The organism is Ruania zhangjianzhongii (genome assembly GCF_008000995.1).
GTDB lineage: Bacteria > Actinomycetota > Actinomycetes > Actinomycetales > Beutenbergiaceae > Ruania > Ruania zhangjianzhongii.
The window spans coordinates 2,800,909-2,913,599 of record NZ_CP042828.1; the positions used below are offsets into that span (position 1 = coordinate 2,800,909).

114 protein-coding genes, 1 tRNA gene and 1 pseudogene (2 of these 116 only partly in view) are annotated in these 112,691 nt (G+C 68.7%); 51 read left to right on the forward strand and 65 right to left on the reverse strand.

The genetic code is table 11. The features are described 5' to 3' along the window. Positions 1-1,105 carry the 5' portion of a pyridoxal phosphate-dependent aminotransferase gene (locus FU260_RS13010; RefSeq protein ID WP_147917449.1) on the reverse strand. Its footprint begins 134 nt before the window's first position, so 1,105 of the gene's 1,239 nt are visible here — the first part of the coding sequence; the start codon lies at positions 1,103-1,105; the stop codon falls past the left edge of the window. Positions 1,106-1,221: 116 nt separating this feature from the next. On the opposite strand from FU260_RS13010, the gene FU260_RS13015 reads away from it, so the two are divergent. After that, complete coding sequence (locus FU260_RS13015; RefSeq protein ID WP_147917450.1) at positions 1,222-2,190, forward strand: helix-turn-helix transcriptional regulator; 969 nt, start codon at positions 1,222-1,224, stop codon at positions 2,188-2,190. A 76-nt stretch (positions 2,191-2,266) separates the two neighbouring features. Here the strand turns inward: FU260_RS13015 and FU260_RS13020 are convergent, their stop codons facing one another. Then, a complete protein-coding gene (locus tag FU260_RS13020; protein ID WP_147917451.1) occupies positions 2,267-3,010 on the reverse strand; it encodes a MerR family transcriptional regulator in 744 nt (247 codons plus the stop codon). A gap of 26 nt (positions 3,011-3,036) precedes the next feature. Between FU260_RS13020 and FU260_RS13025 the strand changes: the two genes are divergently transcribed. The 4 genes from FU260_RS13025 to FU260_RS13040 all read left to right on the forward strand — a co-directional run bounded on the left by FU260_RS13025 (position 3,037) and on the right by FU260_RS13040 (position 5,200). Further along, positions 3,037-3,489, forward strand: coding sequence for a DUF6194 family protein (locus tag FU260_RS13025; protein ID WP_147917452.1), 453 nt, complete (start codon positions 3,037-3,039; stop codon positions 3,487-3,489). 66 nt (positions 3,490-3,555) lie between these two features. Further along, complete coding sequence (locus FU260_RS13030) at positions 3,556-4,236, forward strand: DUF998 domain-containing protein (protein WP_147917453.1); 681 nt, start codon at positions 3,556-3,558, stop codon at positions 4,234-4,236. A gap of 26 nt (positions 4,237-4,262) precedes the next feature. Beyond that, positions 4,263-4,877 (forward strand): hypothetical protein, encoded by a 615-nt coding sequence (locus FU260_RS13035; RefSeq protein WP_147917454.1) that lies wholly within the window; start codon positions 4,263-4,265, stop codon positions 4,875-4,877. Between the two features lie 113 nt (positions 4,878-4,990). Further along, the gene (locus FU260_RS13040; protein ID WP_147917455.1) at positions 4,991-5,200 is read left to right on the forward strand and encodes a type II toxin-antitoxin system VapB family antitoxin; all 210 of its coding nucleotides are present in this window, start codon (positions 4,991-4,993) and stop codon (positions 5,198-5,200) included. Positions 5,201-5,313: 113 nt separating this feature from the next. Here FU260_RS13040 and FU260_RS13045 read toward each other — a convergent pair whose 3' ends face one another. Continuing rightward, the gene (locus FU260_RS13045) at positions 5,314-5,865 is read right to left on the reverse strand and encodes a DinB family protein (protein ID WP_235912338.1); all 552 of its coding nucleotides are present in this window, start codon (positions 5,863-5,865) and stop codon (positions 5,314-5,316) included. 113 nt (positions 5,866-5,978) lie between these two features. Here FU260_RS13045 and FU260_RS13050 point away from each other — a divergent pair, with 113 nt between their 5' ends. The 3 genes from FU260_RS13050 to FU260_RS13060 all read left to right on the forward strand — a co-directional run bounded on the left by FU260_RS13050 (position 5,979) and on the right by FU260_RS13060 (position 10,556). Continuing rightward, on the forward strand, positions 5,979-6,845 hold the full coding sequence (locus FU260_RS13050) for a GNAT family N-acetyltransferase (protein ID WP_147917457.1): 867 nt from the start codon (positions 5,979-5,981) through the stop codon (positions 6,843-6,845). Positions 6,846-6,966: 121 nt separating this feature from the next. Then, positions 6,967-9,597 (forward strand): rifamycin-inactivating phosphotransferase, encoded by a 2,631-nt coding sequence (gene rph / locus FU260_RS13055; protein ID WP_147917458.1) that lies wholly within the window; start codon positions 6,967-6,969, stop codon positions 9,595-9,597. Between the two features lie 20 nt (positions 9,598-9,617). Continuing rightward, positions 9,618-10,556, forward strand: a complete 939-nt coding sequence (locus FU260_RS13060; RefSeq protein WP_147917459.1) for a GNAT family N-acetyltransferase — start codon at positions 9,618-9,620, stop codon at positions 10,554-10,556. On the opposite strand, the gene FU260_RS13065 is transcribed toward FU260_RS13060, so the two are convergent. The 4 genes from FU260_RS13065 to FU260_RS13080 all read right to left on the reverse strand — a co-directional run bounded on the left by FU260_RS13065 (position 10,540) and on the right by FU260_RS13080 (position 13,663). After that, positions 10,540-11,526 carry a permease prefix domain 1-containing protein gene (locus FU260_RS13065; protein ID WP_147917460.1) on the reverse strand — a complete coding sequence of 329 codons (987 nt, stop codon included), beginning with the start codon at positions 11,524-11,526 and terminating at the stop codon, positions 10,540-10,542. The genes FU260_RS13060 and FU260_RS13065 overlap by 17 nt on opposite strands. Position 11,527: 1 nt before the next feature. After that, positions 11,528-11,863 (reverse strand): PadR family transcriptional regulator, encoded by a 336-nt coding sequence (locus FU260_RS13070; protein WP_147917461.1) that lies wholly within the window; start codon positions 11,861-11,863, stop codon positions 11,528-11,530. 191 nt (positions 11,864-12,054) lie between these two features. Then, positions 12,055-12,750, reverse strand: coding sequence for a GNAT family N-acetyltransferase (locus FU260_RS13075; RefSeq protein WP_147917462.1), 696 nt, complete (start codon positions 12,748-12,750; stop codon positions 12,055-12,057). A gap of 25 nt (positions 12,751-12,775) precedes the next feature. Next, positions 12,776-13,663 (reverse strand): phosphotransferase, encoded by an 888-nt coding sequence (locus FU260_RS13080; protein ID WP_147917463.1) that lies wholly within the window; start codon positions 13,661-13,663, stop codon positions 12,776-12,778. Between the two features lie 55 nt (positions 13,664-13,718). Here FU260_RS13080 and FU260_RS13085 point away from each other — a divergent pair, with 55 nt between their 5' ends. The 3 genes from FU260_RS13085 (at position 13,719) to FU260_RS13095 (ending at position 15,561) form a co-directional block, all read left to right on the forward strand. After that, positions 13,719-14,786 carry an acyltransferase gene (locus tag FU260_RS13085; protein ID WP_168211773.1) on the forward strand — a complete coding sequence of 356 codons (1,068 nt, stop codon included), beginning with the start codon at positions 13,719-13,721 and terminating at the stop codon, positions 14,784-14,786. Between the two features lie 155 nt (positions 14,787-14,941). Next, positions 14,942-15,184: a hypothetical protein gene (locus FU260_RS13090; RefSeq protein ID WP_147917465.1), complete on the forward strand. Its 243-nt coding sequence runs from the start codon at positions 14,942-14,944 to the stop codon at positions 15,182-15,184. After that, positions 15,181-15,561, forward strand: a complete 381-nt coding sequence (locus FU260_RS13095) for a type II toxin-antitoxin system VapC family toxin (protein ID WP_147917466.1) — start codon at positions 15,181-15,183, stop codon at positions 15,559-15,561. The genes FU260_RS13090 and FU260_RS13095 overlap by 4 nt, the downstream gene beginning before the upstream one ends. Positions 15,562-15,935: 374 nt before the next feature. On the opposite strand, the gene FU260_RS13100 is transcribed toward FU260_RS13095, so the two are convergent. The 4 genes from FU260_RS13100 to FU260_RS13115 form a co-directional block, all read right to left on the reverse strand. Beyond that, positions 15,936-16,193, reverse strand: a complete 258-nt coding sequence (locus FU260_RS13100) for a type II toxin-antitoxin system PemK/MazF family toxin (protein WP_280527356.1) — start codon at positions 16,191-16,193, stop codon at positions 15,936-15,938. Beyond that, on the reverse strand, positions 16,147-16,359 hold the full coding sequence (locus FU260_RS24615) for a type II toxin-antitoxin system PemK/MazF family toxin (RefSeq protein ID WP_413038342.1): 213 nt from the start codon (positions 16,357-16,359) through the stop codon (positions 16,147-16,149). Before FU260_RS24615 ends, FU260_RS13100 begins: the two co-directional genes overlap by 47 nt. A gap of 150 nt (positions 16,360-16,509) precedes the next feature. Further along, positions 16,510-16,767, reverse strand: coding sequence for a type II toxin-antitoxin system RelE family toxin (locus FU260_RS13110; protein WP_147917467.1), 258 nt, complete (start codon positions 16,765-16,767; stop codon positions 16,510-16,512). Continuing rightward, a complete protein-coding gene (locus tag FU260_RS13115; RefSeq protein ID WP_147917468.1) occupies positions 16,652-17,047 on the reverse strand; it encodes a type II toxin-antitoxin system Phd/YefM family antitoxin in 396 nt (131 codons plus the stop codon). The genes FU260_RS13110 and FU260_RS13115 overlap by 116 nt, the downstream gene beginning before the upstream one ends. Positions 17,048-17,274: 227 nt before the next feature. Between FU260_RS13115 and FU260_RS13120 the strand changes: the two genes are divergently transcribed. After that, positions 17,275-17,877: a GNAT family protein gene (locus FU260_RS13120; RefSeq protein WP_147917469.1), complete on the forward strand. Its 603-nt coding sequence runs from the start codon at positions 17,275-17,277 to the stop codon at positions 17,875-17,877. 32 nt (positions 17,878-17,909) lie between these two features. Next, positions 17,910-18,599, forward strand: a complete 690-nt coding sequence (locus FU260_RS13125; protein WP_147919482.1) for a VOC family protein — start codon at positions 17,910-17,912, stop codon at positions 18,597-18,599. A 36-nt stretch (positions 18,600-18,635) separates the two neighbouring features. Here FU260_RS13125 and FU260_RS13130 read toward each other — a convergent pair whose 3' ends face one another. Further along, the gene (locus FU260_RS13130; protein WP_147917470.1) at positions 18,636-19,277 is read right to left on the reverse strand and encodes a GNAT family N-acetyltransferase; all 642 of its coding nucleotides are present in this window, start codon (positions 19,275-19,277) and stop codon (positions 18,636-18,638) included. A gap of 57 nt (positions 19,278-19,334) precedes the next feature. Further along, positions 19,335-20,516 carry an epoxide hydrolase family protein gene (locus FU260_RS13135; protein ID WP_147917471.1) on the reverse strand — a complete coding sequence of 394 codons (1,182 nt, stop codon included), beginning with the start codon at positions 20,514-20,516 and terminating at the stop codon, positions 19,335-19,337. Between the two features lie 101 nt (positions 20,517-20,617). On the opposite strand from FU260_RS13135, the gene FU260_RS13140 reads away from it, so the two are divergent. Then, the gene (locus tag FU260_RS13140) at positions 20,618-21,196 is read left to right on the forward strand and encodes a CGNR zinc finger domain-containing protein (RefSeq protein ID WP_147917472.1); all 579 of its coding nucleotides are present in this window, start codon (positions 20,618-20,620) and stop codon (positions 21,194-21,196) included. On the opposite strand, the gene FU260_RS13145 is transcribed toward FU260_RS13140, so the two are convergent. The 5 genes from FU260_RS13145 to FU260_RS13165 form a co-directional block, all read right to left on the reverse strand. Continuing rightward, positions 21,189-22,088 (reverse strand): aminoglycoside phosphotransferase family protein, encoded by a 900-nt coding sequence (locus FU260_RS13145; RefSeq protein ID WP_147917473.1) that lies wholly within the window; start codon positions 22,086-22,088, stop codon positions 21,189-21,191. The genes FU260_RS13140 and FU260_RS13145 overlap by 8 nt on opposite strands. A 32-nt stretch (positions 22,089-22,120) precedes the next feature. Then, entirely contained in the window at positions 22,121-22,516 is a 396-nt protein-coding gene (locus tag FU260_RS13150) for a type II toxin-antitoxin system VapC family toxin (protein WP_147917474.1), read from the reverse strand. Further along, positions 22,513-22,776 (reverse strand): type II toxin-antitoxin system Phd/YefM family antitoxin, encoded by a 264-nt coding sequence (locus FU260_RS13155; protein WP_147917475.1) that lies wholly within the window; start codon positions 22,774-22,776, stop codon positions 22,513-22,515. Before FU260_RS13155 ends, FU260_RS13150 begins: the two co-directional genes overlap by 4 nt. Positions 22,777-22,896: 120 nt before the next feature. Further along, positions 22,897-25,062, reverse strand: coding sequence for a glycoside hydrolase family 3 protein (locus FU260_RS13160; RefSeq protein WP_147917476.1), 2,166 nt, complete (start codon positions 25,060-25,062; stop codon positions 22,897-22,899). Between the two features lie 47 nt (positions 25,063-25,109). Further along, positions 25,110-27,200, reverse strand: a complete 2,091-nt coding sequence (locus FU260_RS13165; protein ID WP_147917477.1) for a cytidylate kinase family protein — start codon at positions 27,198-27,200, stop codon at positions 25,110-25,112. Between the two features lie 134 nt (positions 27,201-27,334). Here FU260_RS13165 and FU260_RS13170 point away from each other — a divergent pair, with 134 nt between their 5' ends. The 5 genes from FU260_RS13170 (at position 27,335) to FU260_RS13190 (ending at position 32,885) form a co-directional block, all read left to right on the forward strand. Beyond that, the gene (locus FU260_RS13170) at positions 27,335-28,141 is read left to right on the forward strand and encodes a plasmid pRiA4b ORF-3 family protein (RefSeq protein ID WP_147917478.1); all 807 of its coding nucleotides are present in this window, start codon (positions 27,335-27,337) and stop codon (positions 28,139-28,141) included. Positions 28,142-28,242: 101 nt separating this feature from the next. Further along, positions 28,243-28,647: a YciI family protein gene (locus FU260_RS13175; RefSeq protein WP_147917479.1), complete on the forward strand. Its 405-nt coding sequence runs from the start codon at positions 28,243-28,245 to the stop codon at positions 28,645-28,647. A gap of 5 nt (positions 28,648-28,652) precedes the next feature. Continuing rightward, positions 28,653-29,792, forward strand: a complete 1,140-nt coding sequence (locus FU260_RS13180; RefSeq protein ID WP_147919483.1) for an RNA polymerase sigma factor — start codon at positions 28,653-28,655, stop codon at positions 29,790-29,792. A 110-nt stretch (positions 29,793-29,902) separates the two neighbouring features. After that, positions 29,903-32,146 (forward strand): RNA polymerase recycling motor ATPase HelR, encoded by a 2,244-nt coding sequence (helR, locus tag FU260_RS13185; protein WP_147917480.1) that lies wholly within the window; start codon positions 29,903-29,905, stop codon positions 32,144-32,146. Positions 32,147-32,282: 136 nt separating this feature from the next. After that, positions 32,283-32,885, forward strand: a complete 603-nt coding sequence (locus tag FU260_RS13190) for a hypothetical protein (protein WP_147917481.1) — start codon at positions 32,283-32,285, stop codon at positions 32,883-32,885. 3 nt (positions 32,886-32,888) lie between these two features. On the opposite strand, the gene FU260_RS13195 is transcribed toward FU260_RS13190, so the two are convergent. The 12 genes from FU260_RS13195 to FU260_RS13250 all read right to left on the reverse strand — a co-directional run bounded on the left by FU260_RS13195 (position 32,889) and on the right by FU260_RS13250 (position 43,821). Continuing rightward, the gene (locus FU260_RS13195) at positions 32,889-33,479 is read right to left on the reverse strand and encodes a TetR/AcrR family transcriptional regulator (protein WP_147917482.1); all 591 of its coding nucleotides are present in this window, start codon (positions 33,477-33,479) and stop codon (positions 32,889-32,891) included. 31 nt (positions 33,480-33,510) lie between these two features. Further along, positions 33,511-34,038 (reverse strand): hypothetical protein, encoded by a 528-nt coding sequence (locus FU260_RS13200; protein ID WP_147917483.1) that lies wholly within the window; start codon positions 34,036-34,038, stop codon positions 33,511-33,513. Between the two features lie 82 nt (positions 34,039-34,120). Beyond that, entirely contained in the window at positions 34,121-34,741 is a 621-nt protein-coding gene (locus FU260_RS13205) for an L-threonylcarbamoyladenylate synthase (RefSeq protein WP_147917484.1), read from the reverse strand. Positions 34,742-34,756: 15 nt separating this feature from the next. After that, positions 34,757-38,155 carry a pyruvate carboxylase gene (locus FU260_RS13210; RefSeq protein WP_147917485.1) on the reverse strand — a complete coding sequence of 1,133 codons (3,399 nt, stop codon included), beginning with the start codon at positions 38,153-38,155 and terminating at the stop codon, positions 34,757-34,759. Positions 38,156-38,269: 114 nt separating this feature from the next. Beyond that, positions 38,270-38,845 (reverse strand): MerR family transcriptional regulator, encoded by a 576-nt coding sequence (locus FU260_RS13215; RefSeq protein ID WP_147919484.1) that lies wholly within the window; start codon positions 38,843-38,845, stop codon positions 38,270-38,272. Between the two features lie 236 nt (positions 38,846-39,081). Next, positions 39,082-39,615, reverse strand: a complete 534-nt coding sequence (locus FU260_RS13220; protein ID WP_210418082.1) for a bifunctional nuclease family protein — start codon at positions 39,613-39,615, stop codon at positions 39,082-39,084. 52 nt (positions 39,616-39,667) lie between these two features. Beyond that, a complete protein-coding gene (ftsR, locus tag FU260_RS13225) occupies positions 39,668-40,441 on the reverse strand; it encodes a transcriptional regulator FtsR (RefSeq protein WP_235912339.1) in 774 nt (257 codons plus the stop codon). Further along, positions 40,438-40,947 carry an FHA domain-containing protein gene (locus FU260_RS13230; protein ID WP_147917487.1) on the reverse strand — a complete coding sequence of 170 codons (510 nt, stop codon included), beginning with the start codon at positions 40,945-40,947 and terminating at the stop codon, positions 40,438-40,440. The genes ftsR and FU260_RS13230 overlap by 4 nt, the downstream gene beginning before the upstream one ends. Before the next feature lie 184 nt (positions 40,948-41,131). Continuing rightward, entirely contained in the window at positions 41,132-41,929 is a 798-nt protein-coding gene (locus tag FU260_RS13235) for a DUF881 domain-containing protein (RefSeq protein WP_147917488.1), read from the reverse strand. Further along, positions 41,926-42,258 carry a small basic family protein gene (locus FU260_RS13240; protein WP_147917489.1) on the reverse strand — a complete coding sequence of 111 codons (333 nt, stop codon included), beginning with the start codon at positions 42,256-42,258 and terminating at the stop codon, positions 41,926-41,928. Before FU260_RS13240 ends, FU260_RS13235 begins: the two co-directional genes overlap by 4 nt. Before the next feature lie 64 nt (positions 42,259-42,322). Then, positions 42,323-43,183 carry a DUF881 domain-containing protein gene (locus FU260_RS13245; RefSeq protein WP_147917490.1) on the reverse strand — a complete coding sequence of 287 codons (861 nt, stop codon included), beginning with the start codon at positions 43,181-43,183 and terminating at the stop codon, positions 42,323-42,325. Further along, a complete protein-coding gene (locus FU260_RS13250) occupies positions 43,180-43,821 on the reverse strand; it encodes a CDP-alcohol phosphatidyltransferase family protein (protein ID WP_235912340.1) in 642 nt (213 codons plus the stop codon). Before FU260_RS13250 ends, FU260_RS13245 begins: the two co-directional genes overlap by 4 nt. A 66-nt stretch (positions 43,822-43,887) precedes the next feature. Between FU260_RS13250 and FU260_RS13255 the strand changes: the two genes are divergently transcribed. The 3 genes from FU260_RS13255 to FU260_RS13265 all read left to right on the forward strand — a co-directional run bounded on the left by FU260_RS13255 (position 43,888) and on the right by FU260_RS13265 (position 45,076). Continuing rightward, on the forward strand, positions 43,888-44,196 hold the full coding sequence (locus tag FU260_RS13255) for an MTH1187 family thiamine-binding protein (protein WP_147917491.1): 309 nt from the start codon (positions 43,888-43,890) through the stop codon (positions 44,194-44,196). A gap of 3 nt (positions 44,197-44,199) precedes the next feature. After that, positions 44,200-44,787, forward strand: coding sequence for a DUF4126 domain-containing protein (locus FU260_RS13260; protein ID WP_147917492.1), 588 nt, complete (start codon positions 44,200-44,202; stop codon positions 44,785-44,787). 76 nt (positions 44,788-44,863) lie between these two features. Continuing rightward, positions 44,864-45,076 carry a hypothetical protein gene (locus tag FU260_RS13265; RefSeq protein WP_147917493.1) on the forward strand — a complete coding sequence of 71 codons (213 nt, stop codon included), beginning with the start codon at positions 44,864-44,866 and terminating at the stop codon, positions 45,074-45,076. Positions 45,077-45,083: 7 nt separating this feature from the next. On the opposite strand, the gene FU260_RS13270 is transcribed toward FU260_RS13265, so the two are convergent. From FU260_RS13270 to FU260_RS13300, 7 genes and pseudogenes are all read right to left on the reverse strand, one after another. Continuing rightward, entirely contained in the window at positions 45,084-45,416 is a 333-nt protein-coding gene (locus FU260_RS13270; RefSeq protein ID WP_147917494.1) for a hypothetical protein, read from the reverse strand. Positions 45,417-45,498: 82 nt separating this feature from the next. Further along, positions 45,499-46,317, reverse strand: a complete 819-nt coding sequence (locus FU260_RS13275; RefSeq protein WP_147917495.1) for a hypothetical protein — start codon at positions 46,315-46,317, stop codon at positions 45,499-45,501. A 69-nt stretch (positions 46,318-46,386) separates the two neighbouring features. Continuing rightward, positions 46,387-47,403, reverse strand: coding sequence for an ABC transporter substrate-binding protein (locus tag FU260_RS13280; RefSeq protein WP_147917496.1), 1,017 nt, complete (start codon positions 47,401-47,403; stop codon positions 46,387-46,389). Then, positions 47,404-48,217, reverse strand: a pseudogene (locus FU260_RS13285) (ABC transporter ATP-binding protein). It abuts the gene before it with no gap. Further along, positions 48,214-49,251 (reverse strand): FecCD family ABC transporter permease, encoded by a 1,038-nt coding sequence (locus FU260_RS13290; protein WP_147917497.1) that lies wholly within the window; start codon positions 49,249-49,251, stop codon positions 48,214-48,216. Before FU260_RS13290 ends, FU260_RS13285 begins: the two are co-directional and overlap by 4 nt. Further along, positions 49,248-50,333 (reverse strand): FecCD family ABC transporter permease, encoded by a 1,086-nt coding sequence (locus tag FU260_RS13295; protein WP_235912341.1) that lies wholly within the window; start codon positions 50,331-50,333, stop codon positions 49,248-49,250. Before FU260_RS13295 ends, FU260_RS13290 begins: the two co-directional genes overlap by 4 nt. After that, complete coding sequence (locus FU260_RS13300) at positions 50,330-51,358, reverse strand: siderophore-interacting protein (protein WP_147917498.1); 1,029 nt, start codon at positions 51,356-51,358, stop codon at positions 50,330-50,332. Before FU260_RS13300 ends, FU260_RS13295 begins: the two co-directional genes overlap by 4 nt. Before the next feature lie 161 nt (positions 51,359-51,519). Here FU260_RS13300 and FU260_RS13305 point away from each other — a divergent pair, with 161 nt between their 5' ends. From FU260_RS13305 to FU260_RS13335, 7 genes are all read left to right on the forward strand, one after another. Next, positions 51,520-52,503, forward strand: a complete 984-nt coding sequence (locus FU260_RS13305; protein ID WP_147917499.1) for an ABC transporter substrate-binding protein — start codon at positions 51,520-51,522, stop codon at positions 52,501-52,503. 10 nt (positions 52,504-52,513) lie between these two features. Next, positions 52,514-53,425, forward strand: coding sequence for an ABC transporter permease (locus tag FU260_RS13310; RefSeq protein WP_147917500.1), 912 nt, complete (start codon positions 52,514-52,516; stop codon positions 53,423-53,425). Beyond that, positions 53,425-54,216, forward strand: a complete 792-nt coding sequence (locus tag FU260_RS13315; protein WP_147917501.1) for an ABC transporter ATP-binding protein — start codon at positions 53,425-53,427, stop codon at positions 54,214-54,216. The genes FU260_RS13310 and FU260_RS13315 overlap by 1 nt, the downstream gene beginning before the upstream one ends. Positions 54,217-54,279: 63 nt before the next feature. Then, positions 54,280-55,674, forward strand: coding sequence for a sensor histidine kinase (locus FU260_RS13320; RefSeq protein WP_147917502.1), 1,395 nt, complete (start codon positions 54,280-54,282; stop codon positions 55,672-55,674). Next, a complete protein-coding gene (locus FU260_RS13325) occupies positions 55,671-56,369 on the forward strand; it encodes a response regulator (RefSeq protein WP_147917503.1) in 699 nt (232 codons plus the stop codon). Before FU260_RS13320 ends, FU260_RS13325 begins: the two co-directional genes overlap by 4 nt. 408 nt (positions 56,370-56,777) lie before the next feature. Then, a complete protein-coding gene (locus FU260_RS13330; RefSeq protein WP_147917504.1) occupies positions 56,778-57,668 on the forward strand; it encodes an ABC transporter ATP-binding protein in 891 nt (296 codons plus the stop codon). Next, the gene (locus FU260_RS13335) at positions 57,665-58,888 is read left to right on the forward strand and encodes an ABC transporter permease (RefSeq protein ID WP_147917505.1); all 1,224 of its coding nucleotides are present in this window, start codon (positions 57,665-57,667) and stop codon (positions 58,886-58,888) included. The genes FU260_RS13330 and FU260_RS13335 overlap by 4 nt, the downstream gene beginning before the upstream one ends. Positions 58,889-58,979: 91 nt before the next feature. On the opposite strand, the gene FU260_RS24170 is transcribed toward FU260_RS13335, so the two are convergent. Next, positions 58,980-60,296, reverse strand: a complete 1,317-nt coding sequence (locus FU260_RS24170; RefSeq protein ID WP_147917506.1) for a DUF2510 domain-containing protein — start codon at positions 60,294-60,296, stop codon at positions 58,980-58,982. Positions 60,297-60,534: 238 nt separating this feature from the next. Between FU260_RS24170 and FU260_RS13345 the strand changes: the two genes are divergently transcribed. The 5 genes from FU260_RS13345 to FU260_RS23610 all read left to right on the forward strand — a co-directional run bounded on the left by FU260_RS13345 (position 60,535) and on the right by FU260_RS23610 (position 65,530). Continuing rightward, positions 60,535-61,863, forward strand: coding sequence for a mechanosensitive ion channel (locus tag FU260_RS13345; RefSeq protein ID WP_147917507.1), 1,329 nt, complete (start codon positions 60,535-60,537; stop codon positions 61,861-61,863). Positions 61,864-62,103: 240 nt separating this feature from the next. Then, positions 62,104-63,444, forward strand: coding sequence for an NADP-specific glutamate dehydrogenase (gene gdhA / locus FU260_RS13350; protein ID WP_210418321.1), 1,341 nt, complete (start codon positions 62,104-62,106; stop codon positions 63,442-63,444). 209 nt (positions 63,445-63,653) lie between these two features. Next, positions 63,654-65,114 (forward strand): DHA2 family efflux MFS transporter permease subunit, encoded by a 1,461-nt coding sequence (locus FU260_RS13355; protein ID WP_235912357.1) that lies wholly within the window; start codon positions 63,654-63,656, stop codon positions 65,112-65,114. After that, positions 65,101-65,310 carry a hypothetical protein gene (locus tag FU260_RS13360; protein ID WP_147917510.1) on the forward strand — a complete coding sequence of 70 codons (210 nt, stop codon included), beginning with the start codon at positions 65,101-65,103 and terminating at the stop codon, positions 65,308-65,310. Before FU260_RS13355 ends, FU260_RS13360 begins: the two co-directional genes overlap by 14 nt. Before the next feature lie 49 nt (positions 65,311-65,359). Further along, positions 65,360-65,530: a hypothetical protein gene (locus tag FU260_RS23610; RefSeq protein WP_210418083.1), complete on the forward strand. Its 171-nt coding sequence runs from the start codon at positions 65,360-65,362 to the stop codon at positions 65,528-65,530. A 5-nt stretch (positions 65,531-65,535) separates the two neighbouring features. Here FU260_RS23610 and FU260_RS13365 read toward each other — a convergent pair whose 3' ends face one another. Then, positions 65,536-68,013 (reverse strand): phosphoketolase family protein, encoded by a 2,478-nt coding sequence (locus FU260_RS13365; protein WP_147919488.1) that lies wholly within the window; start codon positions 68,011-68,013, stop codon positions 65,536-65,538. Positions 68,014-68,201: 188 nt separating this feature from the next. On the opposite strand from FU260_RS13365, the gene FU260_RS13370 reads away from it, so the two are divergent. Beyond that, positions 68,202-69,137, forward strand: a complete 936-nt coding sequence (locus FU260_RS13370) for a hypothetical protein (protein ID WP_147917511.1) — start codon at positions 68,202-68,204, stop codon at positions 69,135-69,137. A 28-nt stretch (positions 69,138-69,165) separates the two neighbouring features. On the opposite strand, the gene FU260_RS13375 is transcribed toward FU260_RS13370, so the two are convergent. Continuing rightward, positions 69,166-70,668, reverse strand: a complete 1,503-nt coding sequence (locus FU260_RS13375) for an MFS transporter (protein ID WP_147917512.1) — start codon at positions 70,666-70,668, stop codon at positions 69,166-69,168. Between the two features lie 78 nt (positions 70,669-70,746). Between FU260_RS13375 and FU260_RS13380 the strand changes: the two genes are divergently transcribed. The 4 genes from FU260_RS13380 to FU260_RS13395 all read left to right on the forward strand — a co-directional run bounded on the left by FU260_RS13380 (position 70,747) and on the right by FU260_RS13395 (position 73,857). Next, positions 70,747-71,271: a TetR/AcrR family transcriptional regulator gene (locus FU260_RS13380; RefSeq protein WP_147917513.1), complete on the forward strand. Its 525-nt coding sequence runs from the start codon at positions 70,747-70,749 to the stop codon at positions 71,269-71,271. 41 nt (positions 71,272-71,312) lie between these two features. Then, entirely contained in the window at positions 71,313-72,245 is a 933-nt protein-coding gene (locus FU260_RS13385; protein WP_147917514.1) for an alpha/beta fold hydrolase, read from the forward strand. A 119-nt stretch (positions 72,246-72,364) separates the two neighbouring features. Continuing rightward, positions 72,365-73,255, forward strand: a complete 891-nt coding sequence (locus FU260_RS13390) for a helix-turn-helix transcriptional regulator (RefSeq protein WP_147917515.1) — start codon at positions 72,365-72,367, stop codon at positions 73,253-73,255. Beyond that, complete coding sequence (locus FU260_RS13395) at positions 73,252-73,857, forward strand: short chain dehydrogenase (protein ID WP_147917516.1); 606 nt, start codon at positions 73,252-73,254, stop codon at positions 73,855-73,857. Before FU260_RS13390 ends, FU260_RS13395 begins: the two co-directional genes overlap by 4 nt. 112 nt (positions 73,858-73,969) lie before the next feature. Here FU260_RS13395 and FU260_RS13400 read toward each other — a convergent pair. The 3 genes from FU260_RS13400 to FU260_RS13410 form a co-directional block, all read right to left on the reverse strand. Then, a tRNA-Pro gene (locus FU260_RS13400) sits at positions 73,970-74,043 on the reverse strand. A gap of 207 nt (positions 74,044-74,250) precedes the next feature. Continuing rightward, positions 74,251-74,940: a DUF981 family protein gene (locus tag FU260_RS13405; RefSeq protein ID WP_147917517.1), complete on the reverse strand. Its 690-nt coding sequence runs from the start codon at positions 74,938-74,940 to the stop codon at positions 74,251-74,253. A gap of 99 nt (positions 74,941-75,039) precedes the next feature. After that, positions 75,040-75,963 (reverse strand): SDR family NAD(P)-dependent oxidoreductase, encoded by a 924-nt coding sequence (locus FU260_RS13410; RefSeq protein WP_328593007.1) that lies wholly within the window; start codon positions 75,961-75,963, stop codon positions 75,040-75,042. Between the two features lie 36 nt (positions 75,964-75,999). Here FU260_RS13410 and FU260_RS13415 point away from each other — a divergent pair, with 36 nt between their 5' ends. After that, entirely contained in the window at positions 76,000-76,401 is a 402-nt protein-coding gene (locus FU260_RS13415; protein WP_147917519.1) for a winged helix-turn-helix transcriptional regulator, read from the forward strand. 28 nt (positions 76,402-76,429) lie between these two features. Here FU260_RS13415 and FU260_RS13420 read toward each other — a convergent pair whose 3' ends face one another. After that, positions 76,430-76,792 carry a VOC family protein gene (locus tag FU260_RS13420; RefSeq protein ID WP_147917520.1) on the reverse strand — a complete coding sequence of 121 codons (363 nt, stop codon included), beginning with the start codon at positions 76,790-76,792 and terminating at the stop codon, positions 76,430-76,432. 36 nt (positions 76,793-76,828) lie between these two features. After that, entirely contained in the window at positions 76,829-77,752 is a 924-nt protein-coding gene (locus FU260_RS13425) for a LysR family transcriptional regulator (protein ID WP_147917521.1), read from the reverse strand. Positions 77,753-77,916: 164 nt separating this feature from the next. On the opposite strand from FU260_RS13425, the gene FU260_RS13430 reads away from it, so the two are divergent. Further along, the gene (locus tag FU260_RS13430) at positions 77,917-79,161 is read left to right on the forward strand and encodes a Glu/Leu/Phe/Val dehydrogenase dimerization domain-containing protein (RefSeq protein ID WP_147917522.1); all 1,245 of its coding nucleotides are present in this window, start codon (positions 77,917-77,919) and stop codon (positions 79,159-79,161) included. Between the two features lie 48 nt (positions 79,162-79,209). Here FU260_RS13430 and FU260_RS13435 read toward each other — a convergent pair whose 3' ends face one another. Both FU260_RS13435 and FU260_RS13440 read right to left on the reverse strand, forming a co-directional pair. Then, entirely contained in the window at positions 79,210-81,000 is a 1,791-nt protein-coding gene (locus FU260_RS13435) for an HNH endonuclease signature motif containing protein (protein ID WP_147917523.1), read from the reverse strand. Positions 81,001-81,257: 257 nt separating this feature from the next. Then, positions 81,258-81,830, reverse strand: a complete 573-nt coding sequence (locus tag FU260_RS13440) for a TetR/AcrR family transcriptional regulator (protein WP_235912342.1) — start codon at positions 81,828-81,830, stop codon at positions 81,258-81,260. A gap of 19 nt (positions 81,831-81,849) precedes the next feature. Here FU260_RS13440 and FU260_RS13445 point away from each other — a divergent pair, with 19 nt between their 5' ends. Then, positions 81,850-83,079: an MFS transporter gene (locus FU260_RS13445; RefSeq protein WP_235912343.1), complete on the forward strand. Its 1,230-nt coding sequence runs from the start codon at positions 81,850-81,852 to the stop codon at positions 83,077-83,079. A gap of 3 nt (positions 83,080-83,082) precedes the next feature. Here the strand turns inward: FU260_RS13445 and FU260_RS13450 are convergent, their stop codons facing one another. The 8 genes from FU260_RS13450 to FU260_RS13485 form a co-directional block, all read right to left on the reverse strand. Then, on the reverse strand, positions 83,083-83,838 hold the full coding sequence (locus tag FU260_RS13450; RefSeq protein WP_147917525.1) for an SDR family NAD(P)-dependent oxidoreductase: 756 nt from the start codon (positions 83,836-83,838) through the stop codon (positions 83,083-83,085). Positions 83,839-83,931: 93 nt separating this feature from the next. Continuing rightward, the gene (locus tag FU260_RS13455) at positions 83,932-85,371 is read right to left on the reverse strand and encodes a M81 family metallopeptidase (RefSeq protein WP_147917526.1); all 1,440 of its coding nucleotides are present in this window, start codon (positions 85,369-85,371) and stop codon (positions 83,932-83,934) included. 87 nt (positions 85,372-85,458) lie between these two features. Further along, positions 85,459-86,649, reverse strand: a complete 1,191-nt coding sequence (locus FU260_RS13460; RefSeq protein WP_168211774.1) for a sugar ABC transporter permease — start codon at positions 86,647-86,649, stop codon at positions 85,459-85,461. Next, positions 86,639-88,195 carry a sugar ABC transporter ATP-binding protein gene (locus FU260_RS13465; protein WP_147917528.1) on the reverse strand — a complete coding sequence of 519 codons (1,557 nt, stop codon included), beginning with the start codon at positions 88,193-88,195 and terminating at the stop codon, positions 86,639-86,641. The genes FU260_RS13460 and FU260_RS13465 overlap by 11 nt, the downstream gene beginning before the upstream one ends. Positions 88,196-88,219: 24 nt before the next feature. Then, entirely contained in the window at positions 88,220-89,296 is a 1,077-nt protein-coding gene (locus FU260_RS13470) for a substrate-binding domain-containing protein (protein ID WP_147917529.1), read from the reverse strand. 29 nt (positions 89,297-89,325) lie between these two features. Then, entirely contained in the window at positions 89,326-90,678 is a 1,353-nt protein-coding gene (locus tag FU260_RS13475; protein WP_147917530.1) for a M24 family metallopeptidase, read from the reverse strand. Between the two features lie 245 nt (positions 90,679-90,923). Next, on the reverse strand, positions 90,924-91,937 hold the full coding sequence (locus tag FU260_RS13480) for a LacI family DNA-binding transcriptional regulator (RefSeq protein ID WP_147917531.1): 1,014 nt from the start codon (positions 91,935-91,937) through the stop codon (positions 90,924-90,926). A gap of 135 nt (positions 91,938-92,072) precedes the next feature. Continuing rightward, positions 92,073-93,605 (reverse strand): glycoside hydrolase family 3 N-terminal domain-containing protein, encoded by a 1,533-nt coding sequence (locus tag FU260_RS13485; RefSeq protein ID WP_168211775.1) that lies wholly within the window; start codon positions 93,603-93,605, stop codon positions 92,073-92,075. 100 nt (positions 93,606-93,705) lie between these two features. Between FU260_RS13485 and FU260_RS13490 the strand changes: the two genes are divergently transcribed. The 8 genes from FU260_RS13490 to murQ all read left to right on the forward strand — a co-directional run bounded on the left by FU260_RS13490 (position 93,706) and on the right by murQ (position 102,906). After that, positions 93,706-94,890, forward strand: coding sequence for an exo-beta-N-acetylmuramidase NamZ family protein (locus tag FU260_RS13490; protein WP_147917533.1), 1,185 nt, complete (start codon positions 93,706-93,708; stop codon positions 94,888-94,890). Next, positions 94,887-95,597, forward strand: a complete 711-nt coding sequence (locus FU260_RS13495) for a PIG-L deacetylase family protein (RefSeq protein ID WP_147917534.1) — start codon at positions 94,887-94,889, stop codon at positions 95,595-95,597. Before FU260_RS13490 ends, FU260_RS13495 begins: the two co-directional genes overlap by 4 nt. A gap of 4 nt (positions 95,598-95,601) precedes the next feature. Next, positions 95,602-96,585, forward strand: coding sequence for a GNAT family N-acetyltransferase (locus tag FU260_RS13500; RefSeq protein ID WP_147917535.1), 984 nt, complete (start codon positions 95,602-95,604; stop codon positions 96,583-96,585). Then, entirely contained in the window at positions 96,582-98,240 is a 1,659-nt protein-coding gene (locus FU260_RS13505) for an ABC transporter substrate-binding protein (protein WP_147917536.1), read from the forward strand. The genes FU260_RS13500 and FU260_RS13505 overlap by 4 nt, the downstream gene beginning before the upstream one ends. A 67-nt stretch (positions 98,241-98,307) precedes the next feature. After that, complete coding sequence (locus FU260_RS13510; protein WP_147917537.1) at positions 98,308-99,285, forward strand: ABC transporter permease; 978 nt, start codon at positions 98,308-98,310, stop codon at positions 99,283-99,285. A 3-nt stretch (positions 99,286-99,288) separates the two neighbouring features. Continuing rightward, positions 99,289-101,118, forward strand: a complete 1,830-nt coding sequence (locus FU260_RS13515) for a dipeptide/oligopeptide/nickel ABC transporter permease/ATP-binding protein (protein WP_147917538.1) — start codon at positions 99,289-99,291, stop codon at positions 101,116-101,118. Next, complete coding sequence (locus FU260_RS13520) at positions 101,115-101,972, forward strand: ABC transporter ATP-binding protein (RefSeq protein WP_147917539.1); 858 nt, start codon at positions 101,115-101,117, stop codon at positions 101,970-101,972. The genes FU260_RS13515 and FU260_RS13520 overlap by 4 nt, the downstream gene beginning before the upstream one ends. A gap of 13 nt (positions 101,973-101,985) precedes the next feature. Beyond that, positions 101,986-102,906 (forward strand): N-acetylmuramic acid 6-phosphate etherase, encoded by a 921-nt coding sequence (gene murQ / locus FU260_RS13525; protein ID WP_147917540.1) that lies wholly within the window; start codon positions 101,986-101,988, stop codon positions 102,904-102,906. Positions 102,907-102,909: 3 nt separating this feature from the next. On the opposite strand, the gene FU260_RS13530 is transcribed toward murQ, so the two are convergent. From FU260_RS13530 to FU260_RS13540, 3 genes are read right to left on the reverse strand one after another with little or no spacing between them, the layout of a single operon-like run. Next, positions 102,910-104,031 carry a serine hydrolase domain-containing protein gene (locus FU260_RS13530; protein ID WP_168211776.1) on the reverse strand — a complete coding sequence of 374 codons (1,122 nt, stop codon included), beginning with the start codon at positions 104,029-104,031 and terminating at the stop codon, positions 102,910-102,912. Next, positions 104,028-104,885, reverse strand: coding sequence for a MurR/RpiR family transcriptional regulator (locus FU260_RS13535; protein ID WP_147917542.1), 858 nt, complete (start codon positions 104,883-104,885; stop codon positions 104,028-104,030). Before FU260_RS13535 ends, FU260_RS13530 begins: the two co-directional genes overlap by 4 nt. A 57-nt stretch (positions 104,886-104,942) precedes the next feature. Further along, the gene (locus FU260_RS13540; protein ID WP_147917543.1) at positions 104,943-105,929 is read right to left on the reverse strand and encodes a diaminopimelate dehydrogenase; all 987 of its coding nucleotides are present in this window, start codon (positions 105,927-105,929) and stop codon (positions 104,943-104,945) included. Between the two features lie 104 nt (positions 105,930-106,033). On the opposite strand from FU260_RS13540, the gene FU260_RS13545 reads away from it, so the two are divergent. Then, positions 106,034-106,375, forward strand: a complete 342-nt coding sequence (locus tag FU260_RS13545; RefSeq protein ID WP_147917544.1) for a nuclear transport factor 2 family protein — start codon at positions 106,034-106,036, stop codon at positions 106,373-106,375. Between the two features lie 27 nt (positions 106,376-106,402). On the opposite strand, the gene FU260_RS13550 is transcribed toward FU260_RS13545, so the two are convergent. From FU260_RS13550 to FU260_RS13580, 7 genes are all read right to left on the reverse strand, one after another. After that, positions 106,403-106,780, reverse strand: a complete 378-nt coding sequence (locus tag FU260_RS13550) for a hypothetical protein (RefSeq protein ID WP_147917545.1) — start codon at positions 106,778-106,780, stop codon at positions 106,403-106,405. 61 nt (positions 106,781-106,841) lie between these two features. After that, a complete protein-coding gene (gene der, locus FU260_RS13555) occupies positions 106,842-108,359 on the reverse strand; it encodes a ribosome biogenesis GTPase Der (RefSeq protein ID WP_413038346.1) in 1,518 nt (505 codons plus the stop codon). Positions 108,360-108,414: 55 nt separating this feature from the next. Then, complete coding sequence (locus FU260_RS13560) at positions 108,415-109,122, reverse strand: lysophospholipid acyltransferase family protein (protein ID WP_147917547.1); 708 nt, start codon at positions 109,120-109,122, stop codon at positions 108,415-108,417. Further along, positions 109,119-109,844, reverse strand: coding sequence for a (d)CMP kinase (gene cmk / locus FU260_RS13565; RefSeq protein ID WP_147917548.1), 726 nt, complete (start codon positions 109,842-109,844; stop codon positions 109,119-109,121). Before cmk ends, FU260_RS13560 begins: the two co-directional genes overlap by 4 nt. Further along, the gene (locus FU260_RS13570; RefSeq protein ID WP_147917549.1) at positions 109,841-110,977 is read right to left on the reverse strand and encodes a prephenate dehydrogenase; all 1,137 of its coding nucleotides are present in this window, start codon (positions 110,975-110,977) and stop codon (positions 109,841-109,843) included. Before FU260_RS13570 ends, cmk begins: the two co-directional genes overlap by 4 nt. A gap of 26 nt (positions 110,978-111,003) precedes the next feature. Beyond that, the gene (locus tag FU260_RS13575; protein WP_147917550.1) at positions 111,004-112,017 is read right to left on the reverse strand and encodes a DUF2332 domain-containing protein; all 1,014 of its coding nucleotides are present in this window, start codon (positions 112,015-112,017) and stop codon (positions 111,004-111,006) included. 9 nt (positions 112,018-112,026) lie between these two features. Continuing rightward, a protein-coding gene (locus tag FU260_RS13580) for a pseudouridine synthase (protein WP_147917551.1) crosses the window boundary here: on the reverse strand, positions 112,027-112,691 show its 3' portion. The gene runs 85 nt beyond the window's last position; only the last 665 of its 750 coding nucleotides appear in the window; its start codon lies off the right edge, out of view; its stop codon occupies positions 112,027-112,029.

Genomic DNA, 112,691 nt, shown 5'->3' on the forward strand with positions numbered 1-112,691 from the left:
CGGTGCCATGGGTGACCAGGAGGTGCTTGGAGCGCAGCAGGTCGATGACGAACTGCTGGTCGTCAGCGATCGAGTACACCTCGGGATCCAGTCTCGGGAAGCAGTACAGGGCGCCGTCCGGGCGCACTGACGAGACACCGGGGATCTCGTTCAGCAATCGGTCGGCGAGCATCGACTGCTCGTAGAACCGCCCGCCCGGGCCGACGAACTCCTCGATCGACTGGTAGCCGCCGAGCGCGGTCTGGATCGCGTGCTGCGCCGGGACGTTGGAGCACATCCGCATGTTCGCCATCAGGGTCAGGCCCTCGATGAAGTCCGCGGCACGGTCCTTGGGACCGGAGATCATCAGCCAGCCGGCCCGGTAACCGCACACCCGGTAGGCCTTGGACAGGCCGCTGAAGGTCAAGCAGAGCACGTCATCGTCGGCGTAGGTGGCGGTGTGGTGGTGCTCGGCTCCGTTGAACAGGATCTTCTCGTAGATCTCGTCGCTAAAGAGCACCAGGTCGTGCCGGCGGGCGATGTCCACCAGCGCTTTGACGGTCTCCTCGGAGTAGACGGCGCCGGTGGGGTTGTTCGGGTTGATGATCACCAGCGCATGGGTGTTCTCGGTGATCTTCGCCTCGATGTCCGCCAGGTCCGGCATCCAGCCGTTGGATTCATCGCACAGGTAGTGCACCGGGGTGCCACCGGCCAGCGACACTGCGCCGGTCCACAGCGGGTAGTCCGGGGCGGGGACGAGGATCTCGTTGCCATCGTCCACGAACGTCTGCAGCACCATCGAGATCAGCTCGGAGACGCCGTTGCCGATGAACACGTCCTCCACGTGCGCATCTTGCAGACCGTGCGACTGGTAGTACTGCGCGACGGCGGTCCGGGCGGAGAAGATGCCGCGAGAGTCGGAGTACCCCTGCGCCTCGGGCAGGTGGTGGATCACGTCGGCCTGGATCGCCTGCGGGGCCTCGAAACCGAACGGCGCCGGGTTGCCGATGTTGAGCTTGAGGATCCGGTGCCCGAGGGCTTCCAGGCGCTGTGCCTCGACCAGGATCGGTCCGCGTACGTCGTACCGGACGTTCCTCAGCTTCTTGCTCTGTTTGATGGTGCGCACACTCCATCTTTGCAGGCGCGCCAGGGACTACCGGTGCTGATTCTCGGTGTGCCGCGATCTGGCCCATCGACCAAGCGGACAGACGAAGTCCGCATCGGGTGGCAGAGTGATGCCCCATGGAAGGACTGGAGCGAGTGGAGCGGGGGACCGCGGAGCGAGTCCTGGCACTGCTCGGACTGCTGCAACGACGCCAAGTCTGGACCGGACCGGAGCTCGCCGGCCAGCTGCACGTGACTACTCGCACCGTGCGGCGGGACGTCGACCGACTCCGCGGGCTCGGGTATCAGGTCCAGGCCGGTCAGGGCACCGGCGGCGGCTACCGGCTCCGACCGGGGCAGGAGGTGCCGCCGTTGCTCCTGGAGGACGACGAGGCGATCGCCGTAGCGGTGGCCCTGTTGGCCGGCGCCGGAGCGGGAGTGGCCGGCACCGGCGAGGCGGCACTCGCTGCCCTGACCAAGCTCGACCGGGTGCTGCCGGTGCGACTGCGGCACGAGGTCCGCGCGCTGACCAGTGCGGTCGAGTCCTTCGGCGGCGCCAGCGTCGGCGTCGCCGCGGACCTGCTGATGACGCTCGCCCGCGCCTGCCGGGACGAGGTGGAGGTCGGGTTCGACTATCAGTCCGGGGACCAGCGGCAACGGCGGCGGGTGGAGCCGTACCGGCTGGTCACCTCGGCGGCGCACTGGTACCTGCTCGGCTACGACATCGACCGCAGCGACTGGCGCACCTTCCGCCTGGACCGGATGAGCGAGGTGGCGGCGCGCACCTGGCGGTTCACCCCGCGGCCGGCACCGGATGCTGCCGCGCACGTGCAGGAGGGCGTGGCCAGCCGGGCCTATCCTCGGCAGGCTCGTTTCCTCGTCCATGCCCCCGCGGCCACGGTGCGCAACCAGATCCCGGCGCGGGCCGCCGTCGTGCAGGAGCAGAACGACCAGCAGTGTGAGGTGCGAGCGGGCGCAGACAACCTGGACTTCGTGCTGCTGCAGGTGGCCCTGCTCGGGCATGAGTTCGAAGTGATCGACCCTGCGGACCTGGCCGAGCGCGCCGCGGAGGTCGGCCGGCGCCTGGCCCGCGCGCATCCCTCGTGACCTGATCGCCCTGCACTGGTGTCGTGGGGATGCGCGGCTCGCGAGTGCGATCGCTGGGGTGATAGCCCCAGCGATCTCACTCGCGAGTTGCTGCGGTCAGCTCGAGCAGGTGCACACCCGCCGTCAGCAGCGCGCGCGATCGAGCGTCGAGGGCCTGTCCGCGCCGGTCGAGGCGCTCCAGCACATCGGCCGGCAGGCCGGTCCGGCGCAGCTCGTCGAGGATCGCGCGAAGGTCCGGGATCCGGTAGCCGGCGCGGCGGAGCTGGTCCACGATCCGGGCATCGCGCACGTTGTTGGGGGAGTAGGACCGCGTGCGGCCGCGGCGCTGCGGGGTGAGCAGCCCTTCTCTTTCCCAGTGCCGTAGCGTCGAAGGGCGGACATCGAGCGCCGAAGCGAGCAGGCCAATGGTCATGGCATCGCCGGCGTGCTGCTCGCCCATCGCCTCTGCGGAGATCGCACTGGACGCGGTGACGGCGCGGCGCAGCGTCGTGCGCTCGGCATGCAAGGCGGCATGCAGCTCATCCATGCGGATCGCACTGGTCCGGGGTTCGGCCTGCAGCTCGCGCATCACTGCCTTCGCTGCGACGGGACCGAGGGCGGCGCTCAGCGCGGCGTAGGCCAGCACAGCGTGCAGGTGGCGGGGGGTGAACTGCCGGTACCCGTTCGCGGCCCTGATCGACGGCGGAATCACGCCTTCCGCTTCGAGGTTCCGGATGTGCTGTGCCGAGCTGGCAGTCAGGTCGGCCAGCTGGCCTGTGCTGAAGGAGGCGTTGAGGCTTGTGGCGCCGTGACGGCGATGATGCTGCGGCCCACCCTCCATAAGGACTTCAATGTAACGCTTGAAGCATGGATATCGAAGACGTGGTGGAGGTGCTGGCCGGCAACGACCAGATCCTGGTGTTGCGGCCGGGCCCTGGCGACGACACACCGGAGATCGCCTGGGGTGATGTGTTCTTCTACTTCTCTGCTGACGGTGAGATCCCGCCCGGTCAGCCGTTCGCCACCGTGATCACGAAAGACTATCCGCACGAGCCCGCCTGGCAGCGAGAAGCACACAGCATCCGAGTGAACATCCACGTGGGGGCTCCCGCGTTCGCCGAGCTGCTCGGCTACGCCCCGGGGGAGAGGAGCGGCCCGGAACCCTCCGCCGTCGATGTGCTGATGCCGCACCCCGCCTACGGCGAGCTCGGCTGGATCGCTGTGGTGGACCCTGGCACTCGCACGAGCGCGATCGTGACCGAGCAGCTCGGGGCGGCGTACCGGGCAGCTCGCCGGCGGGGTGAGCGTCGCCGGCGCTGAGGCCGGTAGCCGAGGTCAATCGTTCGGAGGACGACAGCCTGCCACCGCCCTGCTCACGATGGGGTGATGACGAACTGGACGGCGACCGCAACCCCACCGGGCACTCGTGCCCGCCTCAGCGCAGCCCTCTGGTTGGCCCAACCGGTCTACCTCGTGGTGGAGCTGATCGCCGCAGCACTGGCCACCGCGCCGTACACCCTGCTGCACCACACGATCAGTGACCTGGGCGCCACCACCTGCACCACGATCGCCTACCCTAGCCAGGACGTGCCGGTCTGCTCGCCGGCGCATCTCGCGGTGAATGCCTCGTTCGTCCTGTTCGGCGTGGCGATGGCGGTCGGCGCACTGCTGCTTCGGCCGTGGCTGCCTCGGAGCGGGCTGACCACGGCTGCCGTAGTGCTCTGGGTAGTAGCCGGAGCTTCGTCGATCGGCAGCGGTCTCACCCCGCTGGACCAGCTGCTCGAACTCCACGCCCTGGTCTCGACCCCGGGCATCGTGGTCAGCGGCGCGGCGATGGCTCTCACCGGCTCAGCGTTGGCGCGGTCATCGGGCCGGTCCTGGTGGTGGCTGGTCGCAGCCGGTGCGATCAGCACGATGGCGGGTGTGCTGATGGTGGTCCGGCTCGAGGTCCAGTGGGGCGGCCTGATCGAGCGGATCGCTCTGTGGCCCTCGTTCGCCGCCTGCGCGGTCGTCGCCCTTGCGGTGCTGCGGAACCGCCCAGCGGTAGATCTGCCCATTCCACGCTGACCCCGGGAAGGGGCAGAATCACGACTATGAAGGCTCTGTCGTCCGACACCGCAAGGAACGTCCTGGCCGGCCTGGCCGCGGGGGTGCTCCTCGGGGGCTGCTCGGTGACCACGAACACCCCGGAGGGCGCCACCACCGGCACCGGGGAGAACTCCTCGTTCACCGAGGCCGGCATCGAACAGATCATCGAGGACGGTGAGGCGACGATCGACCTCCGTAGCCCGCTTCTTGCCAGCGATCTGGGCGCCGACGAGCAGGCCCGTCTCCGTGACCTCGACGAGCGTGGAGAGGACCCGATCGAGGTAACCCTCCTGGGCGCCAACGGTGAGCTCGTGGTGCCGGCTGAGGTTATCCGCATCCTGGTGCAGCCCGAGGGCGCGGAGATCCAGAGCATCGCGGTGTTCGAAGGCGTCGAGGACGCCGCCGATCTCGCCGAACGACTGCGCGAGGTCGCCGGAACGGTGGGGTTCGACGACTCAGTCACCGAGCCCATCCTCGACCAGCTGACGGATGCCCCTGAGCAGGAGCACGACCGCTGGCTGAACGGCGGCACCGCCCTCGGGCCGACCGTCGGGCTGAATGCTGTGCACCACCCCGACGGGGACTCGCTGCTCCAGTACGAGCTGACACCTCCCGCCTGACAGCAGTGATATGGAACTCCCCAGGTCGGCGCACACAGCCGAGGGGGCTAACCCATCGACCGCGTGCGATGGCGCCACTCAGGCGGGCCAGGACGGCGGCGTATCGTTGGTGTATGGCGCGCACCAACATCGAGATCGACGACGCGCTCATCAGCGAGGCGATGCACCGATTCGGCCTTTCCACCAAGCGCGAAGCGGTCGACTACGCCCTTCGTCGCCTGGTCGGCCCGGTGATGGGGCGCGAGGAGATGCTGGGCATGGAGGGCTCCGGTTGGTACGGAGACTTCGACGGTAAGCGCACCGACGAGATCGAACGCGTGTGAATCTGGTCGACACCTCCGTCTGGGTCGAGTTCCTCCGCGAGATCGCCCCGCGCCACCGGACACCAACCACGGTCGCTCGACGACAGCCTGATCGCCGCAGTCTCTCTCGGCGGTCACTGCCCCACGCGGCCGTCGATGCACTCTCGCAACAGGTCGGCGTGCCCGCAGTGCCGCGCATACTCCTCGATCCGGTGCACCATCAGCTCCCGCACCGCGATGCCGTCGGCGCCGAGGCGCGCACCCAGATCCGGGTGCGCCGCTAGCGCAGCATCGGTGCGGGTCTGTTCCTCCTTGAGGGCGCTGTAGGCGGCGCGGACCACCGAGTCCTCGGCCAATGCGCCGTCGAAATCGCCGTCGGCGTACAGTCGGGGCTCCGGTTCTCCCTCGCAGATCCAGCCCCGCCAGTCGCGTTCCACCTCGGCCAGGTGTCGCAGCAGCCCGAGCAACGACATCGTCGATGGCGGAACCGACCGGCGGGCCAGCTGGGCGGCATCCAGTCCCGCGCACTTCATCAGCAGGGTGTTCCGGTAGTCGCTGAGGTAGTCCTGGTAGGTGGCCAGCTCACCGTCCGGACTGACACCGTCGGTGTTGCGCGGGTCGTCGTCGGGATCGACCCACATGTCGGGAAAGACCGTCGCCTGGGTCCAACGTCGTTGTGGCTCCATAGGTGCCATCGTGGGTCCAGCGCCGGCGCAGGGCAACGTGTTTGCCGTGGTCGAGGCGTGTGCCGGCACAAATTCAGGTGCACGCCGGCCCTGGCGTGGTGTCTGATCAGCAGATGACTCTCGAGTTGAAGACACCCGCGGTCGACGAGCTGGGCGCAGTGGTGGCGGAACTGAGCCGGTGGCAGAGCGACGAGGCACCACTGCAGCTGCACCCGGGCGATATCGGCTGGTTCGAGCGCTATGGCACAGAAGCGACCGCCGCGGCTGTGCGCACCTGGAGCCAGGATGGGCAGCTCCTGGCCATCGGCTTGCTGGATGGGGCCGATCTGCTCCGGATGACACTGGCACCACAGGTTCATCGGGACCAGAGGCTCGCCGAAGCCATCGCCGCCGATATCGCCGATCCGGAGCGCGGCGTACTGCCGGTCGGCGCCGCCGTCGTCGAAGCACCAACGGCAGCGCTGGTCAAGGAGGTGCTGGCCGACCGCGGCTGGGCGATCGACGAACCGTGGACACCGCTGCGCCGAGACCTGGGCGAAGCGGTGGCGGACCCGGATCTCCGGGTGGAGGTGGTCGGTCCGGACCAGGCCTCGGACTGGGCAGCCATCGTGCGCTCCGCGTTCGGCTCCACCACGTTCACCGAGCAGCGATGGCACGCCATGTCAGCAGGAGTGGTGCACGCCGATGCGCAGAGCCTGCTCGGCTACGACGACCAGGGCGCCGCCGTGGCGACGATCACGGTGTGGTCCGCGGGACCGGGACGGCCGGGGCTGATCGAACCGATGGGGGTGCACACCGAGCATCGCGGCCACGGCTACGGCCGGTCGATCACGGTGGCGGCCGCCAGGGCGCTGCGAGACCTCGGTGCCTCCAGCGCTCTCGTCTGTACCGAGAGCTCGCGAGTCGGCGCGGTAGCGACCTACCGGTCAGCGGGCTTCCAGCCGGATCCGGAACGCACCGATCGGCGTCGCGGGGCGTGATCTCCTGCCGCTATCAGACTATGCCGCCTCTGGGGGCTTGTGGCAAGGCCCCCTGCCCGGGCGAGAATCCAGGGACTTATTCGGCCGAGGTGCCGGATGCGATGGAAAAAAGGGGTAATGGATGACTGAGACGTACAGGGCCGCGACGGTCGCGGCCGAGAATGACCGCTACGTGCTGAGCCTGGGCGAGATCCGCCAGGAGCAGCTGCCGCTGGTCGGGGGCAAGGGCGCGAATCTGGGCGAGCTCTCCCCGGTCGACGGCGCAGACGTACCGGACGGGTACTGCGTCACCACCACGGCGTTCCGGGAAGTGCTCGCCGGGGCAGATTGGCTCGCGGAACTGCTCGACGGCCTGGGGGAGGTAGAGGCTACCGATCATGAGGGCATCGGCGCGCTCAGTGCGCAGCTTCGCGACGGCGTCCGGCAAGCGGATCTGTCGGCGGACCTGGCCGAGGCGATCGTGGCCCCGCTGGTGCGGTTCGCTCCAGGCACGGCGTTCGCCGTGCGATCGAGCGCGACGGCGGAGGACCTGCCGACGGCATCGTTCGCCGGCCAGCAGGACAGCTACCTGAACGTGATCGGCGCCGATGCGGTGCTCGCGCAGGTGCGCGCTTGTTGGGCCTCCCTCTTTACCGACCGAGCTGTCGCCTATCGGCTGCACCACGGCATCGACCACCGCGCGGTGACGATGGCCGTGGTGGTGCAGGAGATGGTCGCCGCAGATGCGGCCGGGGTCCTGTTCACCGCCGACCCGGTCACCTCGAATCGCACGGTGACCACCGTCGAGGCCGGCTTCGGCCTCGGCGAAGCACTGGTCTCCGGTCTGGTGAACCCGGACGTCTACCAGGTCACCGGCAGCGAGGTGACCACGCGGACAGTCGGGGTGAAGGCCCAGGCGAGCTACGCCGTCGACGGTGGTGGCACGCGCGAGGAGGCTCTTCCCCCGGACCACCAGACCAGCCGCGTGCTCACCGATGCCCAGGTACTGCAGCTGGCCGAGCTGGGCCGGCGGATCGAAGCACATTTCGGCCGCCCGCAGGACGTGGAGTGGTGCCTGGACGGCGAGCGCTTCCACATCGTGCAGAGCCGGCCGATCACCACGCTGTTCCCGATCCCGGAGACCGACAAGCCGGGCAACCGCGTGTACCTGTCCGTGGGCCACCAGCAGATGATGACCGATGCCATCAAGCCGCTCGGCCTGTCCTTCTGGCAGATGACCACACCGCGGCCGATGGCAGTCGCGGGTGGGCGGCTGTTCGTGGACGTCACCGATCGACTGGCGACGCCGACCACACGGGATGCACTCCTGGAGGGTATGGGCCGGTCCGATCCGCTGATGCGGGATGCGCTCGAGACCGTACTGGCCCGGGAGGACTTCCTGCCGGAGGTGTCAGGCGAACCGGTCGAGGCGCTACCGCAGGATTCCCTGCCCCCGATCGATGCCGACCCCGATCTGGTGACCGAGCTGATCGGACGAGCCGAGGCTTCGCTCGCCGTTGCCGAACGAGAGATCGCGCAGGTCCGTGGCGCTGAGCTGTTCGACTTCATCCTGGCCGACTTTCCCGAGCTGCGGCAGCGGGTTTTCGATTCGGAGAGCCTGCAGGCGATCATGGCGGGGATCGGCGCCGCCTGGTGGCTGAACGAGAACCTGGGGGAGTGGCTGGGAGAAGAGAGCCCGGCAGATGCCCTCACGCAGTCGGCAGCGAACAACGTCACCTCCCAGATGGGCTTGGCATTGCTTGACGTCGCTGATGTGATCCGCCCGCATCCGGAGGTGGTGGCATTCCTGCGAGCGACCGCGGATGAGCAGTTCCTCGACCAGCTGCCGGACCTCTCGGGTGGTGAGCAGGCGCGGGCGGCGATCCAGGAGTACCTGGACAGCTACGGGATGCGCTGTATCGGGGAGATCGACCTCACCCGGCCGCGGTGGAGTGAGCAGCCGGCGGCACTGCTGCCAGCGATCCTGGCGAATGTGGACGCTTTCGAACCAGGCGAGGCGGAGCGCCGGTTCGAGGCCGGGCTGCAGGTGTCCCGAGCCAAGGAGCACGCCGTGCTCGAGCGCGTGCGTCTCCTGCCGGACGGCGAGGAGAAGGCTGCCCAGACGAAGCAGATGATCGACCGAGTGCGCGTGTTCACCGGCTATCGGGAGTACCCGAAGTACGGGATGATCAGCCGCTACTTCGTCTACAAGCAGGCGTTGATGCGCGAAGCGCAGGTTCTGGTGGACGAGGGAGTGCTCGCCGATGCCGAAGAGGTGTACTACCTGACGTTCGAGGAGTTCGCCGAGGCGGTGCGCTCACGCCGGGTCGACCACAGCCTGATTCGCTCGCGGGCGGCCGAGCACGCGGCTAGCGCGGCGCTCACCCCGCCGCGGGTACTGACCTCGGACGGTGAGTCGGTGCTGGGGCAGTACCGGCGGGAGGATCTGCCGGAGGGTGCGCTGCCCGGTCTGCCGGTGTCCGCCGGGACCGTGGAGGGTCGGGCCCGGGTAGTACGGGACGTGGCCGACGCCGACCTGGTGGCTGGGGACATCCTGGTCACCGCCTTTACCGATCCGAGCTGGTCCCCGTTGTTCGTCACCATCGCCGGTCTGGTCACCGAGGTCGGCGGGCTGATGACCCACGGCGCTGTGGTCGCTCGGGAGTACGGCCTGACCGCCGTCGTCGGTGTGGAAGGCGCGACCGACCTGATCCGCGACGGCCAGCGCATCCGGGTGAACGGCACCACTGGCTACGTAGAGATTCTGTCCTGACGCGAGAGGAAACTGTGTCCTTGGAGATTGTTCAACCCGCCTCGGCCGACGAGGCGATCAGGTGGCTCGCTGCCTCGCCGCCCCCGTTCGAGAGCCCCACCCAGCAGCGGTTCCGGAGGATGGAGCATCTGCAGCCCGCGTTCGAGCGTGGCCAGCGCCGGCCCGAATGGGTCTGGGCGGCCCTGGACGGCGGCGGGGAACCAGCCGCCGTGGTGGCCGGTCTGGGTCACGCCGACGGCCTGATCCTCGACTACTTCGGTGCCGCCGACCCCGCCGCACTGACCCCGGCGTTGCGCGCTGCCACGGCCGCAGCCCGCGAGTTTCCGGAGGCGGAAGCCTGCCTGTATGCACCACCGGGTCTGCCCGCAACTTCCGAGGAGGTCCGCGCTGTGGTGAGCGCCCTGGCCGAGGCCGGATGGCAGCTGTTGGTCGAGCGGTGCCACTACGAGTTCACGCCCGAACCCGGGTTGGCCGGGGACGACGCCAGCACGCTGCGGCTGGAGCAGCTGCACGGCCCGGACGATGCTCGGCTGATCGATCTGCAGCGAGAGATCATGCGCGAGACGCTCGATGCGCATGATCGGGTACTCATCGAGCGTGACGGCCTCGAGGCGGCCACCCGCCAGGCGATGGAGGATGTCCTGGACGCTGATCCCTGGGAGTGCATCCACCTCGCCTACGCGGACGGCACCGGTCTGGAGGGTCCGGTGGGATTCGCGTCCTGGCGCGCGATGACCTCAGGTCGCGGCTACCTCGCGTTCGTCGGGGTAGCGCAGACGGCCCGGGGCCACGGCTTCGGCCGCCAGCTGGTCACGCTCGCCACCGCCGGTCTGATCGCGGACGGTGCCACCACGCTGATCGCCGATACCGACCGGACCAACTACCCGATGGTGCGCGCGTTCGCCGACGCCGGCTGGCCGGAGACGGAGACGCGGATGGACTTCACGCCGATCGGCTGACCGGCGGCGCAGCTCGATGGGACCGGCGAGCCTTGACGAAGGCGTCGATCGCATCGCCGATGCAGACCCCGACGATCCCGAACGCCACCAGGATGGTGACGATCTGTGCGACCTGAGCGCCGTCGTCGGGGATTCCTGCTAGCCACGGCTCGCTGTTCAGCAGCCGGCTCTGGGCCATCAGCCACAGCACGGGCACGGCGATGGCGAGGTTCAGGATCGCCTTGACCGCGGCTCGGCGGTAGGTCCAGCGGTGGCGCAGATAGGCCCCCACGGCCACCGCCACCGACGCCACCATCAGCACGACCGCGCCGCCGGACCACCACGGCCAAAGGCTGGGGTGCAGGAACGAGTGCCATTCGCCGCCGAGCCGGACGAGTCCGAACGCCTGGTCCCAGACGATCACGCCGATGGTGATCGCCGCCAGCACCACGGCGGAGACAGCATCGGAGAGCCGGACGCGGTAAGCCTGCGGCTCGGGCAGTCGGTCCGGTGTCCACGGTGTGGTCAGGTCTTCCTTGCTCGTTGCCGTGCTGCGTTCGATGACGGCGAAGACGAGAGTCGTCCAGAACGAGACGAGCAGGAACGCGCCGACGGTGCTGGCCCAGGTCGTGGAGACGATCTCGCCCACCGGTGCACCGGCGAGGGTCTGACCCAGGGCGACGGCGAACGCGACGATGGGAGTGACGATCCAGAGCAGGAGCTTGAGCAGCCGCCACCAGAGGAGGAAGTAGCGCGGTCCGATCAGGTAGAGCGGTCGATCGGTGTAACTTGCGGCGAGCTTGTCCGGGTCGCCGAGATGCTCGAGCACGGCCCGTTCGGCTGCGGCCGGATCCTCACCGGCATCGGTGCGGGCTTCGATCTGGTCCTCGATCGAGGTGCGCAGCTCTGCGGCGAGGTCGGCCCGCTGGGCTTCTGGCACTGTGCGCATCGCCGCATCGAGGTAGCGCTCGGTGAGGGTGGTGGTGTCCATCTCAGGTCTCCTGGGGGAGTGCGGTGATCGCTTCGGCAATGGCGCCGAACTCGTGGGTCAGGGCCGCGGCCAGGCGCTCGCCTGCGGCAGTGGTGCGGTAAAACTTGCGGGGCCGGGATTCGTCGGTGTTCCACTCGCTGCTGAGGTGACCCTGCTTCTCCAGGCGGCGCAGCAGCGGGTAGAGCGTGTTCGCATCAGTCTCGAAACCGCGCGCCTGCAGCTCTTCGAGCAGCCCGTAGCCGTAGCCGGGCCGGACGAGCAGTCGCAGGCAGGCAAGGACCACGGTGCCGCGGCGCAGCTCCTGCACATGCGTCTCGATCACTGACGGCTCGACCATACTTCACACTATACTGTGTGACACACACTATAGGCAATGGCACAGGTTAAATCGGCTCGCTGCGGAGGGGAGCTGATGGCCGTGACGGCCGGGGCCGGCCGCGGATCAGCCCTGCACGCAGAGGTTCTGATCTCAGGACGCTTCCGCTGAAGCGCCCGAGCCCGGGGGAGTGGGGGAGTAGCGGCGCTCGATCAGGCCGGACGTACCGCGAGCTGGGTGCAGTCGAGCTCGAAGCCCAGCCGGGTCGCAACCGCGCGCGAGGCGCTGGTGGTGCTCAGCGTGCGCCAGCGCGCAATGCCGTGCCTCTCGACCGCGAACCGAGCTGCTGCAGCAGCCACAGCGGTGGCGTAGCCACAACGACGCGCGTCCGGCGCGACGAGCACGCCGACATCAGCGGGGACGTCGTCGAAGACGGCGAGGTTCGCAGCGGCAACAGCACGCCCGGTACCGTCCTCGAGCAACCAGGCATTGGCGACGTCGGAGTCGAAACCGCTCTCGGACCAGTCGGCAGCGACGACGCGTCCGAGCAGCGCGTCGCGGACCTCGGCACCGCTGGCCGGACGTGCGGCGACGATCTCGGGGAGGAGCGAGGTGTGGTCCAGGAACGAATGCTCGCTGGGCCCGAGCACCTGCCAACCCGGCAGTCGATCGGACCACCAGCACGGATCGAGCACTGTGTCGGCGTCTGGTGCCCACTGACGGACCTGTGACGTCAGCGCCGGGGGAGCGGAGACGAAGCACCGGCCGTCACCTCGGACCGCGTAGACCCCGGGATAGCCAGCCAGCCGGAGTCCGTGCGTGACGACTCGCCCCGCCTCGGTGCCCACGGCGGGACCGAACAACGCAGCCCAGAAGCCGTCGAGACGGTGGCGGGTGTGCGAGTGCATAGGGGGAGTGAATCACAGTGCTCGCTCAGGCTCCGGTCACGATCCGGTCCAGCGCGGCGTAGCCGGCGGGCTCCCAGGTCGGTTTGCCACCGGCCCGGCCGAGCCTGCCGTTCGCGCCGATCTGGATCAGCACCAGGGCACGCAGGATGGCCCAGCCGCGGGCGCGAGTGATGGTCGCTTCGTCGGCCGCTGCATAGGCGTCGAAGAACGCGCCGGCGGCGCCGGCAGGCAGCAGAAGCCAGGCGGCGGCCAGATCCCAAGCGGGATCGCCCGCGCACAGGTCACCGAAGTCGAGCACCCCGGCGAGCCGGCCGTCCTGGACGACGACGTTGGCCGGGTGCAGGTCGCCGTGCAGCCAGAGCGGTTCACCCGCCCAGGCCGGTGCGGCGACAGCCGCGCTCCACAGCTCTCGCAGTGTTCCGACCTGCGGTGCGTCGGTGATCGGCTCGAAATGGCCGTCGACCGGCCCGACCTGGTCCAGGGGGAGGCCCCGGGGCGGGTTGACCGGGGCCTCGGGTGGCGCTTGCTGATGGAGTGCGGTGAGGAATCCGGCGAGGAGCTGTGCCGAGTCGGGCTCGCTGATCGGCGCGCGGTCGGCCGGTTCGCCGTGCACCCAGCGCACGATGTTCCAGGTGTGTGCGAACAGGTCCGACGGCGTGCCGGCGTGCACCGGGACCGGCGTGGGTAGCGGGAGCCGGCCGGCGAATCGCAGCAGCCAGGTCTGCTCCCGGTGCAGCAGCTCCGGGGCCCGTTCGGTGCGGGGCAATCGCACCGCCAGGTGCTTGCCGAGCCGCCACTGCTGGTTGTCCCAGCCACCGTGCACCTCGCGCAGCTCGAGGCCGGCAAGATCGGGGTGTTGTTCCTGCAGGAGGGCGCGCACCAGGTCCGTCTCGAACCGTACTGCGTCCAGCATGGGCCTTCCGATCCTCGGTGGAGCAGTCAGCGTAGCGCTGTGGCACAGTAGCCGGGTGCAGCCGTCGACCGCTGGACCGATCCCGTGGGTGACGTGGCTGCGGATCGTCGCCGTCTACGCAGTCGTGCTGATCCACACTGCCGGTCCGACTGCCGCTGGTGGTGGCTCGACCACGACTGTCGACGGGTGGGTGGCGCGGGCTCTCGATCTGCCGTTCATGTGGGCGGTGCCCGTCTTCGTGATGATCTCCGGTGCGCTCTCGCTGGATCCGGGTCGGTTCCGGGGGACCGGTGACTACCTGCGCAAAAGGGTCGCGCGGCTGGTGCCCGCGATCGTGTTCTGGAACGCCGCGTATCTGGTTTACCTCCTGGCGACGGCGGACGACTGGGGCCAGGGATGGCGTGACGCTCTCGGGCTGGTGCTCGCCGGGGAAGTGGCCCCACATCTGTACTTCTTCTGGATCGTGCTGGGGCTTTCGATCCTTACCCCTGTGCTTGTTCCGTGGCTGGCGGGCACGCGCCGTCGCACCTGGTTTATCGCCGCCGTCGCAGCCTGGTCCGTGCCGGTCCTGTCCACCTGGCCGCTGCTCCCGGGCGGAGAGTCGCTGGGCGTCCATACGGCAGCCTGGTCCTGGTGGATCCCGTACCTCGGGGCCTATCTGATGGGCTGGGCGCTGCGCGGGGTGCTGCTGCCGCGCTGGGCGATAGTTCCCGCCGCCGCGCTGGCCGTTGCCCTGATGGGTCTGCTGACCTGGCAGTGGAAGAACCCCGCGGCGCCGGAGTGGCTCGACCTCTGGTTCCCGGCGACCTACTACGGGCTGACGGTGGCCGTCCTGTCCTGTCTGGTCCTGCTGCTGGCACAGACGCTCATTCGACCCGGTGGCATCGGGGGAGTGCTGACCGGGCCTGGGGTGATGCGCGTGGCGTCACCGGTGGGGTCAGCCACCTTGGGCATCTTCGCGCTGCACCTCCTGATCCTGAGCGCCGGAACGATGACCGGAATCCTCGGTGCGCCCGAGACCGCCTGGCCGATCTTGCTGCTGCGGTTCGCAGTCGTCAGCGTCGTCACGACGGCGGTGGTGCTGGTGGTGCGCAAGGTTCCGGTGGCGCGGCGGGTGCTGTGAGTCCGAGAACGACGTCGACGTCGCAGCGGATCTCCACTGTTCATCGATCGCGCCCGTGACCGCAGGCCTTCGTCGCATGTGACTGAGCAGACGCCTCGTCCCAGCCCGCTCTGTCAGTGGGTGCACTGTGCACCCATCTGTGCGATGCTGGTGTTATGCCAAAGGTCATCCACATCCGAGACGTTCCTGACGACGTCCACTATGCGCTCACCGAAGCCGCCAAAGAAGAGGGACTTTCGCTGACCCGCTACATGCAGCGCGAGCTGGACGGACTCGCCAGCCGACGCCGGATCGTGCAGGAAAACGCCGGTACGATTCGACGCACACAGGCCGCCGTCGACAGCAAGGTGGAGCGCAACACGATCCTGTCCGTTCTGCACGAGGGGCGCGGCGATTGAAGATCGTCGACGCCGGAGTCATAGTCGAACTGCTCGCCGGCAACCTTGATCCTGGTCGACTCGGCGAGGAAGAGCTCGCCGCACCACACTTGATCGACAGCGAAGTCACCCACGTGCTGCGGGGACTGGTACGCCGTCAGGTTCTCAGCGAAAACCAAGGGAGCCTGGCGCTGGAAGGATTCACCCAACTCACTCTGGCCAGGTACCCCGCCGATTGGCTCCGCGCACGGATATGGGCGCTGCGGCACAACCTCAGCGGCTACGACGCCACGTATGTGGCGCTGACCGAGATGATCGGTGCCACCGCGCTGATCACCACCGACGCCCGCTTGGCCGACGCGCCTGGACCCGCCTGTCGGATCGAGCTGCTGCGCTGAGGGCGTCCAATGGCCGCCGCACGGGAGTGGACCGATCGGCGTGGCATGCAACTCATGCTTGACGTCGTCGATGACGACAGTCCGGCGATCTCTCTCTACGAACGCTTGGGGTGGAGCTTGGTCGACAGGCGTGACGCCGACTGGGTGACCCCCGAGGGGCGTCGCCATCAGGTCCGCATCTACCTTGCGCCGTAGGAACGACCATCATCCCCGGACGGCCAAGATCCGGAGATCACCATCAGTCTCGCGCACATCGCCACGGAGGAGCCTCCTCATAGCCGATAATGTACATTATGTCATTTCATTGTCCGTGTACTCGATCCGACCATGCGTCGCCCTCCCCCCGGCGACCGGATTTGCCGCGGAGCCTGCGGTCACAATTGCAGGTGGAGGCGCAGCGCTTCTTCGACCGCAGCCATGACACGAGGCGAAACGCGGCCCACCGCGGAGCCGACCCGCTCAACAGCGACCGAGCGCACCTGCTCAGCTTGTGCTTTGGAATCCACTCTCAGGCCCGTCTCGTCCGCAGGCAGCAGCACCTGGAACGGGAAGATGCGCTCTACGTTGCTGGTGACGGCACAACGGTCACAGCCCCCGACCAAACCGCTGAGCCACCGTATTGGCCCGGTCATTGCTGACGAGCACAGCGGGTCGACGCTTATTGGCCTCACCCCCTCGCACGGGGTCCAGATCGACGAGGCAGATCTCGCCGCGCAGCATCGATGAGTCCGTCGGCGGATGCTGCACTCCATGCGTCTTCATCCCCCGCCATGGCCCACTCCTCCCAGGCGGAGGCATACGCCGCCTCCAACTGCGGGTCCTGCAGGCGGCGGATAGCCTGCTGGACGGCGGCTGACCTCGACCCGAGGCCGGCCTGTTCCACGTACTGGTCGAGGGTCGCGAGGTCCTCCTCGCGATGAGCCGGATCCACCGCGGCGGCGGGTAACGTCAACGGTAGACGTCCGAGCGGTGCTCAATCGCGATGATGGTGACCCGATCGTCGATCCGGTAGATGATTCGGTAATCGCCACGGCGTGCGCTGTGGAGACCTTCGAGGTCGAAGCGCAACGCTTTGCCGACGCGGTGCGGGTTACTCGCGAGTGGGCCGTAGATGAACTCGATGGCGGCCGTCGCGACCTTCTCTGGAGGTCGCTGCAGCACGCGCTTTGTCGTCGCCGTCCATGCGACCTCGTACTGCTCCGCCATCAGGAACGCAGTGCGGCGAGGATGTCTCCTTGTTGAGCACATCGACGTCGCCGGCAGCCATCTCGGCGATGCTGTCACGTACCTGGGCAATCAGCTTAGGCCGGCTCATGACTTTCAGCGTCTCCTCCAGCGAAGCGAGGTCCTCAGTGCTGATGACAACCGCTGCCGCCTTGCCGTGGCGAGTGATGACGACTCGGTCATGCTCGCGCTCGACCTGATCGACGACTTCGGACAGCCGGTTCTTCACATCCCGTAGGGCCATCGCCTCATCAACGCTCATAGCTACAAGTGTGGCCACACGCTGACAGCGGTCAAGCGATCTTCCGCTCGCTGGCAAGACCGGTCCCGCTCCCCCAGCCACCGAGCCGAATTGAAGCCTGTCCTCGACAAACGCGGGCCTGTACAACCGCGAGACAGCGCAATGACGTCCGGCCACGCCTCCAATCGCAGGACAACAAGGCGGCGGTTTGGGCCCGCATCATCCGGTCATCGTCCTACGGTGGATCGATGAGTAGCGACACAGGTGTCGACGCGACGTTCGACGTTAGCCCGCTCAGCACCGAGACCTGGCCGGCGTTCGAGGCCCTCGTCCAGCGGCACAACGGCATCTTCAGTGGGTGCTGGTGTACTAACTTCCACGACTGCGCCGAACGTGGGCCGGGCTACGAAGGCAGCCGCGCATTCAAGAGGCAGTTGGTGGAAGCTGACGTTGCGCACGCCGCACTGGTGCTGGCCGGCGACGAGGCGATCGCCTGGGCGGAGTTCGGCACGCCGGGCGAGTTGCCCAACCTGCACCATCGCAAACAGTACGACGCGGAGAAAGAGGGCGAACCCGACTACCGCATCACCTGTGTCTTCGTTGACCGCAGGTACCGCCGCCAAGGTGTCACCGAGACCGCGATCCGGGGTGCCCTCGACCTCATCGCGCAGGCGGGCGGCGGTGTGGTCGAGTCCTATCCACACGATCTGACGCAGCAGACGAAGAAGATGTCGTCGTCGTTCCTCTACAACGGCACCCGCCGGCTCTACGAACGACTCGGCTTCACCTACCTGCGGCCCAAGGGCTTGAAGAACTGCGTGATGTCGATCGAGGTGCCGGTGCAACCATGACTGCGGCTCACCACGAGAACGGAATCGGATCCATGGACATGTTGATGGGCGAACAGATCGCCGAGGCCAACCTGACCGACTGGCGCAAGCTGGCCCAGGGGTTGCACGCCCGCTACCTGGTCGATGATTTCGGCACTGCCGTGCGGTTCGTCGCCGCGGTCGGCGAAGCAGGCGATGCGCTCCGGCACCACCCGAGCGTGTCGATCGGCAACGGGTACGTCGACCTCAAGCTGATCACCGCCAACGCGATCTATCGCGATGACGAGGGCGACGAGTTCGCCGTCGAATGGCCGACCCAGCAGGACATCGACCTGGCGCGACGGATCACCGAGATCGCCACCGACCACAAGCTCGCCGCCGACCCGGCTTCGGTCAGCATGGTCGAGCTCGGCCTCGACACCGCCGACTCCTCGACCATCGCGCCGGTGTGGACCGCCATCCTGACTGGGAGCGCCGAGGCCCACGACGAGGTCCGAGATGCCACGGGCCGGGTACCGAACCTCTGGTTCGGGCCCCCCGGCGATCACGAGAGCACGCGTCAGCGGTTCCATGTCGAGGTCTACGTGGCGCCCGAGGTGGCCAAGCAGAGGATCACGGCGGCCGTCGCCGCTGGCGGGACCGTGGTCGATGACAGCGAGGCGCCCGCACTCACCGTGATCGCCGACCAGGACGGCAACGAGGGAATCGTCTGCGTCGACATCTCAGCGGCGCAGAAGGAGTGACCCATCGGCTCGGCTCAGGGCGGGTGGAGCCCGCCGTTACCAGCCCAGTCGCACCGACGCTGCCTGCACATCATCGAGCCGGATGTCATCGCGGCGCTCCCGCTGCCACACCGCACGCGTCAGCCGCCACCGCTGCATCGGTGCCCGCTGGCCGCGTCGGGTCTGCCACTCGATCCCGTCGGGTTCGTAGCCGAGTGCTCGAGAGACGGCGTTCGACCCGCTGTTGTCCGTGAACGCGCTGCTGGTGGCCTCGCTCGCTCCCAGCCCATCGAAGGCGAGGTGCAGGATCGCGTGCCGCATCTCCCGCCCTATTCCCCGGCCGCGAAAGGCGGCCGCGAGCCACGAGAACGTGGTCACCGTGCGATCATTCCCGTCCCGAGCGCCGAGCAGATCCTGCATGCCGACAGGCTCACCGTCGACCACTACCGCGAAGTACAGACGCCAGGAATCGGAGTCGAAGCGCACTCTCCCGCGGTTGATTCCTTGCCGCCACTTCTGCACCCGGAGCTCAGGATCGGCCTCATACAGTGAGATCGGATCGTCGAACGGCGGCGGCTCCGCGTCCGCCTGGCCGTTGCGCACGTGCGCCGCCAGCCGGTCGAGCAACTCCTCGGTAGCACCGCACAGTTGCAGGACCGGCGTCGTCACGGTGAGCGCCAGCAGCGGATCGGTCGACACCCGCACACAGTAGTTGACCGACTCCCCCGCTCCCCCGGGGCCAGCAGCTGAGCGTGCTCACCGATGCGCTGCCAGCACTGCCGCCAGACCATCTTGCAGATCGGTCACGAAGTACTCCGGTACCTCCAGCGACGGGAAGTGCCCCCCGGCCTCCGGCTCGCTCCATCGGACGATCTGGCGGTACCGTTCCTGCGCCCAGGTGCGAGGACACTTCTCGATGTCCCGGGGATAGACGCTGATCGCTGACGGGACATCGACCACGAGCTCGGGATCGACTGCATTCACACCGCCGTGGCTCTCGAAGTAGATGCGTGCCGCCGATGCACCCGTCCGCGTCAGCCAGTAGAGCGTGACATCGTCGAGCACTCTGTCGATCGAGACTGTCTCGAACGGGCCGTCGTCGGTATCGGTCCAGTCAGCGAACTTGTCCAGGATCCAGGCGAGGAGACCGATGGGTGAATCGACCAGCGAGTAGCCGATGGTCTGCGGCCGGGTGGCCTGCTGCTTCGCGTACGCCGCATGGTGGAGCCAGAAATCGCGGGTCTCCTCAGCCCAGCGGCGCTCGGCCGAGCTCAGCCCGTCCATCGTCAACCCGGGCGGTGGCTGCGCCAACGTGGTGTGGATGCCGAGAACCTGCTCCGGGAACCTCCCGCCGAGAACAGTGGTGACCACCCCTCCCCAGTCACCGCCGTGAGCGACGAAGGTGCCATAGCCCAACCGTTCCATCAACGTCACCCAGGCGGCCGCGATCCTGCCGGCTCCCCACCCCGTCGTCGCTGGCTTCTCGCTGAAACCGAATCCCGGCAACGATGGCACCACGACGTGGAACGCCGGCACATCCGGACGCTTCGGGTCCGCCAGTTCATCCACCACATCGATGAACTCGGCGATACTGCCTGGCCACCCATGCGTCATGATCAGCGGGGTGGCATCTGCGCGCGGGGATCGGCGGTGCAGAAAGTGGATGCCGAGACCATCGATGGTCGTGCGGAACTGGCCGATCCGGTTCAGGCGCTCTTCGAACGACCGCCAGCTGTACGCGGTCCGCCAGTAGGTCGCGAGATCCACAAGATCGGTCAGCGGAACGCCCTGGCCCCATCGGTCAGCCTTGGGCCCGGCACGGGCGACCGTTTCGGCTTCCGGAAGCCGCGCTGCAGCCAACCGTGCGCGCAGATCCTCGAGGTCGCCCTCCGGTTGGTGCGCGTCGAATGGTTCTACCTCGCCGGTGAGACCAAGCATGAGTTCTCCAGACTGTCGTGGAACCGCCCGCGCGATCTGCGAACCGGCTAAGCCGGTTCTACCAGGCTGGATGGTGCCGCGCAACCGGCTATGGTGGTTCCATGTCTGCTGCATACCCGGACTTCCGCCTTGGCAGCGTGTTGGCGACCAGCTTCACGGCGACGCTGACGGAGCGCCGGGGCGACGCCGTGGAGCGCATTCCCACGCCGGAACGGCTCGTCGACTGGCTGACGGTCAGTGGTCTCGCTGTGGCGTCCGGCACCTCGGCCCAGCTCGACCGCGCCAGGGAGCTGAGAGAGGCGATTCACGCCGCAGCGACGGCGGCCGCGCGCCAGGAGCCGCTCCCTCCCCCGGCTGTCCAGAGCATCAATGACTTCAGCGGTCAAGGTCGGGCAGCAGCGATCCTCACCCCGGAGGGCGAGCGGCACTGGCGCCTGCGTGCGGCGTCCGGCCTCGAGGATGCGCTCGGCGTGATCGCCGCCGACGCGATCAGCATCATTGCCGGCGAGCGGGACGGCAGGCTGGCGCTGTGCGCATCGCCGACCTGCCGAGCCGCCTTCTTCGACACCAGCCAGAGCCGCACCCGCAGGTGGTGCGACATGAACACCTGCGGGAATCGTCAGAAGAAGGCGCGCTTCAAGGCGAGCCAGGTCAAGACCACTGGCCCCGCCGCTATCTGAGGTAGCGACCGGAGAACGCCAGGAGCTCCTGACTGCGCTGATCGCTCCCGAACCAGGTGATCCGCGAGATGGCGGTGACCACCGCGTTGACCGCACTCCAGGCCAGCAGCCGGTCAGGGTCCACGCCGGTGAGCCCGGCGAGCCGTCGAGCGCGCGCTGCCATCTGCTCCGTATCGCCGGCCACGGCTACGAAGTCCACCATGTCGAAGCAGCGGTCCCCCACGCACAGCTTCGGATCCACTGCTACCAGCCCGTGCTGATCGCTGGTCAGCGCGTTGCCGAGGTGCAGATCACCATGGATCGCGGCCTGATCGCCCCCGCCCTCAAGCAGCCGGCGGCAGACCTCAATAGCACGCTCCCAGGTGGCATCGGGCACCTGTGCCCGGACTCCCTCCACGGCCTGACGGGCACCGATCCGCTCGAACATGTCCGCACAGCGATCATCCAGCCGGTCGACCACCGGTGCCGGCGCGGTGGAGTGGAGGTCGCGCAGCAGATCTGCCCACTCCTCCTCGCTCGGCGGCACCCGGCCGTCGGTTCCGGCCTCCTCCCCCGGCAGCACCCGCTCCATCAGCACGGCACCTACCGCCGCGTCATAGACCGCCGGCACTCGTCCCGTAGGCGCGAGGTGCTCCAGCATCCACACCTGACGCGCCAGCGCCTCGGCGTCGGGACTCACCTTGACCACTGCAGGCTCACCAGTAGCCAGCAGCGCCCCAAGCACCACGGCGCTTGCGCCGGAGTCGACGAGGGGGCCGACCTCGATCCCCCACTGGCTGGTCAGCACGCGCAGCCGGTCCGGCAGGTCCGCCCCGAACCGGGACGCCGCCTCAGTCCCGAACCTGTCATGCAGTCCCGCACCCGCCTGGATGAGCTCCTCGCTATCAATCACCCAGCAAGGCTATGTCCACGGCGCAAGAAGATTCAGGATCCCGGTGCCACACACCGCACGCCGGCCCGCCCGGCGACTTGCAGCAGTTCCCGGTCGTAGGTGAGCAGTTCGTCGGCCTGTACGCGTAGCGCTGTTGCCAGGTGCAGCGCATCAGCACTTCGCAGCCCCCACGCCGACGTGCCGGCTCGGATCATGTCCTCGCGTTCGAGATCGATCAACGCGAGCGCATCCAAGACGGCGTTCACCGACTCCGCCGCGATCCCCCGTCGGCGATATGCGGCGCAGTGGAGCTCTGTGTAGAGCAGCCAGGACGCGACCACGTCGTCCCCGCGCGCCATGGAGTCTTCGAGGCTGTCGGCAAGGAGATCGGCGAACGGCTCATCCACGAGGAGCTTCAGCGCTGCTGAGGTGTCGAGGTACCGGATCATCGATCGCCCCGCAGGTCCTCCAGCAGCTCGGCACTGGTGACGTTCTTGGTCCGCTGCAGATCGCGGAGTGAGCGTCGGTCCGGACGCGGCGGGCGGAGCCGCCCTGCCGCGGCGAGGTCGTCAAGGGGCCGCGCCCCCGGCGGCCCGATCACCGCGGCCGCTTCGCCGTGATTGGTGACCGTGAACGACTCGCCCTTGGCCACGCGGGCAAGCACCCGAGAACTCTCGTTCCTCAACTGCCGGTGCGGAATGCTTTCCATCGCCGCCACCTCCTTCTGTAGCAACTGTAGCAACCGCAGGCGAAGGGCGCTCTCGCTACACCACTCATCATCGACGGCGGAGCACCCGGGGGAACTCTTGCGTCGCCGTCCTCCGGTGGTTCAGTACGTCAGGCCGTGCCCGTAGCTGAACAGCTCACCATCCGCGGTGCCCTCGTACCCGGGAAGATCGCTCGCCTGCTCCTCGACGGCCGCCCGTGTACCGGCCAGGGCGAACGGCATCCGGCCCTGAGGAGAGAATCGACCGGTGAGCACGTCCAGCAGAGCTTCGTCCGAGATACCGAAGGTCGCCACGATCGCCCCTGCCTCGCGCAGGCCGCTCGCCTCGTCCAGCACGAACGGCTGACGGAAGTACACATCCAGCACCACCTTGGTCGCATCGCCCACCTCACCGATGACCTCCTGGATGGTCCGCAACGAGGGCCGCACCCGCCACGACTCGGCCTCCTCCATCCCAGAGAAGTCGATCACTGTGCTCTCCCAGGGCAACGGGCCACCGAACGGTAGCCCGTCATCGGTGCTCGCCTCGGCGCCGTAGGCCACGCCCGCGTCCGCCGCACCATAGGGGCTGCGCCCATCCAGCCCGCGCACTCCGGGGAACACGATCGGGTTGATCTTGTCCGGACGCATCCCGGAGGTGGCCTCCGCGCTCCGGTACTCCCCCGTACCCAGCGTCAGCGCGCTCAGCCGCACCACCACGTGATCCGCTCCCTGGGCGCTCGGCCGGTCCTCCGCATTGCCATCCACCACCTCGAACCCGGCGGCGGTGAGCACGTCAGTGTCCACCTCGCCCAGCACGTAGACCCTCGCCCCCGGCTGCAGCGGCAGCGCCCGACCAGCACCGTCGGCCCGGTCCCGGTTCTGCAGCAGCACCACGGAGCGGCGCTGCACCTGCAGAGCGGTCTCACCGTGCTCCGGGCTGGCGAGCACGGCATTCGCCGCCGTCTCATCCACGTACGGGTTCTCGAACAGTCCCATCAGGAACATCGGCACGAGCAGGCGCCGCGCGGCAAGGTCGATCCGCTCCTCGCTCACCAGACCGTCGGTGACCAGGCTGGTGATCACGTCGATGTCGTGGAAACCCGACAGCGTATCGGTACCGGAGTTGATGGCAGCGGCCACCCGCTGCGGCACACTCGCCTCTTCCAGTCCCCAGGCACGGTCGGTGACGATCCCGGTATCGGAGTTGACATAACCGGCGAAGCCGAGGCTCTCCCGCAACAAGCCGCCCACGATCTGGTCGCTGAACGCCATCCCGATCTCGTCATAGCGCACACCCTCGTAGGTCACCCCCATCGGCACCCCGTAGTAGGGCATGATCGCGGCCGCGCCGCCGGCCACCGCGGCCCGGAACGGCTGCAGATGCTGGCCGAAGTTCCCCCCGGGATACACCTGGGTCTTGCCGAAGGAGTAGTGCGGGTCGAGCCCTCGCTCCTGCGGTCCACCGCCGGGAAAATGCTTGATCGTCAGCGCGACGTCCGACGCCGGGCTCAGCGACGAACCATCGGTCACCTCCGGCCCCTGCAAGGTGCCCAGCAGCGCAGTGACGATGTCGCTGGTCAGGTCGGCACTCTCGCTGAAGCACTCGTGCGTGCGGTACCAGCGCGGTTCAGTGATCAGGTCGACCATGTACCCGTACATCCCGCGGAGCCCGATCGCGCGCCACTGGGCGCCCATCACCTTGGCGAAGGCCGAGATCGGCTCCATGCTGCCCGCGCCCAGAGCCGCGGCGGCCAGACCGGCCTCCTTCGGAAACCCGCTGAACGCGCCGTTGCTCTCGTTGATCCCGGCCCGGGCATCCGGATCGATGTGGTTCCGGGCATTCGATTTGGCCAGCACCGGGATTCCCAGCCGGCTCCCCTCGGCCAGCTCCTGCACCTCGTTCATGAACGAAGCGGCCTGCTCCGCTGTCACTGACGACCCCGCGACGAACGGGTGGGAATCGTCACCCTGGCGCTCCTGACCGGGGACTGCCACCACGTTCCGGAAGATGATCCGGCGCATGTGCTGTCCGCCGATGTACTCCGCGGCTACATCGGTGGGCCTGCCGCCCCACTGGGCGTTCACCGTGTCGATGAGCATCAGCCCGGCCTTCTCGGCCCATGTCATCCGGGCCACCAGGTCCTCGGCCCGCTCCTGGGCAGGCAGTCGCCAGTCCTCGTACGGCGCCAGCTGCCCGTCGCCGTCGAGGTCCCGGAAGTGCAGGCCGTCGACGGCGATGGTCGCCTTGGTCCGGACACCGAGAGTGGGCTGCTCAGGAGTGGGCATCGATTCCTCGCTTCTATCGGGCTGCCGTGCGCTGGCAGGTCAGGCGTTCAGGCGTTCGACGGCGGATTCGCGCCCGCCTCTGGGTACTTGCTGCGGTAGAAGCCGACGATCATGTCGACCACCTGCGCATAGGTCACCGTGCCGGTGTTGATCACCAGATCGTAGGACTCATCGGTGTGTGGGTCCCACTGGTACAGGTTGCGGGACATCTCGGCGCGCACACTGTCCTCGAAATCAATCCTCGCCTCGGCGCCGCGCTCGTCCAGTTCGGTCTTGGACATCACCCGCTGGATACGCATCGGCAGCGGAGCCGTCAACCGCACGTGCAGCGCTCCGACGGCACGGCCGAGCACGACCGCGCCGTTACGACCGGCGATCACGGCACCGTCCTCGGCGAACTTCAACAGTTCCAGGCGGTTGCGCTCGGCGACGGAATGGTCTTCGGCAGTCTCGATTGCCCGAGCCATGTCCGCGTCCTGGGTGCCGGTGTAGGAGACCGTACGCAGCCAGCGATCGAAGGCGCTGTCCGAGGTGAGCAACTGCGCATCGGCATCGGCGACCTGGTCGGAGCTGAACTTCTGCGGCACATACTTCACCCCCAGCTTCTTCGCGACCGCTGGCCCGATGTCCGAGGCGCCGGCACCTTCGCGTTCAAAGATCGTCACCACCGGCAGCGTTCCCCGGTCCCGAGGGCGCAGGAGGAGGTCCCGGGCATCGCCCAGACCGTCGACACGCACCCGCGAGGCATCAACCCCATAGTTGCTGCTCACCGCGCCCACCGAGCGACGGGCGTTCAGGTCCCGGACGAGCTCCTTGTGCTGATCGACGCTCAGGTTGTACCAGATCATCACCACAGTGGCTGCGACCGCGATCGCAGCGGGCACCAGACCGGTGGCCAGTCGGATGCCCTCTTGCGCCGTCGCATCCTGCACATCGGCCTGTGCCACGTATCCGTACGCGCCGATCAGGGCTGCGCCGGCCCAGCCGCCGACTCCCTGACCACACTTCCGGATGAAGGAGAGGATCGAGTAGGAGCCACCCTCGGAGCGCAACCCGGTCTTCCACTCACCGAAGTCCACCGTGTCCGCTTGCATCGAGAACATCAGCGCGTTGGTGCCGCCGGTGCCGAGGCCGAACAGGAACCAGGCCACGATCGCCAACGGCAGACTGCCCTCTGGCACGAGGTAGATCAGCACGAACGCCAGGATGGTGACCATCGCTGCACCGATATAGCCGTTGCGCTTTCCGAACCGCGAGGTGATCCCGGCCACCAGCGAGGCGATCAGCACGGTGCCCACGGTCTGGGCGATCGTCAGGAAGATGTACCAGGCCGCATTGCCCAGCACGTAGCGCGCGTAGTACATCGCCACGGCGTTCATCATGAACATCGCGGCGAGGAGGAAGAACGCACCCAGGCACAACACGATCAGCGGCCGGTTCTGTCGCAGCATTGTCAGTGTGCGCCGGAGCGAGATCTTGGTCGCGCTGCGCGGAACGACCTCCTTGGTGTTCCGGAAGCAGATCAGGTACAGGACCACGGCCACGAGCCCGAGTGCGACCGTCGTCAGGGTGAACTGCAGCCGCACACCATCGCTGGTGGTGTCCTGGAACTGCGGTGCGACGACAGCGGACAGTGCGACTGCTGTCAACGAGTTGGTGATCGACCGAGCGCCCGACAGCTTCGACCGGTCCACCGAGTCCTGCGTCATCGCGGCTGCCAAGGAGCCGTAGGGGATGTTGACGAAGGAGTAGGCCAGCTGGAACGCCGCGTCGAGCAGGAAGATCCACGCGATCGTCAGCGCGGGACTGAGACCGGCAGGCACGCTGAAGAGGAGGACGAACACGATCGCCAACGGCGTGCTGCCGAACAGCAGCCATGGGCGCAACCGGCCCCACCGGGTGTTCGTCCGGTCGACGACCTGGCCCGCGATCAGGTCCGCGGCACCCGCCCAGATCTTGGTGACACCGTAGATCGTGCCCGCCACCCCGGCCGAGAGCCCGGCGATGTCGGTCATGTAGACCATGAGGAACATCGACGTCATCATGAACGTCAAGTTGTTCGCGACGTCACCGAGGGAGTAGGAGAACACCTGGCCGCCGGAGAGCGTACCCCCGGTCCTCCCGGACTTCTCCGCCATCGCCCGCTCCCTCTCAACTCCGTCGGTGACAAGTTGACCTGACAACTAACTCTGACTATAGGTCAGGATGCCGTCGCGTGCGCCGCCGCTGTCCCTAGGTGACGGTGCGGCTGCCCGCGTGACATGCTGCCGGGATGGCGCGAAGCTGGTTGTCCGTCACCGTTGAGCTGCTGGGCGGCCGCGGTGAAGAATTCTGGCCATGGCCCGGCCGGATCTTCGCAGTCGGGCCCTCGCACACATTCGCCGACCTGGCACATGCGATCAACGGCGCCTTCGCCCGCTGGGACCTGTCCCACCTGTCGATGTTTACGCTCGCGGACGGCACCCTGGTCGCGGATAGTGAAACGGTCGGCGAGCTGACCGAGTCGCCCTTCGGGCCGATCACACTCGGCCTCGACATGGACTCGGCCAAAGTGGCAAAGACACTGCAGCCGGGCGCCGAGTTCCGGTTCGTCTTCGATCTGGGCGACGACTGGACCCATCGGTGTGTGATCGAGGAGGAGAAGGTCGATCCGGTGGAGGTGCTCGGCATTCGCCCCAGCGCTCCCCTGTCCTACTGGGGCTGGGGCGCGATGCCGGACCAGTACGGGCGCCGCTGGGCCGACGACGACGGGCAGGGACGCACCCCACGCCGCCCCAACGCACCGCACCCGATGCTCGATGGCGCATGGCCGCAGCAGAACCAGGCCGAACCGGTGGATATCGCTGAGGTCCGTGCGGCAGTCGAGGCCGAGGACGTCGGTCGCTATCTAGCCGCGATCACCGGGCGGGAGATCGACAACGATCTGCACGAGGTGGCCGCTGGCATCCGGATGGTCCTGGCTCAGCAGCGCGGGAGCATGGAAGCCGTCGCGCTCTCCATCGTCAACCGGCTCACCTTCCGCCGCGGCCCGGGAGACGAGGAGCTGGCCGAGACCCTCCTGGCGCAGCTTCGGCACTGATCGACAGCTGGTCGCTCAGCGATGTCGAGAAACCCGTCCCAGTTCCGTCTCCTGAATACCCGCAACCACTCCCGGTTGCCGCACATCGAAGGAGAGAGACGATGAAGTACCTGATGCTGAAGCACTACCGCGGCGCCCCCACCAGCGTGAATGACGTGCCGATGGACCAGTGGACGCCCGAGGAGGTCACCGCCCACGTCCAGTTCATGAACGACTTCGCCGCGCATCTGGAGCAGACCGGGGAGTTCGTCGACGCTCAGGCCCTCTCCCCCGACGGCACGTTCGTCCGGTTCGACGGCGCCGGTAAGCCGCCGGTCACCGACGGTCCGTTCGCGGAGACGAAGGACCTGATCGCCGGCTGGATGGTGATCGACGTGGACAGCTACGACCGCGCCGTCGAGCTGGCCGGTGAGCTTTCTGCCGCCCCCGGTGCCGGGGGTGCGCCGATCCACGAATGGCTCGAGCTGCGCCCGTTCCTCACCGAGACCCCCGACACGACGGCGTGATCGGGATCGACGAGGCACTCCTGCGGGGCCTCGTGCCCCGCGTGATCGGCGTCCTCGTCCGCCGCGGAGCAGACTTCGCTGCGGCCGAGGACGCCGTCCAGGAAGGGCTCATCGAAGCACTGCGCACGTGGCCGGACCGGCCGCCTCGGGATCCCCAGGCATGGCTCGTCACCGTCTCCTGGCGCAAGTTCCTCGACCTGGTCCGCTCCGAGGACGCCCGGGCGCGCCGCGAAGAGGTGACCGCTACCGAACCTGCCTCGCCAGTCAGCACGGCCACGGACGACACCCTGCAGCTGTACTTCCTCTGCGCCCATCCGAGGCTCACCCCCGCCTCCGCCGTCGCGCTGACCCTGCGCGCCGTCGGGGGCCTCACCACCCGGCAGATCGCCGCGGCCACCCTGGTGCCGGAAGCCACGATGGCCCAACGGATCAGCCGCGCCAAACGCACGATCGCCACCGAACCGCTGAACCGGCCCGGCGATATCGCCACCGTCTGCCGGGTGCTCTACCTGATCTTCAACGAGGGCTACTCCGGTCATGTCGACCTGGCCGCAGAGGCGATTCGGCTCGGCCGGCAGCTGCACCGGATGACCGCACACCCCGAGGTCGCCGGGCTGCTGGCACTGATGCTGCTGCACCACGCTCGCCGCGCAGCACGCACCACGGCCGACGGCGAGGTGGTCCCTCTCCCGGACCAGAACCGCGGGCAGTGGGACACCCACCTGATCGCCGAGGGCATCGCCATCCTGCAGGAGGCGTTGGCCACCGACCAGCTGGGCGAGTACCAGGCACAGGCCGCGATCGCCGCGCTGCACGCCGACGCCCGGGACGCTGCCGAGACCGACTGGGTCCAGATCACCGAGTGGTACGACGAACTCGTCGCCCTCACCGATAGCCCGATCCACCGGCTCAACCGGGCTGTTGCCCTCGGTGAAGCTGATGGCCCCCGCGCCGGACTCGCAGCGCTGGCCGCACTCGACCCTGCACTCCCCCGCTACACCGCGGTGTCCGCACATCTGCACGAGTCCGACGGCGATCACGCGCAGGCTGCGCGGCTGTACGCGGAGGCCGCCGGGCACGCGGCGAGCATTCCGGAACGTCACCACCTGCTTCGCCAGGCGGCACGGCTGAACGCCGATCGCTGAGAGCCCCCGCTCTCCCCTCGCCACTATCAGTTATACCAGTTCCGACAAGCCGTCATGAGGCGCGAATTTTTCCCCTACTGTGGCGCACTCCACCGATCGGAGTGACGTGCATGACTGACCTGACCACCAGCACCTTCGACCTTCCCCGTGACCTCACTGCCAAGGCCGATCCGGCCCTGATCGCTACCGACGACGCGCACTTCGCCGCGATCGCCGCACACCTGCGCCACACCACCACCGACCTGACCGAACGCCTCGCGATCGAGCGCAGGGCACCAGGCGGCGGTGGACAGGAGGCGATGGACCGCGATCTGCAGATCCACCGGCTCACTGCACGGCTGAACCTGCTCCGCCGGTTCAGTCTCGAGGTCTGCCTGGGCCGGATGGTCACAGCCGGCGCCGAGACCGTCTATGTCGGCCGGATCGGTCTGAGCGACGGTGACGGCAACCCGCTGCTGATCGACTGGCGCTCCCCCGCCGCCGCGCCATTCTTCGGCGCCACACATGCCCAGCCGATGGGCCTGACCAGCCGCCGCCGGTACCGCTGGACCGACGGCCGGATCACCGACTACTGGGACGAGGCGTTCACCACCGAGGGCCTCGCGCACGGCACCGCGTTGGATGACCAGTCCGCGTTCATCGCCAGCCTCGGCACCAGCCGCACCGAGCAGATGCGGGATGTGCTCGGCACCATCCAGGCCGATCAGGACGAGATCATCCGCGCCAGCTCCCAGGGCCCGCTCGTGGTCGACGGCGGTCCTGGCACCGGGAAGACGGTCGTTGCCTTGCACCGGACTGCTTTCCTGCTCTACTCCGACCCCCGCCTGGGTCACCGCCGCGGTGGGGTGCTGTTCGTCGGCCCGCACCAGCCCTATCTGAGCTACGTGGCCGATGTGCTGCCGAGCTTGGGTGAAGAAGGAGTGCTGACCACCACTGTGCGCAGCCTGGTACCGCAGGGAGCGACCGCGACCGCGGAGACCGACCCCGAGGTCGCCCGGCTGAAGGCGGATGCCCGGATGGTGGCCGCAGTGGAGCCCGCCGTGACGATGTACGAGGAGGCGCCCATCGAGCCACTACGGGTCCGCACCCCTTGGGCGGACGTCTGGGTGAGCGCACAGGACTGGGCCGAGGCCTTCGCCACCCCGGAGAGCGGCACACCACATAACGACGCACGGGAGGAGGTCTGGTCCGCCCTGGTGGACCTCCTCGTCGACAAGCTCGCCGAGGTCACTCCCGCTGTCGACGATGACCTCGACGAGGACTCGGGGAGCCTGACCGGCGCGCCACTCGCCCTGGCGGATCCGGACAGCTTCGACGCCTACGGTCTGGAGCAGCAGGACACCACGGAGCACCTCCGCCGCACGCTGACGACCCACGCGACCCTGCGGGAGGCCTTCGGACGGGCCTGGCCGGTGCTCGAGCCAACCGACGTGGTGGCCGACCTGTGGTCGGTGCCGGCCTACCTGCGCAGGTGTGCGCCGCATCTGAGCCGGGCGGAGATCGCTGCCCTGCAACGTCCGGCAGACTCCGCTTGGACGCTGGCGGACCTGCCCATCCTGGACGCTGCTCGGCTTCGCCTCGGTGACCCGGAGGCCTCCCGGCAGCGCCGGCGAGCACAGGCAGAGGCGAGCGCCGAGCGGAACCGGCTCTCCGCCGTCATGGATGATCTGATCGCGACAGACGACTCGGACATGCAGGTGATGTCGATGCTGCGCGGGCAGGACCTGCAGGCTGCGCTGGGCGAGGAGCGTCGCGTGCCGACCGACGACCTCGCCGGTCCGTTCGCTCACCTGGTGGTGGACGAGGCGCAGGAGCTCACCGACGCCGAGTGGCAGATGCTGCTCGCCCGGTGCCCGTCCCGCAGCCTGACCGTGGTCGGTGACCGGGCCCAGGCCCGGCGGCCGTTCACCGAGTCCTGGGCCGAGCGCCTGGACCGGGTGGGGTTCGGCGAGGCTCGCCTCGCCACGCTGACGATCAACTACCGGACCCCGCAGGAGGTGATGGCCGAGGCCGAGCCGGTGATCCGCGGTGTGCTGCCCGATGCGAACGTGCCCACCTCGGTGCGCAGTACCGGCGCAGGCGTCACGCGTGGTCCGGTCACGGACCTGACGCGCGTTCTCACCAGCTGGCTCCAGGAGCACAGCGAGGGCATCGCTGCCGTGATCGGGTCCGCTGCGGTCGCCGACCACCCGCGAGTCCACCACCTCAGCCCTGAGCTGGCCAAGGGCCTGGAGTTCGATCTCGTGGTGCTGGTGGATCCGGACTCCTTCGGCAGCGGCACCCAGGGGGCCGTGGACCGGTATGTGGCGATGACCCGGGCCACCCAGCAGCTGGTGGTGCTGACCAGCGACTGACGCCCAGTCGCTGCGACACCTCGCCCCAGCTCTGCGGGCCAGCCGGGCGCACCCGGATGGAGATCTCGTCGATCGGTGGGTCGTCCACGACCATTCTCCCGGTGCTGCCTTCACCGACCTGCAAGAATCGCCTGCGATGTCCTCACCACCGGATCCGCCGGCCACCGTCACGTTCGGGAACCCCACCGCCGAACGCACGGTACTGCTGCTCCCGGGCAGCGGCGACCGGCTGGCGGATCCCGATCCGGCGGTCACGGCCCGGCGGAACGTCACGGTACTGGGGTTCGCCACGGTCCCGGCGTCTGGGCAGCCGACCCCGTGGCCCGCGCAGCCCGCCCTCGATGGGCCCCTGCCCGCCGTCGACGACCGCGTCCCGCACGGATCGCTCGGCCTCATCGCGGTCGGCGACGCTGCCGCGTCGGGCGTTCTGCTCGCGCATCGGCTCGCCGACCGGGTGGACCGCCTCGTGCTGATCTCGGCCCCGGTGCCCGGTGTTGGCCCCGAACGCGAACGCCTCGAGGAGCTGCTCGGGACGCTGACCACGCGAACCCTGCTGATCAACGGCCAGCGCGATCCCGCGGCAGCGAATGCCGAGGCCAGCTGGCATCGTCAGCGCCTTCCTCGGGCGCGGATCGAGATGATCCCCGCGTCCCGGTTGCCGCACGGACGACTCGAGCTGCGCATCGTGTGGGCCCGTGCTCTCGCCCACGTAGCACCGGGTACCGCGGCTGACCCCTGACGCTCAGCCGCGCAGGGAGGCCAGGTGCCGGAGCAGCACCTCGTGTGCCCAGCCGGGATCGGCATCGCCGGCCTCGTAGATCAGGTGTGCGGCGAGCCCGTCGATGAGCGCATGCAGCCGACGTGCCTCCACCTCGTGGTCCGCCCCGCCGGCGAGGAGCCCACCAGCGTCGAGCTGCTCGATCATCCACCGGCAGCCGGCCAGCACGCTCTGGTGTGCCACATCGCGGGCCGGGCGCAGATCGGCATCGGCGTTCGCTGCGGTGAACAGCGCGAGGTAGACCTCCATCTCCGCGCGCCGCTGGGCGTCCAGCGGCAGCAGCTGTGCGGCCACGGCTTGCACGCGTTCGAACGGACCGGGCACCTCTCGGAGGGAATCCACCCGCTCCTCCGCGCGGTCCACCACGAGCTGCAGCGCGAAGACCAGCAGCTCACTCTGGCTGGCGAAGACGTGCCGGAGCGAGCCGGCCGAGTGACCGGCCTCGGCGGCGACCGTACGTACCGACACCTTCCCGACGCCGTCGCGCAGGATCACCCGCCAGGTCGCCTCCGCGAAGGCCTGCCGACGTTCATCGTGATCGATCAGCCGGGGCACGCTACCCCCTGCCGAGGTGCGGGCACAGCCCTCACCGGCCTTGCGCCGTCGATCGTTGCCGCTGGTGAGCAGAGAAGAACTCGCGAACGGACCGGGGCACCCAGAGCAGCACCAGCATCATCAGGTGCAGCGCATCGGTGGGAATCACTGCGATCAGGTAGGAGTCCCCCATCGCCGCGGAGTACAGGCTGCCGCCGGTGGCAATCACCAGGTAGACGGTCATCGCGATCCGGGCCCACTGCCGCCCCTTCCAGACCTTGACCATCAGCCAGATGGTCACCACGACGTCAACAGCGTGCAGCACCGCGGCGTAGAGGATCGAGGCCCAGACTGCAAACTCCAGCTGCTTCTCGGTCAGGCCCGGGTCCTGCGCCAGGATCGAGTCGGTGAGGAAACCGTCCCTGCCCAACCACATCGCGAGCGGCAGCCCGATGAGGAGCACCACTCCCCCGACCACACCGGCGAAGACCCACTTCAGTGGTGTCGGCGGTCGCAGAGCTGATGCCGTGTCGTCGCTCGCTCGGTGGTCAGACTTATGGTGGTACACCTGTGCTTCCATCACGTCTAAGGTGGCACACTCGTACTAGCACCGTCAAGGCTGAACGCTTCTGCAGAAGCGCGACGGCACGGTCCTCAAGCTCTTACTCGAACGGCTCCGGGTCGCCGGCGCCGTAGCGGGCGATCTCGGCATAACCGGCAGAGAGATCCACCACAGTGGTGGGTACGTCACCGCACTCCCCCGCATCGACTACCGCATCCAGCTGGTGGTCGAGCTCCTCCTTGATCTGCCAGCCGTCGGTCATCGGGACCTCCTCACCCGGCAACAACAACGTGCTGGACAGGATCGGCTCACCGAGCTCAGCGAGCAGAGTATGCACCACCGGATGATCGGGGATGCGCACGCCGACGGTCTTCTTCTTCGGGTGCAGCAGCCGGCGGGGCACCTCTTTGGTGGCCGGCAGGATGAAGGTGTAGGAGCCCGGAGTGGCGGCCTTCACCGCACGGAACACGGCGTTGTCCACGTGCACGAACTGCCCGAGCTGGGCGAAGTCGGCGCAGATCAGGGTGAAGTCGTGCCGTTCGTCCAGACCGCGCAGGCGCAGGATCCGGTCCTTGGCATCCTGGTTGCCCAGCTGAGCCCCGAGGGCATAGCAGGAGTCCGTGGGATAGGCGACCAGCCCGCCGTCCCGAATCAGATCCGCCACCTGACGGATCGATCGAGGCTGCGGGTTGACCGGGTGAACATCGAAGTAGCGAGCCATGGGCCCATCCTCCCCTCAGCCGACGACGAGCACCAGATCTCCGCCGTCGACCGCCCGTGCGGTCGGCGAGACCACCCGGCGGACCGTGCCGGCGACGGAGGACGTGATGGCCGCCTCCATCTTCATCGCCTCGATCGTCGCCACGGTCTGCCCGGCCGAGACCTCATCGCCTTCGCCGACCACCGGGGTGACCGAGCCGGCGAACGGTGCGCCGATGTGCCCGGGAACCGAGGGATCGGCGCGCTCGGCCTCGGCCACCGTCACCGCTGCGGACTCATCGCGCACCTGGACCGGGCGCAAATGGTTGTTCAGCGTGGCCATCACCGTGCGCACACCGCGCTCGTCTGGTTCGGAGATCGCCTCCAGCCCGATCAGCAGCCGGACACCACGCTCCAGCGTCACCGTCACCTCTTCCCCGGACTGCAGCCCGTAGAGGTAGTCGAGGGTGTCGATCACCGAGATGTCGCCGTACTCGCGGCGGAGCTCGGTGAACTCTTTCGCCGGGCCCGGGAAGAGCAGGGCGTTCAACCGTTCGCGGCGTCGGCTGCGGCCCGCCGCCAGCTCGGTCTGATCCTCTTCGGTGAGCGCGGTCATCTCCCGACGCGGACCGCGCCCGGCGAGTGCCTTGGTGCGGAACGGCTCCGGCCAGCCGGCCGGCGGCACGCCGAGCTCACCGTGCAAGAAGGCGATCACCGAGTCGGGGATATCGAACGAGCCGGGGTCGGCCTCGAACTCGGCAGGGTCGGCACCGGTGGCCACCAGCTGGAGGGCCAGGTCGCCGACCACCTTGGACGAGGGCGTCACCTTCACCAGGTGGCCGAGGATCCGGTCCGCGGCGGCATACATCGCTTCGATCTGCTCGAACTTCTCGCCCAGACCGAGGGCAATCGCCTGCTGGCGCAGGTTGGACAGCTGCCCGCCGGGGATCTCGTGGTGGTAGACCCGCCCGGTGGGCGCCCGCAGCCCGGTCTCGAACGGACCGTAGAGGCTGCGGACCGCCTCCCAGTACGGTTCCAGGTCGGTGACGGCGGACAGGCTCACCTCGGGAGCGCGGTCGGTGTGCTCCAGGGCCGCGACCAACGCCGAGGCCGGCACCTGGCTGGTGGTCCCGCCCAGCGGCGCACTGGCCACGTCGACGGCGTCCACCCCGGCTTCGATCGCCGCGATCAGCGTGGCCAGCTGGCCGCCCGCGGTGTCATGGGTGTGCAGGTGGACCGGCACATCGAACCGCTCCCGCAGCGCGGTCACCAGTGTGCGCGCTGCCGGTGGCCGGAGCAGCCCGGCCATGTCCTTGATAGCGAGCAGGTGCGCACCGGCAGCCACGATCTGCTCGGCCAGCCGCAGGTAGTAGTCCAGGGTGTACACCCGTTCACCCGGATCGGTGAGATTGCCGGTGTAGCACAGGGCCACCTCGGCGACGGCGTGCGTCCCGCGCACGGCGTCGATCGCCGGGCGCATCTGGTCCACATCGTTGAGTGCGTCGAAGATCCGGAACAGGTCCACCCCGGTGCGGGCCGCCTCGGCGACGAACGCGTCGGTCACCTGGGTCGGGTACGGCGTGTAGCCGACCGTGTTCCGGCCGCGCAGCAGCATCTGCAGGGCCAGGTTCGGGGCAGCCTCACGCAGCCGCTCCAGCCGCTGCCACGGGTCCTCGCCGAGGAACCGCAGTGCCACGTCGTAGGTGGCTCCGCCCCACGCCTCCAACGAGAGCAGCCCCGGTAGCGTCCGGGACACCTGGGGCGCCACGGCGAGCAGATCCGTGCTGCGCACCCGGGTGGCCAGCAAGGACTGGTGGGCGTCCCGGAACGTGGTGTCGGTCAGGGCCACCGGCGTCTGCTCGCGCAGCCGGCGGGCGAAGGCTTCCGCACCGAGCTCAGCGATCTGCTGGCGGGTGCCGGGAGCCGGCTCGGTGCCGCTCTCGGACTCGGTGAGCTTGGTCGCCGGGGCGATCAGGTGCTCGGGTCGTGGCCCGTAGGGGGCGTTCACGGTCACGTGCGCCAGGTAGGTGAGCAGCTTGGTGCCCCGGTCGGCGCTCTCCCGCGGGGTGAGCAGTTCGGGTCGCTCCTCGATGAAGGACGTCGCCACGTCGCCGCGCAGGAAATCCTCGTCCTCCAGTACCGCCTGCAAGAACGGGATATTGGTGCGCACTCCACGGATCCGGAACTCCGCCAGCGCCCGGCGCGCCCGGCGCACGGCGATCGGGAACTGCGAGCCGCGGCAGGTGAGCTTGACCAACATCGAGTCGAAGTGGCCGGTGATGTCTGCACCGGCGTGCGCCGTGGCCCCGTCCAGCCGCACCCCGGCTCCCCCGGGTGAGCGGTAGGCAGTGATCCGGCCGGTGTCCGGGCGGAACCCGTTCGCCGGGTCCTCAGTCGTGATCCGGCACTGCAGCGCGTACCCGTTCACCCGCAGCTCATCCTGGCGGATACCGAGCTCGGCCAGGCTCGCACCGGCAGCGATGCGCATCTGCGCCGAGACCAGATCGACGTCCGTGATCTCCTCGGTGACCGTGTGCTCGACCTGGATCCTCGGGTTCATCTCGATGAACACGTGCTGCCCGGCCCGCTCACCCTCGGTGTCCACGAGGAACTCGACCGTGCCGGCGTTCTGGTAGCCGATCGCCCGGGCGAACTTCACCGCGTCCGCACACAGAGCCGCCCGGGTCTGCGGGTCCAGATGTGGGGCCGGCGCCATCTCGATGACCTTCTGGTGCCGGCGCTGCAGGGAGCAGTCCCGCTCGAACAGGTGCACCACGTCGCCGTGGCTGTCGGCGAGGATCTGCACCTCGATGTGCCGCGGACGCAGCACGGCCCGCTCCAGGAACACGGTCGGGTCGCCGAAGGCGGTGTCCGCCTCGCGCATCGCCGCAGCCAGCGCATCGGCGAGGTCGTCCGGTCCGGCTACCCGGCGCATCCCCCGGCCGCCGCCCCCGGCCACCGCCTTGACGAACAGCGGGAAACCGACTTGATCGGCAGCCGCCAGCAGCTCGTCCGGATCGGCAGACGGCGCACTCGAGGGCAGCACCGGCAGGCCGGCCTCGCGGGCGGCCTGCAAGGCTGCCACTTTGTTGCCGGCCATCTCCAGCACCTCGGCCGGTGGACCGATGAAGGTGATCCCGGCCTCGGCCGCCGCGCGGGCCAGCTCGGGCTGTTCGGAGAGGAACCCGTACCCGGGGTAGATCGCGTCCGCGCCGGACTCCCGGGCGACGCGGAGGATCTCGTCGATGTCCAGGTAGGCCCGGACCGGGTGCCCGTCCTCACCGATGAGGTAAGCCTCGTCGGCCTTCAGCCGGTGCTCAGAGCTCCGGTCCTCGTGCGGGAACACCGCAACGGTCCGCCCGCCCAGCTCGTAGGCGGCCCGGAAGGCGCGCACCGCGATCTCGGCACGGTTAGCGACCAGTACTTTCGCGAACATGGCTCCCCTAGGGTCGGCGGCGAGACGCCGAGCAGCGTATCGGCCCTAGGTCACGGCCTGCAGCACCATCTCATCGCAGCGGTGACCGGGATCACAACTGCCGGGAACTACACCTCAGCCGGTCTGTCGGGCAGCGCGACGCTTGGCCAGCTCGTCACCGGCGACGTCCACGGGCCCGTCGTCACCAGCGCGCTCGGTCGGGAACTCGGCAAGGTTGTTCTCCACCTCGCGCCACACCCGCCCGACGGCGATGCCGAACACGCCCTGACCGCCCTGCACCAGGTCGAAGACCTCGTCGGCGGACGTGCACTCGTACACGCTGGCACCGTCGCTCATCAGCGTGATCTGGGCGAGGTCGTCCACTCCGCGCTCACGCAGGTGCAGGACCGCGGTACGGATCTGCTGCAGCGAGACGCCAGTGTCCAGCAGTCGCTTGACCACCTTGAGCACCAGCACATCCCGAAAGCTGTACAGCCGCTGGGTGCCCGAACCGGTGGCGGGCCGGATGCTCGGCTCCACCAGCCCGGTGCGGGCCCAGTAGTCGAGCTGCCGGTAGGTGATGCCTGCAGCACGGCAGGCGGTCGGTCCACGGTACCCAGTGTCCTCGTCCAGGTCCGGCAGAGTGTCACCGAACAGCAACCCCTGCGCCCGCTGCGGGGTCGAGGGGGTGGCGCCCGTCTGCGCGTCGATGCCGCTCACGCCTTCTCCGTTCTTCTACCACGTCTGAGCACACTGTACTCGTGGTGCCTTCCAGGCCGCTATCCGTCCGAACCATCTCGCCCCGGACACCCCTGACGTTAGAGGGGCCGGCGGGGTGGGTCAACGACATGCGGCCGAATGCGTGTCGGCGTGTCGCGGCTGGGCGAGTCTGAGTCTCAACCTCAGGTTGAGGTGAGCGAAGTTTTCCGCATGGTCTCCAGGATTCTTCAGGGCTGTCCTGGTTCGCCCTGGTCGGAGAAGTCCTCCGGCTCGACGGAGTCGAGGAACTCGCGAAATTCCGCCACCCGTTCCTCCGCCTCGGCCGCTCCCATCTCCGAGACCATCCGCACGTGTGCGTGATCGTCCTCGTCCACGTCCAGCACCACCGCGGCGGCCTGGAGCACCGGCTCGGCGCACCACACCCCCACCTGGGCGCGCAACGCCAGCGCGATCGCATCTGAGGCGCGCGCGTCCACGCGCTGACCGTTGGAGAGCACCAGCTCGGCGATGAACGTGCCCTCCCGGAGCTCGATGATGCTCACCTGGACCAGGTCCACCCCCGCTGCGCCCAGGCAGTTCAGCAGCAGATCGTGCGGACCCGGCCGGGGCAGACTCATCCCGGCCTGCGCCGTCGCGATGGCGACCCCCTCATGCGGTCCGATCACGATCGGCAGGGACAGCTCGCCGTCGGACTCGGTGAGCACGACGAGCACCTCGTGCTCCGGCGCGTTCAGCCGGACACGTACGCCAAGCACACCCATCCTTCGCACCCCTCCACGCTACGCCGCGCACGAGGAGAATGCGACGGGTGCACTACTCCAGCCGGTCGACCGCCGAACGCAGCAGCGCCGTGTGCAGAGCGGTGAAGGTCTTCGCCAGCTCACTGCCCAGCGCATGGGAACGAGCACGCGCTCCACTGGCCGACGGACCGCTGCGCTGGGACCGGACCGGGGCAACGATCTGCTCGATCAGGTCGACCTGCCGATCGGCAGCAGTGCGCACCGTCCGCAGGTGCCGGTGGTCGATGCCGTGCTCGGCAAGCTGGCCGGCCAGGGTGGCGATCTCCACCGCGACCGGCGGATACTTCCCGCCGGCATCGGCAGTCAGCAGCCCGCCGCGGGTAAGCGCATCCACCGCCGAGGCCTCGCAGCCGGCACGTTCGGCCACCTGGTCGGCGGTGAGCCGGGAGGGCGTGTCTGTGGTGACCAGGTCGCCGTCCTCGGTGACCACCCGCGCACCGGGTGCCGGGACGTCCGGGCCGCCCTGGTCCAGCTCGGCGAGCCGCTCCCGGACCACTTTCCACGGCAGGAACGAGTCCCGCTGCGCCGCGAGGCAGAACCGCAGCCGTTCGACGTCGGCCTGGGAGTAGGTGCGGTACCCGGACGGGGTTCGGTGCGGGCTGACCAGGCCTTGGTCCTCCAGGAACCGGATCTTCGACACCCGGACCGCCGGGAACTCCCGTTGCAGGATGCTCAGTGCGGAGCCGATCGTCATCGTCGGGGTCCGGGAGACCCCGAACGGCCACGCGGACTCTTCTTCGTCCCCGGAGGGCTGCTCCCCTCGGGCGGCGGCTCCGGCCTGGCTCACTGTTCGGAGGATGGGGCCGAGGCCGCCGAGTCCTCACCACGGCGTGGACTGGGGTGGAACGTCAATCGATACTTGCCGATCTGTACCTCGTCGCCAGCGTGCAGCACGGCGTCGTCGATCCGGGACCTGTTCACGTAGGTGCCGTTCAGGCTGCCGATGTCCCGGACGGTGAACTGCCCGGCCTCGCCGACGAACTCGGCGTGCTTGCGGGAGACCGTGACGTCATCGAGGAAGATGTCGGCGGCCGGGTCGCGGCCGGAGGTCACCCGGGGGGCGTCCAGAAGGAACCGGGCTCCGGCGTTCGGCCCGTGCTGGACGATCAGTAGTGCCGAGTGCGGGGGCAGCGCCTCGACCGCAGTGCGGTCGCTGGCGTCGATCGAGCCCGGAGCCAGCTCCTCGTAGTCGGCTGGGGTGATCCGGCCCAGGGCTGCCGTGGTGTGGGGCGCTGGGCTGCCGGGGGTGGAGTCCGGACCCGTCGGGTTCGTCTCATCTTCCGGTGCTGTCATAGCGCGCCTCCCCGTATCTGTCTGCCTTGCGGCGTCTCGCCATCCGTGCCGGGCTTGGCGGATGGGTATGGATCGTTGACTCTACCGGGTCCACTCTAGTTCGCGACAACCACTGCGGACAGTCCAGGCCCGGAGCAGAAACGTCCGACGCCGCCGCCGGGTGCAGATCGAGGGTCGTTCCTGCTCACTCCTCAGGATCGGTCGGCGTTGCATACTCCGGGTCACTCACGTCACGCACAGCGGTGATCTGCACCAGATCGCGCTCGACCAGCTCGACGGTGGCACCGGCGGTGCGCATGCTCGCCAGCGCGCCGCCGGGGATGTCCAGCGCCACGGCGAGGGTCTCCGGGCTGCCGATCACTCGCCACTCCTGCGGTGAGCTGACCAGCTGTCCGTCCACCTCGACCCCGTCCACTGTGTCCACGAACGCCGACGAGGCGGTCAGCCGCTGCCCGGAGACCGCGATCGCTTCGGCGCCTGCGTTGCGCATCTCCTCCACCATGTGCACCATCCGCTGCGCATCCACGGAGTTCTCTCCTGCCTCCACGGTGACCACGATCCCGGACCCCTCCACCGGCACGGTGCCGGCCAGGATCGCCTGCAGGCGGGCATAGTCCTCCGCCACCTGGCGGTCCCCCGAGCCGGAGGAGAGCGCGGCAAGGTCGCGGCGCAGCTGGGTGCGTTCCTCGGTGAGCTGTTCGTTGCGCTCGGTCACCTCGTCCATCAGCCGCACCAGGTCGTCCTGCCGGAGGGCAGCGAACTCGTCGTCCTGGGTCTGGCGCACCTGCGCGACGATCCCGATTCCGAGCAGCACGCTCATCAGGGCGATCAGCAGCTGGGCCCGGAGCGAACGTCCGCTACCGCGCCGGTTGGCCGGCTGAGGCGGACCCGCCTCACCGTGCTCTGCACCGGGCGTGCGCGTCCTCTCGACCCCGCCGTCGTCAGCGGGTTCGGGAGTGCTCGAGGAGTGCCGGGCGTTCATGCCTTGAAGACATGCCGGCGGATCGAGGCCGCATTGGAGAAGATCCTGATCCCCAGCACCACCACCACGGCCGTGCTGAGCTGGGAGCCGACACCCAGCTGGTCACCGAGGAAGACCAACAGTGCGGCGATCACCACGTTGAACAGGAACGAGGTGACGAAGACCCGCTCGTCGAAGACGTCCTCCAGCCGAGCGCGTACGGCGCCGAACAACGCGTCCAGTGCTGCGACCACCGCGATCGGCAGGTAGGGCTGCAGGTCGACCGGGACGGAAGGCTGCAGGATGAGGCCGAGCACCACCCCCACGATCAGGCCGGCCACGGCGATCATCGCACTCTCCCTCCGCCGTCAGAGCACAGTCTTGCACGTCGGCACTGACGTGCTCGGCCCTCGATCATGACGATTCGGTCACATAGCGCAACGCCGCCCCCGACCCGCCGGGCAGCTGCAGATCCTCGGCGGTCTGGATCGTCGAGGCGATCGAGTACTGCGAAGCGAGCAGGTTCAGCGCAGCGGCCGCAGTGGTACGGGCGAACTCCGTGCGCATCTCGTCCGGATCACCGATCGCTGAGATCACGTACGGCGAGACCAGCGGCTGCAGGTCGACCAGGATCGCATCGCCCGCCGTGCGGATCGCCGTGCGGGAGGTGAGTCGGTGACCATTGACGGCGATCGCCTCGGCGCCGGCCGCCCAGAGCCCGTTCACCACGATCTGGACGTCACCGTCACGGACGCGTTCGTTCTCCGTGCCCGGTTCGCCCTGGGCCGCGCGTTCGGAGTCCTCCATGGTCACCTGCACACCGGGCCCGTGTACCGCCGCCGTCCCGGCCCAGATGGCCAGCGTCGCGGTCTCTTCCAGCAGTGCCTGCGCCTCCGGCCCGAGCAGCGCGCCCTGCAGCTCGGTGATCTCGGCCCGCAGCTGCTCGTTCTCGGCGAGCAGGTCATCACCCACAGCGGAGCGCTCCCGCAGCTCATCAGCGAGCACGCTGGAGGCACTGGTCACTCCCCCGGTGGGCACCCGCAGCTCACGAGCGGCCCACACGCAGACGAGCCCGAGCACCACCGCCAGAGCGAACTGCAGCGCCCGACCGGCCACCGTCGGTCGTTTGGCTCGGCCGGTTCGCCGGTCCTCGGCCGCGGCCGCGTACCCCGGGTCCAGGGGACGCTCGATCACCTCGTTCAGCAGGGTCATCGAGGCATCCACCCGCCGGCCGGTCGCGGTCCGGAGCGCGCCCGGCGCCTGCTGCGACCTCATGCGGTACTCCCGGTGCCCCCTGTGCCCAGCCGTCTCCTGTGCCACGCCACCACCTGGCGGAACTGGTTCAGGTAGATCAGCCCAGCGGCCCAGTACAGGTACACACCCCAGAGGGCGGCGGCCCAACCGGTGATCCAGGCGATCGTCCCCACCGCGCCGTCGATATGCGCAAGCAGCAACAACGGGAAGGCATACATCAGCGCGAACGTACCGGCCTTACCGGCCACGTGCACCGGAAACCCGGTATAACCGCGCCGCATCATGTACGGCAGGCTCGCCCCGACTGCCACCTCACGAGCCACGATCGCCGCCACCAGCCACCAGGGAATGATCTCCTGGTAGGCCAGTCCGACGATGGTCACGAAGATGAACAACCGGTCCGCGAACGGATCCAGGAGCCGGCCCAGCTTGGACGTCTGGTTGAACCGCCTCGCGATCACGCCATCGAGCCAGTCGCTGGCGCCGGCCCCGATCAGCACGACGAACGCCGCCACCAGATGACCCTGCACGATCAGCACGCCCACCACCGGCACCAGCAGGAGGCGGATCAGGGAGATGACGTTCGGGACGGTGAGCACACGATCGCTGACCGGTTCGGCGGCAGGGCCGTCTGGGTCGGGGTCAGGGCTCGAGCTCACGCCGCGACTCTATGCGATCGGGGTGGCACCGTCCCAGGCGATAACGCGATCTGGGACACTGGCACCATGCTGCTCGCCTTCTCCATCGCGCCGCTGGGTGCCGGGGAGTCCGTGACCGACGCTGTGGCGGACGCTGTCGCCATCGTGCGCGAGTCCGGTCTGCCCTACCGGCTCGACGCGATGTTCACCACGGTGGAAGGCGACTGGGACGAGGTCTTCGACCTCGTCCGCCGCGCCAGCGACACCCTCACCGCGCGCGGGCACCGGGTCTCGCTGGTGATGAAGGCCGACATTCGCCCGGGCCGCACCGGTGAGCTGACCGGCAAGGTCTCCCGCGTCGAGACCGAGCTGGACCGGCGCGGGGGCGAGCACTAAGCCGTGGAGCTGCTCACCGGAAGCGGGCTCGCGATCTCGGCTGGGCTGAACGCCTACGTCCCGCTGCTGCTGGTCGGGCTGCTCGGCCGGTTCACCGACCTGGTCGCCCTGCCGTCCCAGTGGGCCTGGCTCGGCACTGATGTGGCGCTGATCGTGCTCGGGGTCCTGCTGCTGGTGGAGGTCGTGGCGGACAAGGTCCCCTCGATCGACCATGTCAACGACCTGTTGCAGACCGTGGTGCGACCGACCGCGGGTGGCATCGTGTTCGCTGCGGGGAGCTCAGCGGGTGAGGCGGCGATCACCGCGACCGACCAGATCGTCAATGCCGACACGGTCCTGCCGGTGGTAGCCGGGGTGCTGCTGTCCCTGGTCACCCACCTGGCCAAGGCCGGCCTGCGGGCAGGGGTGAACCTCTCCACCGCCGGGGTGGGGGCTCCGGTGGCCTCCACAGTGGAGGACGTGTTCTCGGTCTCGCTCTCCCTCGTGGCCCTGCTGCTGCCGCTGCTCGTCCTGGTCGCGGTGGTGGGCGCCGTCGCGATGCTGGTCGGTGTGCGCAAGCGACGACGCCGACGAGATAGGTTGAGGACGTGATGTTCGCCGATGTTCCTCCTCCCCGATGGCGGTCGGACACGGCCATCGTGCCAGTCGACGATTGCCAGGAGGCGAGATGAGCCAGCCCGAGCGCAGCCGGATCGGCCGCGATCGCCGGCTCTGGCGGCTGGGGACGCGGCAGATGATCATCACCCTGGTGCTGATCCTGATCATCAACCTCGTCGCTCGCCGGATGGGCCTGGGCTTCGGCGGCAGCATCGTGCTGTGTGCGGCCGTGGCCTTCTCCTGGCCGTTCGTCGCCACCTGGTGGAGCCGGCGCCGACGCTGAGGTGGCGTCACCGGCCGGCAGGCTCTTGCGGGCCAGGTCGTTCGTCCGGGGGCGCCTCGTCCACCTCGCCGGTCAGATCCGGTAGCGCGATCCCGCCCGGGTCGGTCGGGTACTCGGGACGCTGGTAGTACGGGTCGGCGCTCTGCTCGTCCGGTCCGCTGGCCGGTGCCTCCGCCGGCGGGGGGCTGCTCGGATAGGCGCCGCCCAGGTAACCGCCGCGTGCTGTGTGCGCCTCCCAGTGCGGGACTGGCTCGCCGGGTTCGGGCGGTGTCTCCTGCTCTCCGGGCCGATCGGCATCCTCGTGCCGATCCCGGTGTTTGCCGTGACCCACGCCGCGCATCGTTCCTCCTCGGTCGGTGCTCTCCTCAGCATCGACCGCGGTACCGCCGCCGTCAACTGCACAGCGCCGGCGAATCCTTCGGCTACTCCCCTACCTGGGCGCTGATCGCCACCTGCCCGCCGGTACTGCGCACTGCGACCTGGTGGACCCGCAGCCCCCCGACCAGGTAGCCGCCGAGCTCGATCCGCCGCCCCTCCCAGGCCTGCAGGTGCCGAGCCACCATCGCCAGCCCCATCGACACCAGCCGGTTGGCACTGGAGACGCTCAGGTCGGTCAGGGTGAGCACCAGGGCTTCGTCCACCGTGGCCGTTCCGCGGCCCTCCACGGTCGCGCTGAGGATGCCGCGGCGCACCGATGCGCGCACGCGCACCTCGGCCCGGCTGGTGCCGGCCGCTTCCACCTGGAGCTGCACACCGGTCAGGGTGAACCCGCGCTCGGCGAGCATCGGCCCGCCGATGGCGAGCACTCCCGCCTCCAGGTCCGCTATCTGCGCAGCAACCGAGACCTCGCCATCGGGGCCACCGCCAGCTCCACCGCCGGGCTGCGGTACGAGCCACAGGATCCCCGCTCCGTCGCTCACCCACGCGGCCGGCACTCGGCGCAGCTCACCGCGCACCTGTGCGCGCACGCCACCCGCGGTCAGCGGGTCGGCGAGCACGCTCACCTGGTCCACTGTCACCGGGGTTCCGCCGGCCGCCGGTATCTCACTGGGTATCGGATCGATCTCGGCGCCGCTGAGGTCGATGCTCACGGCATCGATGTGCTCGGCGGTGGCACCGCTGGCAGAGACCGCCACCCCCGCAGCCGCCCGCGGACGCAACAGCTGGACGAGGCCCTCGGTCAGTCGCTGGGACAGCTCGGCATCGGTGGTGGGCACGGGGCCCGGCGAGAACGGGAGCATGGCACCTCAGTTGCGGTATGTGCGAACACGGAGCGGCCGGCGTCCGGCCCGCCGATAGCGTACGCAGGCTCAGGGCACGTTCGCCGCAGCCGCGCTGAGCAGCTCGACGTAGTCCTGCAGTCCCCAGGTGAGCGATAGCGCCGTCGGCGGGGACATCGCCGCGATCAACGGGTCTCCGGTCACGTTCGCCACCGCTCCGGTCGCGACGGCGGGGATCGCCTGTGCGTAGGACTGGTCCAGGAAGGCTTCGACTTCTTCGTCCGTGGAGGCGTAGTTCACCACGAGGTCCGCCTCCAGGCGGTCGGTCTGTTCGTAGGAGAGCCCGTAGAGGAACGTGTCCCCGCCGGTGTCCAGCTCTTCCACCGCCGGTGCGGAGACCAGGCCGAGGTCCAGCAGGAATCCCACCCGCGCATCGGCCGGCTTGTAGACGTAGAACGTCCCGCCCACGTCCCAGACTGCGGCCACAGTGAGCCCGTCCAGCTCCGGGTGGGCTTCGGCGGCCTCAGCGAGCTGGCCGTCCAGGTCTGAGACCAGTGCCTCGGCCTCCTCGGCCAGCCCGAGCGACTGTCCGACGATGTCGATCACGTCCCGCCACGGTGTGGTCCACGCCTGGTCCGGGTAGGCCACTGTCGGTGCGATCTCGGAGAGCAGCTCGTACTGGTCCTCGGTGATCCCCGAGTACGGGGCGAGGATCAGGTCCGGCTCCAGGGCGTCGATGTCCTCATAGGCAGGCTCCTCCACCGTGGCCGGGATCATCGTCGGGGCCACGCCCTGGGCGTCCAGCTCCTCGGCCACCCACGGCAGCAGACCCTCCTCGTCCACGGCGTAGGTCTGCGCCTCGATACCCACCGGCGCGACGCCGAGGGCCAGCGCCGCCTCCGTCGCCCCCCAGCCGAGGGTGACCACCTGGGTGGGTTCGGCGTCGATCGTCGTGCTCCCGAACGCGTGCTCGATCTCCACCGGTGTCCAGTCGCCCTGGCCGCCGGTGGGCTCCTCGTCCGAGCCGTCCTCGGCGCCGGCGCAACCGACCAGGAGGCCGGCGGAGGCCACCAGTGCGGTGCCTGCGGCGAAGGTGCGTCGGTTCACTTAGATCTCCTCTGTCGTGCGTCGGGTACGGCTGACCGGAACCACCATCGGTGTTCCGGTCACGGGGTCGTCGATCACCTGGGCGGTCAGGGTGAACGCCTCCTGCACGACGGCGGGAGTCACCACCTCTGCAGGGGTCCCCGGTGGCCAGCACGCGCCCGTGCTGCATCACCACCAGGTGGTCGGCGTAGCGTGCGGCCAGATTCAGGTCGTGCAGCACCATGACCACAGTGGTGCCGCGTTCGGCGTTCACCGCGCGGAGCAGATCGAGCACGTCCAACTGGTGGCTGACGTCCAGGAACGTGGTCGGCTCGTCCAGCAGCAGCACGCCGGTGTCCTGGGCCAGGGCCATCGCGACCCAGACCCGCTGCCGTTGCCCGCCGGAGAGGGAGTCGACCTCCCGGTCGGCCAGGTGCAGCGTGTCGGTGCGGGCCAGCGCGCTGGCGACGGCGGCCTCGTCCTTGGCGCTCCACTGCCGGAACCACTGCTGGTGCGGGTAGCGCCCCCGCGCCACCAGGTCGGCAACGGTGATCGACTCCGGTGCCACCGGTGACTGCGGCAGGATGCCCAGCAGCTGGGCCACCCGACGGGCCGGAAGTTGATGAATCGCCTCGCCGTCCAGCAACACCTGCCCGGAGACCGGCTTCAGCAGCCTGGCCATCCCGCGCAGCAGCGTGGACTTGCCGCAGCCGTTGGCACCAACGATCACGGTGATCTCACCCGGGGGCACGGTCAGGTCCAGGTCCGTCACCACGGCACGGGTGTCATAGGACAGGCTGATCTGCTGGACGCGCAGTTCGTGCTGGGTGCTCATCGAGGGCTCCTTCGCATCGTTCCGGTGGCCAGCAGCCAGAGCAGGTAGGGGGCACCGATCACGCCGGTGACGATCCCCACCGGGACCTCGAGCCCGGTGAGCAGGTGTTCGCAGACCAGTTCGGCACCGAGAACCACCACGGCGCCGACCAGCGCGGACGGCAGCAGCGTGGGGCCGGCGGCCGGCAGGAGACGGCGGGCGATCGGTGCGGACATGAACGCGACAAAGGCGATCGGGCCCACGAATGCGGTAGCCAGAGCAGCCAGCGCCACTCCGAGGGTGAGTATCAGCACGCGCGTGGGCCCCACTCGCAGGCCGAGACCTGCGGCGGTCTCGTCACCGAGCTGCATCGCGCGCAGCCGCCAGCCCGCGTAACCGGTCAGCGGGAGCAGCCCGAGCAGCCCGAGCGCGAGCACCGCGACCGAGCCCCATCCGGGGGTGCCGATCGAGCCGACCATCCAGACCAGCGCGGAACGCACATCCTCCACCTGGCTGCGGGTCACCAGGTAGCCGATACCGGACTGGCAGACGAATGCCAGCCCGACGCCGACCAGCACGAACCGGTAGCCGCTCAGCTCCCCGCGCCAGGAGAGCAGCAGGATCGCGGCCGCCACCACGGCGGCTCCGGCGAACGCTGCGACCGAGACCCAGGCGCCGGTCAGACCGGCGAACAGGATTGCCCATGCGCCGGCGAGCGAGGCTCCGCCGGTCACGCCGATGATGTCCGGGCTGGCCAACGGGTTCCGCAGCACTGTCTGGAACAGGGCGCCGGACAGCCCGAACGCCACCCCCACGCCGACTCCCATCACCAACCGGGGCAGCCGGAGCCGAACGGCGAAGGACCGATCAGCATCCGCGCCGAGCAGGTACGCCACGTGCTCGGTGACCTCGCCCAGGCCGACTCCCCAGAGCAGGGTGAGGGCCGCCACGGCGAACAGGATCGCCACCAGGGCGCCGGTCACCAGCCGGTAGCGGGACCTCGCCCCGGCCCGGAGCTGCTGCACCGGCGACGCGCCAGTGTCCACGGCAGTCATACCTGCACCAGCCGAACCCGGCGGATGATCGCGATCATCACCGGTGCTCCGACGGCGGCCACCACCAGCCCGGCCTCCAGCTCATCCCGTGGGATCACCACCCGGCCGATCACATCGGCGGTCAGCAGCAGCGTCGGACCGAAGAGCAGCGAGGTGCCCAGGATCCACCGGTAGTCCGGACCGACCAGCATCCGAGCCAGGTGCGGCACGACCAGGCCGACGAAGACGATCGGGCCGGCGAGCGCCGTCGCCGTGCCGGCCAACAGCACGACCGCAGCGGCACAGATCACCCGGGTCAGGCCGAGCCGCACGCCCAGTCCGCGGGCCAGCTCCGTGCCCATCGCGACCAGATTGAGCTGGCGAGTGGCCACCACGGCCAGCACCAGTCCGATCAGCAGGAACGGAGCCAGCGCCCAGGTGGTGGCCAGGTGGCCGGGGCCGTCGCGGCCCGCGAGAGACCCGACCGACCAGAACCGATAGGTGTTCACCGCGGACGTGCTGGACAGCAGGATCAGCGTGATCACCGAGGTGACCCCGGCGGTGACTGCGGTTCCGGCGAGGGCGAGCGTGACTGGGGTGGCCCCGTCCCGGGCAAACGAGCCGACCAGGTAGACCACCACAGTGGCGATAGCGGCGCCGCCGAGAGCGAACCAGATGAAGCCGCTCGGCCGGGTGATGCCGAAGAAGGTGATCGCCAGCACCACCGCCAGCGAGGCACCGGCGTTCACACCGAGCAGGCCGGGATCGGCGAGCGGGTTCCGGGTGATCCCCTGCATCACGGCGCCGGCTGCGGCCAGGCAGCCCCCGACGAGCAGGCCGAGCAGCGTGCGGGGCAGCCGCTGGTCGATCACGACGTCCTGGCCGTGGTCACCCACCTGGTGGTTGACCAGCGCCTGCCAGAGCGTGCCGAGGTCGATCTCCCGCGAACCGATCGCGAGGCTCGCCACTACGGCGAGCACGAGAACGGTGACCCCGAGCAGCACGGCGACCCTGCGCCGTCGGGCGTATCGGGAGGCTCGCACCGGACGCAGCAACGCCCCGGTCAGATCCGGGGCGGACCGCTCGGCCGGTGCGAGCGTCACTGCCCTTCGGCGCGCCCCTGGCGCCAGTAGCCCATGAACGCCACCCGGCGGCGGCACACGCCCACCTCGGCGACCAGGAACCGGCGCAGCGTCTTGATCATCGCGGCCTCACCGGCGAACCAGGCGTAGAACTCGCCACCGCAGCGCTCCCCGCGACCGCAGGCATCGGTCGGCTGCACCTGCAGCACCGGGGAGTCCCAGAGCAGCTGGGCATCGACGTCCACGTCCTCCAGGGACTGTGGCACCACCGCCTTCGCCGGAGCGATCGAGGTCAGGTGGCGGGCGGCCCACTTCCGCACCGCCGGCACCAGGGCGTGCCCGTGCCGGTGGTCTTCCCGAGCGAGCCAGGTGAGGTCGACGCCCTCGGGCAGATCGACGTCGAGGAAATCGGCGGGGGTGGGCACTTCGATGAAGGCGTGCGCGCGGCGGCCGGGCTCGAGGTCCTCCAGGATCGCGCAGATCGCCGGAGCGGCGGTCTCGTCGCCGGCGAGGAGCATCTCCTCGGCCGCACCGGGCGCCCAGTCCCGTCCCCCGGCAGAGTGGATGGACCGAGCGTCCGGGCCGACGACCACCAGTGGCTCGCCCGCTGTGGCGCGCTGCACCCACCGGGAGGCCGGACCGGCGTCTCCGTGGGCGACCATGTCCACATCCAGCTCCGCCAGCCACGGGCGCACGGCGCGCACGGTGTAGGTCCGCATCGGGCTGCGCTCCTGCTCGGGCAGTGCTCGCCAGTCCTCGTACCAGGTGCCGCGGCGGATCGCGTCCTCGTCATCGGCGCCGACGTCGGTGAGCCGACCCTGCGCACTGGGGAACAACAGCTTGATCCGCTGGTCGTCGCCATCGGTGCCGAAGAACTGCAGCTGCGGGCCGGTGAGGGTGATCCGGGTGAAGTGCGGACTGAGCTGCTGCACCGACCGCACCGTCGCCCCGAACGGGCGGTAGGCGGGGCGATCGTCCTTGGCCGGGGTACCGGGCTGCGCGTCTGCGGACGGCCCGGCCACGGACTGAGGGGTGGAGATGGCCATGGCTGTAGTGAACCACGCCGAGCGTAGATACGTCACGCCCGTGTTTCTTATATCGGCGCAGTTGTGAGGTGTGCCACGCTGTCGCAGCTTGAGACGAGGCTGCTCACTAGGCGGTCGAGGTTGTACCCTCGGGCGAGTCCCCGCGAAGAGAAAGACCAGCGATGAAGCGCACTCCCCTGACCCTGCTCGGCGCCACCGCGCTGGCCGTGACCCTCGGCCTGAGCGCCTGCAGTGGCGATGGCACCACCGATGACGCCGGCGGCGCTCAGAGTTACGACATCGGGATCACCCAGATCGTCGAGCACCCGTCCTTGGACGCCGCGCGCGAAGGTTTCAAGCAGGCACTGGCCGATGCCGGGCTCGAGGTCAGCTACGACGAGCAGAACGCCCAGGGCGATCAGTCCACTGCCACCTCGATCGCGACCACCTTCGCCGGCGATGACCTGGACCTGGTCCTGGCCATCGCAACACCGACCGCGCAGGCGAGTGTGCAGACCATCACCGACGTTCCGATCCTGATCACCGCGGTCACCGATCCGGTCGAGGCGGGACTGGTGGACAGCTGGGAGGCTCCCGGCGGCAACGTCACCGGCACCTCGGATATCAACCCGGTGGACGAGCAGCTCGGCCTGCTCGGCGACATCGCCCCGGACGCGCAGTCCGTGGGCATCGTCTACAGCGCCGGTGAGGTGAACTCCCAGATCCAGGTGGACCTGGCCCGCGAAGCCGCCGACGAGCTCGGTCTGGAGGTCCAGGAGGCCACGGTCACCAACTCCTCGGAGGTGCAGCAGGCGGCCGAGTCCCTGGATGTGGACGCGTACTACGTCCCGACGGACAATACGGTGGTCTCCGCTCTCGAGGCACTGCTGCAGGTGGCCGAGTCCCGGTCGCTGCCGGTGATCGCCTCCGAAGGGGACAGCGTCGAACGCGGTGCGCTGGCCACCTACGGACTGGACTACGAACAGCTGGGCTACCAGACCGGTGAGATGGCGGTGCAGGTGCTCACCGAGGGCGCCGACCCGGCCGAGATGCCGGTGGAGACGCTCAGCGAGCTCTCGCTGATCTTGAACTCCTCGGCCGCCGAACGGATCGGGATGGAGCTGCCCACCGAGCTGGTCGACTCCGCCGACACCGTCTTCGAGTGATGCGCCCGCGATGATCGGTGCGCTGGAGCTGGGCCTCCTCTATGCCCTGATGGCACTGGGGGTCTACCTGACCTTCCGGATCCTGGATTTCCCCGACCTGACGGTGGACGGCTCCTTCACCACCGGGGGTGGCACGGCCGCGATGCTGATCCTCGGCGGGACCTCTCCGTGGCTGGCCACGCTGGCCGGTGCGCTCGCCGGGCTGGCGGCCGGCACGATCACCGGGCTGCTGCACACCAAGGGTCGGATCAATCCGCTGCTGGCTGGGATCCTCACCCAGATCGGCCTGTACTCGATCAACTTGCGGATCATGGGTGCACCGAACCTTCCGCTGCTGCGGGAGGACACCCTGCTCACCCCGTTGCGGGACGCCGGACTGCTCGGCAGCATGGTCGCCGTCGCGATCTTCGGAGCGATCGCGCTGGTGGTCAAGCTGGTGCTGGACTGGTTCTTGCACACCGACCAGGGCCTCGCGCTGCAGGCCACCGGGGACAACGAGCGGATGATCCGCAGCTTCGGAGTGAACACCGACCGGACCAAGATCATCGGGCTGGCACTCTCCAACGCCCTGGTCGGTCTGTGTGGGGCACTGGTGGCCCAGTACCAGGGCTTCGCCGATATCTCGATGGGGATCGGGCTGATCATCGCCGGCCTTGCCTCGGTGATCGTCGGCCAGGCCCTGATCCCGTCCCGGCTGATCTTCTGGGCGACCACGGCCGTGCTGGCCGGCTCCGTGCTCTACCGAGTGGCGATCCAGGCGGCGCTGGAGCTGGGCCTGGACCCGAACGACATGAAGCTCATCTCCGCAGTACTGGTGATCATCGCGCTGCTCCTGCCCCGCTGGTCCCCGCTGCGGCGGATACCCACGCTCCGCTCGCTGGGCCGTTCGGCCGCAGTGGAGCACAGTGGAGGTGGCCGCTGATGCTCGAGCTGACCGACGTCTCGAAGACGTTCTTCGCCGGCACCGTGAATGAGCGGCTGGCGCTGCGGGAGATCTCCCTGCGGCTGGAACCTGCCGAGTTCGTCACGGTGATCGGCTCCAACGGCGCCGGGAAGTCGACGCTGCTGAACATCGTCGCCGGAGCGCTGAGCACAGATCGTGGCACCGTGCGCATCGACGGCGCCGATGTCACCCGGGCACCGGACTATCGCCGGGCCCGCACCATCGGGCGGGTGTTCCAGGACCCGATGGCCGGGAGCGCACCCTCGATGACCATCGAGGAGAACCTGGCGATCGCCTACGCGCGTGGCCGGCGGCGCGGCCTGCGCCGCGGGGTGACCACGCACAAGCGGGACCTGTTCCGCGCCGAGCTTGCCTCGCTCGAGCTCGGCCTCGAGGACCGGCTGAAGACCACTGTCGGTCTCCTCTCCGGCGGGCAGCGGCAGGCACTCTCGCTGCTGATGGCCACCTTCTCCCGGCCGAAGATCCTGCTCCTGGACGAGCACACGGCAGCCCTGGACCCCAAGCGCGCCGAGCTGGTCGCCGGTCTGACCACGGCGGCGGTGGAGCGGCACCACCTGACCACGTTGATGGTCACCCACAACATGGAGCAGGCGTTGCGGCTCGGCACCCGGCTGATCATGATGCACGAGGGTCGGATCGTCGTGGACATCGCCGGTGAGCGCAAGCAACGCGCGACTGTGGCCGATCTGCTCGGCGCCTTCGAGCAGGTCAAGGGTGCCGAGCTGGACGACCGCACGCTGTTGCAGTGAGAGCCGGCGTCTCCCCCGCAGGGTGGAAGACCAGACGGCGCGCCGGTGATTAGGCTGCCCGTCATGTCCACCGCTGCCGTACCCGACTCGCTCAACCGCAGGACCCGGTTGTTCCACTGGCTGAACGATCCGGAGGACCCGCACTGGGAACGCCCGGGGCCCACTCGTGCACAGCGGCGCAACGACGTGCTCGGGATGGTGCTGGCGCTGGCGGTCGGGCTGTTGATGGTGATGTTCGCGAAGTCGTTCGGGGCGCGGCTCGTGGACGAGGCCGCCTGGCGGGCCTACCTGGCCGTCGCCCTGATGGTGTTGCCACTGGCGATTCGGCGGGCGTTCCCGCTGATCACTCTGGTGGTTGCCTCCGTCCTCTTCCTGGCGCTGAGCTACCTCAGCCCGGAGGCGGCCGTCTCGCTGACGTTCCAGGTGGCCTACTTCACCGCCCTCTACTCCGCCGTCGCGTGGGCGCGGGACCGACGGGCGTTGTGGATCCTCAATGTCCTGGTCATCGCCGAGATGGCGGTCTGGTTGACCGTCTCCTTCACCCTGACGAACGCGTTCTCCGGTGAGGACCTGTTCGAGGACGCGGCAGGGCCGATGGCCGCCCTGCCGGCGTACCTGCTGCACACGGCGGTGATGAACTTCGCCTACTTCGTCGGCGCGATGCTGATCGGCCGGAACAGCTGGCGCGGGGCCTTGGAGCGCGGCCGTGCTGATGCTCATGCCCGTCAGCTCGCCGAGCAGGCTGAGGAGCTGGCCCGGCGTGCCGTGGTGGACGAACGGATCCGGATCGCGCGGGAGCTGCATGACGTGGTGGCCCACCACGTGTCCGTGATCGGGATCCAGGCCGGTGCGGCGCGGCGGGTGATGAACCACTCGGCCGAGCAGGCGGCCCTGGCGTTGCGCACGGTGGAGTCGGCCAGCCGGGAGGCGGTCACCGAGATGCGCTCGCTCCTGAAGGTGTTGCGCAGCGACGCCGGTGAGGACCACGGCGACGGCACCCGGCTCCCGGAGCCCAACCTGGCGGATGTCGAGGCCCTGGCCGGCTCGCACGCCGGCACCGGGCTGCAGGTGAGCGTGAACCGGGTCGAGCACTCCCCCGGCGCGTTGGCTCAGGTCCCGGCGCCGTTGGCCCTGTCCGCCTACCGGTGCATCCAGGAATCGCTGACGAACGTCAACCGGCACTCCACCGCCACCACCGCCCAGGTGACCATCCGCACCGGAGGCGAGGGTCCGAAGGGATGGCTGGAGGTAGAGATTCTGGATGCCGGTCGGCCGCGACCAGACACCTCTGGGACCGGGTACGGTCTACGCGGGATCACCGAACGTGCCACCCTGCACCAAGGGGTGGCCGAGGTGGGCCCGCGCGCCCATCACCAAGGGTGGCGGGTACGCGTGCGTTTCCCGGTGTCCCGTCAACAACCGGTGACCGGCGCAGCCGGCGAGAGGACCCTGGCATGACGATTCGTGTGGCACTGGTGGACGATCAGTCGCTGGTGCGCTCCGGCTTCGCGATGGTGCTCTCCGTCGAGGACGACATCGAGGTGATCGGTCAGGCTGCCGATGGCGCCGAGGCGGTGGCGCTGATCGGCAAGGAGCGCCCGGATGTGGTGCTGATGGATGTGCAGATGCCGGTGATGGACGGTATCGAGGCCACCCGGCAGATCGTCGATGCGGACCTGGCCAAGGTGATCATCCTGACCACCTTCGACCGGGACGACTACTTGTTCGCCGCACTGCAGGCCGGGGCGAGCGGGTTCCTGCTGAAGAACGCCGACCCGGACGAGCTGGTCGGTGCGATCCACGCGGTCGCCGACGGACATGCCCTGCTCGCCCCGGAGATGACTGTCAAGGTGATCGCCCGGCTGGCCGTGAGCGAGAACAGCGGCGCCGGATCCGCCTCGGACGGGGCGAGTGCGCCCGGCACCCCGGCACAGGTCCAGCCGCCGGTCGATCCGCTCACCGCCCGTGAGCTGGAAGTGCTCGCCCTGCTGGCTGAAGGCATGTCCAATGCGGAGATCGCCAGCACCCTCTTCGTGGGTGAGGCGACGGTGAAGACGCACGTCTCGCACGTGCTCGCCAAGATCGGAGCCCGGGACCGGGTACAGGCAGTGGTCTACGCCCACCGGGCCGGGCTCACTCGCCCAGCCGGCTGAGCCGACCACGGCCCCACGCCCGGCGACCCGGTCACCTGTGTCCCGGACCTCCGGCTACGCCGCTGGTGCCGCGCCGTCGAGTCGCCGGCCAGGTCGCCTCCGGTGCGCCGAGCAGGTCGCGCTCCACCTGCCAGGGCAGGATCGGAGTCGAGCAGCCAGGCTGGCAGCGTCGCGCTGACGGCGTGGTGGTGACGCGCCCCGTAGGTCAAACCGACACCGCAGTCGAGGACCGTCGCGATCAGAGGGGCACGCCGGTGAGCTGGCCCCGGCACTGATCTCCCCCGTGCGGCGGAGGGCCGCCCGCCCGCCCGCCTCTGCGGAGGTCAGAATCTCCCTCCGGCGGCCGACGCCCCGGGTGTGGCCGCACGCCTACTGTCGAGGCATCACACCACGCACGAGGGAGCAACGATGACCAGCCCGCCACGACTCGAGGTCCACCACCTCACCCGCCGGTTCGGTGACAAGGTGGCCGTTGACGATGTGTCCTTCGCGATCGAACCGGGCCAGATGACCGGATTCGTCGGTGCCAACGGCGCCGGGAAGACCTCCACGATGCGGATGATCATGGGCGTGCTGGCGATCCACGACGGCCAGGTGGAGTGGGACGGTCGCCCGATTACCCGGGAGGACCGCGCACGGTTCGGGTACATGCCCGAGGAACGCGGCCTCTACCCGAAGCAGGCTGTCCTGGACCAGCTGGCCTATCTGGGCCAGCTCCGCGGGATGAGCCGACGGGATGCGATCACGGAAGCCACCCGGCTGCTGGACAGGTTGGACCTGGGCGGACGGACCAAGGACAAGCTGGAGTCCCTCTCCCTGGGGAACCAGCAGCGCGTCCAGATCGCCGCCGCACTGCTGCACGGCCCGACCGCGCTGATCCTCGACGAACCGTTCTCCGGCCTGGACCCGGTCGCAGTGGACTCGCTCGTCGACCTGATCACCGAACGGCTCCGGGAGGGTGTGCCGGTGTTGTTCTCCAGCCACCAGCTGGACCTCGTGGACCGCCTCTGCGACTCCTTGGTGGTGCTCTCCGACGGCGTGGTGCAGGCCTATGGCACCGCTGACGAGCTCCGCTCCCGGGGCCCGCGCCGCTACCGGATCAGCACCGGTCGGGACGCCGGCTGGCTGCGGGACGAGCCGGAGGTCGAGGTGCTCGACGTCGACGGGCCCACCGCTCTGGTGCAGTTTCCCGGACAGGTTCCGGACGGGCTGCTGGCCCGGGCCGTGACCCATGACCTGGCCGAGTTCTCTCCGCTGGTGCCCACTCTGGCCGACATCTACCGTGAGGTGACCCGATGAGCACGCACACCCCGACACCTGTCGATGACCGCACCGGTGCCCAGAGCGTACCGAGCACGCCGACGCACCCGTGGCTGGTGGTGACGGTCCGTGAGGTCGTCGTCAAGATCACCGACAAGTCCTTCGTCCTCTCCACTGCGCTGATGGTCGTGCTGATCGTGGCCGGAGTGGGCATCTCCGCGTTCATGGCTGCGCGCACTACGACGTTCGAGGTGGGCACGCTGGACCAGGCGACCACCAGCATCGCCAGCGGTGCCGAGGAGGAGATCGCCGGCGGCGGCGATGACCTGCAGGTGACCGGCTACGACTCCGAGGACGCCCTCCGCGCGGCGGTCCTGGAGGGTGAGGTGAACGTGGGTCTGCTCGCCAGCCCTGACGGCTACACGCTGATCGGCGCCGACGAGATCGACGCGACGCTGCAACGTTCCCTGAGCACCGCCGTCGAGGAGCATGTGCTGAGCCAGAATGCCGAGGCGGCGGGCACCTCGCTCGCCGAACTACGCGAGGGCGCCACGGTGAGCACCGAGCTCCTTGGTGCGGACGCCGGAAGGGCGACCGCCGCACAGGTGGCCGGCTTCATCTTCGCGTTCCTGTTCTACATGGCAGCGATCATGTTCGGGATGACCATCGCGAACTCGGTGCTCGAGGAGAAACAGAACCGGGTGGTGGAGATCCTCGCGACCGCCATCCCGATCCGGCAGATCCTCTACGGCAAGGTGCTGGGCAACTCACTGTTGGCGTTCGGTCAGATCGCGCTGTTCGGCATCGTCGCCCTGATCGGGGTGAATGTCGCCGGGATGGCCACCGATGTGGGCTGGATCCTGGGAGCGTCGGGATGGTTCATCGCCTTCTTCGTGGCCGGCTTCATCGCCTTGGCTGCCGTCTGGGCGGTGCTCGGTTCGCTGGCCAGCCGCTCCGAGGATCTGCAGTCCAACACCGGTCCCATCATCGCGGTGATCATGGTGGCGCTGTTCGCGGGGCTGTTCGCCCAGGGCACCGTGCTCCAGGTGGCCAGTTTCATCCCGGTGGTCTCCTCCGTGGCGATGCCGGTGCGGCTGCTGGCCGAGCAGGTGCCACTGTGGCAGCCGATCGTCTCCCTGCTGGTGACAGTGGCCGCCGCCGGACTCCTGATCCGGCTCGGTGAACGGATCTACCAGCGTGCGGTGATGCACTCCGGCTCGGCGATCAGCTGGCGGCAGGCGTTCCGGCTGGAGTCCTGACCCGCCGGGCGCACGGCATCCGGAGACGGATCGGGCCGCGCCGACCGAGCATGGCTCGGCCGGCGCGGCCCGTGGTTCCTCCCGCGACCCGCTACTGCTGCTCGATCGTGATCGTGCCGTTGAACGCGTCGCCGCTGTACTCCTCGACCAACAACGCCAGGTCCCCCGCCTCGCTCACTGTCACCTCGAGGTAGGGGTCGAAGATGTTGTCCTGGTCTGGAGCATCCGACTCGCGGTCATCGTTCTCGGCCATCTCACCTCCGGGCGTGACCACCTGGAGAGTCGGGTCCTCATCGCTGACGATGTTCACGGTGTACGTACCCGGCTGCACACTGACCAGTCCGACGAACGCTCCGTCCTCGGCCACCTGAATCTGGCTCTCGCCCAGCTCGATCTGTGTGGTTTCGCCCACCGCTTCGGCTGCCACGGTGACCTGCGAGGGACTACCGGACCATTCCGCCAGCTCGATCGCGTACTCGCCCTGGGCGAGCGTGACCTGTACGGAGGCGTCGTAGCTGTTCGGAGACTCGTACTCGGTGTCGTCGTCCTCGGCCAGCACATTGCCGTCAGCATCGAGCACCTTCATCACCGGGTCGGTGTTGCCGTTGCTGCTGGTGTACACCCGCACCACCTGCGTCTGATCGACCGTCAGCGTGGCGGTCCCGGTCCCGTCCTCGGGGATATCCACGTGCACGCTGGCCCCGACTGCCAGCACACCGGCGTCAGCGGTTCCTCCGGACTGCTGGTCGGTGGGATCGTCCGTGGGATCCGCGGACGTCGGGTCGTCGGTGGCTGTCGGCGTCGGATCGGACGTCGGCGGCGGATCTTCGCCACCGGACATCAGGTTGACACCGAGCAGGACGAGTCCAACCACGACGACCAGACCAACGATCCCGCCGATGATCAGCGGAGTGCGGTTCGGCTTGCCGGCCGGCGGCATCGGACCGGGCGGGCCGTAGCCACCGCCCTGACCGGGGTTCGCGCCGTAGGCGGGGCTTGACGATGCCGGTCCGAAGCCGCCCTGCTGCGACGGGTCGTGCCCCGGGGCGGCGAAGCTCTGGGTGGCCGATTCCGAGCCGGAGAAGTTGCCATAGGGCGAGGTCTGGTCCGCAGTGCCGGGCGCCGGTGCCGCACCGTAACCAGCACTCGCGCCGGTGCGCGGGGCGGAGGTGTCCTGGGGCGCAGAGGCGCCGTAGCCATCGGTCTGCCCCTGGGGAGCAGAGGCGGCACCATAGCCATCGGTCTGCCCCTGGGGAGCAGAGGCGGCACCATAGCCATCGGTCTGCCCCTGCGGCGCGGGATCGGCAGCCTGCGCCGGCGTCTGGTGCTCGGTCCATACAGAGCCGTCCCAATAACGCAGCTGGTCCTGCTGCTGTGGGTCCGGGTACCAACCCGCCGGAATGCTCATCGTTGCCTCACCTCAGTTGTTCGTCCAGTGACCTGCCCGTACTTCCTGCATCACCGCCGGCGAGCCTACTCGCTGCTACCGGCTGACCGACGCCTGGAGAACGGGGAGTTCTCCCCGCCCCGGTGCGGACGATGACCGCCTCCAGTTGTGATCTTTACCACGTCCGGTAGCGTGCTTTGCCGACAGGGGCAGGCACGAGTGAGGGGTCGGCCCGCATCCGGACAATGGAGGTCTGAACATGGATGGCATCGACTGGGTGGACATTCTGACCAAGATCGGCATCGCCATCGTCATCGCGATCGTGACCTGGATTCTCGCCAAGGTGGTGAAGTGGGCGATCGGCAAGCTCGTCACCCGAATCCGATTCCTGCAACGGCCGGGGGCGGACGGGAAGTCCCTCGGCGAGTCACTCGGACGGGTCGGCTCGCTGCTGGTCTGGCTGTTCGGCCTGGTGGCGATCCTCCAGGTCTTCGCTCTCGATGCGGTGCTCTCACCCATCCAGGGGGCGCTGAACACGGTGATGGAGTACCTACCGAACGTCCTCGGTGCCGCGTTCGTGTTCTTCATCGGCTACATCATCGCCAAGATCGCCAAGCAGCTGATCGAGGCGGCGGTCGGGATGATCAACTTCAGCGGCATCGCGAACAAGGTGAAGAACGTCGATCCGACCGGCGACCGAGCCGCTGCATCGGCCGGCACCGCCCCACAGCCGGCTGCGCAGCCCGAGGTTTCCGGCCCTGTCTCGCCGGCTCCGGACGCCGCCTACCAGGCGCCGGAACAGCCGGGATATCAGGGGGCCGACCAGTATCAGGTGCCGCAGTATGGCGCGCCGGCCGCTGACGCAGGCTCGGCTCTGGACTCCCGCAAGATCGCCTCGATCGCCGGAAACCTGGTGTTCGCCGTGATCCTGATCATGGTCACCATCGCCGCCCTGCAGATCCTCGGGATCTCGGCGATCTCCGCCCCTGCTGAGCAGATGCTCACGCTGATCCTGAACGCCATCCCGGCGATCATCGCGGCGGTGCTCATCCTCGGTATCGGATACCTGATCGCCAAGTTCGTCGGCTCCATCCTGGAGAGCACGCTCAACGGTCTGGGCACCGACCGCGCGGTCGCCAGCCTGGGGGTGATGGGCCAGGAGAGGAGCGCGTCGACCATTCTCACCCGGATCGCGCAGGTGGCGATCATGGTGTTCTTCGCGATCATGGCGGCCCGTGCGCTGAACTTCCCGGAGGTCACCGCGATCCTCAACGAGGTGCTCGAGCTCGGCGGTCGGGTGCTGTTCGGCGGGGTGATCATCGCCGTCGGCTTCCTGGTGGCCAAGATCGTCTCGAACGCGATCGGTTCCGGAACCACGAGCACAGTGGTGCGGTACGCCACTCTCGCGCTCTTCGTGGCGATGGGCCTGAAGTACATGGGTATCGCCGACTCGATCATCACCCTCGCCTTCGGCGCCGTGGTGGTCGGTGGAGCGCTCGCTGCTGCGCTCGCGTTCGGACTGGGTGGCCGGGAGGCGGCCGCACGCACCCTGGCCGAGGTGCAGGCGAAGAAGGACACGCCTGCCTGACCGGCTGGGCACGGTGACGGCGGGACGCCCTGCGGGCTCCGCCGTCGCCGTGGTGTGCCAGAACGTGGACAGAGGGTAACGGGAGGACAAAAGAACGGTATGCTCTTCGATGGCCCACCGCCGTGACCGGCTCGACATCTCCGTGCGGCCTCGGTCCGGGCAGCGACCTCTTCCGGTCTACCATCCGCCCAGGGCGGGCCCCCAGCACCCTCGATTCTCTTGGAGACATTCGTGCCGCATTTGGACGAGCAGCTCGTCGACATCTTTGACGAGGTCATTGCCCGCAACCCTGGTGAGACCGAGTTCCACCAGGCAGTCCGTGAGGTCTTGGAGTCCCTCGGCCCGGTGGTAGCCAAGCACCCCGAGTACGCCCACGGTGAGGTGATCCGGCGGCTGTGCGAGCCGGAGCGCCAGATCATCTTCCGCGTGCCGTGGATGGACGACGACGCCCGGGTCCAGGTCAACCGCGGCTTCCGGGTGGAGTTCAACTCTGCCCTCGGTCCGTACAAGGGCGGCCTTCGCTTCCACCCGAGCGTGTACCTGGGCATCGTGAAGTTCCTCGGTTTCGAGCAGATCTTCAAGAACTCCCTGACCGGGCTGCCGATCGGTGGCGGTAAGGGCGGCAGCGACTTCGATCCCAAGGGGCGTACCGATGCCGAGGTGATGCGGTTCTGCCAGTCGTTCATGACCGAGCTCTACCGTCACCTCGGTGAGTACACCGACGTTCCTGCCGGTGACATCGGCGTGGGCGGTCGAGAGATCGGCTACCTGTTCGGCCAGTACAAGCGGATCACCAACCGGTACGAGTCCGGAGTGCTGACGGGTAAGGGCCTGGGCTGGGGCGGTTCTCAGGTACGCACCGAGGCCACCGGGTACGGCACGGTCTTCTTCGTCCGGGAGATGCTCGCCGCCTCCGGCTCCAGCTTCGAGGGGAAGAAGGTCGTCGTCTCCGGTTCGGGCAACGTAGCGATCTTCGCAATCGACAAGGTGCACGAGCTCGGTGGCACCGTGGTGGCCTGCTCGGACTCGAACGGGTACGTGGTGGACCCCGCCGGTATCGACCTGGAGCTGCTCAAGCAGATCAAGAACGGTCAGCGCGGCCGGATGACCGACTACGTGCAGCAGCGCGGCGGTCAGGCCAAGCACTTCGAGGAGGGCTCGATCTGGGACGTGCCCTGCGATATCGCCCTCCCCTGCGCCACCCAGAACGAGCTCAACGGAGCCGACGCCCAGACGCTGGCCAGCAACGGCTGCGAGATCGTCGCCGAGGGTGCGAACATGCCCAGCACCCCGGATGCCATCCGCATCTTCGGTGAGGCGGGGATGCGGTTCGCCCCCGGTAAGGCGGTGAACGCCGGTGGGGTGGCCACCAGCGCACTGGAGATGCAGCAGAACGCCTCCCGGGACACCTGGAGCTTCGAGTACACCGAGCAGCGGCTGTCCGAGATCATGACCTCGATCCACCACCGCTGCCTGGTCACCGCTGACACCTATGGCGCACCCGGCAACTATGTGGCCGGTGCGAATATCGCCGGGTTCACCCAGGTGGCCGAGGCGATGCTCTCCCAGGGTGTGATCTGAGCTCGACCACCTCCTGACTCGCCACGGAGCCGCAGCACCCCACGGTGCTGCGGCTCCGCCATGTCTGCGGCACCGTCACCGGGCAGGTCTACACTCACCACACGATGAGCGAGCGCCAATCGCCCCAGCCCTCCGGCTCGGGACCAACACCGCTCCGCACTCCCCCACACCCACCGCCGGCCACACCCGCGGGCAGCCCCTGGCCGGCGATGGCCGCGCTGGTGCTCGGCTTCTTCATGATCCTGGTGGACTCCACCATCGTCACCGTGGCGACGCCGGCGATCATGGCCGGCCTGGGCGCGGACGTGAACTCCGTGATCTGGGTGACCAGCGCCTACCTGCTCGCCTATGCCGTGCCGTTGCTGATCACCGGGCGGCTCGGCGACCGGGTAGGACCGAAGGTGCTCTACCAGGGCGGCCTGGTGCTGTTCACCCTCGCCTCCCTGTGGTGCGGACTGGCCGACGGGATCACCATGCTGATCGTCGCCCGGGTGTTCCAGGGACTGGGGGCATCGATGATGACGCCGCAGACGATGGCGGTAATTACCCGCACCTTCCCCGCCGAGCAGCGCGGCAAGGCGATGAGCCTGTGGGGCGCCGTGGCCGGGATCGCCAACATCGCTGGACCGATCGCCGGTGGGCTACTGATCGACGGTCCTGGCTGGGAATGGATCTTCTTCATCAATGTGCCGGTCGGGATCATCGCGTTCCTGCTCGCCTGGCGGCTGGTGCCCCGCCTGCCGACGCACCGGCACCAGTTCGACCTGCCCGGGGTGGCGCTCAGCGCGGTCGGGATGTTCTGCCTCGTGTTCGGTTTGCAGGAGGGCGAGAGCTACGCCTGGGGACCCTGGATCTGGTTGCTGATCGGTGCCGGGCTCCTGGTGATGGGTGCCTTCGTGCTCTGGCAGGCGAAGAACCCCGGTGAAGCACTGGTCCCGCTGTCCCTGTTCCGGGACCGGAACTTCTCCCTGGCGAACGTGGCGATCACCGCCGTCGGGTTCATGATCGTGGCGATGGCGCTGCCGCTGATGCTCTACGCGCAGATGGTGCGGGGATTCAGTCCGACCGAGGCGGCGCTGCTGATCCTGCCGATGGCCCTGGCGGGCATCGTGCTGGCGCCGATCGTAGGCAAGCTGGTGGACACCCACCACCCTCGCTACCTGGCCGGCTTCGGCATGGCCTGCGTGGCCGGAGCCCTGTTCTGGCTGGCGCTGATCCTCACCCCGGACACCCCGGTGGTCCAACTCCTCATCCCGATCACCGTGCTCGGTGTGGGCACCGCATTCACCTTCGGCCCGCTGGGCACCACCGCGAACCGGAACCTCCCGCTGCACCAGGCCGGCGCCGGGTCCGGAGTGTTCAACGCCACCCGACAGGTGGGCTCGGTCCTGGGCAGTGCGGCGATCGCCGCCCTGATGCAGTCCCGGCTGGCCACCCACCTCCCCGAAATGGCGGCCGGCGGCGGCCCCGGCCTCGGCGGCGGCCACCTGCCCGAGCCCTTGCAGGCGGGGTTCGCCTCGGCGATGGCGGAGTCGGTGCTGCTGCCGGCCGGGGTGATCCTGATCGGGTTCGTTGCCGCGCTGTTCTTCGTGGCGCCCCACCACCTCGCCGGCCGCGCGCTTGTCACGCCCGGTGGCGCACGCCAAGATGACGGGCATGAGCCCCGATGACGAAGGCCTCGCTCCCCGCCCGCCGAGCCCACTGAGTAGTGCTGGCGGTCAGGTCCGCCGGTGGCAGATCCTCGGGGTGTCGATCCTCGGCGGGCTGGCAGTGGTCGCCTTCCTGCTCTCACTGCTGCTGAGCGGCTCTCTCCCGCGGACACGCTGCGCACTGTCGCGACTGTCGCCGCAGGGAGCTGCGCCGTGATTGGTGTCAGCTTCGCGGTGATCGGCGGGAACCGGTGACCGGACTGCTGATGGCGCTGAGCATTGTCGGCGCGATCGCGGTGCTGACCTTCATCGCCTTCCTGGTGGTGGGTCTACGCAAAGGCTGGCAGGACCCGGTGAGTAGACGAGTGCTCACCGTGTTCTTCATCCTTGGCGGCGTCTGCGCCGTGCTGGGGATGCTGGTCGCGTTCACCTCGTAGCGCCGCTAGGCGTTGTCACCACCGGTGTCCCCCGCCATCACACCGTCGACCGCATCGCCGGCAGCCGGCCACTGCCAGTCGGCCACCACGGGGATGTCGGTGCCGTACTCGCGGGTGTAGCGGCGTGCGGCGAGCCGGGCGTCGGCCATTCGCTGCCGCAGGCCCGCGCAGCGAGACCCGAGCCCAGGGACCCGGTCGATCACGTCCATCACCAGGTGGTAGCGGTCCAGGTCGTTCAGCATCACCATGTCGAACGGCGTGGTGGTGGTGCCGTTCTCCTTGTACCCGCGTACGTGCAGGTGGCCGTGCCCGTTCCGGCGGTAGGTGAGCCGGTGGATCAGCCACGGGTAGCCGTGATAGGCGAAGATCACCGGCCGGTCGGAGGTGAAGATGGTGTCGTACTCGGAGTCGGTGAGCCCGTGCGGGTGCTCGCCGGGATCCTGCAGGCGCATCAGATCCACGACGTTGACCACCCGCACCTTCAGAGCCGGCAGGTGTTGGCGGAGCAGGTCGGCGGCAGCGAGCACCTCCACCGTGGGGACGTCTCCGGCGCAGACAAGGACGACGTCCGGCTGCTCGCCGTCGGTCTCGGTACCTGCCCACTCCCATATCCCCGCTCCTCGGTAGCAGTGGTCCTGCGCCTGCTCAAGGCTGAGGAAGTCCGGGCCGGGCTGCTTTCCGGCAACCACCACGTTGATGTATTGCCTGGTGCGCAGCACATGGTCGTAGGTGGCCAGCAGAGTGTTGGTGTCCGGCGGCAGGTAGACCCGGACCAGATTCGCCCCTTTGTTCACCACATGGTCGATGAAGCCGGGGTCCTGGTGGGAGAAGCCGTTGTGGTCCTGGCGCCACACATGGGAGCTGAGCAGATAGTTCAACGAGGCGATCGGACGCCGCCAGGAGAGCTCGTCGGTGACCTTGAGCCACTTGGCGTGCTGGTTCACCATCGAGTCGACGATGTGGATGAAGGCCTCGTAGGAGGTGAACAACCCGTGCCTGCCGGTGAGCAGGTATCCCTCCAACCAGCCCTGGCACTGGTGCTCGGAGAGCACCTCCATCACCCGGCCGACCCGCGCCAGGTGCTCGGTACGATCGGTCTCGGTCAGCTCGGCGTTCCACTGCTTGGCGGTGACGTCGTAGACGGCCTGCAGCCGGTTCGACGCCACCTCGTCCGGTCCGAACAGCCGGAAGTTGGTCGGGTTGCGTTCGATCACCTCAGCGAGCCACTGGCCGAGGATCTTCGTCGGTTCCGTCACCACCCCGCCCGGGGTCGGAACGTCGACGGCGTAGCTCGCCAGTTCCGGCAGGCGCAGGTCGCGCAGCAGCAGCCCGCCGTTGGTGTGTGGGTTGTCGCTCATCCGCAGCTGCCCGGGCGGAGCGAGACTCGCCACGTCCTCGACCAGGTGACCTTCGCCGTCGAACAGGTCCTCCGGACGGTAGGACTGCATCCAGTCCTGGAGCACCTGCAGGTGCTCGGGGGTGTCTCGTGCCGCGGAGAGCGGGACCTGGTGGGAGCGCCAGGAACCTTCGACCCGGTGGCCGTCGATCTCCCGCGGGCAGGTCCAGCCCTTGGGGGTGCGCAGCACGATCATCGGCCATCGGGGCCGCTGCACCTCCTCCGGTGCGGCGGCGGCCGCCACCTCCTTGATCTCGGCGATCTCGTCCAGCACCTCGTCCAGCAGCGCGGCGAACCGGGTGTGGATGGCGATCGGGTCCTCATCGTCGAACCCTGCGGTGAACACGTGCGGATGGTGGCCGTAGCCGCGCATCAGGTCGAGCAGCTCATCTTCCGGGATCCGGCCCAGCACCGTGGGGTTGGCGATCTTGAAGTCGTTGAGGTGCAGGATCGGCAGCACCACCCCGTCGGTGGCGGGATTGACGAACTTGGTGGAGTGCCAGCTGGTCGCCAGCGGCCCTGTCTCGGCCTCACCGTCACCGACCACGGCAAGCACCAGCAGGTCCGGGTTGTCGAACGCGGCTCCGTAGGCGTGGGAGAGCGCATAGCCCAGCTCGCCACCCTCGTGGATCGAGCCGGGCGTCTCCGGCGCGGCATGGGAGGGGATACCGCCGGGGAAGGAGAACTGCCGGAAGAACCGGCGCAGTCCCTCAGTGTCCTGGGTGATGTCGGAATAGATCTCCGAGTACGTACCCTCCAGGTAACTGTTCGCCACCACGGCCGGGCCGCCGTGCCCGGGCCCGGTGAGGTACATCGCCGACTGGGCGCGTTCGGCGATCACCCGGTTGGCGTGCGCATAGAGGAAGTTCAGACCGGGGGTGGTGCCCCAGTGTCCGAGCAGGCGCGGTTTGATGTGCTCGGCCCGCAGCGGTTCGCGCAGCAGCGGGTTGTCCAGCAGGTAGATCTGCCCGACGGACAGGTAGTTCGCTGCCCGCCACCAGGCATGGACCCGGGCGAGCGTCGCCTCGTCCGGTTCGGGTCGGCTGCGCCGCTGCCAGGCCTGCCGCGTCGCGGCCGAGGTACTCATACTCATCGGGTCCTCCGTGGAGTCGATGGTCCGCCTCCAGCCTGGACCGCCTGCGGTATCGGCGCCAGTGCTGGATGGGGAGCACTCCCCCGTCCGGGTGTTGGCGCTCCACAGCGACTACCCGGACAATGACGCTCTAGCGGGCCGGGCACACTCACCGGGACCTGAGAACAACGGGGGGAATGACCATGAGCCGAACAATCACTCGACTGGGCGCGGTCACGATGGCGGCGGGCGTGACTGCTGGGATGGTGGGCTGTGGCATGCTCGGCGGAGACGATTCCGGTCCACCGGACGAGGTGCTCCAACAGCAGATAGCGGCCGCCGTCGAGGCCCACGGCTCGGACGATGTCGCCGAGCTCACGATCGGCACGGACCGGCGGTCCGGGTGGCTGACACTCTGGGACGGGGCTGAACTGGTGCGGTACGACCTCGATGACGAGACCAGCGAGGTGCTCTCGTCCACCGAACCGCGGGGTTCTGTTCCTGCCGCTGACCTGGACCTGTCCGCGTTGGTTGGCTTCGCCGATGGTCTCACCTGCACAGACACCGACACCGCTCCGCTCATCGAGTCCATCTCCACGGTCGCGGGTACCAGCTACGTGGCAGCCTTCTGCGGTGAGGAAGCCGATCCGCTGAAGCAGGCCGTCGATGGCGAGGCGGTTCCCGACCTGGAGGACCTCCTGACGCACGAGGCACTCGAGAGTGTGCTCCGAGAGACAGAACAGGTCCTCGGCGAGGGACTGACCGAGCTGAGCGTCTATCCGGAGTTAGGTGAGGTGGTGGTGCACAGTGCACCGGTCCAGTTCGGTGAGTCCGAGGGCGAGGTGCGTCTGTCCCGGTTCCTCAGCGGAGAGGGCGAGATGACCGGTCTCGACGTTCCCGGCAGCAGCTACCGGGAGCCGAGCGGTGACCCGGTGTTCCTGCAGGCAGACGTGGCTGCGCAGGACCTGCTGACAGTGATCGAGACCGGGGTGCAGGAAGCCGGTGCGGACCCCGGCACGGTGCCGTTTCAGGTCAGCGTCGGACCGGACGAGGATGCCGCCAGCGTGATCGTCTGGGTGATCGTGGCCGAGGGCGACGAACCGATCCGGCTGTCCCTGGACGGCACCGTGCTCTCCTGAGCTCGTCGCCAGGGGCCTGATGCTGTGCTCAGTGTGGCCGGAACGCCCGCCAGGTGAGCAGCGCGGCGAGCAGCACCACCACGATCGCGGTGGCGGAGGCGTGCTGGACGCCCGCGTCGAACGCGGTCCGAGCCGCAGTGGCCAGCTGGTCGCCGACCGCCGGGTCCAGGCGCTCGGCGTAGTCCAGGGTGGCGCCGAGCGTCTCGAAGTGAGCGGGGTCGGCGCCCTGGACGGTGGCTGGTAGCTCGAGGCGGGACTGGTACGTGGCGGTGAGCACGCTTCCGAGTACAGCGGTCCCCAAGACGGCGCCCACCTCGTAGGCCGTCTCCGAGATGGCTGCGGCGGATCCAGCCTTCTGTGGCGGTGCGTTCGCTAGGATGAGGTCGTTGGTCAACGTCTCGGCGATGCCGATCCCGATGCCCATCGCGATGAACGCGATCATGACCACCGCTACCTGGGGGGCGCCGGACAGCGCAACGATCGCATACCCGGATCCGGTCAGCAGGAGGCTCCCTGGCACCAGGATCCGCACCGGGACCCGGACCACGAGCCGGACCGCGATGAAGCCGAGGCCCATCGAGACCACAGTGCCTGGTAGCAAGACCAGGGCCGACTGTAGTGGACCGAGGCCCAGGTCGAGCTGCAGCAGTTGCGCGGCGAAGAACAGAAACCCAGCCAGCCCCATCAGGCTGAGCATGTTCGCGCCGATGGCACCGGTGAACATCGGGTTCCGAAAGAGTGCCAGGTCGAGCATCGGACGGCTGCGCACCTGCTGGCGGCGGACGAAGGCGACGCCGCAGACCACGGCAAGACCCGCCGTCGCGAAGGCGAGCGGATCCAGCCCGGAGGTGACACCGCGCTTGAGCGCGAATACTGCCGGGCCCATCACCCCCAGGGAGAGCGCGATCGAGAGCGGGTCCAACGGGCCGGGATCCGGATCACGGGACTCTCGCAGCAGTGCCAGGGCGAGCGGCACGAAGACCACGATCAGTGGGACGTTGATGAGGAAGACCGAGCCCCAGGAGAAGTGTTCGAGGAGCCAGCCGCCGACCACCGGGCCGAGGGCGGCGCCGCCGCCAAAGAAGGCCGCCCAGGTAGCGATCGCCAGCCGGCGGTCCCGTTCATGCGGGAACAGGTTGCGGATCATCGACAGCGTCGACGGCATCAGGGTGGCACCGAAGATCCCTTGCAACGCGCGAGCAAGGATCAGGTGCTCGGCTGTGCCCGAGGTGGCCGCAAAGGCCGAGGCCAGGCCGAAACCGACGGAGCCGATCAGCAGCAGGCGGCGACGACCGAACCGGTCCCCGAGCGAGCCCATCGCGATCAGCAGCCCAGCGAGCATCAGGGAGTAGATGTCGACGATCCACATCAGCTGCGCGCCGCTGGGGCGCAGGTCGACACTGATGGCGGGAAGGGCGAAGCTGAGCACGGTGTTGTCGATGGCGACGAGGAGCACCGGGATCATCAGGGCGGCCAGGCCGAGCCATTCGCGACGACCGGCACGCGCCGGGGCGGAGTCGAGTATCGTCATGCACACTACTGTACCGGCTGGACGGTATAGTGAGAACGAGTGCTCTGGTGACCTCCCTCACCGCGTAGGCTCGCCGTCATGACCTCCCCGGAACGATCCACCCGTGACCGGCTGCTGGACGCCTTCGAAACCCTGCTGGTGGAGCAGGGCCCGCGCGCGGCCACCCTGGAGGCGGTCGCTGCCGAGGCCGGAGTGAGCAAGGGCGGCCTGCTCTATCACTTCGCCAGCAAGGACGACCTGGTCGACGGCGTACTGGAGCGCCTCTTGGAGCTGGCCCGCGCCGACACCGAGCAGATGCGCACCTCGCCGGTCGGTCCAGTGGAGTTCTACCTGCAGACATCAGTCTCCGAGGGATCGGAGCTGGACCGGGCGCTGGTAGCAGCAGCACGGCTGGCACAGGAAAATACCGACCCGGTGCGGGCGGCGCTGGCGCAGGTGCGGGAGGGCTGGCTCGAGGTGCTGCGCGCCGAGTTGGGCGATGAGTCGCTGGCCCGGACCATCCAGCTGGTCGGAGACGGCCTGTATTTCAATGACGTCTCCGGGATGCCGGATCCGGATGCGCTCGAGCATGTGCGGGCCGTACTGGGGCGGCTCGGGCGCTGATGCGCCGCCACAGCGGGTTGCGCACGCTCTAGACTCCAGCCATGACGCCGGAGGCTACCGAGGACTGGGACACCCCTGATCACCGCGTGCTGCGGGCCTACGCCTTTGGCGATGCCGATGCAGAGCCGAGCCGGCGGGTACTGATCGTGTGTGGCGCCTTCTTGCCGGCACTGGTGTACGCGCCCTTCGCCTCCGCGCTGGCGAGAGAGCTCGGTGATGGCTGGAGCGTGTACGTCTATGACCGTCGCGGCAAGGGACAGTCCTCCCCGGTGGAATCGGACTATTCGCTCGAGACAGAGAAGTCGGATGTCGCCACGGCCCTGCGCTTGTCCTCGGCAGCGCACCTGGTCGGGCACTCCCTCGGCGGTGCGATCGTCCTGCACGCCGTACGCATGCTCGCCGACAGTGAGGACGAGGAGCTCCGCGCACTGGTGCCGCAGACCACCACGGTCTACGACCCCGCGATCAATGTTGACGGGTCGTTCGACACATCCTGGCTACCGACGTTCCGCGAGCAGGTAGAGCGCGGCCAGCTGGGGCGGGCGCTGGCCCTGGTAGAACGCCACCTCGGGATGTCACCCACACTGTCGCACGCACCGAACTGGATGGTCGCCGGCATCCTGGCCCTGTCGCTGCGCACCGGCTTGCGCGGGTTCACCCGCTCGGTGTTTCCGGCCGCAGTGGCCGAGCTCACCGCAGCGTTCGCAGAGGAGGCCCGAGCCTCGGACTTCGCCGGGCTCCCCGCACGGACCTGCATCATGACCGGTGAGCACAGTGCCGAGTATTTCCAGGCGACGGCGAGAACCCTGGCGGACGCTGTTCCCGACGCCCGGCTAGTTGTCTCCCCGAAGGGCGTGCACGGCTCGGTCCCCGCGGTGCGGCACTACATCGTCGACTCGTTGGCGCTCTGGTTACGGGATCGACCCCTCGGTGGCCTCGATCTCGGGCCCGATGCGCTGCAGAAGCTGGTGTAGCGAGCGGTTTGGCCTGGTGCCGGGTCACGTCCGTCGAGACCCTGGAGGACCTGCAAATCCGTCGCAGGTGCACCTGACAGGGGCAGGCACCCTCGGCTCACACAGGGCATCCTGGGCCCATGGCGTCGACACGGACTGAGCTGGGTGAGTTCCTCAGAAGTCGCAGGGAGCGACTGACACCGGAGCGAGCTGGCTTGCCCGCGGGCCTGACGATCCGTCGCGTGCCCGGCCTTCGACGAGAAGAGCTCGCCCAGTTGGCCGGCGTGAGCGCGGGCTACTACACCCGCCTCGAGCAGGGAGTGAGCCATGGCGCATCTCCAGCAGTCATCGATGCACTCGCCACCGCATTGCAACTCGATGAGGCAGAGCACCAGCACCTCCGCACCCTGGCGACACCACGTCGGCCGATACGCCATCGCCCGAGACGTCACGTCCTTCGACCAGCCGTCCGAGACCTCCTCGACGCGCTCGACCTAGTAGCGGCGGTGGTCATCGACCACCGTACCGAGGTGATCGGCTGGAACCGACTCGGGCATGCAATGCTGGCTAGTCACCTGGACTGGGAGGCTCCAGAGACTCGGAGCCGCCCGAACATCGCCCGGATGCTCTTCCTCGATCCACACCATCGTGCCCTCTACCGGGACTGGCGCGGCAAAGCGCTCGCCACGGTAGCGGCCCTGCACCAGCAAACGCCCCGGCACCCAGGCGATATCGGCCTGGAACGCCTAGTCGGCGAGCTGACCGTCGCGAGCGGCGAATTCGCTCTCATGTGGTCGCAGCGGCCCGTCCGGACCTGTGCGTCCTCGCTCCGCGAGCTCGATCACCCAGTCGTCGGTCGGATGACCCTCACGAACGAGACACTCTCGCTTCCTGACGACGACCAACAGCTTGGCCTGTTCCACGCACGCCCAGGAACACCAGATCAGGAAGCGCTCACCCTCCTCGCGGCCCTAGAACACCCCACCACGACCCCGCCGAGCGCCGCGGTGGAAGCGCAGGCGCACCGATGAAAGTGCTCGTCGTCGGCGGGACGGGAACTATCGGGCGCCGCCTCGTACCCGAACTCCGCGGCCTTGGCCACGAGGTTCTCGCTGCTGGCCGTACCTCCGGTGATGTCCATGTGGATCTGTCCTCGCCAACGTCGATCACCACGATGTATCGGCAGCTGGGGGCAATCGATGCGGTGGTCAGCGTGGCCGCTCACGGCGTCCTGGACGAGTTCACGACGTTGACTCGCGACTCCCTGATCGCGAACATGCAGGCCAAGCTGTTCGGGCAGGTCGATCTCGTGCTTATCGGGCAACGGCATCTGGCCGACGGCGGGTCATTCACCTTGACGTCCGGCATTTTTGCCGACCAGGCCTGGCCGACCGTGACCGGTGGAGCGATGATCAGCGGCGCTCTGCACGCTTTCGTTCTCTCCGCCGCCCTCGAGTTGCCGCGACGGCTGCGCATCAATGCCGTGAGTCCGACGATGATCGGCGATTCTGTCGAGGTGTTCTCCGAGCACTTCCCCGGGATGCGGCCGGTGCCGATGGACACTCTCATCACCGAGTATCTCGCCTGTATCGAGGGAGCCCGTACAGGTCAGGTCATCCGTGCCTACGGCTGAGGTCCTCTGTGGGCTGACAGGAACCGTCCCTCCGCTCCTCCCAAATCCCGCGACCACACACGTGAGGCCTGTTGGCCACCCTCGTTCCTCGGGTACCCAACAGGCCTCAAAGTCGGGCTGACAGGATTTGAACCTGCGACCCCTTGACCCCCAGTCAAGTGCGCTACCAAGCTGCGCCACAGCCCGTGATCTGAAATTGTCACCGGCCTGCCGCCTCCTCCACTGGGCTGACAAAGAGCACTGTGGTGGACGCGTGCCGTCCGGCAGGTTCGGATGCGAACCGGATGCGATGCTACCGCAGGCAGACCGGTTGCTCACAATCGCCTCGACCGTACCGACGGGGCCGCCCGGATCGCTCCGAACGGCCCCGCGGGCGAAGAGCGCGCCAGCCCGCTACCACTCGATCATCGTGCCGTTGGCGATGTTGTAGTACATGCCGATGTGGGTGTAGAAGTTCATCGCACCGAAGAGGGTGAACCCGATACCGCCGAGCACCCAAGCCCACACAGCCCAGCGGAGCAGGTTCAGCCGATCGGTCCACAGTGCGATGGCGAACAGGATCGCCCCCACCGCCACCACCCCCCACAGTCCGCCGAGGAACACTGCCTCGATCAGTGGAATATGACCGACCCGGCCCGAGATCGGCTCCTCCGGCGGAGCGGCACCGAGCTGGAATCGAACGAAGGTGATCGCGAGCACGGCCATCCCCAGGCCGAGCACACCAACGAAGATGCTGACCGGCTTGAACGACGCAAGCGTCTTCTCGCTCGCCAGCTCGACCTCGCCGTCATAAAGCGTGCGATGCCGCCAGAGGTAGACCGCCGCGAGCAGCAACAGCGCGCCGAAGCCTGCGGCAGGCTGACCGAAGGCGATGTTCGCGTATTCGAACCCATCTGCGCCGAACGGCCAGGTCACCGTGGTGTGCAGTCCGAGCGCGAACAGCAGGATACCTGCGACTCCGAAGAACCCGGCCCACCCCTCACTCTCGATCCGCCGCTTTCGCAGCACATCGGAGAGGAACTTGGCGAACCCCAGAAGCCCCGCCCCCGCCGTGATGGCGACGAGCTCGTTGTACACGACCACGACTACCGCTCCCCTCTCTCCATCACTCCATGTACTTGAGTATTCAACTACCAAGGAGAAGGTCTTCGCGGCCGGATCTATTCCCCGGCGGTCGAAGCACTAGTGCTCGGCGCTGCAGGGGAGCTCGACCAGCGACCGGGTGACCTTGGCCAGTCGCGCGGCGCTGGCAGGATCGAGGGTCGTGAGCGTGAGCGGGAGCTGCGTGCCACGGTCGTTCGCGGTCAGTGCCGCTGCCGGCGGACTGTCGATGAACTCGTGGACCGGCGCGATGGCACGCGCCACCGGGCGTGCGGCGACCGCTGCCGCAGCGCGAATGAACACGCGCGCCGCTGCGGGCAACGGGGAGAGGTCGCCGCTCTTGGTGAACCCAGGGTGGTAGAGCACGTAGCGGGCCGGGCTGTCGGTCCGCGCCGCATAGGCGACGCCGAGGAGGTCATTGGCACGACCCGCCTGGAGCTGGGCGGTGATCGCGCTGTAGCCGCGCTCCAGCTGAAGGTCGTCCCAGTGGATCTTTCCTTTGCTGGTTCCGACGCCTGCGACGTTGATGATCACCGGTGTCCGGCTGCGGCGGAGCAGGGGCGCCAGCTCATGACTGAGCAGGTACCGGCTGAGGTAGTACAGCGCGAAGGTGTGCTCCAGTCCCTCCGCCGTCGTTCTGCGCTGCGTTGCTTGCCTGTTCGCAAAAAGACCCAGCGCGTCCACCACCGGGTATTGCGCCTCGATATCGGCGATGGCTCTGCGCGTGTCGCTGACGCTGGAGAGGTCGGCCTGGATGAAGTCGATCGGCTCGCCGGCGGCCAACGCCTCCGACTCTGCCACGACCCGTCGCCCCTTCTCCGGGTTGCTGCCGAGGACTAGAACCCGGTCGCCTCGCTGTGCGCGGGCGAGGGCCAACGAACGGCCCATACCGTCCGTCCCGCCACTGACCACGATGACGCGCGGCGCCGGTGATGTGAGTTGGGGTTCTGAACCGGGCACGAGGACCGCTCCTAGGTAGTTACCGATTGTTCGCACTACCATCATTGGCAACTATCGACACCCTGGGAAGAAGGCACTTTGATGTCCGCTACGAACAGTTCCGTGCCTGCCATGGTGCGTGCGGATCTGCCCAGTCCCGTCCCGGTCGAGGAGTACGAGCAATGCCCGGTCACCGACGTGCTCCGTCGCATCGGTGACAAGTGGTCGATCCTGGTGATCGTGCTACTCGGCAAGCGCCCGCATCGCTTCAACGAGCTCCACCGAGGCATCGAGACGATCAGTCAACGGATGCTGACGCGCACGCTGCGCGGATTGGAGACCGACGGACTCGTGCACCGTCAGGTGTTCCCCACCAAGCCTCCGGCCGTCGAGTACAGCCTCACCCCGCTCGGCCGCTCGCTCCTGGTGCCGCTCTCCTCACTCGCCGACTGGGCGGTCGAGCACCGGCCGCAGATCGCTACCGCCCGCGACTCCCAGCACTGACGGCACCGACCTCGGCCCGGGTGGGATCCTAGGTCCGCCAGCAGAGGCAGAACGGGTGACCGGACGGGTCGGAGTAGACCTGGTAGGCCGAACGTGTCTCACGTGTGGTCGGTTTGAGCACTTCGGCGCCGAGCGCGGTCACATGTTCGTGCGCTGCCTCGAAGTCGTCCACCCACAGGTCCAGGTGGATCTGCTGGGGAGTCCCATCCGGCCAGCCTGGCCGCATATGCTCCGGGTCGAGCTGTACGGCGATCCGGGGCTCACCGTCCACCAGTACCCGGTGCCAGTCGTCGTCGCGGTCCACAGTGCCGCCGAGCACACCGGCCCAGAAGGCGCTCTCCCCCTCCAGATCGGCACTGTCGAAGACCACCACCTGGTAGTTGATCTGCATCGCCTGCTCCTCCTCCTGATCCAATGCCCGGCTCGGTCATGGCACCGTCGAGCCGGCCGCGAGACCCTTCTGCGCTGCTGCGGTCCGCACCGCCTCGATCACCAGCTCCAACGACTGTCGTGGTGTGGCCGCCGACCGGTGCACGATCGAGACCGTACGCACCACCGGTTCCGGAATGGCCACGATGTCCACCCCGGCCGGGAGCAGTGCGAGCGCGAGGTCCGAGACGAGCGTCACACCCAGCCCGCCAGCCACCATCGCCAGCGCAGTCGCCTGTTCCTCCACCTGGTGGTGGATCCGCGGTTCAAACCCGTGCCGCCGGCAGGCGATCCGCACCGCGCGGCCGAAGTGCGAACGGGGGCCGGACAGGATCCATGGGTGCTCGGCCAGGTCTGCGAGGGAGACCGTCGCGGCCGGCACGATGCCGGCCGGTACAGCCGCATGGAGGCGCTCGACGGCGATCACTCGCCTTTCCAGTGCCGGATCCTTGGGAATCGCGTAGTCGGAGTAGTCGATCACGAACGAGAAGTCCAGAGATCCGTCGCGGACCGCCTCGGCTGTGTCCTCAGGCGGCAGCTCCGAGGTGCGGACTTCGATCCCAGGGTGGTCCACCGCCAACGTAGCCAGCGCCTCCGGCAGCAGACCGGAGGCCACCGATGCCCACACCCCCGCCTCCAGTCGGGCCGTGACCCCGCCCTGCGCGGACTCCAGAGCCACAGTCGCGCGTTCGGCAGAGGCAAGGATGTCCTCGGCATGCTCGTTCAGCAACAAGCCCAGCTCGGTCAGTCGCACCCGCCGCCCGAGCTTCTCGATCAGCTGCACTCCTACCTCGCGCTCCAACTGTGCCAGCTGCTGGGAGACCGCGGAAGGACTGTAGTGCAGTGCTGCCGCCGCAGCGGTCACCGTGCCGCGCCGGTGCAGTTCGCGCAGCATCCGCAACCGACGCAGCGAGAGCTCCATAACGGTCAGAGTACGCACCATGAAGCAACAGTGAAGGTGAACGTGCACGAATCATCGATGGACGGCCCACCGACACGCGGCGCACCCTGGGATCACAGACCCGATAGGGGTGCCACTGTGGTGCTCCCAACAGATGCACAGCATGGACGCAGGAGGTGGTGGAAATGACGACCCTGGACAACATCCCCCGGGCAGGGAACGGACACGAGAAGGATGTGGCCGCGGCCACTGCCAGCCCGATCGACCAGGAGCCATACCAGCGGCTCACCTGGACCGATCCGGAGACGGGAGCCACCGGCTACCTGGTGATCCACACGCTGACCTGCGGGCTCGCCACCGGCGGGCTGCGGATGCGGCCGGGCTGCACCATGCACGAGGTGGAGGACCTCGCCCGTGGGATGGCCACCAAGACCGCCACGTTCGGTCTGCCCGTGGGCGGCGCCAAGGGTGGCATCGACTTCGACCCGAAGGACGAACGGGCCTTCGGCGTGCTGGTCCGCTACTGCCTGGCGATGCGGCCGTGGCTGGACAGCCACTGGGTCACCGCTGAGGACCTGGGTGTCACCCAGCAGCTGATCGACGAGGTGTTCGCCGAGGTGGACCTCGGTCAGTCGTTCCACGCCGCGATCCAGCGCTCGGCGAACCCGGAGGCCACCTTGGAGCGGGTGCACGCGGGCTTGTCCGCGCTGACCGCGGATGGCCTTCTCCTCGGTGACATCATCGGCGGTTACGGAGTGGCGCAGGCCTGCCTGGCCGTGGTGAACGCCCGCGGCTGGGACGAACGGCGCACCACGGCCGCGATCCAGGGCGTGGGCACGATGGGCGGGGGCACCGCCTGGTACCTGCATGAGGCCGGCGTCCCGGTGGTGGCCCTCGCCGATGCGATCGGCACGCTGTACTCCCCCACTGGCCTGGACGTGCCCGCCCTGCTCGATCTGCGTAACACCTACGGCGAGATCGACCGCTCCCGCGTGCCGGACGACGTCGCCCAACTCCCCCGCGATGCGGTGCTGTCCATGGAAGCGGACATCCTCGTGCCAGCGGCCATCTCCTACGCCATCCGTGCCGACAACGTCGACACCATCTCGGCGCGTGTGGTGGTCGAGGCCGCGAACAACGGCGTGCTGCCCGAAGCAGAGGCCGTGCTGACCGCACGAGAGATCCTGGTGATCCCGGACTTCGTGGCCAACGCCGGTGCCGCCGTGTGGGCCTGGTGGCTGCTGCTCGGCGAGGTCGGGCTGGACCCGTACGAGTCCTTCGACCGGCTGCGACTGGAGATGTACGCCCGGGTCAACCAGATGATGGCCGAGTGGAACACCATCGGCGCCCCGCCACGGACCACAGGCCTGGGGATCGCCGCCGCGAACCTCAAGTCGCTGGCCGGGGTACACGAGCTGACCATTCCCTGACGGTCCAACCGTTGGGCCCCGCCCACCCCCGCTCTCGTACCGGGCCGGCTAGAACGGGGGTGGGGTGTCGGGGTGGTGGCTCAGTGGGGTGGTGCTGCCGTCGGGGTTGCGGCGGTAGCGGTGCCCGGTCGGGGTGGTCCATTCGAAGACCCCGGGAGCGGTCTGCTCGAGCTCGAAATCGCCGTGGGTCTTGGCCTGGTGGTCCCGCTGGCACAACGGGCCCAGATTCGCCGGAGCCGTCGACCCACCCTCGCCCGGGTCGGTGTGGTCCCACGCCAGGGTGTGATCGAGCTGGCACTCGGTCGCCGGGGTGGAGCACCCGGGCCGCACACAAGAGACATCTCGGGCCCGGACATGGTCGGCCAACGCACTCGAGGGCCGATACCGGGTATGACCCAGGTCCAGCAACTGATCGGTGACCGGGTCGGTCACCAACCGACGCCAAATCCCACCCGCAGCCAACGCACGAGCAGTAGCAGGAGTGATCGGCCCATACCCACTCAGGAACGGCACCGCCTCGCCGCTGATGCTAGGACCCACGTCGATCACAGTCTCACTCGGCACATACCACGGCGCCTCCAGACCAGCCGACACACCCGACCCGGTCGAGTCTGCAGGTTCTGCCGACCCGATCCGGCGGCCACCACAGGTGCAGGCCGATGTACCTGCGGGTGCGGGTGCCGGTGGTGCGGTCAGCATCCGGCGCAGCACACCCGCCTCATCACCACAATCAACCCCCACACCTGGATCGAGACCGGGATCGGGGTTGGGGTGGGCTCCGGTACCGGTGCTGGCCCCGGTACCGGCGTTGGCCTGTGCCGGGGCGTCCGGGATCAGGTGGCCGATCGGGACCGTGACATGAACCTCCGGCTTGCGCCCCTCGCTCTGAGCCAGTGGCAGGCCCAAGTGCTTCGGACCCAGATGCCCACTCACCAAAGCCTGAGAACCCACCCCCGCGAGAGCATCGAAGCGCAGCTGGCCCATGGTGCGCGAGTCCCCTTCACTTTTGGCGGCTTTCGCGTGAGCATGCAACGCCTGATCCAACGCAAGCACATCAGCAGCCGGACCCTCGATCGTCATCGCCGCCACCTCATCAGCCAACACCCGGGGCCGGCTCACCCGCCGCCGCGCCCGCCGCCGCTGCGCACGAGCCTCAGCCTCAGCCGGATCCACAGCGATCAACGCCCGAGCAATATCACGACGCAACTGCCCCGCACTACGCCCCGAAGCCCCCGGCAACACCTCATCCTCCACCGCCATCGCCACCTGCCAAGACGAATCCGCCAACCCATCAGCAATCACCCGCCCACGCTCAGCATCGATCCACCCCCATCGCAGCGCCTCACCCGTATTCACCAGATGAGTACCCCACGCCCGGCCCCGCCGCACCAGATCCCGGCACTGCCCCCGCGTCCACCCCAACCGCACCGCCAACTCCTCCGGAGCAGTACACCCCTTCTCCGCATCCGTGGCAGTAACCCGACCGGTATCGGCATCAACACTCTCGACCGCCAACGCCGGCGGATTCATCGACGCCCGCTCCGCAAGCACCCCCGCCGCCTGCGCCCTCACCGCCTCCGCACACGCCGAGATCCGGTTCGCCGCAGCCACCGCCTCCACCAGCCCCCCATCCCCGGTCGCGTCCAGATCCAACGCCAGCAACCGCTCCAACAACGCACCACCAGTACCCATCCGCACCAGCTGCTCATCCACGCCCAAACCCTCGAACTCAGTCAACAACCGAGCCATCACCCCCACAGCACCACCCCGCCCGCAGCCCCCAGCACCGGAGCCCCCATCACCGGAACCCTCCGAGAAGATATCAACGTCGCCGCCCATAGAACTAGTGTACTATTTCGAACACCCGTTCGCTAGACTCTCCAGGGTATTTCTACGAAATTCTCGCCCCATCCGCGATGACCCGTCCCGGTCCAGCCACCACACCGCCGTCGGCGTACCGCTCGCCACCCACGCACGGCGACACCCAGGGCCCGGCGTCCACCCACGGCACGACAACCACCCAACGAACGACAATCACCCAAGCCACAGCGACCACCCAAGACACAGCGACCACCGCCCCCGCCCCCGCCAACCGGTCAGCCCCGGGTGACCCTCCGCACTCCAGCCAACACTTCGCCGTCGGCGTATGACGTCCTGTCCAGCGCGCGATGGATCGTGAGGCCTTCGATCAGCGCGTCCAGGACCCGCGCGGTGACCGGGTCGAAGTGTCGCTCCAGCGCCGCTCGGCTTCGCGCCATCCACTGCTCGGTCAGCCTGCGAAACTCGGGATCGCGGGCAGCAAGGGTGTACAGCTCATGGGTGAGCACCACGTCCCGTTGAGTGCGGAACACATCCGTGGTGATCAGGGTCGCGACAGCGAGCTCGGCCTCCGCACGGTCGGCAGCGGCAGCAAGCCGGCGGTCGAACTGGTCCGCCACCGAGTCGGCGAACCGGGCGAATGCCGCCTGCAGCAGGCCCTCCATCCCGTCGAAGTGGTAGGTCATCGACCCGAGTGGAACGTCCGCCGCTGCCGCTACCTTGCGGTGCGAGGTCCCGGCCACGGCGTGGGCGGCGATCACGTCGAGACAGGCATCGATGATCCGATCCCTGCGCTGCGGGTCAACCCGCCGGACCTGGCGGGCCCTGTCGTCGGGCGTGGGGGAACTCACGTACCGCATCGTAAAGGAGATGCGTACGATCGTACATATGCCGATCGAGACCGGCCGCTCTCCCGCCCGCTCGCACCAGCGTGCCCGGGCCGCAGTAGCGGCACTGTTCCTCACGAACGGCGCCCTGTTCGCCAACCTCCTCCCCCGCTTCCCGGAGATCAAGGCCAGTCTCGGACTTGAGAACGCGACCTACGGGGTCGCCGTCGCGGCCTTTCCCGCCGGTGCGATCGCAGCCGGCCTCTTCGCCGCCGCCCTGATCCGCCGGTTCGGCTCCGCACCGGTGGCGGTGGTCGGCACCCTCGGCACCAGTATCGGCATCCTGCTCGCGGGCGTCTCCCCCTCTGTCGGACTATTCGCGGCGGCCCTGTTCCTCGGCGGTGCGATGGATGCGATCACCGATGTCGCCCAGAACGCGCACGCGCTCCGGGTCCAGCGCGGGTATGGGCGGTCGATCCTCAACTCCTTCCATGCCGTGTGGTCGATCGGTGCAGTGATCGGTGGGTCGATGGCTGCCGGGGCGATCGCTCTGGACTTGCCCCTGGGACTGCACCTGGGCATCTCGGCCGTCCTGTTCGCGGTCGTCTCCCTGATCGCCCTGCGGTACTGCCTCCCCGGCGCAGACCGCCCCGAGGATGCCGTCGCCGCCGATGGCGCCGAACTGTCCAACAGCATCCGCATCCGAGTCGGTTCCCGCACGATCGGTGTCCTCGCTGCCCTGGTCCTGATCGCGATCGCGGGCACGCTGGTGGAAGACGCCGGCAACTCCTGGGCCACCCTGTACCTGGGCTCCGGACTGGGTGCGCCGGCCGCTCTCGCCGCCACCGGCTACATTGCGATGGTCGGTGCGCAGTTCATCGGCCGGATGCTCGGCGACCGGTTGGTGGACCGGTTCGGTCAGCGCGCCGTCGCCCGCGCCGGTGGCGTGGTCGTCGCCCTCGGCATGGGTGTGGCGCTGGCCCTGCCCACAGTGCCGGGAACGGTCGTGGGCTTCGCTCTGGCCGGGCTCGGGGTGGCGACTCTGGTACCGGCTGCGATGAGCGAGGCGGACAACCTCCCCGGGCTGCGGCACGGTACCGGTCTCACGGTGGTGTCCTGGCTGATGCGGCTCAGCTTCCTACTCTCTCCGCCGCTGGTCGGCCTGGTCGCGGACGCCACCTCGCTGCGTCTTGGCCTTCTGGTGATCCCCCTCGCGGGCCTGGCCGTGGTCGTGCTTGCCCGAGTGCTGCCGACCCGGCGCACGGCGGGCTGACGCTCAGCCCTGCTGACTGACCTGGAGCGGCCCGGCGAGCGCGCCGCCGTCCACCGGCATCGTGATCCCGGTGATCCACGCGGCGTCGGTCGAGGCCAGGAACGCGATCGCGGCGGCCAGATCCTCCGGTTCGCCGACCCGGCCGAGCGGGCTGAACCGGGCCAGTCGGTCCAGCTGCCCCGGTTGGTGGTCCCAGTTCCGGGTACGGACTGTGCCCGGTGCCACCACGTTGAACCGGACACCGTCCGGTCCGTAGCGCACGGCAAGGTTGCGCACCAGGTTGCTCAGGCCCGCTTTGGCGGCACCATAGGCCTCCTCCCCGAACGCCGTCAGACCGTTCACGGAGGACACCAGCACCACCGCCGGGTGCGCACTGCGCTGCAGCAGCGGCAACGCGGCTCGGATGCAGCGCATCGTGCCGGTCAGGTTCAGCTCGATCAGATCGGACCAGAGCTCGTCGGTCTGCTCGTCGAAGATCGGCATGGCACAGGACCCACCGGCCACCGTGACCAGCTGGTCCAGCCTGCCATAGCGCTCCTCGGTGGCGGCAACGGCAGTGTCGACGGACTCTCGGTCGGTCACTTCGCATTCCACCGCACTCGCCCGCTCACCCAGCTCGCCCGCCAGTTGCTCTGCCGCGACCAGGTCACGGTCGCCGATCACCACTGATGCACCCTCCTGGTGCAGCCGCCGGGCGGTCGCCGCCCCGATACCGTGTGCCGCACCGCTGAGGAAGACCACCTGGCCGTCGAATCGCATGCCGGAAAGTGTAGGTGCCTCTCCCGTCACCGATCCGCTTCGGCCGGGAGCCCGCGCGAGAACGCCGGCGTCAGCCGGTGGGTCGGCGCACCACTATCCGTCGACGCGATCAGCCACATAGAGCAGTTCGCGCGCGACGTTCTGATAGCTCAGGTGCTCGATGAACTGGTACGTCGCCCCTGCGCTGATGCACATGACGTGCTGCCCGGCCAGCTCCGCTATCTCCGGGAACAGGTATCCCTGCTTCACGACGATCACCGAGTAGTCTGCAGGATCCAATCCGGCGGCCCGGAAATGGTCGAGCGTCACGAACGATCCCGGCCGATCGGTCACCACCACATCCACATTGCCAACGGTGACCGTGCAGGTGTTCCCTACTTTGTCCTTGGCCGAGCTCATGTAGCCGAGGAGATCACCCCTCGCCTTCAGCACACCCTCGACCTCGATCGGACGGCTGTACTCGTCATGGTCCATCCCCACCGAAACTCGGACCCGATCGTTCAGGCTGTGCCCGCGCAGCGCCAGGAAGGAGTCTGGAGACCAGATCGTGCTCACACACACCCGCTCCTTGTGTTCCCGGCCGAGAACCTCCTTCAGGACGACGGTGCTGTACCCGGCGCCGCCACCGGTGGTGTTGTCTCCCGAGTCCGAGACGACTAGCGGAGCTCGTCCAATTCGGGTGAACGCGTCGACTGTCGCGGTGACCTCGAGGGTAGGGGTCTCGAACTGGAACTCCCGGTATCGCTCCAACACGAGGTCGCGAATCTTGTCCGCTTGTTCTCGAGCGAGTCCAGCACACTCGGGACGCTCCGGTACTACCACCACCGACGCTCCACATTGACTGACGTCCGCCCAGGCGAAGCCTACGAAGAACGACGCATCCATGATCCCCGGGAGCGCCTCCACCTCATCGAGCGCAGCCAGGATGTCGGACAGTGGACTGCTGGCCGACAGTGGAATGTCCCCGCTGATCACAAAGGGCACCTGGCTGTGGGCCACTGCACCGCCTTGCACTTTTCCGCTGAGAATCTCCAGCAGATGGTGTGCCGTCCTGCGTTCGATCTCTGGCTGATCCACATGCGGAATCGTGCGGTAGGAACGCAGCACCGTAGCCAGCTCGGGGACGCGAGGGTCGAGGTTTCCGTGCGGATCGAGCGCGACTGAGATCGGCATCTCAGCCCCGACTCGCTCGCGAACCGCCTGAAGGAGGTCGACCTCTGCTGCCCCCACCCCGTCGATCAACATCGCGCCATGGAGATGCAGCCAGATGCCATCGAGGTCTGAATGCTGTTCAACTGCCCGGAGCAGGCGGGCCTTGAGGTATTCATACGCTTCGCGGGTCACCGGTCCGGACGAGAACGCTGTGGCATAGACGGACGGCACCACGTCGGCTCCCGCCTGACGGAAGACCGCCGTGCTGGCGAAGCGGTCAAGGATCTCCTCACCCTCGCGCACCACAAACTGGTCAAGGCCGGTGAGAAAGGGGTTGAACGTGTTGGACTCGTGATAGATGAGCCCGGACAAAATCTTCATCGCTGTGGTTCTCCATTACCTTCTGGGAGTAGTGCGGGCCGGAGTGCTTGCCCGCTGTGCTGTTCCGCCTGCTGGGTTTGCGGTCTCCTACCGCTTTCGCTTGGACCGCACCATGAGGTCGAACCACACCGCCGCGAGGAGGATGGACCCCTTGATCACCATCTGCAGGAAGGCGGACACATTCATCAGGCTCATGGCGTTGTCGATGCCGGTAAGCAGCAGGGCACCCAGGAGAGCCCCCGGGATCGCCCCGCGGCCGCCCGCAAAGCTGGTTCCTCCGATGACCGCTGCAGCGATGGCATCCAGCTCCAACAGTTCGCCTGCAGTGGGGGCTGCTCCGCCCAGACGCGCCGTCATCAACACCCCGGCGATCCCGTAGATGGCGCCCATCACCAGGAAAGACTTGAACAGGTACCAGGGCACCCGCAGCCCGGCCAGGTGGGCGGCCTGCGGATTTCCGCCAACCGCATACACACCCCGGCCAAATGCCGTCGAGGACAGCAGCAGGCTCACCCCGACCACGGTGATCCCCGCGATCACCACTGCCATCGGGAGTCCGTTGTAGCCGAGCGCCACCCACACACCGAGAGCGCCGACGCAGGCCACGATCGCGACCTTCTTGACCGTGTCGGAACGCCTCTTCTCCCACCGGACCAGGCGGACGCCCCGCCGCACGGTCGTCCAGATCACCAGGGCTGCCGCCGCGCCGATCACCACCGCAGACACGACCGGTGGGATATAACCCTCACTGAGCCAGATCAGGCTTTGCGGTGCCGGGCCAATAGCCGTGGCGTTGGTCCACACGTAACCGATGCCCTTGAAGATCATGCTCCCCGCCAGGGTGACCACGAAGGCAGGAATCGCGAACTTGGCGACCATCAGGCCCTGGAACGCTCCAAGCAGGAGCCCGACCAGCACGCCCGCCGCAACCGACACCGGCAGCGAGAATCCGTGCGTGACGGACAGTTGGGCGACAACGACGCTGACAAGATACACAGCCATTCCGGCGCTGAGATCGATCTGCCGAGCAATGATCAGCATCACCATGCCGGCGCTCACCACGCCGAGGATCGCTGATTGCTTCAGCAGCAACGTCAGGTTGCGTTGCGACAGAAAGACGCCGTTGGTCTCGTTGTTGAAGTAGAACAGCGCAAAGATCGCGAGGGCAGCAAGAGCAAGGTGATACCAACGCACGTCTCGGAGCCGCGACTTTCGCGGTCCTGATGGAGAGGATTTCTGAACGAGATGCTGATCGTCACTGACAGTACTAGAAGACATGGTCAACCTCCTGAGAATGTGGAACCAGGGTCGCGGCTTCGAGAATTTCCTGGGAGCTGGCTTCGCCAGCATCGAACTCACCGGTAATGCGCCCTCTTTGCATCGCGAGGATGCGGTCGGCCATACCCATGACCTCGGGGAGGTCAGACGAGATCATGATGATTCCCGTCCCACGGGCAGCGGCTTCGTTGAGGATGCGGTAGATCTCTGCCTTGGCGCCGACGTCCACTCCCTGGGTCGGTTCGTCCAGGATCAGTACGTCGAGCTCCTGAGCCATGAGGCGAGCGAGCATCACTTTCTGCTGATTTCCGCCGCTCAGGTTGACGACCTCAGTCAAGAGGTCGCGTGTCTTGATGCGGAAGTGGCTGCTGTACTCCTCCGCGAGCTCGTACTCGGCCTTCCGGTCCAACCACCCAGCCCTGGAGAGGCGGCGCAGGCTGCTCACCGAGATGCTCCGGGTGATGTCGAGATTGGGGATCACCGCAGTTGACTTGCGATCCTCGGGCAGGTAGCCGTACCCGAGCTCAAGGGCCTCACCGGAGTGCGCAACGCTTGTCACCGTGCGGTCCCCGATCCGGAGCTCTTGAAAGCTGCCGCCGGGTGCGTGGCCGATCAGCGCCGTCGCCAACTCTGTGCGCCCGGCTCCGACGAGGCCGAAGATCCCGAGAACCTCCCCCCGGCGCACCTCGAACGAGACGTCGTCGACGACATTGATGGCGGGAACCATCGGGTGCGGTACGGTCGCCCCCTTGACCGCGAGCACGGCGTCCCCGACGCTCGCCTGCCGCTCCGGGAAGAAGGAGTCCATCTCCCGGCCGATCATCATCTTGACAATGTGCTTCTCGGACAGCTCGGACGCCAGGTCGGTATCGACCAGCCGGCCGTCGCGCAGCACCGTCACCGAGTCCGAGATACGAAGGACTTCCTCGAGGCGGTGGGAGATGTACAAGCACGCGATTCCGCGGGCGGCCACCTTCGCAACCTGTTCGAAGAGCAGCTCGCTCTCATGCCCGGACAGGGTGGCAGTCGGCTCGTCGAGGATCAGTACCTTCACATCCTTGGACAGCGCTGAGGCAATGGCCACCATCTGCTTCTGCGCTGTGCCCAGCTCACCGACCAGCGTGGTGGGCGAGGCACCGATATTCACCGGTTCCAGGTATTCCTCAGCCAGGCTGAGCATCTTCTTCTCGTCAACGAGGCCGATTCTCTTCGGAACCCGATTGAGAAACAGATTCTCCGCAATCGAGCGGTCATCGACCATATTCATCTCTTGCGGGATCATCACGATCCCGTTCCGCTCGGCGTCTGCGACACCGGAAAAATTCTTCTCCCGGCCCTCGAGCTGTATCAGCCCCCGATACTCACCCCGCGGATATACGCCGGCCAGCACTTTCATCAGTGTTGACTTTCCCGCGCCGTTCTCCCCCACAATCGACCGGACTTCACCCGGTTCGACTGCGATGGAGACGTGGTCGACCGCAAGAACACCCGGGAACTCGACCGAAATATCTTGTGTTTCCAGAAGCATCGATTCATCCGCCCTCATTGTCGGAGATTGAGTATCTGCTGCTCAGCCCTGTTCGCCACAGTCCTCGGGCACTTCCGTCGTCGCGAACACCTCTTCCTCAGTGATCCAGCCTTCGGGTGCGATCTCGTGGATGAAGCGGCACAGATCCTCCCGATAGATCGGCACCACCTGGGCGAGCCCGGTGGGAACCTCAGGTCCCCCGTTACTGGTCGTGTCGTCCGCTTCCGGCACCTCACCGCGAGCCAACTGGATCGCTGCGTTGATCGCCGTCTCGGCATGATCATCGAGGTCGGTCCAGATCGACATGGTTTGGACTCCCTCCGCGATCAGCTGGGCGTTGGCAGGTTCCACATCCAGGCCGGAGACGAACACCTCGCCCTCGAGCCCGCGGCCCCGGACCGCCTGGACCACGCCCATGGCCAGCCCGTCGGTGCCAGCGATGAAGGCCGTCACATCATCGTTGTGCGCCGAGAGAGTGTTCTCGGCCAGGGAAAGGGCTCCCTCCGTGGACCAGGACGGAATCCACTGGTCAGCCACCACGGTGAGGTTGGTCGCGTCAGCGAGCACGTCGTCGTAGCCGGCCGCGATGCCCTGCGCCACCATGTTCGCAGCGTCTCCCTTGAGCAGGGCGATGTTCGCGGTGTCGTCGCCAATGTATTCCAGGGCCGCGCGGGCCTGCTCGACGCCGACCGCCCGGTTATCGCGGGTTACGAAATAGTCGACCTCGAGGTCCTGAGGCAGAAGATCGTAGGCAACGATCGGAATACCCTCGTCCCTGAGCGTCTGCAGGTAGGAGCCTCCGACGCGGTCATTGACAGGCACGGTAATCAGCGCGTCGACCCCCTGCGACATCAGATTCTCGTACTGGTTTCCCTGCCGGGTGATGTCATCATTGGCCCACTGGACGATCACCTCGGCCCCCTGCTCGGCGGCGATGCGTTCCATCACGGCGACTTCATGGTGCCAACGGGCCTGCTCGGCGGTCTTCATCGCGATACCGATCAACGGGACATCGTCGTCCGATCCCCCTATCTCTGTGGTGTTCCCTGTTCCACATGCACCCAGAGCCAAAGCACACGAGGCGGCAACAGCGGCCAGCACGACGTGTTGGCGTTTCATGGCACCCTCCTTCTCCTGTTCGGCAACCTCTACTGCGCGACCAACACACGATCCGGAGCGAGGAAGGCCGGAGCAAAGTATCCCGGGGTATTGGAAAGGGGCAGCACCGAGTCATCGATGGCGATGCCGAGCTCCTGCTTCATGAACGTGCGGCGCGCCTCGATCCGGGACCAGACCGCCGGATAGGTGGTGGCCAGCTCAGCACGCAGTCCAGCGTCGGCAAGAGCGACCCCGTCCTCACAGTTCAGCTGCATTCCATCGGGGAGCCCAGCGGGGATGACGTCGCACTGTAGTGCCATCCCCGAGGCTAGGGATGTGTCGTTACCGGGTTGCACGTTCGTGCTGACCCACTCCTCGGTAGCGGTGAGATGTCCCGGGTTGAGCGCAGGATGCATCCCACCGACAGCCAACCGCTCGGACACCGCCTCATGCAGGTCACCACCGGAGATCCCGGGCCGAACGGTCTCGTACCACGTGACCAGGGCCTCGAAGTAGGGCGCGGCCCACCGGTTCACGAAGTCGTCGTCGGCTTCGGCCACGACGCCGGCCCGGCAGGAGAGGCCTCCCCAGTACCCCACGGCGGCAAAGATCGGATCATCGTGCTGAACGATGCGCGCTCCCGGGCTGCGCAAAGCTGCGCCCCCGCCGCGTCCGGTCGCGAACATCGGATGGCAGGTCATCGGTTCCCCCGCGTACCCCATCGCGGACATCGTCTGCAGCTCGGTCAGCCCGGGCCGCACTGCGCGAACGATGCGCGCTACCGCATCCGAGGCACGGGATGCTCCCCATTCGAGCAGGGCGATGTTCTCAGCCTCGTTGTCGGCCCTCATCCCGCCGACTGGGTCGATCAGCAGGCGCGTGTGCTCCACCAACTCGGCCTGGCCTGCCACTGCGGTCAGGGCGCTCAGGACGTAGGCCGGTACGAAGTGGTTCTGCCCCGGCACTTCCTCGAACACTTCCGGGTACTTCCATCCCACCACCGAGATCGAGCGCGCTGAGGACAGGCCAGCATCCCGGAACACCGCATCCAGCGTCCTGGACTGCTGCCGCTTCTGCCCCATCAGTGAGAACGTCTGGCACAGCACCACCTCATGGTCACCGCGGACCACGTGGGAGTACATCTCGCCCTCGTTTCCGACCACCAGGGCGCTTCGACCGTCAGGACCGAGGAGGAGGACCGCTTCCTCAAACCGGGGATCGAAATTGCTGAGGTAGTGAATGTTCCCGAAGTGCTCGCGATCGCCCCAGACCAGCACCCAGTCGGAACCTGCTGCGGCGTAGAGCTGGCGACAACGGTTCTGGAACACTTCGTCGGAGAGCGCGACTCTCTCCACCGCGGTCTCGACGGTCAGCGGACGCAATTCCCGCAGAGCAACAGCCATTCGGCTTCCCTTCGTCCAAGCGGACGCATCCTCACTTGATGCGCTTCCGCGTGCCGGTCGTCGTGAGTCTCACGCCGCGCCGGGCGAACTGTTAGCGGTAACGGTACCGGTAACAGTTCATTCGGGCAAGGGTGCTGCTCTGCGCGAGCGCCGCCACCGGCGGGGGCGAGCCAGCTCGGCTGACTGGCACTAACCGCGGCCCACTGGGCTACCGGCGTCGACACCTCACCAGACTCGGGACGGCCTCATCCTTCGCCTGCCGGCACCGGGCCGGTGGTTCCCCGGACCACCAGCTCGCCCCTCATCGAGACCACTCGTGACCTCACCCCCAGCTGGCGGAACAGCCGTTGGATGATGTTGCGGCCGAACGCACGGTTGTCCACCGACACAGTCGTCAACGGGGGGAGGTAGTAGGCGCCGTCCGGTAGGTCATCGAATCCGAGCACGCTCACCTCCTGCGGGACCCGCAACCCCGCGCCGGCCAGCCAGTTGAGGGCGCCCAACGCCATGTGGTCGTTGGCACAGACGATCGCTGTAGCTCCGAGCCGCGGATCGAACGCAGCGGCCATGGCCTGATAACCACCCTCGGCAGACCAATCGCCTTCGGCTTCGGCAACCACCTCTCCCCCGTGCTCTTGGGCGACGGCGTGCAGTGCCTTCCGCCGAGCGCGGGATGCTGGCCAGTCCAACGGGCCCGCGATGTGGAAGAACCGGCGGTGTCCGAGATCCACCAGGTGCTCCACACCGATGGCGAAGTCCGGTTCGGGATGCCGCCCCGGGTTCTTGCGCGCCGAGCGTTCCACGATCACGGGGCAGGACACCTGGCTGGCATCGATCACCTGGAGCATGGAGTCCGACGCGGCCAGGACGACAGCACCGGCCAACGAGCTTTCCGCCATGATCTCCACCGCCTGCGAGACACTGGCAGGATCTTCCGGGTCCACACTGACCAAGTCCAGGACATACCCGGCTTTTCGTGCCTCTGCGGCAGCACCGTCCATGATCGCCAGGAGCGCCCACTGGGCCTGCGCGTGGACGAACGCGCCGATCCGGTACGAGCGATTCGTCGCCAACGCCTTGGCCAACTGGTTCGGCCGGTAATTGAGCGCAACGAGTGCAGCCTCGACCTGGGTCCGCGTGTGCTCCCGCACCCCTTCCCCCCGGAGGAATCTCGCGACAGTCTGGTGGGAGACTCCCGCCATCCGCGCGACGTCATAGATGGTGGCGGGTCGACGCTTGTCGCGGGGCGAGGCGGACACGGCGCTCAGTATATGTCCAGGAAATCGCCCGGGGGGCGAGTGTGAGGGGAGGCTCGCGGGAGAGTGCGGCCTGCCAGCGCCGCCGGGTCAGCGAACCTGACACCGCCGCAGCGCAGCGGCAGAACCCGCATCCGCTCAGCTCCCGAGTACCAGCCGCAGCACCGCGTCGGCGTTCGCCCGACCCACCCCGTGGGCGAGCACCAGCCGGTCCGCCGCCGGTGCGCCGTCCGCTGTTCCGCCGTGGATCACGACGGCGTCCGGTCGCCGGGCCAGCAACAGGCTCAGGTCCTGCTGCTCCCGCACATCCGCGAGCGGCTCGCGAGTGAGCGCGAGCACCGGTCCCTCGCCCAAGCCGGTCAGCACCTCCGCCAACGGTGGCGCATCGACCGCACCGGCGAGCACCACCTGAGCATCGGGCGCCCGGTCCGCCAGTGCGTTCGCGAACCCGGGGGCCACCCTGCCGGTGGCCTGGTTGTACCGGCGCCGTAGGTCCACCAGCACGGGCGGGCCGCCGCCGGCGAGCCGCACGTCCCCCCGCGCCACCCGGACGGCGGCGCGCGCGGCCTGCAGACCGACTTCGGCCACCGCGGCCTCTGCCTCCGCCGGACCGAGCTCAGGCGCCGCGGCCCGATAGCCGGCGATCCGCTGCTGCAGCGTGCGGACCCGGGCGATGCTTCGCTCGAGCGCCTCAGCCGCCAGCTCGCCGCGGGCTAGCCCGCCCACGATCGCCTCGGCGGCCGCCTCGAAGATTGCCACATCGTCCCGCCCGCCGGTGGTGCCCAGGCAGAGCAGATCGGCCCCGGCTTGCAGCGCCCGCACGCAGGCCGCGCCGATCCCGTCAGCATCGGCCAAGCTCACCGCCTGCATATCCAGTGCATCGGTGACGATCACCCGGTCCTCCCCGCCAGGCAGGCGGCGGGCCAGCGCGGTGACCGCCGGTTCCAGGCTCGCTGGCTTCGGTCCGAGGGCGGGGATGTGCAAGTGCCCGGTCATCACCGCATCCAGTCCCGCCGCGGCCGCTGCTTCGAACGGTGGCAGGTCACGATCAGCGAGCACCTGCTCGCTGATGTCCAGCCGCGGCAGCTCCAGGTGGGAGTCGGTGGTGGTGGCGCCGTGGCCCGGGAAGTGCTTGGCGCAGCCGGCCACTCCCCCGGCATGCAGTCCGGCCAGGAACGCCACACCGTGCCGGGAGACCTGGTCAGCATCGGAGCCGTACGAGCGCACTCCGATCACCGGGTTGGTCGGCTCGCTCGCCACGTCCAGCACCGGCGCGAGGTCCAGGTCGATGCCGGCGGCCCAGACCAGGGCACCGAGCGCCGCGCCGGCGCGCTCGGTCAGGTCCAGATCGTCGGCCGCTCCGAGTGCTCCGGCGCCGGGCAGCGCCGAGCCCGAGGCGGCCTGCAGCCGGGACACGTCCCCGCCCTCCTCGTCCACGGTGATCAACACCGGGCCCGCGGCGTGCACGGCATCAGTGAGCGCCCGGGTGGTGGCGATGTCGGGGGCGTTCTGCGCCACCAGCATCACGCTGCCCAGGCCTTCAGCGGCAGCGTCGAGCAGCCAGTCCGGTGCGGTGGCGCCGTTGAAGCCCGGCATCAGCACCCCGAGGGCCAACTGCCGGGGCGAGCGGGGTGATCCAGCGGACGACGGCGGCGTGGTGGTTCTGTGCATAGCACCCATCATGCTAGGTTCGGTAACTCATTGACCAGCCGGGGACGCATTCCGTAATCTGCTTACGTCCCAAGGGGGAAGACACTGTGGGGAGAAGTCAGTGACGCACCCGTCGCCACGGACCGGACTGAGCCGCGTGCTGGAGAACCCGAGCCTGATCGGAACCGGCCCGATCGCGCTGTGCGGCAACTACACCGCGGTCACCGAGGACCTGCGTCGCGGTGTGGACGCCCTCGTCGACGCCGGACTCCCGGTGCGCTGTCTGCTCACCCCGGAGCACGGCTACTGGGGCGCGGTCCAGGCCGGGGAGAGCGAGGGGGATGGCCGGGACGAGCCGACCGGACTGCCGGTGCTGGACACCTACCAGGTCAGCAGCCCGGAGCTGGACGCGATGCTCCAGCGCACCGGTACCGAGCAGATCGTTCTCGACCTGCAGGACATTGGCACCCGGTTCTACACCTACACCTGGACGCTGTTCGACCTGCTCTGCTCCGCCGCCCGCACCGGCCACCGGGTGGTGGTCCTGGACCGGCCGAACCCGCTCGAAGGCCGGGTGGCCGGGCCCGGGCTCGCGCCGAGCTGCGCGAGCTTCGTCGGCCGGGTCTCCATCCCGCTCCAGCACGGCCTGACCATCGGGGAGCTTGCCCGCTGGTTCAACGCCGTGCACGTACCCGAACACACCGGCACCTCGGCCGACCTGGACGTCATCACCACCGGGGGCCACCGGGACGCACGCGGGGATCAGCCGTGGGTGCTGCCCTCACCCAACATGCCCGCCCCGGATACTGCCGTGCTCTACCCGGCGACCGGACTGCTGGAGGGCACCACGCTGTCCGAGGGCCGGGGCACCACCAAACCGTTCGAGCTGTTCGGTGCCGGCTGGACCGACGCCCGGCTCGCCGCCGCCCTGGCCGAGCAGGAGCTGCCTGGCGTGCTGGTGCGCGAGGCGGTCTTCGCGCCGATGTTCTCCACGTGCGCCGGCCAGCGAGTGCATGGCGCGCAGCTGCACCTGATCGACCGCGAGACGTTCGACCCGGTCCGCACCGGCCACACTCTGCTGGCCACCATCGCCGATCTCTACCCCGACCAGCAGCTCTGGCGGGAGGCCAACGCCGGGCGGCCGCCGTTCCTCGATCTGCTCTGGGGCAGCCCGGCGCTGCGCGAGGGCATCGACGCCGGCCACTCGCTGGCCCAGATCCTCGCCGTCAGCCCGGCCACGCCCACGCCCCCTGCCGACGCTCTGCTCTACTCCCCCGACACCCGAGACCCGGAGGCACCTGCGTGACATCCAGAACCATCCTCGCCGTCGGCGGGCACATCGGCGATATGGACCTCGCCGCCGGTCCGCTGCTCGCCCAGAACGCGCTCGACGGCGGACGGTCCGTGCTCCTCGCCCTCACGCCGGGCGAGCGGGGCCACCCACGCCTGAGCGTGGCCGAGTACAAGGAGCAAAAGATCGCCGAAGCGCACGCCTTCGCTGCCGGAATCGGCGCCGAGGTGATCGTCTACGACGACCTCTCCGACGGGTTCCTGCACTGCACCGACGAGCTGGCCGCCCGGCTCGCCCGGGACATCCGCACCATCGGCCCGGACCTGCTGCTCGCACACTGGGGCCGCAGCATGCACACCGACCACGAACAGGCCAGCCTGCTCGCCGAACGGGCCCGGTTCCTCGCCGGACTGCCCGGGTGGGAGGAGGACCCCGACGCCACTGACGGCCCCGGCCGCCGGCACGGGGTAGGCCAGCTGCTCTACACCGAGAACTGGGAGGACGCCGAGGGTTTCGTCGCCACCCGGTACGCCCCGGTCTCGGAGCAGGCCCGGAACCTCTGGCACGAGGCGATCAGCGGCCAGGCCTTCGCCCGCGGGGAGACCTACGGCTTCCGCTACATCGACTACTACGGCGCGCAGCTGATCACCCGGGGCTGCCTGACCCGGGCGAGCTACGCCGTCGCCCTGGCCGATTCCGGCCACCGGCTGCGGGAGGTGTGAGCCGATGACCACCACCTACCGCAGCCACCGCAGCGGCGATGCAGCAGCACTGGCCGCACTCACCACCGTCGCGATGCCGCAGGATGCGGTCGATACCGACTGGTTCACCGAGAACGTGCTCCTGGACGCGGGCTTCCAGCCCGAGGGGCTGATCATCGCAGAGCACGACGGCGCACCGATCGGTTTCGTCTACGCGGTCACCACCGCGGGAGCTGCTCCGCGCGAGGACGCCCCCGGCGGCTGGCTCACCATCGGCTGCGTACACCCCGACCACCGCGGCCGCGGCGTGGGCACCGAGCTGCTCGAACGCGCCGGCCGGTACCTGCACGATCGAGGTGCCGCCTGGGTGAACGTGGCCGCCTATGCCCCCGCCTACTTCGTGCCCGGACTGGACGCTGTCGCCTACCCGGAGGCAGCCCGGCTGCTGGACCGGCACGGCTTCACTCGTCTCTACACCGCAGCGGCGATGTCGATGGAACTGAGCACCTACCGCACACCCACCGAGGTGCTCGACCTGGCCGAGCAGCGCGAGGCCGAGGGCTACCAGCTCGGCCCGGCCGCCCCGGACGACCTGCCCGAGGTGCTCCAGTTCGCCGGTGACCACTTCGCCCCGGACTGGGCCCAGGCGGTGCGCGACGCTGTGCTCCGGCACGGCCACCTGGAGCGGCTGCGGATCGTCCGTGGCCCGCAGGGGATCGCTGCCTTCGCCATCTACGGCGCCTATCGGGGGCTGCGGGAGCGGTTCGGGCCGTTCGGGGTGGACGAGTCCCTGCGCGGCACCGGACTGGGCAAGATCCTGCTGCACCACACGCTGACCGCGATGCGCGCCGAAGGGGCGCAGAGCGCGTGGTTCCTCTGGACCGGAGAGGAATCCCCTGCCGGTCACCTGTACCGGCGCACCGGGTTCACCGTGACACGTCGCTTCGACGTGCTGCGGCGCGAACCTGCCCATCTACCCACCCAGACCACGAGGGAGAGGTCCGTATGAGAGTCCGACGACTCACCACCGCGGCCGCCGCACTCACCGGCGCCGCACTGATCCTCACCGCCTGCTCCGGCGGCGGGGACGGTTCCGGCGGTTCCGGCGGCGAAGGAGGTGAGGTCCAGCCGCTGACCATCCACGCCAACTCCTCGAACAGCTACCAGCGCAACTTCAACCCGTTCTCCACCAGCGTGCTGCACGGGGCACGCGGGATGATCTACGAGCCGTTGGTTGCCTCCAGCCCACAGTTCGAGGAGCCGGTGCCCTGGCTGGCCGAGAGCGTGGAGTTCAACGACGACGGCACGGTGATGACGTACACGCTGCGCGACGGAGTCACCTGGTCCGACGGTGAGGAGTTCAACGCCGAGGACGTGGAGTTCACCTTCACCATGTTCGTGGACCAGCCGGCCACGAACCTGTCCGCGCTGGACGTGGTCGGGGCCACCGCCACCGATGACCTCACCGTGGAGATCGAGTTCTCCGAGCCGATGTTCGCCTTCGAGCACGCGGTGGGAAACTCACTGATCGTACCGGAGCACATCTGGTCCGAGATCGAGGACCCGATAGAGACCACGAACGAGGAGCCGGTCGGCACCGGCCCGTTCCTGCTGGAGGACTTCGAGCAGCAGCTGTACACGATGACCAAGAACGAGGACTACTGGGCCGCGGACGAGGTCGAGGTGGAGCAGCTGCGCTACCCGGCGAACACCGACCAGACGTTCACCACCAGCCTGCAGGCCGGGGAGATCGACTGGTCCGGCGGCTTCGTGGCGAACATCGACGACATCTTCGTGGCCCAGGACCCGGAGAACCGCGGCTACTGGTACCCGGGCGGCGGGCTGGTCAGCCTCACCCCGAACACCCAGGAGGCACCGTTCGACGACCCGGAGCTGCGCGAGGCGCTCAGCCTGGCGATGGACCGGGACCAGATCTCCGAGGTGGCGATGCAGGGGTACACCCCCGCCGCCCACCCGACCGGTCTGCCGCAACCGGCCTACCAGGACTCGCTCAGCGCCGACTACGCCGACGCGGCCTTCGCTCGGGACGTGGAGGCTGCCAACCAGATCCTCGATGACGCCGGCTATGAGAGGGGTGCGGACGGGGTGCGCACCACCCCCGACGGCGAGGCGATGTCCTACCCGCTGGAGATCCCCTCGGACTGGGTGGACTGGGTCACGATCAGCCAGCTGCTGGTGGAGCAGTACGCCGAGGTCGGTATCGAGATCGTGCCGCAGGGTGTCTCCTTCGAGGCCTGGGTAGAGACCCGGAACTCGGGCAACTTCGCCCTGACCATCTCCGCGACCGCGATCGGGCAGAGCCCGTTCGACATGTACCGGTCGATGATGAGCTCGGAGTACGCCAGCGACGGTGCGGTACGGCAGAACTTCAGCCGCTTCTACAACGACGACGCCGACGCAGCGCTGGACGCGTACGCCGGTACCGACGACGAGGCGGAGCAGCAGGCCGCACTGGACTCGCTGGAGCAGATCATGGTGGAGCAGCTCCCGCTGGTCCCGATGATCCAGTCGCCGAACTGGTTCCAGTACACCAGCGAGCGCTGGGAGGGCTGGCCCACCGAGGAGAACCCGTACGCCTTCGGGGCTCCGTTCCAGAACCCGGACATCATGCTGGTGGTCCGGAACCTCACCCCGGCGCAGTGACCGCCGGCGCGGGTGCCGGCCCACACCGCCGGTCGGCACCCGCGCTCAACCCAGAGAGAGCCTCCGCGTGAAGTATCTGCTGCGCAAGATCGCGCTGTACGCGTTCATCGCCTGGGCGGCGGTGACGCTGAACTTCCTCATCCCCCGGCTGATGCCCGGGGACCCGGTGACGCTGCTGATCGAACGCACCGAGGGGCGAATCAGCCCCGAGGCGATGGCGGCGATCGCCGAGAGCTACGGCATCACCGACGCTCCGTTGCACGAGCAGTACTGGACGTACCTGCAGAACCTGTTCGCCGGTGACCTGGGGCTCTCGATCGGGTTCCACCCCACTCCGGTGGCCGAGATCGTCATGGGTGCGCTGCCGTGGACCCTCGGCCTGGTGGGCGTCACCACCATCATCAGCTTCTTCGTCGGCACCGGGCTGGGGGTGGTGCTCGCCTGGCGTCGCGGCTCCTGGACCGACCACGCGCTGCCCACGCTGACCTTCCTGAACGCGGTGCCGTACTTCTGGATGGCGCTCATCCTGGTGCTGCTGCTCTCGGTGAACGCAGACATCTTCCCGGTCGCCGGCGCCTACGACGTGTCCGTCGACCGCGCCTGGAGCTGGGAGTTCATCTCCTCGGTGCTGTACTACGGCACGCTGCCGGCGATCACCATCGTGATCGCCTCGTTCGCCGGCTGGGTGCTGAGCATGCGGAACATGACCGTCACCGTGCTCGGCGAGGACTTCGTCACGATGGCCGAGGCCAAGGGGCTGCCGAAGCGGATGGTGCTGGTCAACTACGCCGCTCGGAACGCAATCCTGCCGTCGGTGACCGGGTTCGCGCTGGCGCTCGGCGCCGTCGTCGGCGGCTCGATGCTCACCGAGGTGATCTTCAACTACCCCGGAGTTGGCTACACGCTGTTCCAAGCAGTGCAGAACCAGGACTTCCCGCTGATGCAGGGCCTGTTCCTGATCATCTCCCTGGCGGTGATCGTGGCGAACCTGCTCGCCGACATCGTCTACATCTTCCTCGACCCGCGCACCCGTCAGGAGGCCTGAGGTATGCGACTGCGATCCTGGCTGCCCACGTCCGGCAAGGTGCTCGCCGGACTGATCATCGTGATCTTCTTCGCCCTGGTGGCGATCGTCGGGCCGATGCTCACCCCGTACGGGCCGCGCGCCAGCGGCGGGGAGATCCTCGCGCCGCCCTCGGCCGAGCACTGGCTCGGTACCACCCAGACCGGACAGGACGTGTTCGCCCAGTTCGTCTACGGCTCCCGGGTATCCCTCGCGGTCGGTGTGTTCGCGGGTGTGGTCTCCCAGGTGGTGTCCATCCTCATCGGGGTGGTCGGCGGGTACTTCCGCGGCCTGGTGGACGATCTGATGTACATCCTCACCGCGGTGTTCCTGGTGATGCCAGGAATGCCGCTGCTGATCGTGCTCACCGGCTACCTGCCCTCCCGCGGAATGGTCTCGGTGGCAGTGGTCATCGCGATCACCTCCTGGGCTGGATCGGCACGGGTGCTGCGCGCGCAGACCATGTCGCTGCGCCGGCGCGACTTCGTCGAAGCGGCCCGCGCCACCGGCGAGTCCCGGGTGCGGATCATCGTCAGCGAGATCATGCCGAACGCGCTACCGCTGATCGCCTCGGGCTTCCTGTTCTCGGTGATCGCCGGCATCCTCTCCGAGGCCGGCCTGTCCTTCCTCGGTCTCGGTTCGCTGACGTCCACCAGCTGGGGCTCGATGCTCTACTTCGCCCAGAACGCCCAGGCGTTCCTGATCGGGGCGTGGTGGTGGTTCGTCCCACCAGGTCTGGCGATCGCGGTGATCGGCGCCGGACTGGCGCTGATCAACTTCGGCATCGACGAGTACGCCAACCCGCGGCTGCGCACCGGGAAGAGCCGCGCCAAGGCTGCTCCCGTCCCGCTCGCCGGTGCGACCGCCGGTGAGGCCGCCACCGCCAAGACGGCCGCCGAGGCGATCACGTCCCCCGATGCCCCCTCCGACGTGCTCCCGGTACCCGAGGCCCAGCCGCAGATCCGCACCGGGGGCAGCGAGGGGGAACCGGTGATCGAGGTGCAGCACCTGGTGGTGGACTACGCGACCGCAGAAGGGCGCGTGCACGCGGTCCAGGACGTCTCCCTGACGCTGCGCCGCGGAGAGCTGCTCGGCCTGGCCGGAGAGTCCGGGAGCGGCAAGTCCACGCTCACCAACGCGATCACCCAGCTGCTACGCCCACCGGCGGAGGTGACCAGCGGTTCGATCACCTACCACCGGGAGATTCGGGCCACCGGCAAAGCGCCGAAGCGGCAGGAGGTGGACCTGCTGCACCTGCCTGCCGAGGAACTGCGCCAGTTCCGCTGGACCGAGCTCTCGATCGTGTTCCAGAGCGCGATGAACGCCCTGAACCCGGTGATGCGCGTCTCCGCCCAGTTCGACGATGTGCTCCGGGTGCACCGGCCACAGATGCGACCGGCGGCCAGGGCGGAGCTGGCCCGCACGATGCTCACCAAGGTGGGCGTCGATCCCGACCGGATCACCGCTTACCCGCACGAGCTCTCCGGCGGGATGAAGCAGCGGGTCGCGATCGCGATCGCGCTGGTCTGCGACCCGGACGTGATCGTGATGGACGAGCCGACCACAGCACTGGACCTGCTGGTACAGCGGGAGGTGCTGGACCAGGTGATGGCGCTGCGGGACGAGTTCGGCTTCGCGATCATCTTCACCACTCACGATCTCGCCCTGCTGCTGGAAGTCTCCGACACGATCGCGGTGATGCAGCGCGGGCGGCTGGTGGAGTACGGCGCCGCGACCGACGTCTACACCGACCCGCGGCACCCGTACACGCAGGCACTGCTGCGTTCACTCTCTGACCTTGGAGCGCTGGTATGACGGGTAGAAGCGATACCGCCGAGGAGACCACGACGGCCGGGACCGGCGCCGAGGTCGTGCTCGAGGCACGAGAGCTGGTGAAAGACTTCGCCGGGCGGCGGCGTGGGCTGCGGCGCGAGCAGATGCGCGCCGTCGACCGGGTCTCGCTCCAGCTCCGGCGGGGCGAGGTCACCTCGCTCGTCGGCCAGAGCGGCTCGGGGAAGAGCACCGTCGGCCGCATCCTCGCCCAGCTGATCCCGCCGACCTCGGGGGAGATCCTGCTGCACGGTGAGCCGGTGGCGGCTACCGGCGGCCGGGCGTTCATCCGGTACACCGGCACCGTGCAGATGACGCTGCAGGATCCGTTCGCCTCGCTCAACCCGGTGCACCGGGTCAGCCACGTGCTCGGCCGCGCCCTGGCGATCCACCACGGTGCCCGGCGCAAGGACGAGGTGGAGGCGAAGAGCCTGGAGCTGCTCCGCAAAGTGGAGCTGAACCCCGCCGAGCAGTACCTGCACCGGTTCCCGCACGAGCTCTCCGGCGGTGAGCGCCAGCGGGTGTCCTTCGCCCGGGCACTGGCCGCCGAGCCCCAGGTGCTGCTGGCCGACGAACCGGTGTCCATGCTGGACGTGACCATCCGCAAGGAGATGCTCGACCTGCTCGACGCTTTACGCCGCAGCGAGAACCTCGCAGTGCTGTACATCACACACGATCTGGGCTCGGCACGTGCCTACTCCAGCCAGACCCTGGTGATGTACCACGGCGTGGTGGTCGAGCGCGGCAGCAGCGCAGCGGTGATCGACGAGCCACAGCACGAGTACACCCGGCGGCTGCTCGCCGCAGCCCCGAACCCCCAACGGCGTCTGGCCGGCTGAGAGGCGCAAGGACATGACGCACAGCAAGCAGCAGAAGCTCCGGTTGGCCACGCTGGCCACCGAGCGGGTGGACGAGCAGTACCGGGACCTGGACCGGCGGACCGCCCGGGAGGTGCTGACGGCACTCAACGACGCCGAGGCGCAGGTGCCGATCGCGGTGAGCGCGGTCCTCGACGAGCTGGCGCTCCTGGTGGAGGCGGTGGCCGAGGGGATCCGCAGCGGCGGGCGGCTGGTGTATGTGGGAGCGGGCACCTCCGGTCGGCTCGGGGTGCTGGATGCCGCCGAGTGCCCACCCACGTTCCACGTCTCTCCGGAGACGGTGCAGGGCCTGATCGCCGGCGGCCGGGGGGCGGTCTTCACCGCGGTGGAGGGGGCGGAGGATTCCACCGAGCAGGGTGTCGCGGACATCGAGCGACTCGGCATCCAGCCAGAGGACACGGTGGTCGGGATCGCGGCGAGCGGTCGCACCCCGTACGTGCTGGCCGCAGTGGCCGCGGCCCGGAAGGCCGGTGCGCGCACGGCCGGGATCGCCTGCAACACCAATTCTGCGCTGGGCGCCGCGGTGGACCACCCGTTGGAGGTGGAGGTCGGTGCCGAGGTGATCGCCGGTTCCACCCGGTTGAAGGCGGGCTCGGCCACGAAACAGCTGCTGAACATGCTGTCCACAGCGGTGATGGTGCGGATCGGCAAGACGTACCAGAACCTGATGGTCGATCTGGCGGTCACCAACGCCAAGCTGCGGGACCGGGGGGAACGGCTGCTGGTGCGGATCACCGGCTGCGAGCGGGCCGAGGCGGCGCGTGCACTGCGCGCCGCCGGTGACCGGATCCCGGTGGCCGCCGTGATGATCGCCCGGCAGGTCGACCGGGAGGCCGCGGAGGTGCTGCTCGCCAGCCACGGCGGCCGGCTCGCTCCGATCCTGGACGGCGACTGATCCTCAGCCGGTGCGGGCCAGGCCGGCGAGCTCGGCGCGCAGCCGCTCGACGGTGAACGACTCCCGGCGCGGGTGCACCCGGTTGGACAGCAGCACACTGACCAGCTCGCGGCCCGGGTCGATCACCACAGCGGTGCCGGTGAAGCCGCTGTGGCCGAGCGGGCCGGCCTCGGTGCTACCGGTCAGCGACTCCTGCCCGAGCCGGAACCCGATCGCCTGGTCGTAGCCGATCCGCGCCGTCTCGGCAGCGGTGAGCGTACCGGTGCGCAACAGGGTGCGGCTGGTGTCCCCGAGCAGGCCGTGGGCACCGGTGCGTACCTCCTCCGCGAACCGCAGCAGGTCGGCAGGTGTGGAGAAGATCCCGGCGTTCCCGGCCCCGCCGAGTGCCCATGCGGTCTCGTCGTGCACCTGGCCGCGGACCAGACCGCGCGCTGGGTCGTGCTGGTACTCCGTGGCCGCTACCGGACGGCCGGGCGGTGGTGTGTACCCGGTATCGGCCATCCCGAGCGGGCCGGTGACGCAGGTCTGCACCAGTTCGGGCAGCGGGCGGCCGGTGCGGCGCTCCAGCAGCAGCCCGAGGGTCAGGTAGCCGACGCAGGAGTACTCGTGCTGCTCCCCCGGTGCCCGGAGCAGCGGGGTCCGCAGGATCTGCCCTGCGAGCTGGTCACGGCTGCCGCGGCGTCGCCACAACGGCAGCACCGACGGCAGGCCGGCGGTATGGGTGAGCAGGTGCCGCGGCAGTACCCGGGCACGATCCGGATCGCTGGCGGCGAACTCGGGCAGGTCCTCGGCCACCGGGCGGTCCAGGTCGAGCACTCCTGCCTCGGCGTGGGCCAGCACGCAGACGGCGGTGAACAGCTTGGTCACCGAGGCCACGTCCCAGAGCTGGTCCGGCCGCACCGGCTCACGCTCGGGCTCGGGGAGCAACCGGCCATCCGCGGCGAACGCCACCGCCCAGCCCGAGTGCGCCTGGGCGAGCACCTCGCCCCGGTGGGCGATCAGCGCCGCTGCCCCCGGCGCGCCGTCGACCGGTTCGGCCTGCCCGGGTGGGGTGGCTATCGCCGCTGAGGTGGCGCCGTCGAGCAGGTCCTGCAGGCGAGCCTGCAGCGGTGTCCCGGTACTCACTCTGTCCGCTGGTGCACGGCGTCGTAGGTGCCGCGCAGGGCGTCCGCGGTCTCGGCCATCCGGCGTTGCGCAACGGCGACGAAGATGCAGTCCACCACGAGCAGCTGGGCGGTGCGCGAGGCCATCGCCCCGGACCGGAAGGTGGCCTCCCGGACTGTGGTCTGCAGGACCAGATCGGCGGTCCTGGCCACCGGCGAGGAACCGACGTTGGTCACCGCCACGGTGGTCACGCCTCGTTCCCGGGCGGCAGCCAGGAACGTGACCACCTCGGCGGTGCTGCCCCGGTGGGAGAAGCCCACGGCCACGTCTCCCGGTCCCATCAGGGCGATCGAGGTGAGCGCGTCGTGCCCGTCGGAGAAGCTGTAGGCGGTGCGACCGATCCGGAACAACTTGCGGTGCAGGTCGGCGGCGCTCCACCCGGAGCCACTCACCCCGTACAGCGAGATCCGGGAGGCGCCCTCGATCGCGTCCACCACCCGGCCGAGCTCGCCGAGGTCCAGGCTCTCGATGGTCTCCTCGATGCACAGGCTCTCGGTGTAGCGGATGCTGTCCACGAGCTCCTCCAGGGTGGAGGAGGCGGAGATGTCGGCGACGTAGTTCCCCTTCGTCGACCGGTGCGCCCCGTCCCGCCCGATCTCGGTGGCCAGCTGCACCCTCAGCTGCACGAACCCGTTCAGGCCGAGCGCGCGGCAGAACCGGACCACAGTGGTCTCCGAGGTCTGGCAGCGGCGGGCCAGGTCGGTGATGGTGCCATCCAGTACCCGCTGCGGATCGGCGAGCACCTCCTGGGCCACTCTGCCGATCGACGGCGGAAAGGTCGCCAGCGTCGCCTGGATCCGGGACTGGATGCTCATCGTTGTCGCCCTCCTGCAGCTGCCGGTCCTCGTCCGGCCAGCGTATCGGCTAGCGGGTCAGAGCAGGTCTGCTCTCAGCTCCGCTGCCGAACGGGGCGAGAGCAGCCCGGGCGGGACGTCGAACAAGGTGAGCGCCCCGTGCCGGCCGGAGGCGGCGAGCCGGTGGGTGGCGCGGGCATAGGCGACCAGCACACTGGCGGTGAAGCCGGGGTTGTCCCCCAGGGTGAGGCCGAACTCGATCAGCTGCCGATTGCTCTCGCCGGTCTCACCGCTGCGCAGCACGAACCCACCGTGCGGCATCCCGGTGTGGTCCCGGGCGAGCTCCTCGCCGGTGATGAAGTGCACGGTGACGTCATACGGCTCAAAGTAGTGCGGCATGGTCACGATCGCCTCGTGCACCTCATCGGCGTCGGCGCCCTCGGCGAGCACGACGAAGCACTCCCGGGTGTGCGCCTCCCGGGTGGGCAGGTCCGGGTTCTCGCCGCGGCGCACCGCGTCCACCGCCTCGGCCGCCGGCAGGGTGTACTGCACGCCGGCCGCGACCCCGGGCACGCGGCGCAGGGCGTCCGAGTGGCCCTGGCTCACCCCCCGACCCCAGAACGTGTAGGTCTGCCCAGCCGGCAGGATCGCCTCGCCGAACATCCGGTTCAGGGAGAACAGGCCCGGGTCCCAACCGGTGGAGATCAGCGCGGTGGTGCCAGCCGCCTGGGCGCGGGCGTCGACGGCGGCGAAGTACTCCGGGATCTGCGCGTGCGTGTCGTAGGAGTCCACGGTGTTGAACGAGCCGGCCAGCTCCGGTCCCTGCACCGGCAGGTCCTCCTTGGAGCCCCCGCAGAGGATGAGGACGTCGATGTCCTCGGTACGCGAGCTCAGGGTGTCCCAGGCGAATACCTGGGTCTGGGATCGCTGCGCGCGCACAGTGGCCGGATCGCGGCGGGTGAAAACCCCCACCAAGGACATATCCGGGTTCTGCGCGAGCGCGGCCTCCACGCCGCGGCCGAGGTTGCCGTATCCCGCGATGCCGATGCGGATGGTCTCGCTCACCTATTGCCTCTTCCTGACGTTCTGTGCGTGACTGGTACCCCGCCGTCGGCAACGTACACCACACCGGCAGCGAATGAACGAGGCGACCACACGTTGGAGGAACGATGAGCGAGGACATCCTGAGCACGCTGCCGGCACCGGTGCAGCAGTTCGTGACGGCGATCAACACCGGGGATACCGAGGCGTTCGTGGCGGTGTTCACCGCCGACGGCTACGTGGACGACTGGGGCCGGGTACTCAGCGGTCCGGACGGTGTGCGCTCCTGGGCGGGGTCGGACGCGATCGGCGCCGGCGCGCAGATGACGATCCTTACCGCCGAGGTCGAGGGCGACACGGTCAGCACGCACTTCTCCTGGTCCAGCAACGTGTTCAACGGTGAGTCGGACGGGATCTTCACCCTGGCCGGGGACAAGATCGCCGGGTTCCGCATCCCGCCGGCACACTGAGGCCGGTCGCCCGGTCACGACCGTCGGTCAGGGGTTGGCCCACTCGGTGACCAGACCGGCGATCTCCGAACCGACCTCGTCCCGCTCGCAGCCCTCCACCTGGAGCATGTGCTGGCCGGCGTCGGTGGTGTACTCCACGTTCACGGTGATCCCGCCCGGGCACATCTCCCCGCTCTGCACATCACCGCTGATTTCGTGGGAATCCAGGATCGCGGCCAGTTCGGCGAGCTGGTCGGCGTCGGTGACCGTGTGCTCACTGGTGTCGAAATCCTCCACCGCCTGGTACCGCCAGTAGGTCGCCTCGGTGATGACGGTCGGCTCATCGTCGCCGCTCTGGCAGCCGGTGACGAGCAGGGCAGCTGCGGCGGCAGTGGCCGCGAGGGCGAGGTACCGACGAGAACGCATGTACCGAGCCTCACATGTGACCGAGCGGGCGTCGATGGGGAGAACTGCCGAGGCTTCGCGGTTAGCGCCGGCGCTTCTCCCGCACTCGCACGCTGATCTCGATCGGCGTGCCCTCGAAGGAGAACGTCTCTCGTAGCCGGCGTTCGATGAACCGCCGGTAGGCGGGCTCGAGGAACCCGCTGCTGAACAGCACGAACCGGGGTGGACGGGTGTCCGCCTGGGTGCCGAACAGGATACGGGGCTGCTTCCCGCCGCGGACCGGGTGCGGATGAGCGGCGGTGATCTCGCCGAGGAAAGCGTTCAGCTTCCCGGTGGGGATCCGCCGGTCCCAGGACTCCAGCGCGGTGTCGAGCGAGCGCACCAGCCGGTTGGTGTGCCAGCCGGTGGTGGCAGCCAGGTTCACTCGGGGAGCCCAGGTGACCTGGACGAGCTGCTGTTCGATCTCCCGTTCCAGGAAGCGGCGCCGGTCCTCGTCCACCAGGTCCCACTTGTTGTAGGCGATCACCAGCGCGCGGCCGGCGTCGATGACCTGCTGCACCACCCGCACGTCCTGCTCGGTCATCGGGGTGCCGGCGTCGATGAGCACCACTCCCACCTCGGCCTTCTCCAACGCACCCTGGGTGCGCAGCGAGGCATAGAAGTCGGCACCGGAGCTCTGGTGCACCCGGCGGCGGATCCCGGCGGTGTCCACGAACCACCAGGGCCGACCCTCGAGCATCACCAGCTCATCCACCGGATCGCGAGTGGTGCCGGCGACATCGTCGACCACGACCCGGTCGCTGCGGGTGAGCGTGTTCAGCAGCGAGGACTTGCCCACGTTCGGCCGGCCTACCAGCGCCACCCGGCGGGGCCCGCCCTCGGGAATCTCCCCGACCACTCCGGAGACCTCCGGCAGCATCGCCAGCGCTGCGTCGAGCAGGTCACCGGAGCCGCGCCCGTGCAACGCGGAGACCGCGAACGGCTCCCCCAGGCCGAGCGACCAGAGCATCGCCGCATCGGACTCACCGCGCCGGTCGTCCACCTTGTTCGCCACCAGCATGGTGGGTTTGCCCGCCCGACGCAGCATCCGCACCACCCGCTCGTCCTCGTCGGTGGGGCCGACAGTGGCATCCACCACGAACAGCACGGCATCGGCGAGGTCGATCGCGATCTCCGCCTGGTCGGCCACCCGGCCGCCGAGGCCTTTCGCGCTGCGCTCCCAGCCACCGGTGTCCACCACGGTGAAATCCCGCCCGGCCCATTCCGCCGGATAGCTCACCCGGTCCCGGGTGACGCCCGGGGTGTCCTGCACCACGGCGACCCGGCGGCCGAGGAACCTGTTCACCAGGGTCGACTTGCCCACGTTCGGGCGGCCGATCACCGCGAGCACCGGAGGCGGCCCGGCCGCCTCGCCGGCCTCAGCACCGCTGGCCTGGTCCTCGAGCAGGCGCAGGTCCGCCTCGTCCAGGGCGTAGTCGGCCAGGCCCGCGCGCAGCGATTCGGCCCGCTGGGCTTCCTCCGCGGTCTCCGGGAGGTCGCCCGGCAGAGCCGGGTCGTGGTCGGGGCGGGAGTCCGCGGGCTCGTCAGTCACGCCCGCTATTGTCCCCGGTCCGCATCGATGCTGTCGAACGCGGTACGCGGCGCGGCAACGTGGCTCAGATCTCGGTGCTGTCCGGTAGCGGGATGCCGTACTCGGCGGCCGAACCGTGCACATGGTCGCTGAGCCGGGTCTGGATCCGGCCCATCGCCTCCGACACGGCAGCGCGCCCGATCCCGGCCTCGGGGTCCACCGCGGCGAACGGCTCGCCGAACACCACGGTGAGCCGTTCCCGCGGGTGCGGGATGTGACCAGGCTTCTTCCCGCTCGGCCGGGTGCCGAGGATCGCCGCCGGCAGCACCGGCGCACCGGAGCGCACCGCGAGCCAGGCAATCCCCGCCTTCGTCGCTTTCACGTCTCCGCGCCCGCGTGATCCTTCCGGGAACACCCCCACCAGCCGGTCCTCGTTCAGCATCGCCAGTGCGGTCTGCAGAGCAGCCCGGCCATTGCGGCGATCCACCGGGATCTGCCCGGCGTTACGCATCAGGAAGCCGATCACCCCGGAGAACATCTCTTCTTTGATGATGATGTGCGACTCGCGGGGAATCACCCCGTGCAGCAGCGGGCCGTCGATGATCCCGGTGTGGTTCGCAGCGATCAGCAACCGACCGGTCCGCGGTACGTGCTCCCCGCCGATCACGCGAGTGTTCCAGAGCCCGTGGGCGAGCAGCCAGCCCACCCGGCGGGACCAGGTGGGACCCCACCGCTTGATCTGGTCGGGTGTGATGGCCTGGCCCGGGGAGGCCTTGGCGTCGGGTGCGTTCACAGCGTCTCCTGCGTTCCGGCGAGCTCGGTGCGGGCAGCGACGATCACGGCCCGCACCGTGTCCACTGCCTGTTCCAGGGTCAGGGCGGAGGTGTCCACGGTGACCACACCGTCGGCCGCCGTGGAGAAGTTGGACACGGTGGAGTCGTCCGCGTCCCGGCGCACCACCTGGTCCCGAGTGGCGTCGAGTGCCCCGGCGTCGGCGGTGCCGTGCAGCTCACGCGCCCGCCGCTCCAGCCGGGCCTGCTCGTCGGCGAGCAGCAGGATCCGCACCGGGGCCCGGGGCGCCACCACGGTGGTGATGTCCCGGCCTTCGGCGATCACCCCGCGGCCGCCGCTGAACGAGCCGGCAGTGAGCTCGGCGGCGATCGCCTCCCGCTGGCGGCGTTGCAGCTCCGCGCGCACAGCCAGGTTGGTGGCCACGGCGCTGACCGCTGTGGAGATCCGGGTGCTGCGGATCTCCCCCGCCACATCGTGGCCGTCGACGGCGAAGGTCGGCTCGGCAGGGTCGGTCCCGATCTGCATCGGGATCCGCTGCACTGCTTCGGCCACGGCGCCGGAGTCGGTGAGGTCGATGCCGCGGTGCAGGCACCACCAGGTCGACACCCGGTACATCGCCCCGGTGTCCAGGTAGGCCAGTCCGAGCTCTGCGGCCAGGCGACGGCTGATCGTGGACTTACCGGTACCGCTCGGCCCGTCGATGGCCACTACCAGGCCGGTCACTGCACCACCACCCGCCAGCCACGCTCCTCGAGGGCGGTCTCCAGCCTCGCTGCCGCCGTCGGCACCACGGACACGATCGCCATCCCCACCTTCTGCTTCGGCGAGTGCTCCATCTGGAAGTCCTCGATGTTCACACCGATCTCTCCGACCTCGGAGAACAGCCGGCCCAGCTCACCCGCCTCGTCCGGCACCAGCACGCTCACCTCGGCGTACCGCTTCCGGGTGCCGCCATGCTTACCGGGTACCTTCGCCACACCCTCGTTCCCGGCTCCGATCACCGCAGAGATCCCGGACACTGCCCCCGGGGCGAGCGGCCCGTGCTCGGCGGCCGCACCGAGGGAGGCGATCAGCTCGTCCAGACCGGTGCGCACCCCGCGCAGCACCGGCAGCACCGCCGGGGCGTTCCCGGTCAGGATCGCCGACCACAGCCGGGGGTCGGACGCGGCGATCCGGGTGACATCCCGCAGCCCCTGGCCGGCCAGGGCGAGGGAGGCTTCCGGGGCGTCGACCAGCCGGGCCGCCGTGAGCGAGGCCATCAGCTGCGGCAGGTGGGAGACCACGGCGACCGCACCGTCATGTTCGGCCGGATCCATCGAGACCGTCGCGGCGCCGAGGTCGGCGACCAGGTTGCGCATGGCAAGGACCGCCTCCGCACTGGTGCGTTCGTGCGGTGCGATCACCCAGGGGCGGCCGAGGAACAGGTCGGCCGAAGCGGCGCCCGCCCCGGACCGTTCCCGCCCGGCCATCGGGTGCGAACCGATGTAGCGGCTCAGGTCCAGCTCCGGGTCGGCTGCGGCGTGGCCGGTGAGCTCGGCGAGCACGATCGCCTTCACGCTCGCCACGTCCGTCACGACGGCGGACGGCCGGCTGCGTAGTTCGGCGGCGACCAGGTCGGCGGTCACGTCCGGCGGGGCGGCGACCACGACCAGCGCCGGTGGCGGGTCGTCGGGGCCGGCGATGCTGCCGGCGCCGAGGTCTCGGGAGAGAGCGAGGGCCGAGGGTGAGGTGTCGGTCAGCGTGACCGGCACTCCCCGGGCGGTCAGCGCGAGTGCGATCGACGTCCCGAGCAGACCGGTGCCGACGATATGCACCGGGCCGGTGGTGGCCGTGGGGTCGCTCACCTCGCCGGTCACTGCTGCTCCTGCCTGGTCACGAGGGCCTACTGTACCGGCGCGGTCCCGGTCTGGTCCGCACCGGCGAGCCAGCGCAGATCCCGGCCGTGCGGGTGGGCACTGCCGAGTGCGCGGCCGTCCAGGCTGAGCACGAACCGTCCCTCCGCGCTGGCCGGTACCCCCTGCACGCCCAGGTCCGCACTCACCTGCGGGCCCTCCAGACCGAGCCGGTGCACGCCGAGCTCGTCCAGCGTGGTGGCGAGCTCGCGCCGACCGGCGGGGTCCAGATAGGCGGCTGCGGCGCTGTGCATCACCACTACGGTCGCCTCGGGCTCGAACCGGCGCAGTGTGGCCACCGCTGCCGGTACGTCCTGCGGGAACAGGCCCTGCTGCACCGGCGGCGGGGTGGCGGCAGCGCGGTCCAGGGCGTGGCGCAGCCGCTCGGCGCGGTCGGTGTGCTCGGGCCAGACCAGGCACTCCAGCCAGCGCCGCTCGTCGGGATCGGTGACGTCCACCGGATGGGCGTCCAGACCCAGCCGGGCGGCGATCGCCGGCACCGCCGCCGGTAGCGGTACCCCACCGCTCACCTGGGCGCTGAGCCGCACCGCTCCGCTCCCGACGCGCCGCACCGTGCCGCTCTCGTCGGTCCACTGATAGGACCAGGCATCCAGCAGCAGGCACAGACCCGCGCTCGCACCGAGCTCAAGCACGACGAGCGGTTCGCGCAGCAGCGCCAGAGCGGGGAGCAGCACCGCGCACCGTGCCGCTTCGTTGGTCTGGGTGGCCCGGCGCAGCATCAGGTCCCGGACCTGGTCGGTGTGGGAGGCCAGGAATGCCAGCGCCGCGGCGGGGTCGGCGACCGGTGCCTCGAACCAGCGCAGCGCACCGAGCAGGAGATTGGGTTGGCGTTGGGTCCGCGGCAGCGTGTGCAGGAAGGCGAGCGTGGCCGGCGAGTCGGCCACGGCATGACAGAGCCGCTCGTAGGTCGGTGAGCTGCCGTGCGCCTCGTGGTCGGCCCAGCGGCGGTAGAACGCGGCAGTATCGGCGGCCTGGGTCTCCACGCTGCTACCTCACAGACCGACGGCAGACATCAGGGCACCGAGCTCCTTGCCGCCGATCACCCGGGTGCGGCCGGGTTTGAGCGTGCCGAGGCGGATCGGGCCGATCTGGGTGCGGCTGAGCCGGGTGACCGGGTGGCCGACGTGCTCCAGCAGCCGGCGCACGATCCGGTTCCGGCCCTCGTGCAGCACCAGCTCCACGATCGAGGCCTGCGGGCCGGCTTCCAGCACGGTCAGCGCATCCGCTGCGACCGGCCCGTCGTCCAGCTCGACACCGTCCAGCAGGGTGCGCCGCAGTCCGCGCGGCACCCGGCCCTGCACCTCAGCGATGTAGGTCTTGGCCACCTGGTAGGAGGGGTGGGTGAGCCGGTTGGCGAGCTCACCGTCGTTGCTGAGCAGGATCAGCCCGGTGGTCTCGGCGTCCAGCCGGCCGACGTGGAAGAGTCGCTCCGTGCGGTTGGCCACGTACTGGGACAGGTCCGGGCGGCCCTGCTCGTCAGCCATCGTGGAGTACACCCCGGCCGGTTTGTGCAGGGCCAGGGTGACCACGGTCTCGTCCAGCTGCAGGCGCAGCCCGTCCACATGGATGACGGCGGTGCGCGGGTCCACCCGCACGCCCAGCTCGCGGATCTGCACCCCGTCCACGCTCACCTTGCCGGCGGCGATCAGCTGCTCGC

Coding starts and splice junctions, on each gene's coding strand:
- FU260_RS13015 (WP_147917450.1), top strand. CDS start 1,222: ATGGAAGGACTGGAGCGAGTGGAGCGGGGGACCGCGGAGCGAGTCCTG.
- FU260_RS13020 (WP_147917451.1), bottom strand. CDS start 3,010: ATGGAGGGTGGGCCGCAGCATCATCGCCGTCACGGCGCCACAAGCCTC.
- FU260_RS13025 (WP_147917452.1), top strand. CDS start 3,037: ATGGATATCGAAGACGTGGTGGAGGTGCTGGCCGGCAACGACCAGATC.
- FU260_RS13030 (WP_147917453.1), top strand. CDS start 3,556: ATGACGAACTGGACGGCGACCGCAACCCCACCGGGCACTCGTGCCCGC.
- FU260_RS13035 (WP_147917454.1), top strand. CDS start 4,263: ATGAAGGCTCTGTCGTCCGACACCGCAAGGAACGTCCTGGCCGGCCTG.
- FU260_RS13040 (WP_147917455.1), top strand. CDS start 4,991: ATGGCGCGCACCAACATCGAGATCGACGACGCGCTCATCAGCGAGGCG.
- FU260_RS13045 (WP_235912338.1), bottom strand. CDS start 5,865: ATGGAGCCACAACGACGTTGGACCCAGGCGACGGTCTTTCCCGACATG.
- FU260_RS13050 (WP_147917457.1), top strand. CDS start 5,979: ATGACTCTCGAGTTGAAGACACCCGCGGTCGACGAGCTGGGCGCAGTG.
- rph (WP_147917458.1), top strand. CDS start 6,967: ATGACTGAGACGTACAGGGCCGCGACGGTCGCGGCCGAGAATGACCGC.
- FU260_RS13065 (WP_147917460.1), bottom strand. CDS start 11,526: ATGGACACCACCACCCTCACCGAGCGCTACCTCGATGCGGCGATGCGC.
- FU260_RS13070 (WP_147917461.1), bottom strand. CDS start 11,863: ATGGTCGAGCCGTCAGTGATCGAGACGCATGTGCAGGAGCTGCGCCGC.
- FU260_RS13075 (WP_147917462.1), bottom strand. CDS start 12,750: ATGCACTCGCACACCCGCCACCGTCTCGACGGCTTCTGGGCTGCGTTG.
- FU260_RS13080 (WP_147917463.1), bottom strand. CDS start 13,663: ATGCTGGACGCAGTACGGTTCGAGACGGACCTGGTGCGCGCCCTCCTG.
- FU260_RS13090 (WP_147917465.1), top strand. CDS start 14,942: ATGCCAAAGGTCATCCACATCCGAGACGTTCCTGACGACGTCCACTAT.
- FU260_RS13100 (WP_280527356.1), bottom strand. CDS start 16,193: ATGACCGGGCCAATACGGTGGCTCAGCGGTTTGGTCGGGGGCTGTGAC.
- FU260_RS24615 (WP_413038342.1), bottom strand. CDS start 16,359: ATGCCTCCGCCTGGGAGGAGTGGGCCATGGCGGGGGATGAAGACGCAT.
- FU260_RS13110 (WP_147917467.1), bottom strand. CDS start 16,767: ATGGCGGAGCAGTACGAGGTCGCATGGACGGCGACGACAAAGCGCGTG.
- FU260_RS13115 (WP_147917468.1), bottom strand. CDS start 17,047: ATGAGCGTTGATGAGGCGATGGCCCTACGGGATGTGAAGAACCGGCTG.
- FU260_RS13120 (WP_147917469.1), top strand. CDS start 17,275: ATGAGTAGCGACACAGGTGTCGACGCGACGTTCGACGTTAGCCCGCTC.
- FU260_RS13125 (WP_147919482.1), top strand. CDS start 17,910: ATGGACATGTTGATGGGCGAACAGATCGCCGAGGCCAACCTGACCGAC.
- FU260_RS13135 (WP_147917471.1), bottom strand. CDS start 20,516: ATGCTTGGTCTCACCGGCGAGGTAGAACCATTCGACGCGCACCAACCG.
- FU260_RS13140 (WP_147917472.1), top strand. CDS start 20,618: ATGTCTGCTGCATACCCGGACTTCCGCCTTGGCAGCGTGTTGGCGACC.
- FU260_RS13150 (WP_147917474.1), bottom strand. CDS start 22,516: ATGATCCGGTACCTCGACACCTCAGCAGCGCTGAAGCTCCTCGTGGAT.
- FU260_RS13155 (WP_147917475.1), bottom strand. CDS start 22,776: ATGGAAAGCATTCCGCACCGGCAGTTGAGGAACGAGAGTTCTCGGGTG.
- FU260_RS13160 (WP_147917476.1), bottom strand. CDS start 25,062: ATGCCCACTCCTGAGCAGCCCACTCTCGGTGTCCGGACCAAGGCGACC.
- FU260_RS13165 (WP_147917477.1), bottom strand. CDS start 27,200: ATGGCGGAGAAGTCCGGGAGGACCGGGGGTACGCTCTCCGGCGGCCAG.
- FU260_RS13170 (WP_147917478.1), top strand. CDS start 27,335: ATGGCGCGAAGCTGGTTGTCCGTCACCGTTGAGCTGCTGGGCGGCCGC.
- FU260_RS13175 (WP_147917479.1), top strand. CDS start 28,243: ATGAAGTACCTGATGCTGAAGCACTACCGCGGCGCCCCCACCAGCGTG.
- helR (WP_147917480.1), top strand. CDS start 29,903: ATGACTGACCTGACCACCAGCACCTTCGACCTTCCCCGTGACCTCACT.
- FU260_RS13190 (WP_147917481.1), top strand. CDS start 32,283: ATGTCCTCACCACCGGATCCGCCGGCCACCGTCACGTTCGGGAACCCC.
- FU260_RS13200 (WP_147917483.1), bottom strand. CDS start 34,038: ATGGAAGCACAGGTGTACCACCATAAGTCTGACCACCGAGCGAGCGAC.
- FU260_RS13205 (WP_147917484.1), bottom strand. CDS start 34,741: ATGGCTCGCTACTTCGATGTTCACCCGGTCAACCCGCAGCCTCGATCG.
- FU260_RS13210 (WP_147917485.1), bottom strand. CDS start 38,155: ATGTTCGCGAAAGTACTGGTCGCTAACCGTGCCGAGATCGCGGTGCGC.
- FU260_RS13220 (WP_210418082.1), bottom strand. CDS start 39,615: ATGGGTGTGCTTGGCGTACGTGTCCGGCTGAACGCGCCGGAGCACGAG.
- FU260_RS13230 (WP_147917487.1), bottom strand. CDS start 40,947: ATGACAGCACCGGAAGATGAGACGAACCCGACGGGTCCGGACTCCACC.
- FU260_RS13235 (WP_147917488.1), bottom strand. CDS start 41,929: ATGAACGCCCGGCACTCCTCGAGCACTCCCGAACCCGCTGACGACGGC.
- FU260_RS13240 (WP_147917489.1), bottom strand. CDS start 42,258: ATGATCGCCGTGGCCGGCCTGATCGTGGGGGTGGTGCTCGGCCTCATC.
- FU260_RS13245 (WP_147917490.1), bottom strand. CDS start 43,183: ATGAGGTCGCAGCAGGCGCCGGGCGCGCTCCGGACCGCGACCGGCCGG.
- FU260_RS13255 (WP_147917491.1), top strand. CDS start 43,888: ATGCTGCTCGCCTTCTCCATCGCGCCGCTGGGTGCCGGGGAGTCCGTG.
- FU260_RS13265 (WP_147917493.1), top strand. CDS start 44,864: ATGAGCCAGCCCGAGCGCAGCCGGATCGGCCGCGATCGCCGGCTCTGG.
- FU260_RS13270 (WP_147917494.1), bottom strand. CDS start 45,416: ATGCGCGGCGTGGGTCACGGCAAACACCGGGATCGGCACGAGGATGCC.
- FU260_RS13275 (WP_147917495.1), bottom strand. CDS start 46,317: ATGCTCCCGTTCTCGCCGGGCCCCGTGCCCACCACCGATGCCGAGCTG.
- FU260_RS13290 (WP_147917497.1), bottom strand. CDS start 49,251: ATGACTGCCGTGGACACTGGCGCGTCGCCGGTGCAGCAGCTCCGGGCC.
- FU260_RS13300 (WP_147917498.1), bottom strand. CDS start 51,358: ATGGCCATCTCCACCCCTCAGTCCGTGGCCGGGCCGTCCGCAGACGCG.
- FU260_RS13305 (WP_147917499.1), top strand. CDS start 51,520: ATGAAGCGCACTCCCCTGACCCTGCTCGGCGCCACCGCGCTGGCCGTG.
- FU260_RS13310 (WP_147917500.1), top strand. CDS start 52,514: ATGATCGGTGCGCTGGAGCTGGGCCTCCTCTATGCCCTGATGGCACTG.
- FU260_RS13315 (WP_147917501.1), top strand. CDS start 53,425: ATGCTCGAGCTGACCGACGTCTCGAAGACGTTCTTCGCCGGCACCGTG.
- FU260_RS13320 (WP_147917502.1), top strand. CDS start 54,280: ATGTCCACCGCTGCCGTACCCGACTCGCTCAACCGCAGGACCCGGTTG.
- FU260_RS13325 (WP_147917503.1), top strand. CDS start 55,671: ATGACGATTCGTGTGGCACTGGTGGACGATCAGTCGCTGGTGCGCTCC.
- FU260_RS13330 (WP_147917504.1), top strand. CDS start 56,778: ATGACCAGCCCGCCACGACTCGAGGTCCACCACCTCACCCGCCGGTTC.
- FU260_RS13335 (WP_147917505.1), top strand. CDS start 57,665: ATGAGCACGCACACCCCGACACCTGTCGATGACCGCACCGGTGCCCAG.
- FU260_RS24170 (WP_147917506.1), bottom strand. CDS start 60,296: ATGAGCATTCCGGCGGGTTGGTACCCGGACCCACAGCAGCAGGACCAG.
- FU260_RS13345 (WP_147917507.1), top strand. CDS start 60,535: ATGGATGGCATCGACTGGGTGGACATTCTGACCAAGATCGGCATCGCC.
- FU260_RS13355 (WP_235912357.1), top strand. CDS start 63,654: ATGGCCGCGCTGGTGCTCGGCTTCTTCATGATCCTGGTGGACTCCACC.
- FU260_RS13360 (WP_147917510.1), top strand. CDS start 65,101: ATGAGCCCCGATGACGAAGGCCTCGCTCCCCGCCCGCCGAGCCCACTG.
- FU260_RS23610 (WP_210418083.1), top strand. CDS start 65,360: ATGGCGCTGAGCATTGTCGGCGCGATCGCGGTGCTGACCTTCATCGCC.
- FU260_RS13365 (WP_147919488.1), bottom strand. CDS start 68,013: ATGAGTACCTCGGCCGCGACGCGGCAGGCCTGGCAGCGGCGCAGCCGA.
- FU260_RS13370 (WP_147917511.1), top strand. CDS start 68,202: ATGAGCCGAACAATCACTCGACTGGGCGCGGTCACGATGGCGGCGGGC.
- FU260_RS13375 (WP_147917512.1), bottom strand. CDS start 70,668: ATGACGATACTCGACTCCGCCCCGGCGCGTGCCGGTCGTCGCGAATGG.
- FU260_RS13380 (WP_147917513.1), top strand. CDS start 70,747: ATGACCTCCCCGGAACGATCCACCCGTGACCGGCTGCTGGACGCCTTC.
- FU260_RS13385 (WP_147917514.1), top strand. CDS start 71,313: ATGACGCCGGAGGCTACCGAGGACTGGGACACCCCTGATCACCGCGTG.
- FU260_RS13390 (WP_147917515.1), top strand. CDS start 72,365: ATGGCGTCGACACGGACTGAGCTGGGTGAGTTCCTCAGAAGTCGCAGG.
- FU260_RS13395 (WP_147917516.1), top strand. CDS start 73,252: ATGAAAGTGCTCGTCGTCGGCGGGACGGGAACTATCGGGCGCCGCCTC.
- FU260_RS13410 (WP_328593007.1), bottom strand. CDS start 75,963: ATGATGGTAGTGCGAACAATCGGTAACTACCTAGGAGCGGTCCTCGTG.
- FU260_RS13415 (WP_147917519.1), top strand. CDS start 76,000: ATGTCCGCTACGAACAGTTCCGTGCCTGCCATGGTGCGTGCGGATCTG.
- FU260_RS13420 (WP_147917520.1), bottom strand. CDS start 76,792: ATGCAGATCAACTACCAGGTGGTGGTCTTCGACAGTGCCGATCTGGAG.
- FU260_RS13425 (WP_147917521.1), bottom strand. CDS start 77,752: ATGGAGCTCTCGCTGCGTCGGTTGCGGATGCTGCGCGAACTGCACCGG.
- FU260_RS13430 (WP_147917522.1), top strand. CDS start 77,917: ATGACGACCCTGGACAACATCCCCCGGGCAGGGAACGGACACGAGAAG.
- FU260_RS13435 (WP_147917523.1), bottom strand. CDS start 81,000: ATGGGCGGCGACGTTGATATCTTCTCGGAGGGTTCCGGTGATGGGGGC.
- FU260_RS13445 (WP_235912343.1), top strand. CDS start 81,850: ATGCGTACGATCGTACATATGCCGATCGAGACCGGCCGCTCTCCCGCC.
- FU260_RS13450 (WP_147917525.1), bottom strand. CDS start 83,838: ATGCGATTCGACGGCCAGGTGGTCTTCCTCAGCGGTGCGGCACACGGT.
- FU260_RS13455 (WP_147917526.1), bottom strand. CDS start 85,371: ATGAAGATTTTGTCCGGGCTCATCTATCACGAGTCCAACACGTTCAAC.
- FU260_RS13460 (WP_168211774.1), bottom strand. CDS start 86,649: ATGTCTTCTAGTACTGTCAGTGACGATCAGCATCTCGTTCAGAAATCC.
- FU260_RS13465 (WP_147917528.1), bottom strand. CDS start 88,195: ATGAGGGCGGATGAATCGATGCTTCTGGAAACACAAGATATTTCGGTC.
- FU260_RS13470 (WP_147917529.1), bottom strand. CDS start 89,296: ATGAAACGCCAACACGTCGTGCTGGCCGCTGTTGCCGCCTCGTGTGCT.
- FU260_RS13475 (WP_147917530.1), bottom strand. CDS start 90,678: ATGGCTGTTGCTCTGCGGGAATTGCGTCCGCTGACCGTCGAGACCGCG.
- FU260_RS13485 (WP_168211775.1), bottom strand. CDS start 93,605: ATGCACAGAACCACCACGCCGCCGTCGTCCGCTGGATCACCCCGCTCG.
- FU260_RS13500 (WP_147917535.1), top strand. CDS start 95,602: ATGACCACCACCTACCGCAGCCACCGCAGCGGCGATGCAGCAGCACTG.
- FU260_RS13505 (WP_147917536.1), top strand. CDS start 96,582: ATGAGAGTCCGACGACTCACCACCGCGGCCGCCGCACTCACCGGCGCC.
- FU260_RS13515 (WP_147917538.1), top strand. CDS start 99,289: ATGCGACTGCGATCCTGGCTGCCCACGTCCGGCAAGGTGCTCGCCGGA.
- FU260_RS13520 (WP_147917539.1), top strand. CDS start 101,115: ATGACGGGTAGAAGCGATACCGCCGAGGAGACCACGACGGCCGGGACC.
- murQ (WP_147917540.1), top strand. CDS start 101,986: ATGACGCACAGCAAGCAGCAGAAGCTCCGGTTGGCCACGCTGGCCACC.
- FU260_RS13535 (WP_147917542.1), bottom strand. CDS start 104,885: ATGAGCATCCAGTCCCGGATCCAGGCGACGCTGGCGACCTTTCCGCCG.
- FU260_RS13545 (WP_147917544.1), top strand. CDS start 106,034: ATGAGCGAGGACATCCTGAGCACGCTGCCGGCACCGGTGCAGCAGTTC.
- FU260_RS13550 (WP_147917545.1), bottom strand. CDS start 106,780: ATGCGTTCTCGTCGGTACCTCGCCCTCGCGGCCACTGCCGCCGCAGCT.